We start from the raw sequence: 111785 nt of genomic DNA on the forward strand, positions 1-111785 counted from the left end.
GACCGCGCCGCCGCGCTTGCTCCATGGATCGAGCACTACAACACTTGCCGACGCCACAGCTCACTCGGAGGCAAAGCTCCAGTCAGCCGTCTGTGACCAACGTGGTGGCTGGGTACACCTAGGACCGCCCGAGCTTGCGGGCGAAGACCACGGTGCGCCGGGAGTAGTCGTCGGCCTTGCAGCCGACGAGCACGATCCGGGCGGGTCCGGCGACGGAGTAGAGCGACCCCATGCGCCGCGAGGCCGGCCAGTACTCCCGACGGGTGACCTCGAACCGGCAGCCCGCCACCTCGACGACGTCGCCGCGACGCAGCGACCCCCACCGGTCGGCCACGCCGTTGCCGGCGCGCCAGGCGTGACCGGCGTAGACGGTGCTGCCCGTGGGGTCGCACGGCGGGTCGCCCTTCGACCACGTGTAGACGGCGCCGCGGAGCCGGTTGCCCACGGCCAGCGTGTCGTTGCGGGCGGGCACCTCGATGATCGCCGCGTCGGTGCCCGTGCGGGCGATCGTGAGCCGGTCAGGGGCGGCGTGCGCCGCACCCTGACCGGCCACCACGGTCACGCCGAGCACCAGCGTGGCGACGATCCCGGCGGCCCGGGAGCGGCTCATCGCTGCCCGGTGCTGGGAGCGACCTCCGGAGCCTGGGCGCACGGGCGGGTGCGGAACGTCATCCGCCACTGCCGCTTGCCCTCGAGCCGGTAGGAGGCGTCCGTGGCATGGGCCCGCACGGTGATGCGCGCGGCGCCCGCCTTGAGCCACACCCCCTGGCGCAGGACCTTGCCCTTCGACGTGTAGACGACTCCCGAGCGCTTGACGACCTTGTAGACGTCGCCGCGGGTGCCGCACTTGTCGATCTTGCGGGCACGGGCCGACACCACGCGCGCCTCGGCGGGCAGCACCTCGGGCGGGGCGAGGACGGGCGGGGTGGCCACCGGCGGCTCGACCGGCGGGACCGGCGGGACCGGAGGCGCCGGCGGGACGACCGGCGGGGTCGGGCACGGCTCGTTGCTGTCGGTGGGCGCCGGGTAGGTCGTGCTCGTCGCGCCGTTCGGGAACTGGGTGCCCGACGTGGTCGTGACGGTGACGCTCCCGTCAGCGTTGGTGGTCGACGTCCAGGGGCCCGACGGGACCTGGCCGTAGTGGGCGTTGCCCGGACCGCAGTCGTCGACGACCGGGATCGTCGGCGGCTGCACGGTCTTCACGACGCAGTCGTCGGTGAACGACGCCTTCGCAATGGTGCCGTAGCTGGTGTTGGTGTTGCCGTTGTCCCACCTCGCGTCGAGCCTCAGGGTGACGTCCGCCGTCGGCTTGGTGGTGATCGTCTCCCCGAACGTCCGGACCTGTCGCGACGTGAGCCTGGAGCCCACGGGGACGGCGGCGCGGTTGGACGCCCTGATCGTCTCGGAAACGGTCTCGCTGTTCTCGACCCGCCAGGTGACCGACCAGCCCCCGCCCGTCTTGCAGACGACGCTGGCGTTGATCGTGTTGTGGTGGGCGCTGGCCGCCCCGGCGACGCCGACGACGGCGAAGCCCACGGCCAGCACGAGGGTGACGACCCTCGAGATCCCACGGTTGACCGGTAGGCGACGAACCCCCTGTCCGGCCGCTCCCCCAGCGGTCCGGTGCCGTCGCTCACGTGTTGAAGACATGCAGAACTACCCCCTGCTCCCGCGGGGGTGACCCGATGCCTCCCCCTGCGGAGCATTCAACGTGGGATCGCGTGCACGGACGCGGCACGTTGTCTCAAGATGGTCTCCAGACTTGTCGGATTCCCCTGACAAGACCTGAAGGATGCGCTACCGACCCAGGAGGGGATCGAGTGCTACCGCGACGAAGAGCAGCGAGAGGTAGAGGTTGGAGGCGTGGAAGAGCCGCATCGGGTTGATGTCGGACAGGGCCTCGGAGGCCTTGGCGCGCTGCCACATCCGGTGGGCCTCGACCAGGAAGACCGCGCCCAGGACCGCGGCCGCGACCGGGTAGACCAGGCTCGTCCGGGCGACCGGCCACAGCAGGAGCGAGGTCGCGACCATCACCCAGCTGTAGACGACGACCTGGCGTCCCACCTCACGGGCGGGCTTGACGACCGGCAGCATCGGCACGTCGACGTTCGCGTAGTCCTCGCGGTAGCGCAGCGCGAGCGCCCACGTGTGCGGGGGCGTCCAGAAGAAGACCACGAGGAAGAGCACCACCGGCGTCCAGGCCAGCGAGCCGGTCACGGCCGTCCAGCCGATCAGCGCCGGGAAGCAGCCCGCGATCCCGCCCCACACGATGTTCTGCGTGGTCCGACGTTTGAGCAGCATCGTGTAGACGAAGACGTAGAAGGCGATCGCGGTCACCGACAGGAGCGCGGACAGGGCGTTCACGCCGAGGTAGAGCACGACCGTCGACAAGATGCCGAGCACGAACCCGAAGACCAGCGCTGCGCGGGGCGACACGATGTGGCGCGGCAGCGCCCGCCGGCGGGTCCGTCGCATCTGCTCGTCGATGTCGCGGTCGTAGACGCAGTTGAAGACCGACGCCGAGCCGGCCGAGAACGTGCCGCCGAGGACGGTCCACACGACCAGGTCGAGGTCGGGCACGCCGCGGGCGGCGTAGAACATCACCGGGACGGTCGTCAGCAGGAGCAGCTCGATCACGCGCGGCTTGGTCAGCCCGACGTAGGCGGCGACCACGTCGCGCCACGTCTTCGCGGCCTCCGCCGCGGCACCCGGGTCACCGGTCGACGGCCGGGCGGACGCGGCAGCGTTCGGGCCGACGTGGGACACGGTGGAGAACCTCGGGAGGACGTGGGCGGATGGGACGCGGACAGCGGGGAACCGAAGGATGAACGGCCAGCTGTTCCGGCGTCCGGGACGACCCTCGGGCACGGTCGAGTCTACTCGGCCACGACGATAGGGTCGCAGTCGAGGCCACCCCTGCTGGGCTGTGATCCTGACTGCACCCGGTTGCACTCCACCGAGAGGAACTGCGTTGACCAAGAAGTCCGCCCTGCCCGCCACCCTCGAGTGGGACGACATCGACCGCCGGGCCGTCGACACCGCCCGGGTCCTGGCGATGGACGCGGTCCAGAAGGTCGGCAACGGCCACCCCGGCACGGCCATGAGCCTCGCGCCGGCGGCGTACCTGCTGTTCCAGAAGGTCATGCGGCACAACCCCGCCGACCCGCACTGGACCGGCCGCGACCGGTTCGTGCTGTCGTGCGGCCACAGCTCGATCACCCTCTACACCCAGCTGTTCCTCGGCGGGTGGGGCCTCGAGATCGAGGACCTGCGGTCCCTGCGCACCTGGGGCAGCAAGACGCCGGGCCACCCCGAGTACGGGCACACCGCGGGCGTCGAGACGACCACCGGCCCGCTCGGCCAGGGCGTCGCCAACGCCGTGGGCATGGCGATGGCGGCCCGCCGTGAGCGCGGGTTGCTCGACCCCGACACCGCCGAGGACGACTCGCCGTTCACCCACCACGTCTACGCGCTCTGCTCCGACGGCGACCTGCAGGAGGGCGTCAGCGCCGAGGCCTCGTCCATCGCGGGCACGCAGCAGCTCGGCAACCTCACCCTGATCTACGACGCCAACCAGATCTCGATCGAGGGCGACACCGACGTCGCGTTCACCGAGGACGTCGGCGCGCGCTACGAGGCCTACGGCTGGCACGTCCAGCACGTCGACTGGACCAACGACGGCACGGACTACGTCGAGGACGTGCCCGAGCTCTACGCCGCCGTCCGCGCCGCCGACGAGGTCAAGGACCGCCCCAGCCTCATCGTCCTGCACACGGTCATCGCCTGGCCGGCGCCCAACGCGCAGGGCACCGGCAAGTCGCACGGCTCGGCCCTCGGCGAGGAGGAGGTGGCCGCCACCAAGGAGGTCCTCGGCTTCGACCCCGAGCAGCACTTCGAGGTGCCGACCGACGTGATCGAGCGCACCCGCTCCCTCGTCGCCCGCGGCAAGGAGCAGCAGGCGGCGTGGCAGGAGCGCTTCGAGGCGTGGCGGAGCGCCGCGTCCGAGGCCACCGTCCAGACCTTCGAGCGCATGCAGACCCGCGCGCTCCCCGTCGGGCTCGCGGACGTGCTCCCGACCTTCGACGCCGACCCCAAGGGCGTCGCGACCCGCAAGGCGTCCGGCGCGGTGATCAACGCGGTGGCCGGCGTGATGCCCGAGCTGTGGGGCGGCTCGGCCGACCTCGCCGAGTCCAACAACACGACCATCGAGGACGCGTCGTCCTTCATCCCCGAGAGCCGCTCGACCGACCAGTGGACCGGTGACCCGCTCGCGGGTCGCGTGCTGCACTTCGGCATCCGCGAGCACGGCATGGGCGGCATCCTCAACGGCATCGCGCTCCACGGCGGCACGCGGGTCTTCGGCGGCACCTTCCTGACCTTCAGCGACTACATGCGCGGCTCGGTCCGGCTGGCGGCGCTGATGGGCCTGCCCGTCACCTACGTCTGGACCCACGACTCGATCGGCCTGGGCGAGGACGGCCCGACGCACCAGCCGATCGAGCACCTCGCCGCCCTGCGCGCCATCCCCGGCCTCGACGTCGTACGCCCCGCGGACGCCAACGAGACCGCTGCCGCGTGGCACGCCGTGCTCCAGCGCACCGACCACCCGGCAGGGATCGCGCTGACCCGCCAGAACGTCCCCGTCTTCCCCCGCGGCGTGGACGCCGAGACGGGTGAGCACTGGAGCGACACGTCCAACGTGCACCGCGGCGGCTACGTCCTCATCGACGCGCCGACGATCGACGACCGTGGCGGCGACCCCGACGTGATCCTCATGGGCACCGGCTCCGAGGTGCAGGTGGCGGTCGCCGCCCGTGAGCTCCTCGCCGCCGACGGTATCCGCGCCCGCGTGGTGTCGCTCCCCTGCCTCGAGTGGTTCGACGAGCAGGAGGAGGCCTACCGCGAGACCGTCCTGCCGCCCACCGTCAAGGCACGCGTCTCGGTCGAGGCCGGCGTGAAGCAGGGGTGGCGGGACTACGTCGGCGACCACGGCCGCATCGTCTCGATCGACCACTACGGCGCCTCGGCGGACTTCGCGCGCATCTACGAGGAGTTCGACATCACCGGCACCGCGGTGGCCAACGCCGCCCGCGACAGCCTGCGCACCCTCTCCGACTGACTTCCCACCGCACATCAGGAGGCACCACATGAACGACCGTCTCAAGGCCCTGGCCGACGCCGGGGTGTCCATCTGGCTCGACGACCTCTCCCGCGAGCGGCTGGAGACCGGCAACCTCGCCGACCTGGTCAAGAACAGCCACGTCGTGGGCGTCACGTCGAACCCCGCCATCTTCCAGACCGCCCTCGCCGACGGCGAGCGCTACGACCCGCAGGTGCGCGAGCTCGCGGCCGCGGGTGCCGACGTCGACAAGGCGACCCAGGTCATCACCACCGACGACGTCCGTGACGCGTGCGACGTGATGCGCCCGGCCTTCGACGCGACCGACGGGGTCGACGGCCGCGTGTCGATCGAGGTCTCCCCCGGCTTCGCCCACGACACCGAGCAGACGGTGGCGGAGGCCGCCGAGCTCTGGCGGATCGTCGACCGGCCGAACCTCCTCATCAAGATCCCCGGCACGGAGGAGGGCTGGCCGGCCATCACCGAGACGATCGCCGCGGGCATCTCCGTCAACGTGACGCTGATCTTCGGCCTCGAGCAGTACCGCAACGTCATGGAGGCCTACGTCTCCGGTCTCGAGCAGGCCGCCGGCAACGGCCACGACCTCGCCGACATCCACTCGGTGGCGTCCTTCTTCGTCTCGCGCGTCGACACCGAGATCGACAAGCGGCTGGAGGCCATGACCGACGGGCCCGGCACCGACCCCGGCCTGCGCGGCAAGGCCGGCGTCGCCAACGCACGGCTCGCCTTCCAGATGTACGAGGACTTCTTCAGCGGCGAGCGCTGGGCGGCGCTCGAGGCCAAGGGCGCGCGCAAGCAGCGCCCGCTGTGGGCCTCGACCGGCGTCAAGAACCCCGACTACGACGACACGATGTACGTCGTCGACCTCGTCGTGGAGGACACCGTCAACACGATGCCCGAGAAGACCCTCGAGGCCGTCGCCGACCACGGCGAGGTCCGCGGCGACCGCGTCCGTCCGTTCTACGACGACGCCGCCGCGCACATGAAGGCCCTCGCGGCCGCCGGCATCGACTACGACGACGTGATCGAGGTGCTCATCAAGGAGGGCGTCGACAAGTTCGTCGTCGCCTGGGACGAGCTGCAGGCGACGCTCGCCACGTCCCTCGAGGCCGCTCGCTGATGGGTGTCGACCCCACCACGACGAAGGCGTGGGCGCGGCTCACGGAGCTCGCGGCGTCGTACGAGCCCGACCTCCGCTCCGCGCTCACCCCCGAGTGGGTCGACCGCCAGACACTGGTCGCGGCCGACCTCCACGTCGACCTGTCGAAGAACCTCCTCGACGCCGACGTGGAGGCGGCGCTGCTCTCGCTCGCCGACGAGGTCGACGTGGCCGGGCGGCGCGACGCCATGCTGGCGGGCGAGCACATCAACGTCACCGAGGACCGCGCGGTGCTCCACACCGCGCTGCGGCTGCCGGCCGATGCGTCGCTGCGCGTCGACGGCCAGGACGTCGTGGCCGACGTGCACGAGGTCCTCGACCGGGTGTACGCCTTCGCGGAGCGCGTGCGGTCGGGCGAGTGGACCGGCGTCACGGGCAAGCGGATCGCGACGGTCGTCAACATCGGCATCGGCGGGTCCGACCTCGGTCCCGTGATGGCCTACGAGGCGCTCGAGCCCTACCGCCAGGACGGGCTGACCTGCCGGTTCATCAGCAACATCGACCCGACCGACGCCGGCCAGGCACTCTCGGACCTCGACCCGGAGACGACGCTGTTCATCGTCTCCAGCAAGACCTTCGGCACCCTCGAGACCCTCACCAACGCCCGCCTCTGCCGGGCCTGGCTCCTCGAGCGGCTGCCGGCGGGCACCGACGACGCCGGGGCGGTCGCCCGGCACTTCGTCGCGGTGTCCACGGCGCTCGGCAAGGTCGCCGACTTCGGGATCGACACCGACAACGCCTTCGGCTTCTGGGACTGGGTCGGAGGGCGCTACTCGATGGACTCCGCGATCGGGCTGTCGCTCGTCGTCGCCGTCGGCCCGGAGCGCTTCGCCGAGCTGCTCGCCGGCTTCCACGCGATGGACGAGCACTTCCGCACCGCGCCGCCGGACTCCAACGTCCCGCTGCGGATGGGGCTGCTCAACGTCTGGTACACCAACTTCCTCGGTGCCCACACCCACGCCGTGCTCCCGTACGCGCAGCTGCTCCACCGCTTCCCCGCCTACCTCCAGCAGCTGACGATGGAGTCCAACGGCAAGAGCGTGCGGTGGGACGGCACGGCCGTGGGCTACGACACCGGCGAGGTGTTCTGGGGGGAGCCCGGCACCAACGGCCAGCACGCCTTCTACCAGCTCATCCACCAGGGCACCCGGTTGGTGCCGGCGGACTTCATCGCCTTCGCGCGACCGGCGTACGACCTCGTCGACCGCACCGACGACGGCGAGACCGACGTCCACGAGCTGCTGCTCGCCAACTTCCTCGCCCAGACCAAGGCCCTCGCCCTCGGCAGGACCGCCGACGAAGTGCGCGAGGAGGGCGTCGCCGAGGAGCTGGTGCCGGCGCGGACCTTCCCGGGCAACCGGCCGACGACGTCGATCATGGCGCCGGCGCTCACGCCGTCGGTGCTCGGCCAGCTGGTCGCCCTCTACGAGCACATCACGTTCGTCCAGGGCGCCGTGTGGGGCATCGACAGCTTCGACCAGTGGGGCGTCGAGCTCGGCAAGCAGCTCGCGCAGGAGCTGCGACCGGCGATCTCGGGTGACGCGTCGGTGGCCGCCGAGCAGGACCCCTCCACGCAGTCGCTGATCCGCTACTACCAGGAGAATCGAGGCCGATGAGCACCCCACGACGTCCCTCTCCCCCGCGCTGCTCCTCCGAACGACGACTCGGGGACCCGGCATGACCCACGTCAACCCACTGCGCGACCCGCAGGACCGCCGGCTCCCCCGGATCGCCGGCCCGTGCGGCATGGTGCTCTTCGGCGTGACGGGCGACCTCTCGCGCAAGAAGATCATGCCCGCGATCTACGACCTCGCGAACCGCGGCCTGCTGCCGCCGGGCTTCAGCCTCGTCGGGTTCGCGCGGCGCGACTGGGCCGACCAGGACTTCGCGCAGATCGTCCACGACGCGGTCAAGGAGCACGCCCGCACGCCGTTCCGCGAGGAGGTGTGGAACCAGCTGTCCGAGGGCTTCCGCTTCGTCTCCGGCGACTTCGACGACGACGCGGCCTTCGACCACCTGCGCCGCACCGTCGAGGAGCTCGACGAGCTGCGCGGCACCGGCGGCAACATGGCGTTCTACCTCGCGATCCCGCCGGCGTTCTTCGGCACCGTCGTGGGCCAGCTCGAGGAGCACGGGCTCGCCCACCCCGGGCCCGACCAGTGGCGACGCGTGGTCGTGGAGAAGCCGTTCGGGCACGACCTTGAGTCGGCGCGCGAGCTCAACCGCATCCTCGACGGCGTCTTCCCGTCCGGGTCGGTCTTCCGGATCGACCACTACCTCGGCAAGGAGACGGTCCAGAACATCCTGGCGATGCGGTTCGCCAACAACATGTTCGAGCCGATCTGGAACGCCAACTACGTCGACCACGTGCAGATCACGATGGCCGAGGACATCGGCATCGGCGGCCGCGCCGGCTACTACGACGGCATCGGCGCCGCGCGCGACGTCATCCAGAACCACCTCCTCCAGCTGATGGCGCTCGTCGCGATGGAGGAGCCCATCGCCTTCGACGCCAGGAGCCTGCGCATCGAGAAGCAGAAGGTGCTCAAGTCGGCGACCCTCCCGGCACGCCTCGACCTCACCACGGCGCGCGGCCAGTACACCGCCGGGTGGGCCGGCGGTGAGAAGGTCCAGGGCTTCCTGGACGAGGAGGGCATCAAGAAGACCTCCACCACCGAGACCTTCGCGGCGATCACCGTCAACGTCGAGACCCGGCGCTGGGCCGGGGTGCCGTTCTACCTCCGCACGGGCAAGCGGCTCGGCCGGCGCGTCACCGAGGTCGCCATCGTCTTCAAGCGGGCACCGCACCTGCCGTTCGCCGAGACCGCGACGGAGGACCTGAACCAGAACGCGCTCGTCATCCGCGTGCAGCCCGACGAGGGCATGACGATGCGCTTCGGGGCCAAGGTGCCCGGCACCGCGATGGAGATCCGCGACGTCAACATGGACTTCGCCTACGGCGGTTCGTTCACCGAGGCCAGCGCCGAGGCGTACGAACGGCTCATCCTCGACGTCCTGCTCGGCGACCCGCCGCTGTTCCCGCGTCACGAGGAGGTCGAGCTCTCGTGGCAGATCCTGGACCCCGTGATCGAGTTCTGGGCGAAGAAGGGCAAGCCGGAGCCGTACGACTCGGGCACCTGGGGTCCGGAGTCCGCCGACAAGATGCTCGCGCGCGACGGGCGCACCTGGAGGAGGCCGTAGATGATCGAGCTCACCGACACCAACTCGTCCAAGATCGCCGCGGAGTTCATCCGATCCCGCACCCGGGCAGGAAGCCCCGCCATGGGCATGGTGATGACCCTGGTCATCGTCGCGCCCGAGGAGGACGCGCCCGAGGCGATGGCGGCCGCCAAGCGTGCCTCGCGCGAGCACCCCTCGCGGGTGCTGGGCGTGATCCTCGGTGACGCCCGCGGCGCCGCCCAGGTCCACGCCCAGGTCGGCAGCGGCGACGGCTGGGGCGGCGAGATCGCCGTGATCCGGCTCAAGGGCGAGGTGGTCAAGCACGCCGAGTCGGTCGTGCTGCCCCTCCTCCTGCCGGACTCCCCCGTCGCGATCTGGTGGCCGACGTCCGCGCCCGCCGACCCGGCGGCCGACCCGCTCGGAGCCCTGGCCCAGCGGCGCATCACCGACTCCGCGGCGGTCCCGCGCGGGAAGTCGACGGCGATGCTGAACCAGTGCCGCACGTACGCCCCCGGCAACACCGACCTGAGCTGGACGCGGCTGACGCCGTGGCGCGCGCTGCTCGCCGCCGCCCTCGACCAGCACCCGCTCAAGGTGACGCGGGCCAAGGTCACGGCCGAGCGGATCAGCCCCAGCGCCGACCTGCTGGTGGCCTGGCTCAGTGACCGCCTCAAGGTCGAGGTCGCCCGCGGCAACTCCGACGGACCCGGCATCACCGAGGTGAGCATGGAGACCAAGGAGGGGCCGATCCGCATCTCGCGCGCCGACGGCCGCCTGGCGACGTTCTCCTCCCCCCACCGGCCCGACCGGCCGGTCGCGCTGAAGCGCCGCGAGGTGCCCGCCCTGCTCGCGGAGGAGCTGCGCCGCCTCGACGAGGACGACGTCTACGCCGAGGTCGCCGCCCGCCTGGTCAAGCTGAGGAGCACGAAGTGAACGACCCCGAGGTCCGCCGCCACGACGACGCCGACGTCCTCGTCGGCGACGTCGCGTCCGCCCTGCTCGACCGGCTCGAGGCCGCGCAGGCGCGCGGCGAGGTCCCGCAGGTCGGGCTCACGGGCGGCACCATCGCCGAGGAGCTCCACCGCGAGCTCGCCCGCCGGGCCGTCGACTCCGCGGTCGACTGGTCCCGCGTCGTGTTCTGGTGGGGCGACGAGCGCTTCGTCCCCGCCGACTCCCCCGACCGCAACGCCCGGCAGGCCCGCGAGTCGTTCCTCGGCCACGTGCCCGTCGACCCCGCCAACGTCCACGAGGTGCCGGCCAGCGACCAGGTGGCGACCGCGGAGGACGCGGCCGCGGCGTACGGCGAGGCGATGCGCGAGCACGGCGCCGGGTTCTTCGAGGTGCTGATGCTCGGCATCGGGCCCGACGGCCACTGCGCGTCGCTCTTCCCCGGCCACGCGGCCCTGGAGGCCCGCGACGCGATCGCGGTCGCCGTGCACGACTCCCCCAAGCCGCCGCCCGACCGGGTCACGCTCACCTTCGAGGCGATGGAGCGCTGCCGCGCGGTGTGGTTCATCGCCAGCGGCGAGGGCAAGGCCGAGGCCGTCGCCCGCGCCCTGGCCGACGACGGCTCCGTCACCGAGACCCCCGCCCGCGGCGCCCGGGGCGAGGAGACCGTCTGGTGGCTCGACGAGGCCGCCGCCTCCGCCCTCTGACCGGGCACTTCCTCGCGCTGAAAGGCGCCGACCGGGCACTTCCTCGCGCTGGAACCCGCCGACCGGGCACTTCCTCGCGCTGGAACCCGCCGACCGGGCACTTCCTCGCGCTGAAAGGCGCCGACCGGGCACTTCCTCGCGCTACGGCCTGCCGAGGTCGACGTACGTCCGACCGCGTAGGCCCATGGTCGCCCGTGCCGTGAGGTAGCCCCGGCAGAGACGGTCGCCCGCCGCGAGGTCGGATCCATAGACGTCCGTCTTGGTGAACACCTCCATGGCCCACGCACGGCGGTCACGGAGCCACTGCAGACGGTCCTCGTCCGGCGCCTCGTCGTCCTCGCCGTGGAACTCCTCGCCGAAGTACTCGGCGCCGAACCGCACCTCCGGGTCGCCGACGTCGATCCGGAACCGCGGCGTGCCGTCATCCGCGTGCACCCAGATCTGGGTCATCGGACGCGCAGGGATGTCCGCCTCGTACCAGTGCAGCCGCAGCGCGCTCTCGGGCGGTGACTCCGCTCCGGGGTCCCCGAGCGCGGCCAGGCGGCGGAGCTGGACCACTCCGCGGTGGCCCCTGAACCTCTCGATCTCGTGGACGAGCTGGTCCTGGCTGACGCCGAGGCGGAGGAAGCCGTCGATGGCCGCGAGCGCGTCGTACCGCCAGAGCAGCCGGCCGAGGTCGCAGGCCGTGCGGAGCGCGGTCGTGACGGCGAGGCCGTCGATGTCCTCGACGTCCGTGGCGCTCAGGTGACGGATGCCGCTGCTCACGCCAGTGCGGCGCATCCTGCTGGCGCTGCTGCTGTAGAGGTCGAGCGCGGGCATCTCGTGGATGGCGCTGCGCGGGAGGGCATCGACCCCGCGGATCCACGCGGCGGTCCTGTCGACGACCACCACGTGCGGCGGCGCCACCAACGCGACCGCAGCGACGCGGAGGCGCAACGAGTCGGGCACCTGGGACGCCACGAAGACCCCGCGCACCACCGGCCTCAGCAGGCCGAGCGCGACCAGCTTGCGGCGCAGGCTCGCCGGCACGCCGGCCGCGTCGGCCTCCTGCGCGGTGAACGGTCGGTCCACGGGCAAGGGCGCGGACACGTCGAGCAGGATGGCGTCACGGCACCACGTCGGCAGTCGAGGCATGCTCGGACGATGCCCGAACAGCCCGCTTGCCGTCGTAGGTCATCCACAGGCAGACGGGCACAGCGCGAGGAAGTGCCCGGTCGGCCGCTTTCAGCGCGAGGAAGTGCCCGGTCGGCGGGTTTCAGCGCGAGGAAGTGCCCGGTCGGCCGCTTTCAGCGCGAGGAAGTGCCCGGTCGGCGGGTTTCAGCGCGAGGAAGTGCCCGGTCGGCGGGTTCCAGCGCGAGGAAGTGCCCGGTCAGAAGATGATCTCGCCGGCCTTGCGGCGGCTGCGGAGGAGCGCGACGGCCTCGTCGAGGATGTCGGCCGCCTCGGTCTCGCTGCGACGCTCCTTCACGTAGGCGAGGTGCGTCTTGTAGGGCTCGATCTTCGGCGCCGGGGGCGGGTTCTCGGAGTCGAGGCTGGCGGGCAGGCCGCACTTGGGGCAGTCCCACGACTCGGGGACCGCGGCCTCGATCGCGAAGGTCACCACGGACCGGTGGTCGTGGCTGCAGAAGTACGTGACCGCCTGCCGCGGCGCGGCCTCTCCTCGCTCGGCCTCGCCCATCGGGCCGGCCCCGACTCGACTACCGCGGATCGCGTTCCCAGCACCAGCCATGACGACTCCTTCTCAGCAAACGCTCGGGGGACTCAGCTGCCCTGGTAGGCCATCAGCAGGCCCAGGGCGATGACACACGCAAACCAGATGACGCCGACCCCGATCGTGAACCGGTCGAGGTTGCGCTCCGCCACCGACGATCCCCCCAGACTGCTGGTCACGCCACCGCCGAACATGTCGGAGAGGCCGCCCCCACGGCCCTTGTGGAGGAGCACCAGCAGGATCATGATCGCGCTCGTGAGGACGAGCAGGATGGTGAAAGCAAGAATCACGATCGGAAGCCTACGTCACGACCACGTCGAACCGGTGAGCGCCCTCACAGCACCGGCATGTCGTAGAAACGGCAGATGCCGCCGAACTCGTCGACCTGCAGGCTGGCACCCCCGACGAGGCACCCGTCGACGTCGGCCTTCTCCATGATCCCGCCCACGTTGGCGGCCTTGACCGACCCGCCGTAGAGGATCCGCAGCCCGTCGGCCGCGCCGTCGCCGTGCACCTCGCGGACGCGCGCGCGGATCGCCGCGCAGACCTCCTGCGCGTCGTCCGGGGTCGCCACCTCGCCCGTCCCGATGGCCCAGACCGGCTCGTAGGCGACCACGAGGCCGGCCAGCTGCTCGGCGGTGAACCCGTCGAGCGAGCCGTCGAGCTGGGTGAGCGTGAAGGGGACGTGCTCGCCCGCCTGGCGCACGTCGAGGCCCTCCCCGACGCACACGATCGGCGTCATGCCGGCGTGGAGCGCCTTGTGGGCCTTGGCGTTGACCAGCTCGTCGGACTCGTTGTGGTACATCCGACGCTCGCTGTGCCCGACCACGACGTAGGAGCAGCCCAGCTTCGACAGCATGGCCGCGGAGATCTCACCGGTGTAGGCGCCGTTGTCGTGGACGGAGACGTCCTGGGCGCCGTAGCGGATCGACAGGCGGTCGCCGTCGACGAGCGTCTGCACCGAGCGCAGGTCGGTGAACGGCGGCACCACGACCACCTCGACCTTGCCGAAGTCGTGGCGCTTGTCCGACAACGTCCAGGCGAGCTTCTGGACCAGCACCACCGCTTCCTGGTGGTTGAGGTTCATCTTCCAGTTGCCCGCCATCAGCGGCGTGCGGTCGGTCTTGGACGCGGCCACGGTCAGCCCCTCTCGAGTACGGCGATGCCCGGGAGCTCCTTGCCCTCCAGGAACTCCAGCGACGCGCCACCGCCGGTGGAGATGTGGCCGAACGCGGCCTCGTCGAAGCCGAGCTGGCGCACGGCCGCGGCGGAGTCGCCGCCGCCGACGACCGACAGGCCGCCCGACGTGGTGACCTCGGTGAGCGCCTGCGCGACGGCACGGGTGCCGCTGGCGAAGGCGTCGGTCTCGAACACGCCCATCGGGCCGTTCCAGAAGACGGTCCTCGCGTCCGCCAGCGCGGCCGCGAAGGCAGCGGCCGACTCGGGCCCGATGTCGAGGCCGAGGGCGTCCGCCGGGATCTCCGAGGCGGGTACGACGGTGGGCTGCGGCTCGCGGTCGCCCGACGGGAACGCCGTGTCGACCACGACGTCGGTCGGGAGCAGGATCTCGACGCCCCGGTCCGCCGCCTCCTCGAGGTAGCGGGTGCAGGTGTCGAGCTGGTCGGCCTCCAGGAGGCTCTTGCCGACCTCGTGGCCCTGGGCCTTGAGGAAGGTGAAGACCATGCCGCCGCCGATGAGCAGCTTGTCGGCCTTGTCGATGAGGTTGTCGATGACCCCGAGCTTGTCGGAGACCTTCGACCCGCCCAGGACGACCACGTAGGGCCGCTCGGGCTCCTCGGTGAGGCGCCGCAGCACGTCGACCTCGGCGGCGACCAGGCCGCCCATCGCGGACGGCAGCCGCAGCGCGACGTCGTACACGCTCGCCTGCTTGCGGTGGACGACGCCGAACCCGTCGGAGACGAAGGCGTCGGCCAGCTGCGCGAGCTGGTCGGCGAACGCGCCGCGCACGTCGTCGTCCTTGCTGGTCTCGCCGTCGTTGAAGCGGACGTTCTCCAGCAGGGCGACGTCGCCGTCCTCCAGGCCGGTGACGGTCTCCGACGCGCTCGCGCCGACGGTGTCGGTCGCGAACGCCACCGGGCGCCCGAGCAGCTCGGACAGGCGGCCGGCGACCGGCTCCAGCGAGTACGCCGGGTCCGGAGCGCCCTTGGGGCGGCCCAGGTGGGCGGTCACGACCACCCGGGCACCCGCGTCGGAGAGCTGCCTGATGGTCGGGACGCTCGCGCGGATCCGGCCGTCGTCGGTGATGGTGGTGCCGTCGAGGGGCACGTTGAGGTCCGAGCGGACCAGGACGCGCTTGCCTCTCAGGTCACCGAGGGAATCGATGCCAGCGGTGGACTCGGCCATCGAATCAGAGCGACGTGCCGACGTGGGTGATCAGGTCCGCGAGGCGGTTGGAGTAGCCCCACTCGTTGTCGTACCAGCCCAGCACCTTGACCTGGTTGCCGATCACCTTGGTGAGCGGCGCGTCGAAGATGCAGGACGCCGGGTCGGTGACGATGTCGGTGGAGACCAGCGGGTCGGTGGAGTACTTGAGGTAGCGACCGTCGGCGGCGGCCTTGACGATCTCGTTGACCTCGTCGACCGACGTCTCGCGGCTGGCCTCGAAGGTCAGGTCGGTGGCGGAGCCGGTCGGGACCGGGACGCGCATGGCGTAGCCGTCGAGCTTGCCCTTGAGCTCGGGCAGGACGAGGCCGATGGCCTTCGCCGCACCGGTCGAGGTGGGCACCATGTTGAGCGCGGCGGCGCGGGCGCGGCGCGGGTCCTTGTGGATGTTGTCCTGGAGGTTCTGGTCGGCGGTGTAGGCGTGGATGGTCGTCATCAGGCCCTTGGTGATGCCGAGGCCGTCGTGCAGCGCCTTGGCCATCGGCGCGAGGCAGTTGGTGGTGCACGACGCGTTGGAGATGACGGTGTGGGCCGAGGGGTCGTAGAGCTCGTGGTTGACGCCCATCACGATGGTGATGTCCTCGTTGGAGGCGGGCGCGGAGATGATGACCTTCTTGGCGCCGGCGTCGACGTGGGCCTTCGCCTTGGTCGCGTCGGTGAAGAAGCCGGTGGACTCGACGACGACGTCGGCACCGATGTCGCCCCACTTGAGGGCCGACGGGTCGCGCTCCGCGAACGCGGCGATGGTCTGGTCGCCGACCTTGATCGACGTGTCGTCGCTGGAGACGTCGGCGTCGAGCCGGCCCAGGATCGAGTCGAACTTCAGCAGGTTCGCCAGCGAGGCGTTGTCGGTCAGGTCGTTGACGCCGACGATCTCGATGTCGGCGCCGGAGGCCCGAACAGCGCGGAAGAAGTTGCGGCCGATGCGACCGAAGCCGTTGATACCTACGCGGACAGTCATGATCCATGCCTCCTTGGTGGGGCCTTCGGTGACCCCGTCGACAACTGCGGCCTTTGGTGACCACCTCCGACCCTAGCGGTCCCCCGGTCCGCTGCGACGTGCGGTCTCCCGCGGTACGGACCAGTAACTTTGGATCGATCAAACCGGGTCGTCGCCCCCTCGTCCGAGGATGCAGGTGCATGATGTCCCCGCACTCCGGGGAGGCCGGGTGACGAGAGGCGACACGGGTCCAGGAGGACGACAGGTGCAGGACGGGGGCGGCATCGGCGTCCGGTGCGCGGGCGTGGTGCACCTCTACCGCACCTTCGAGGGCCACGACGTGGTGGCGCTGCAGGGCGTCGACCTCGAGATCGCGCCGGGGGAACGGGTGGCCTTCCTGGGTCCGAGCGGGTCCGGCAAGTCCACCCTGCTCGCGCTGCTCGGCGGCATCCAGCGACCCAGCGCCGGGCGCATCCTGCTCGGCGACGACGACATCTCACGGATGAGCGAGCGGCACCTGTCCCGGCTGCGGGCCCGCCGCGTGGCGACCATGCTCCAGGGGTCGACCCGCAACCTCCTCCCCTACACGACGGCGCGACGCAACATCGAGTTCGCCCGCATCGGCATGACGGCCGAGGAGGCCGACCGGGCGCCGAGCGTGACCGACCTGCTCGACCGGGTGGGCCTGTCCGACCAGGCCGACCAGGTGGTCAGCACCATGTCGGGCGGCCAGCGCCAGCGCCTTGCCCTCGCGTGCGCCGTGTCCACGACGCCGGGCCTGCTCCTCGCCGACGAGCCGACCAGCCAGCTCTCCCACGTCGACCGCGACGCGGTGGTCGGGCTGCTCCACGACCTCAACCGCGACTTCGGCACCACCGTCGTGGTGGTCACGCACCAGCCGGAGGTCGCAGCGACGTTCCCGCGCACCGTGACGATGAAGGGCGGCCGGGTCGGGTCCGAGGGGCACCACGGCGCCGAGTACGCCGTGATCGGCAACGAGGGCGTCCTGCACCTGCCCACGCACCTGACCACGCAGTGGCCCGCCGGCACGCTCGTCCGCGTCGAGGCCGAGCCGCGCCGGATCGTCATCAGCCACCCGGCCGACGAGACCGGCATCCCGCGGGACGGTCTGCGATGAGCACCGTGACGGACGGCGCCGGCGACCTGGTCCTCGACCACGTCAGCTACCAGCCCGGGCCGCTGCTGCTCGACGACGTCTCCGTGACCTTCGAGGCCGGCCGGGTGACGGCGCTGTCCGGGCCGAGCGGGTCGGGCAAGACGACGCTGCTCTCGATCGCCGGTGGCCTCATCGCCCCCAGCACGGGCACGGCGACGTACGCCGGCAGCGCGACGTGGCAGGGCGACGGCGACCCGCCTCCCGAGATCGCCTTCGTGCTCCAGGTCTACGGCCTGGTCCCCATCCTGTCCGCGCGCGAGAACGTCGCCATCGCACTCCGCGCCCGCGGGATCCCCTGGACCGACGCCTCCGACCGTGCCGAGGCAGCGCTGGCCCGCTTCGACATCGCCGACCTCGGCGACCGGCAGGTCGAGGAGCTCTCGGGCGGGCAGCTGCAGCGCGTCGCGTGTGCCCGCGGCCTCGTCGTGGGCGCCCCGGTGCTGCTCGCCGACGAGCCGACCAGCGAGCTCGACCAGGGCAACGTCTCGGTCGTCCTGGACGCGCTGCGCGCCGAGGCCGAACGCGGATGCGTCGTCGTCATCGCCACGCACGACCCCGCCATCGTCGAGCTCGCCGACCACCACGTCGCGATCGACGAGGGCCGGATCGCATGACCCTGCGCCTGGTGGCCGGGTGGTGGGCCCGGCGCGGGACCCACCTGCCCGTCGCCGCGGCCATCGCCGTGGTCACCGCGGCGACCGTGCTCGCCGACGGGGGCGGGCGACCTGCCCTCCTCGTGCCGCTGGTGGTGCTGGCCGCCGGCGTCCTCCCCGGCGCGGGTCTCGCCCTCGGCAACGCGCGCCGACAGGAGGCAGCGCTGCTGCGGCTGCACGGGCGGCGGGGCGCGCGCTGGGTGTCCGCGCTCGTCGCCGAGCCGTTGCTGACCGCGGTCCTCGGCGGCGCGGTCGGCGTCGCGGTGCCGCTGGTCCTCGGCGCCGCTGCCGCCTCCACCGCGCTGGTCGCCGCGGTCTGGCTCGTCGCCACCACCGCCGTCGTCACCGCCATGGTGGTGGCGCTGCGCGGACCACTCACCGACCTGCTCCGCCCCGCGGGTGCCGAACGGGCGCGCCGGACGAGCGCCCTCGCCGCCCTCGTGCCCGTGGTCGTCGCGGTGGGTGCGGTCGTAGGGCTGCTCCGCCGCTCGTCGTCCGCGCCCGACGCGTGGGCCTTCACCGCCCCCGTGGTCGTCGGCCTCGCCGCCGGGCTGCTGGCCGCGGCCCTCGTACGGCTGGTCGCGGGCCGGCTCGCGCGGCGTCCCGACCTCGGGGCGTCGCTCGCCGGCCACCGGCTCGCCCTGCCGCGGGCCACCACCGGTCTTCCCGTGCTGGTGGGCTCGGCCGTCCTCCTCGGGTGCGCCGCGAACACGGCGATGGCCGTCCACGACTGGGCCCGCGACACCTCGCTCGTGACGTCCGCGACGCCCGTGGTGGTCCCCTACGACGGGCCCGCCGACCAGCTGCTCGACGCGACCCGCGAGGCCGACCCGGACGGGCGGTGGCTGATGGCCGCCATCCGGGTCCTCGAGGACGACCGACCGATCTCGCGCCGCGTCTACCTCGACACGAGCCGCTACGAGCGGGTCGTCGGCGACCGGCTTGACGGGACCGCCGCGTCCGACGGCTCCGCCAGGGTGGCCGACCTCGGCGACGCCGCTGCCGCCACGGACCCGGAGCCCGTCACGTCCGGACGCCGCCTGACCGCCCGCCTCGCCCTCGACGGTCCCCGGCCGCGCCCGCTCCGTCTCGACGTGCTCACCGTGAGCCCGTCCGGTGCGGGTCGCCAGACCGTCTTCGCCCGGCCGACGCCGGGGACGCCGACGGAGGTGTCGGTCGACCTGACGCGGTGCGAGACCGGCTGCCGGGTGACCGGCCTCGAGGTCGCGATCGGGGTCCCGTGCGGCGCCGACACGTGGGCGCAGCCGCGGTGCCAGCGTCCGACGCTCACGGTCACCGACCTCGACCTCGGCGGGCTGGACCTGCTCGCCCGCCCGTGGGTGCTGGACGAGCCGGACGACCGGCCCCCGGGCGAGGTCGTCGGAGCACCCGCACGCCTCCGGGTCCGGCCGAGCAGCGCCGGCACCAGCTACCTCACCACGGACAGGTCGCCGTGGGCCACGCCCGTCCTGGCCACCGAGAGCGTGGAGTGGCCCGACGCCCCGGAGGCCCCGACGACCGGCGGAATGGCACGGCCGGCCCGCGTCCTCGCGACCGCCGCCGCCCTCCCGGTCGTCGGCGCCGCCGGCACGGTGCTCGACCTGCCCACCTCCGTCGTCCCCGGCACCGGCGCCGTCGCGCGCGCCGAGCCGCTGGTCCTCGCCCGCGCCGACACCCCGGAGGACGTGCTGGCGCAGGTCGGCACGCCACGTCAGGGCTCGGAGCTCTCCCGCGCGGTCGTCGACGCCGCCGACGGCGGCGCGGCCGGCCGGTTCGCCCTGCTCGCGGCGGGCGGGGCGCTGCTCGGGCTGCTCGCCGTCGCCCTGCCGGCCGCGCGGTTGCGTCGCGAGCGCACCCACGAGCGTGCGGTGCTGCGCCTCGTCGGCGTACGCCGATCCGACCAGCACGCGGCCGGGCGCCTGCAGGTGCTCGTGATGGCTCTCGCCGCCGGCCTGGCGAGCGTCGGGGCGACCCTGCTCGTCGTGACGACGCTGTCCGACGCCCTGCCCGTGCTGGCCGCCGGCCCGGGACAGCTGCCCCTCGACACCGGTCCCCGCGTCCTCGCGCTGCTCCTCGCCGGCACGGTCGCGACCGCTCTCGCGGGACTCGCCACCTGGTGGACCGGCCACGTCCCCGACCGCTCGAGCCTCCCGGCCCGACTCCGAGAGGAGGTGACGCCGTGATCAGGGTGGCCCTCGACGGCCTGCGGTCGCGCTCGCTGCTCTCGCTCGGCACCTTGCTCCTCCTCGTGGTGGCGCTGGGCTCGGCCGTGCTCGGCCCGTCCTTCGCCGCCGCGGTCGGCAACGCGTACGCCGTCACCCGCCTCGAGGAGGAGCGCAACGTCCTCACCGGGCGGACGTGGGAGGTCCGCCCGAGCGGAGCCGTCGACGACCCGGGCGCCCTGCTCGACGACACGCTCGAGCAGCTGGTCCTGCCCGAGGACCAGCACGCGGCGTCGGCCCAGCTGGAGACCACCCGCGTGCTCGCCCCGGGCGCCCTCGGCGAGGTGATGCTGATGGCGAAGCCGGACGCCTGCGCCCACCTCGACCTCGAGGGCCGCTGCCCGGCGGCGCCCGGCGAGGTGGCCGTGCTGGCCGGGGACGCGGAGGAGGACGGCCACCGGCTCGGCGACCGGATCGACCTGGGCGAGCCGTTCGGCACGCTCACCCTGGTCGGCACCTATGCCTACCCGTCGGGTCCGACCGTCCCGGCCGGTCGCCGCGAGGCGCTCGAGGACTACTGGTTCGAGCCCGCCCGTCTCGCGTCCGTACCGGTCACCGTGGCCCAGGGAACGGAGATCCCCCGGCAGCCGGCGCCCTACCTCGTCGCGCCCGACCAGCTCGCCGGGCTCCCGCCGCGCCTGCTCCTCGTCCGCGTCGACAGCCGCATCGACGTGCCGAGCGACCTCGACGCCGCCGACCTCCCCGCGCTCGCCCGGCGGGCCGCCACCGACCCCGCACCGCAGCAGCTCGCGGTCGGCGCCGCAGCCGAGATCTCCAACAACGACCTCGACGGCATCGTCACCGACGTCGACCGGGAGCGGCGCTCGGCCCTGCTCGCCGTGACGCCGGCCGTGGTCTCGCTCGTCCTCGTCGCCCTCGCGCTGCTGAGCCGGCTGACCTCCGCCGCGGGCGACCTGAGGGTCCCCGACCTGGCCCTCGCCTCGCTCCGTGGCGCCGACCGCCGCCGCACCTGGGTGCTGGCGCTGAGCGAGCCGCTGCTCCTCGTCGCCCTGGCAGTGCCGGCCGGTGTCGCCGGCGGCGCGGCCCTCACGTGGGCCCTCGTGCGCGCCTGGCTTCCCCCCGGCATCCCGGTCCCGGTGCCGCCGTACGCCGTGCTCGCGTGCGTCGCCGTCGTCGCGTGCGCCGTCGCCGTCTGCGTCGTCTCGACCCGGGCCGTCCTCGCTCGCAGCCTCGCCGACCAGCTGAGCGGCCAGTCCCGGCCTCGCCCGGCGGGCCGGCTCGCGGTGCTGGGCGCCCTCGCGCTCGTGGCGCTCACCCTCGTCCTCGTGGTCGCCGCACTCACCCGGCCGGCCGGCGGCGCCACCGACGCGGCCGACCTCGTGCTGCCCCTGCTGATCGCCGCGGTGCTGGGCCTGGCCGCCGCCGGCGGCGCCCGCGCCACCGCCCGGGCGCTCGCCCGCCGACGTGCCCGGGGCGTCGCGGGCTTCCTCGCCGTCCGGGCCGTCGCACGACGCTCGGTCGGCACCCTCGTCGTGCTCCCGCTGACCATCGCGATCGCCGTCGTCACCTTCGGCGCCGGCACCTTCGACGCGGCCGGCGCCTGGCGGGCCAGCGTGGCCGCCACCCAGGCCCCGGGCAGCACGGTCTGGTCGAGCGAGCTGCCGATGGCCGAGGCCGTGGCGCTCACCCACCGTCTCGACCCCGACGGCCGGTGGCTCATGGCCACGGGCACCTGGAACGCCCAGGACGGCGTCTACGTCGTCGCCGACGTGCCGCGCATGCCCGCCGCGTCGTTGTGGGACCCCTCCTGGACTCCCGGGCACAGCGTCGAGGACGTGGCCGCCCTCATCACCCGGCCCCCCACGCCCCCGCTGACGGGCGCACGCCTCCGCCTGGGGCTGACCGTGCCCCGGGGCGCGGAGGAGGTCACCGTCGAGATGCGGCTCCGCACGGCGGGCGGCGACACCTTCAACGCCTACGTCGGCCCCTTCGCGCCGGGCACCTCGACCGCCGCGGAGCCCGTCCCGTGCGAGCGCGGCTGCACCGTCGAGGGCCTCGCGCTGGCGGGGCCGGCCGGACTCCCGACCGACCTCTCCGGCGAGTACGTCGTCGGGCCGCTCGAGGCCGACGGCTCCGACGCCTCCGACGTGCTCACCAACGGTGACTGGCAGCTCGTCGTCGAGGGCGTGACCCAGGCCGCGCAGGACGTGCGCGTGGACGGCAGCACCCTCGTCGTCGCGGCCGACGGCTCCGGCAAGGCCGCGCTGTCGTCCGGGGCCGGCGGCCTGCGTCCCGTCGTCGCCGGCCGGGAGGCGGTGGACCGCCTCGGCCGTGTCGCCGCGGGTGCCGCGACTTCCACCGTCGGAGGACCCCCGCCGTCCGAGGCCGTGCTGGTCGCGGAGAGCGTGCCGTTCCTCGGTCCCGAGGGCGTCCTGATCGACTACGCCGTCCTGACGACCAACCGCACGGTCTACGAGGAGGAGTTCGAGGTCCGGGTCCTCGCGGCAGCGGACACGCCGGAGCGCGTGTCGGCGGCGCTGGCGGGACAGGGGCTGGCGGTGGAGCGCCTCTTCACCCAGGAGCGCGAGCGCCTCGACGGGACGGCGTACGCCCTCGCCCTGCGGCTCTACCTCGTCGCATCGGTCCTCGTGCTGCTGATGGCGGTCGCGGGACTGGTCGTCACCACGGCGATCCAGCTGCCCGGACGCCGGATGGACGCCGCCGCGCTCAGCGTCGTCGGGGTCCGGCGCCGGTCGGTGCTGTCGTCGGTGGCCGTCGAGCAGGTGGTGGTGCTCGGCGCCGCGGGCGTCGCCGGCCTGCTCGCGGGTGCGGCCGCGCAGCTCGTCGTGCTGGGGCGCATCACCCTGGGCGAGGTCGAGGAGGCCTCGTGGCCCCGGGTGGTCGCGCGGATCGACCCGGCCCTGCTGAGCGGCACCGCGCTGGTCGTGGCCGTCCTGCTGGGCACCGTGGCGCTGCTGAGCGCCTGGGCGACCGTGCGCCGCGCCCGCGGCGCCTCGCTGCGGGAGAAGGCCCGGTAGGCCCAGGAGGGACCCCGGGTCTCAGCCCTCGTCGGCCAGCATCTCCGGCGTCAGCGACGACTCGGTGTCGGGGATGCCCAGCTCCTCGGCGCGCTTGTCGGCCATCGCCAGGAGACGCCGGATGCGGCCGGCGATCGCGTCCTTGGTGAGCACGGGCTCGTGCAGCTGGCCGAGCTCCTCGAGGGAGGCCTGCTTGTGCTCCAGGCGCAGGTGGCCGGCCTGGCGCAGGTGGTCGGGGATCTCCTCGCCGAGGATCTCCAGCGCCCGCTCCACGCGCGCGCCGGCGGCCACGGCGGCGCGGGCCGAGCGGCGCAGGTTGGCGTCGTCGAAGTTGGCGAGGCGGTTGGCGGTGGCCCGGACCTCGCGCCGCATCCGGCGCTCCTCCCAGGCCATGAGCGACTCGTGGGCGCCGAGCCGGGTGAGCAGGGCGCCGATCGCGTCACCGTCGCGGATCACGACGCGGTCCACGCCGCGCACCTCCCGCGCCTTGGCGGAGATGCCGAGGCGACGGGCGACACCGACGATCGCGAGGGCGGCCTCGGGGCCGGGGCAGGTGATCTCGAGGGAGGAGGACCGACCGGGCTCGGTGAGCGAGCCGTGGGCGAGGAAGGCTCCGCGCCAGGCGGCGACGGCGTCGCACCCGCCGCCACTGACCACCGCGGGCGGCAGGCCGCGCACGGGCCGGCCACGCTGGTCGAGGAGCCCGGTCTGGCGGGCGAGGGCCTCGCCGTCCTTGGTGACGCGCACGATGTAGCGGCTGCCCTTGCGGATGCCGTTGCCCTGGACCATCACCACGTCGGAGGGGTGGCCGTAGACCTCCGAGATGTCCGTGCGGAGGCGGCGGGCCGCGGCGCCGGTGTCGAGCTCTGCCTCGACGACGATGCGGCCGCTCACGATGTGCAGGCCACCGGCGAAGCGGAGCATCGAGGCGACCTCGGCCTTGCGGCAGCAGGTCTTGGTGATCTGGGTGGAGGCGAGCTCTGCCTTCACCTGTGCCGTCATAGCCATGGGGCGCATCCTGCCACGTGGGTCAACGACCCTCGGCGGGAACGGTCGAGCCCCCGACGGAGGAGTGACTCAGGCCTCGTCCACGACCCGGCGGAAGGCCTCGGCGAGCCGGTCGGGGTCGTGGCGGGGCTCCCCCGGGACGGCGATGTCGGCGACCACCAGCCGGGCTCCGCGCTCGGCGACGTCCTTCTCCAGCCGGGCGTGGTCGTCGGCCAGCGCGGACGAGTCGACGAGCACCGCGTGGACGGTGAGGTCGGGCGCGTGCTCGAAGAGGGCGGCCAGGTGGTCGGCGGGGCCGAAGCCGGTCGTCTCCCCCGGCTGGGCCTCGAGGTTGAGCACCACGACGAGCCGGCCGGCGGTCTCGGCGAGGGCGCGGCGCAGCCCGGGCACCATGAGGTGCGGGATCACCGAGCTGAACCACGAGCCGGGGCCGAGCACGACCCACTCGGCCGCCATGATCGCGTCGACCGCCTCCGCGCAGGCCTGCGGGTCCTCCGGGACGAGGGCGACGGACTCGATGCGACCCTCGGTGGTGGCCACCTCGACCTGGCCGCGCACGACGGTGACGGCCTCGGGGTCGGCCTCCTCGGCGCCCCGCACCCGCGCGGTGATGTCCATCGGCGTGGTCGCCATCGGCAGCACGCGACCGTGGGCGCCGAGGAGGCGCCCGACCCAGTCGAGCGCCCGGACCGGCTCGCCCATGAGCTCCCACAGCCCGACGATCAGCAGGTTGCCGACGACGTGGCCGTTCATCTCGCCCTGGCCGGCGAACCGGTGCTGCAGGACGTCGGCCCACGTGCGGCCCCACTCGTCGTCGCCGCAGAGGGCGGCGAGCGCCATGCGCAGGTCGCCCGGGGGGAGCACGCCGAACTCGCCGCGCAGCCGGCCGGACGAGCCGCCGTTGTCGGCGACGGTCACGACCGCCGTCAGGTCGTCGATGGTCAGGTCGTCGTGGAGACGGCGCAGGGCCGACAGGGTGGCGAACAGCCCGTGCCCGCCGCCCAGGGCCACCGCGGCCTGTGCGATGTCGCGGGCCACGTCACTCCCTGCCGAGGTCGCGATGGGCGGTGCTGACGTCGTAGCCGGACTCGCGGAGGAGCCCGGCGATCGCCTCGGTCATCGCGACGCTGCGGTGCTTGCCGCCCGTGCAGCCGACGGCGACCTGCATGAACCGCTTGCCCTCCCCGAGGTAGCCCTCCGCCACCGTCTTGAGGACGGGGAGGTACTGCTCGAGGAACCGCCCGGCACCCGGCTGGGAGAGCACGTAGTCCGCGACGCCGGGGTCGCGACCGTTCTGCGGGCGCAGCTCGGGCACCCAGTGCGGGTTGGGCAGGAAGCGCATGTCGGCCACCCAGTCGGCGTCGACGGGGATGCCGTACTTGAAGCCGAAGCTGATGACCGTCACCTTGAGGCGCGTCGAGGCGGCCGTGCCGAACAGCTCGGCGATCCGGTCCTGGAGCTGGTGGACGTTGAAGTTGGACGTGTCGAGCAGCACATCGGCGTCGCCGCGGATGTCGGCCATGACGGCGCGCTCGCGCTGCAGGCCGTGCAGGAGCCGTCCGCCACCCTGGAGCGGGTGCGGCCGGCGGGCGGCCTCCTGGCGTCGCACCAGCACGTCGTCGGTGGCCTCGAGGAAGAGCAGGGTGGTGGGGCGGCCGGTCACCTGCTGGTGGCGGTTGGCCTGGAGCGAGTCGAAGAACGACCCGGAGCGGACGTCGACCACCACGGCGATCGGCTCGTGGATCCCGCGGCTGTCGTCGACGAGCCGCACGACGTCGCGCACGAGCGTGGGCGGGAGGTTGTCGACGACGAAGTAGCCGAGGTCCTCGAGCTCCTTGGCTGCCGTGCTGCGACCGGCACCGGTCATGCCGGTGACGATCACGAGCTCGCCGGGCGTGGGGTCCACTCGTCAGTCCTCCAGGATCTCGCCGGTGGCGGTGTTGATCGTCGGCTCCTTGGGAGCAGTCTTGCGGGTCGCGTCGGCGTTGGCGACGGCGTCCTTGATGGCCGCGGCCGTGCGGGGCCCGATGCCGGGGACGAGCGCGATCTGGTCGACGTCGGCCTCGCGCAGCTTCTTCAGCGACCCGAAGTGCTTGAGCAGGGTCTTGCGCCGCACCTCGCCCAGTCCGGGGACGTCGTCGAGCGTGCTCTCGACCATCGACTTGGACCGGCGGCTGCGGTGGTGGGTGATGGCGAAGCGGTGGGCCTCGTCGCGGATCCGCTGGAGCAGGTAGAGGCCCTCGCTGGTGCGGGCCATGATCACCGGGTCCTCCTCGCCGGGCAGCCACACCTCCTCCAGCCGCTTGGCGAGCCCGCAGACCGGGATGTCGTTGACGCCGAGGTCGGCCAGCGCCTGCTCCGCCGCGGCCACCTGGGGCGGTCCGCCGTCGACCACGACCAGCGACGGCGCGTAGGCGAACTTGCGGGGCCGGCCGGTCTCGGGATCGACGAGCATCGGGCCGGAGTCGGTCGCCACGGTCTCGCTGCGGGCCTGCTCGTCGAGCAGCCGCTTGAAGCGCCGGGTGATCACCTCGCGCATCGAGGCGACGTCGTTCTGGCCGTCGACGCCACGGATCACGAAGCGGCGGTACTCCGACTTGCGGGCCAGTCCGTCCTCGAAGACGACCATCGAGGCGACGACCTCGGTGCCCTGGAGGTTGGACACGTCGTAGCACTCGATCCGCAGCGGCACCTCGTCGAGGCCCAGCGACTGCTGGATCTCCTCGAGCGCGCGGTTGCGGGTGGTGAGGTCGCTGGCCCGCTTGGTCTTGTGGAGGGCGAGGGCCTGGGCGGCGTTGTTGGCGACCGTCTGCTGCAGGTCGCGCTTGTCGCCGCGCTGGGGGACGCGGATCGCGACCCTGCTCCCCCGCCGCTCGCTCAGCAGCTGCTCCAGCACGTCGGCGTCGGGCGGCAGCGCCGGCACCAGCACCTCGCGCGGGATGGAGTCGTCCTCACCGCCGTAGAGCTGGAGGAGGAAGTCCTGCACCAGCTCGGGCGTGCCGCCCTCGTCGGTCCGGTCGGCGACCCAGCCGCGCTGGCCGCGGATGCGACCGCCGCGGACGTAGAAGATCTGCACGGCGACCTCGAGCGGGTCCTCGGCGAGCGCGATGACGTCGGCGTCGGTGCCGTCGCGCAGCACGACCGCCTGCTTCTCGAGCGCCTTGGTCAGCGCGCCGAGGTCGTCACGCAGCCGGGCGGCCTTCTCGAAGTCGAGCGCCTCCGAAGCGGCGTACATCTCCCGCTCGATGCGCTTGGTGAAGGCGCTGGTGTTGCCCGCCATGAAGTCGCAGAAGTCGTCGACGATCTCGCGGTGCTGCTCGGGCGTCACGTTGCCGACGCAGGGGGCCGCGCACTTGTCGATGTAGCCCAGCAGGCAGGGCCGCCCGATCTGGGAGGAGCGCTTGAACACGCCGTTGCTGCACGAGCGCATGGGGAAGACGCGCAGCAGCAGGTCGACGGTCTCGCGGATCGCCCAGGCGTGGCTGTAAGGGCCGAAGTAGCGGGTGCCCTTGCGCTTGGCGCCGCGCCCCACCATCACCCGCGGGAACTCCTCGCCGACGGTGACCGCCAGCCACGGGTAGGACTTGTCGTCGCGGTACTTCACGTTGAACCGCGGGTCGAACTCCTTGATCCAGCTGTACTCCAGCTGGAGCGCCTCGACCTCGGTGTCGACGACCGTCCACTCCACGCTGGCACCGGTGGTGACCATCGTGGCCGTGCGCGGGTGGAGGTTGCCGATGTCCTGGAAGTAGGACGACAGGCGGGGGCGCAGGCTCTTGGCCTTGCCGACGTAGATCACGCGGCCCTTGGCGTCGCGGAAGCGGTAGACCCCCGGCTTGGTGGGGATCGACCCGGGCGCGGGTCGATAGGAGCTCGGCGTGGCCACCCGGCAACCCTACGGGCGGCCGCCGACAACCTCAGGCCTGGGTGATCTCGTCACCGTCGACCGTGATCTGCACCGCCGCGAGCGGGGCGGACGCCGGGCCCGACACCGGCGAGCCGTCCTCGAGGGAGAAGCGGCTCAGGTGGCAGGGGCACGGGATCTCGCCCTCGGTGCTCGACTCCACGAGGCAGCCCTGGTGGGTGCACACGGCCGAGAACGCCTTGAAGTCGCCCTCGGTCGGCTGGGTGACCACGACCTTGGCGGACGCCACGACGAAGCACCCCCCGACGGGTACGTCGGCGACGCTGGCGAGGGCCGAGCCGCCGGCGCTCGGGGTCTCGGTCCCGTCGGCGCTCGGCGAGGAGGGCGACTCGTCGCTCGGCGACGGGGAGGTCGACGAGGAGGCGTCCGTCGACGGCTCGTCGCCGGAGCTGCAGGCGGCAAGCACGGGGACACCGACGGCGATCGCCGCCGATCCGGTGAGGGCGCGACGTCTGTTGATGGCGGTCATGCGGTGACCCTAGCCAGCGCACCGTGAGGACGGTGACGGCCGCTCACGAGGACTTCTTCGTCGCAGCCTTCCTGGCGGGAGCCTTCGTGGCGGGGGCCTTCTTCGCCGTGGCCTTCTTCGCCGCCGTCTTCGTCGCCGCCGTCTTCCGGGTCGCGGTCTTCTTCGCAGGGGCCGACTTCGCGGCCACCACCTTCTGGCGGCGCGGCGCACCCGGCTGCTGGGCACCCCGACCTTCCAGGATCGGGGCGAGGAACGAGCCGGTGTGGCTCTCCGGGACCGCCGCGACCTCCTCGGGCGTGCCCTCGGCGACGACGGTGCCGCCGCGCGACCCGCCCTCGGGGCCCATGTCGATGATCCAGTCGGCCGTCTTGATGACGTCGAGGTTGTGCTCGATCACCAGGACGGAGTTGCCCTTGTCGACCAGGCTCGACAGCACGCCCAGCAGCTTGCGGATGTCCTCGAAGTGGAGACCGGTCGTCGGCTCGTCGAGGACGTAGACCGTGCGGCCGGTGGAGCGCTTCTGCAGCTCGCTGGCGAGCTTGACGCGCTGGGCCTCGCCGCCGGAGAGCGTCGTCGCCGGCTGACCGAGGCGGACGTAGCCGAGGCCGACCTCCTCCAGCGTCCGCATGTGGCGCGCGATGGCGGGCACGGCGGCGAAGAACTCGGCGGCCTCCTCGATCGGCATGTCGAGGACCTCGGCGATGGTCTTGCCCTTGTAGTGGACCTCGAGCGTCTCGCGGTTGTAGCGGGCGCCGTGGCACACCTCGCACGGGACGTAGACGTCCGGGAGGAAGTTCATCTCGATCTTGATCGTGCCGTCGCCGGAGCACGCCTCACAGCGTCCGCCCTTGACGTTGAACGAGAAGCGGCCCTGCAGGTAACCGCGCATCTTGGCCTCCGGGGTGGAGGCGAAGAGCCGGCGGACGTGGTCGAAGACGCCGGTGTAGGTCGCCGGGTTGGACCGCGGGGTGCGGCCGATGGGCGACTGGTCGACGTGGATCACCTTGTCGACGTGCTCGAGCCCGGTGATCCTGGTGTGGCGCCCCGGCACCGTGCGGGCGTTGTAGATCTGCTTGGCCAGCGAGGTGTAGAGGATGTCGTTGACCAGCGTCGACTTGCCGGACCCGGAGACGCCGGTGACGGCCGTGAAGACGCCGAGGGGGAAGCTGACGTCGACGTCCTGCAGGTTGTGCTCGCGGGCGCCGTGGACCGTCAGCTCGCGACCCTTGGTGCGCGGGCGACGCACCGCGGGGACCGGGATCTCGCGGCGGCCGCTGAGGTACTGGCCCGTCATGGAGTCGGGGTGGGTGAGGAGGTCCTCGACCGTGCCGGAGTGGACGACCTGGCCGCCGTGCTCGCCGGCACCCGGGCCGATGTCGACGACCCAGTCGGCCACACGGACGGTCTCCTCGTCGTGCTCCACCACGATCAGGGTGTTGCCGAGGTCCTTGAGCCGCACCAGCGTCTCGATCAGGCGCTGGTTGTCGCGCTGGTGGAGGCCGATCGACGGCTCGTCGAGGACGTAGAGGACGCCGACGAGGCCGGCGCCGATCTGGGTGGCGAGCCGGATGCGCTGCGCCTCACCGCCGGAGAGCGAGCCGCTCGGCCGGTCGAGGGAGAGGTAGTCGAGACCGACGTCGAGCAGGAACTGCAGCCGCTCCTGGATCTCCTTGAGCACCCGCTCGCCGATCTGGCGCTCGCGCACCGAGAGGTCGACGGTGCGGAGGTAGTGGGCCGCCTCGTTGATCGGCAGCGCGCAGACCTCGGCGATGTTCTTGCCGCCCTGGTCGCGGGCGCCGAGGGTGACGGACACCGAGACCGGCTTGAGGCGCGTGCCGCGGCAGGCCGGGCACGGCACCTCGCGCATGAAGCCCTCGAACCGCTCGCGGCTCGTGTCGGACTCGGCCTCGCGGTGCCGGCGCTCGACGTAGGGGCGGACGCCCTCGAACGCGGCGTAGTAGGCGCGCTGACGGCCGTAGCGGTTCTTGGTGACGACGTGGACCTTGGTCCTGTGTCCCTCGAGCAGGGAGGTGCGCGCCTTGGCCGGCAGCTGCTCCCACGGCGTGTTGAGGTCGAAGCCGAGCTCCTCGCCCAGCGCGTTGACGAGCCGGAGGAAGTAGTCGGCGACGTGGGCGCCGCTCCACGGGGCGATCGCCCCCTCGCCGAGGGTGGCCCCCGGGTCCGGGACGACCAGCTCGGGGTCGACCTCCATCCGGGTGCCGAGGCCGGAGCACACCGTGCACGCGCCGAAGGGCGAGTTGAAGGAGAACGAGCGGGGCTCGAGGTCGTCGGTGTCGATGGTGTGGTCGTTGGGGCACGCCATCTTCTCCGAGAACTTCATCTCGCGCCCGGGGTCCTTGGCGTCGAGGTCGACGAAGTCGAAGACGACCAGGCCGCCCGCGAGGCCCAGCGCGGTCTCGACCGAGTCGGTGAGGCGACGCTTCGACGACTCCTTGACCGCGAGGCGGTCGACCACGACCTCGATCGTGTGCTTGAGCTTCTTGTCGAGCGTCGGCGGGTCGTCGAGCGTGTGGGTCTGGCCGTCGACGCGCGCGCGGCTGAAGCCCTGCTGCTGCAGCTGGCGGAAGAGCTCGACGTACTCGCCCTTGCGGCCCCGGATCACCGGCGCCAGCACCTGGAAGCGGCGGCCCTCCTCGAGCGCGAGGATGCGGTCGACGATCTGCTGCGGGGTCTGGCGCTCGATCGGCGCTCCGCAGGTCGGGCAGTGGGCGCGGCCCGCGCGCGCGTAGAGGAGGCGGAGGTAGTCGTAGACCTCGGTGATCGTGCCGACGGTCGAGCGCGGGTTCTTCGAGGTCGACTTCTGGTCGATGCTGACCGCCGGGCTCAGGCCCTCGATGAAGTCGACGTCGGGCTTGTCCATCTGGCCGAGGAACTGGCGGGCGTAGGCCGAGAGGGACTCGACGTAGCGGCGCTGGCCCTCGGCGAAGATCGTGTCGAAGGCCAGGCTCGACTTGCCCGACCCGGACAGTCCGGTGAAGACGATGAGCGAGTCACGCGGGAGGTCGAGGGAGACGTCCTTGAGGTTGTGCTCCCGGGCGCCCCGGATGATGAGCTGGTCGGCCACAGTGGTCCTCGTTCTGGCATTGACGGAGTCGAACACATGTTCGTCCCGGAGCGGCGTCGCCCGCAAGTCGACGCACCGATCAACCCTCTCACGAGCCACCGACAGCGGGCCCATCGTCCACCCGGCAGGGTGGACCGTCAGGCGTCCGTCGAGGTGGCACCATGGGCGGGTGATCGACGTCCCGAGACCCGGCCCGGACACCATCGCCCGAGCCGATCGAGCGCTCGTCCGCACGGTCGACGCGCTCCCCGACCCCCAGTATGCCGAGCCGTCCCAACTCCCCGGCTGGACGCGTGCCCACGTCGTGGCCCACCTCGCCCTCAACGGCGAGGGCCTGGCGGGCGTCCTCCACGGGGCGCACCTCGGCCGGCCGCAGCCGATGTACGCCTCGCCCGAGGCACGCGACGCCGACATCGAGGCTCTCGCCGCGGCCGCGCCCGGTGAGCTGCGCGAGCGGTTCCTCGCCGCCACCAGCCGCTTCGGCGAGGCGCTCGAGGCGATGCACGAGCCCGACTGGGAGGGCCGGTTCGAGCGCACGCCCGGCGGACCCGACTTCGCACTGCGCAACGTCGTCCTGATGCGGCTGCGCGAGGTGGAGATCCACCACGCCGACCTCGGCACCGGCTACACCGCCGACGACTGGCCGGCCGACTTCCGGGCGATCCTGCTGGAGTCGATGACCAAGCGCCCCTACCCCGCGCCCTTCGACGTACGCCCCACCGACCTCGACCACACCTGGCACTACGGCGACGGACCGGGTGGTCCCGTCGTCACCGGTACGTCGGCCGCGCTCGGGTGGTGGCTGACCGGCCGGGGCTCCGGCGAGGGGCTCACGTCCGACTCGAACGACCTCCCGGAGGTGGAGACATGGTGAACGACGACTACACCGGCGAGGTGGCGCCCGGCGGTGCCCCCGCCGTCCGCGAGCTCGGCTGCCTCACGCTGACCAAGGTCGCCGTCGACCCGGAGATGTCCAACAACTGCTACCTGCTGCACTGCGGCGAGACCGACGAGGTCGTGCTCGTCGACGCGGCGGCCGAGCCGGAGCGGCTCCTCGAGCTCATCGGCGACCGGTCGCTCACCTCGATCGTCACCACCCACCAGCACTGGGACCACCACCGCGGCCTCGCTGCGGTGAAGGCCGCACACCCCGACGCCACGGTCGTGGCCGGCGCGCCCGACGCCGACGCCATCGAGGAGCAGACCGGCGTGACCGTCGAGCGCCGGGTCGGCGACGGCGACAAGGTGGCCGTCGGCACCTGCGACCTCGCCGTCATCCCCGTCGCCGGGCACACGCCGGGGTCCATCTGCCTGGTGATCGACGACCCGGCCGTCTCCCCCAGCCCGCACCTGTTCACCGGCGACTCGCTCTTCCCGGGCGGGGTGGGCGCGACCTTCGGCGACGCCGACGCATTCGTGCAGCTCGTCGGCGAGGTCGAGACGAAGCTCTTCGGCCGGCTCCCGGACGAGACGTGGTTCTACCCCGGGCACGGCAACGACGGGCGGCTGGGCGACGAGCGGCCCCACCTCGCGGAGTGGCGCGAGCGCGGCTGGTGACGCAGCGCTGACCGCGACGCCAGACTGACCCCCATGACGCGGTCGTGGTGGGGCTGGGGCGAGGTCGGGCAGGCGGTCACGGGCGAGGAGGCCGCGTCCCTGGTGGCCCGCGCCGCGGCCCTGCTCCCCGACCACGACTTCACCCCGCACGACCCGCCGGACCCGGCCTCGCTCGACCTGCCCGCGCCCCGCGTCGCCGTCCCGCCGCGGCTGCGGGCGGTCGCGTCCACCGAGGCGACCGACCGGCTCGCCCACGCCCGGGGCAAGGCGTTCCGCGACGTGGTGCGCAACCTCGAGGGCGTGGTGGGGCCGCTCCCCGACGTCGTCCTCCGCCCGCGCGACGACGACGAGGTCGCGGCGGTCCTCGAGTGGTGCAGCGGCGAGGACGTCGCCGTCGTGCCGTACGGCGGCGGCAGCTCGGTCGTCGGCGGCGTGGAGCCGCGCGTCGACGGCCCCGCGGTCACCCTGGACCTCGGGCGCCTCGACCGGGTCCTCGAGGTCGACGCGACCAGCCGCGCCGCCCGCGTGCAGGGCGGCGTCCTCGGCCCGCACCTCGAGGACCAGCTCCGCCCCCACGGGCTGACCCTGCGGCACTTCCCGCAGTCGTTCGAGTTCTCGACGCTCGGCGGCTGGCTGGCGACCCGGGCGGGCGGGCACTTCGCCACCCTCCACACGCACATCGACGACCTGACGGAGTCCGTGCGCGTCGTCACCCCGGCCGGCGTGGCCGAGTCACGCCGGCTGCCCGGCTCGGGCGCGGGCCCCTCGCCCGACCGACTCTTCCTCGGCTCGGAGGGGACGCTCGGCGTGATCACCGAGGCGTGGGTCCGGCTCCAGGAGCGGCCCCGGTGGCGTCGTACGGCCTCGGTGGCGTTCGCGTCCTACGAGCAGGCGGTCGACGCCACCCGGGCGATCGCGCAGTCCGGCCTCCACCCCAGCAACTGCCGGCTGCTCGACCCGGCGGAGGCCTTCCTCAACGCGGGCTCGTCGAGCGGCGCGGTGCTCGTCCTGGGCTTCGAGTCGGCCGACCACCCCGTCGACGACGCCCTCGCCCGCGCCCTCGTGATCGCCGCCGAGCACGGCGGCGAGGCGTCGACCCAGGAGCCGGGCGACGCCTCCGGCGCGGCCGCGAGCTGGCGGTCGTCGTTCATCCGGATGCCCTACCAGCGCGACGCGATGGCCCGGCGCTCGATGGTCGTCGAGACCTTCGAGACCGCGTGCACCTGGGACCGGTTCCCCGCGCTGCACGCCGCGGTCACCGCCGCCGCCCAGGAGGCGGCTGGGCGGGTCTGTGGCGCGGCCGTGGTCACCTGCCGCTTCACGCACGTCTACCCCGACGGCCCGGCGCCCTACTACGGCGTCTACGCCCCCGGGCGCTGGGGAGCGCTGGTCGAGCAGTGGGACGAGGTCAAGGCGAGCGTCTCACGGGCCATCGTCGACAACGGCGGCACGATCACCCACCACCACGCGGTGGGGCGCGACCATCGCCCCTGGTACGACGAGCAGCGCCCCGACGCCTTCGCCGCCGCCCTCTCCGCGGCGAAGTCCGTCCTCGACCCCGCCGGGATCCTCAACCCGGGGGTCCTGCTCGACGCGGGCCGCCGTGGCAGGCTGGACCCATGAGCACGCGTGAGCTGACCCTGGCCGACTTCGAGCAGACCGTGAGCGGTGAGGGCATCGTCCTCGTCGACTTCTGGGCTGCGTGGTGCGGACCCTGCCGTCAGTTCGCCCCGGTCTACGAGAAGGCGTCGGAGGACAACCCCGACATCGTCTTCGGCAAGGTCGACACCGAGGCCGAGCAGCAGCTGGCGCAGATGGCGGCGATCACCTCGATCCCGACCCTCATGCTGTTCCGTGACGGCATCCTCCTCTTCAACCAGGCCGGCGCGCTGCCGCCGCAGGCCCTCGCCGGCGTGATCGAGCAGGCCCGCGACCTCGACATGGACGCCGTGCGCCAGGAGGTGGCCGCCGCGCAGGAGGCCGCCGCCAACGCCCCGCAGGACGAGGTCGGCCTCGACGAGTTCGCCGCCGCCCACAGCCAGGGCGCCTACGTCGTCGACGTCCGCGAGGACGCCGAGGTGGCCGGCGGCCGCGTCCCGGGCGCCGTGCACATCCCGATGAACGACGTCCCCGCGCGGGTCGAGGAGCTGCCGACGGGCGTCCCGGTCTTCGTCATCTGCCAGTCCGGCAACCGCAGCCGCGCCGTCGTCGACCACCTGCGCGCGAAGGGCATCACGGCGATCAACGTCGCCGGCGGCACCGGCGGCTGGGCGAAGCGGGGCTGGCCGCTCGAGGCCTGACCCAGGTGGACGCCGCGGCCGGCGTCAGAGCATCCGGCGCAGGATGGCCGGCCGCAGGTTGGTCGACAGGTGTGCCGCGAGCGCCACGAAGAACGCCACGTGGGCACCGACGTGGAGCGGCAGCCAGGCGTCGTCGCCCGTGGCGACGAGCAGGATGCCGCTGAGCGGCACGACGACGAGCAGCGCGAGCAGGGCACGCTCGGTCCGGCCGACCAGGCGTCGCTGGCCGTCGGACAGGTGCTCGGACCACGGCGGCAGCCCGGCGACCCTCCGCCACAGCGGGCGCACGACGCCCAGCGCCAGCACGGTGACGCCGAGGAGGAGGTGCACCTCGGCCAGGTCGAAGCCGCCACCGAGCAGGTCGTAGTCGTCGGCGTGGGCCTCGCACTGCTCCTCGAGCCGGTCGAGCCGCTCCTCCTCGACGTCGCTCGTGTCACCGCCGCTGCGGTCCTCCCCGGGTGGGTCGCAGTCCCCGTCGAGGTCGAGGAGGTAGCCGACCGTGAGCTGGGCGGCGACGGCGAGCACGGTCACCCAGTGCAGGACCTTCTGCGACGTCCGGTAGCCCCGGACCCCGGCCTCGGGGCCGGCGGCGGTCGGGGCGGACATGGCGCGATCGTGCCAGAGGTGCCTGTCGGTAAGGACCGCCCGTGCGGCTGGGATAACCTCGCCGCGTGCTGATCAGCGACTCCCGCAAGGTGCTCTTCGTCCACGTCCCCAAGACCGGTGGCGTGTCGGTCGAGGAGACGGTCAAGGAGGCCTGCCCCGACGCCCGCAAGGCGCGCGTCCCGATCGGCCGCCACGCCACCCTGGGCAAGATCATCAAGCACGAGCCGCAGGTGATCGACTACTGGACGTTCGGCTTCGTCCGCAACCCGTGGGCCCGGATGGTGTCGTGGTACTCGATGATCTCGGCCTGGGACCGGCGGCACGGGCCGAGGAGCGGCAAGCCGCAGGACGTCAAGCACGGGTCGATGCGCGACGGCAACGCCATGTGGCGGGCCGCCGCGGCGTACTCCGGCTTCGACGAGTTCGTGATGCGCGGCACCGAGGAGCTGCCCCGCGTCGGGACGCCGCAGATCACCTACCTCCGCGCGCCCAGGCACGGCCGCGAGGTCGACTTCATCGGCCGGACCGAGAACTTCGTCGCGGACCTCCAGCGGGTGCAGGTGCAGCTCGGGCTCGAGCCGTCGACGCCCGTGCACAAGAACAAGTCCAAGCACGGCACCTACCACGACTACTACACCGACGAGACCCGCCAGCGGGTCGCCGAGGTCTACGCCGAGGACATCGAGCTCTTCGGCTACACCTACGACTGACCGCTACGACGCGGGCGGGACGTCGAGGGCGGGCAGGCGGGTGCCGCGCGCGCCCGACCACTCGCCCGTGGCCTCGAGCCGGCGCCACACGTCGTACTCCGGCGCGAAGTGGGCCGCCAGCGCCTCCCGCGTGGCGAAGCCGAGCTCGCCGTGCTCGGCGGTGGACGCGTTGCGTCGCTCGAAGTCCAGCGGGCGCCCGATCCGCTCGGCGAACCACGCCGACCAGACCTCGGGCCGCTCGACCGCGAACACCCGGTCGACCGCGACGGCGCCCTGCGCGTGGATGAACCGCGCGGGGCGCCCCTTGGGGACCGGGGCGTCGTCGTGGCCGGCGAGGTAGTGCAGCGCGAACTCCTCGAACGTCATGTCCGCAGTCGACTGCCGGCTGTCCTCGCGGGCCCGGTAGCGCCACCACGACTCGAGCCACGCGATCGGCTCCCGGAACATCGTGACGAGCTCGTAGGACTCGCGCGGGTGCCCCTGCGCGGCGAGCTCGTGGGCCTTGGTGTGGACGAACCCGCGGGCCGGGAGGTGCTTGCGGCCGGGGGGCGCGCTGACCGCCTCGGTGGCGTACGGCGACAGCGTCCGCTCGAGGGCCGTGCTCGCCGTCTTCGGCAGCGCGAGGAGCACGAAGTCCCGACCGGGCCCGAGCTCGAGGAACGTCATCACGGGCCGATCATCCCCCACCCGCCCTCCGGGTCGGCGGTGGGGCGAGACGCAGGCAGCGCCTGTCACGGGTGCGTGGGCTAGCCTCGCGCCCGTGCTGATCTCCGACGCCAAGCGCGCGCTGTTCGTGCACGTGCCCAAGACCGGCGGCGTCTCGGTCGGGGTGGCCTTCGAGCGCTGCTGCCCCGACGCGCGGAGCAAGACCCCGGGGGTCAGGCCGCCGCTCGGACGGCACGCGCCGTACGACCGGATCCTCCGCGCGGAGCCGCAGACGGCCGGCTACTGGTCGTTCGCGTTCGTCCGCAACCCCTGGGCGCGGATGGTCTCGTGGTGGTCGATGATCCAGGACTGGGACCGCGCGTGGGGACCGTCGAGCGGCCGTCCGCAGGGCGCGGAGGCCACGCGGATGCGCGGCAACGACATGTGGCGCGCGGCGGCGGCGTACTCCGGGTTCGACGAGTTCGTCCTGCGCGGCACCGAGGAGCTGCCCCGGGTCGGCCGGCCGCAGGTGGACTACCTCCGCGCGCCCGACCGTGAGGTCGACTTCGTGGGACGCACCGAGACCTTCGCCGAGGACCTCGCCGAGGTCGAGCGGCGGCTCGGCGGCGAGCCGGTGCACGTGCCGCACCGCAACAAGTCGCCGCACGGCAGCTACCGCGACTACTACACCGACGCGACCCGGACGAAGGTCGCCGAGGTCTACGCCCGCGACGTCGAGGCCTTCGGCTACACCTTCTGAGCCGCCCGCCCCCCTTCCGCTCGCGCCTGCGGGCTGCGACATTCCTCCCGTGGACGCACTCGACGGCTGGACGCGCAGCGAGCACACGGACGACGTCGCGGGCGTCCCGACCACCCATCCCGTGTGGCGCCGGGGATCGGGTCCCGGGGTGGTCGTCGTCCACGAGCTGCCCGGGCTGACGGCCGGGGTGATCCGGTTCGGCGAGGAGCTCGTCGCCGCGGGCTACACCGTGGTGCTGCCGCACCTCTTCGGGCCGGTCGGCCGCGAGTTCGGGGCCGTCGACGTGGCGAGGGTCTTCCCCCGGGTCTGCGTGAGCCGCGAGTTCACCAAGATCGCCCGCGGGGAGACGACCCCCGTCGCCGGGTGGCTGCGCTCCCTGGCCCGTGAGCTCCACGCCGAGCTCGGCGGCCCCGGTGTCGGGGCGCTGGGCATGTGCTTCACCGGCGGCTTCGCGCTCGCGATGATGGTCGACGACAGCACCGTCGCGCCGGTGCTCTGCCAGCCCGCCGTGCCGTTCATCGGCCTCCCCGGCCGTGCCGCCGACCTCAATCTCTCCCCCGCCGACGCCGACGCCGTACGCCGCCGCGCGGCCGACGGCTGCTCGGTGCTCGGCATCCGCTACGCCTCCGACCCCTCGATCGGCACGCGCTTCGACACCCTCACCTCGCTCATCGGCGACGCCTTCATCCGCGTCGAGCTCGAGGGCTCCGGCCACTCCACCGTCACCGAGCACCGGTCCCAGGTGGCCGTCGACGCGGTGCTCGCCTTCTTCGCCGAGCGGCTGCAGCACGCGCCCTGAGCCGACCGACTCACTCCCCGTCGTCGGTCGAGAGCGCGTGGAAGGTGTCGAGGACGACTGACGCGGCGCCCTCGGCATCCCCCTCGCCGCACAGCCGCACCAGGTCGTGGTGCCGGGCGACCGACTCGCGAGCGCCGGCCGACGCGAAGCGGAGCCGCTCCGCGCGTCGCAGGACCGGGACGAACTGGTCGAGCACCGTCGCGAGGGCGCGGTTGCCGCAGACCCGGACCGGCACGCCGTGGAGCTCGTCGTCGGCACGCAGCGCGGCCTCGACGTCACCCGCGGCCACGGCCTCCTCGAAGCGGGCCTCGGCCGCGCGCATCTCGTCGAGGTCGTCGGGCGTGAGCCGTGGCACCGCCTCGCGGACCGCCAGCTCGTGCATCGCGGCGACCACGTCGCGGGCCTCGCGAACCGCTGTCGCGCTGATGGTGCTCACGGTCGTCGAACGTCCCGGGCGGGCGACCACGAGCCCCGTCTGCGCGAGCCGCAGCAGCGCCTCGCGGACGGGCGTGCGGCTGACGCCGAGCCAGGCGGCCAGCTCGGCGTCGCGCAGCTGCTCGCCGGGCTCGAAGGTCCCGTCGATGATCGCGTCCCGCAGCCGGCCGTGCACGTCGTCGCGCAGCAGCTGGCGCCCGACGGGGGCGGACCGGGGTATCGGCATGCAACGTATTGCACATTGCCGGCACGCCACCGTCAACGCGGCCCCCGCACGACGGTCGTGCGAGCCGCGCACGGGCGTACGGTGGCAGGCATGAGCGACGACGACATCCTTGGCCGGGTGCGTTCCCTCGTCGAGCGGGAGCACGAGCTCCGCACCCTGCGCGAGAGCGGCGACCTGAGCAGTGCCGACGAGCGGGACGAGATGCAGCGCGTCGAGGAGGCCCTCGACCAGTGCTGGGACCTCCTCCGGCAGCGGCGCGCCAGGTCCGAGTTCGGAGGGGACCCCGACGACGCCGACGCCCGCCCCACCAGCGTGGTGGAGAACTACCTGCAGTAGCCGGCGCCGGCCGCGAGCCGGTCTGGACCCTCCCCCCGGGAGAGGGTGCAGACTGCCCGGGTGTCGACCCGCCTCAGCATCGGTGAGTTCTCCCGCCTGACCCACCTGAGCGTGCGCAGCCTGCGGCGCCACCACGAGGCCGGGTTGCTGGTCCCCGCCACCGTGGACCCGGCCACGGGCTACCGCTACTACACGGGCGAGCAGATCCCCACGGCCCAGGTCATCCACCGTCTCCGCGAGCTCGACGTGCCGCTCGCGGCGGTCCAGCGCATCCTGGACGCGGCCGACCCGGGCGCCCGCGCGGACCTGGTGGCCGAGCACCTGCACCGCCTCGAGGCCGAGCTCGACCGCACGCGGGCGGCCGTCCGCTCGCTGCGCCGACTCCTCGCACCCGAGCCCGCACCGGTACGGGTCGAGGTGCGCGCGGTGGCCGCGACGTCGGTGGCCGCCATCGAGGCCGACGTCGCGCTGGACGACGTGCTGAGCTGGTACGCCGGCGCGATGGCCGAGCTCGACGCCGCCCTGCCCGTGCTGGTCGGGCCTCCCGGAGGGGTGTACGACAACGCCCTCTTCGAGGTCGGCCGGGGTCACGTGCTGGTGCACCGCCCCGTCGACGACCCGCCGCGGACCGGCCGGGTGCACCCGGTCGAGCTGCCGGCGGTCGAGCTCGCCGTGGCGACCCACGTGGGCGACCACGACGACATCGAGGTGACCTACGGCGAGGTGGGCTCGTGGGTCGTGGCCAACGCCCTCCAGGTGGCCGGACCGGTGCGCGAGACGTACCTCGTCGGTCCGCGCGACACCGACGACGCCTCCGCGTGGCGCACCGAGATCGGGTGGCCCGTCTTCTCGGTGGCCACGGGCCCCGGTCAGTCCGCGTCCGGCAGCGCGCCCTGAGCGTCGACCCACCCGTCGGACCGCGTCCCGGAGCGGGCGAGATGGACCTGCAGCGCCAGCTGCAGCGGGAACCACGCATCGGGAGCACTGACGTCGAAGCCGCTCAGCTGTGACGCGCGGGTCAGGCGCTGGGCGAGCGTGTTGCGGTGGATCACCAGCTCCCGAGCGACGGCGCTCCGGCTCCGGAGGTGCAGGAAGGTCGCGACCGTGCCCAGGAGCTCCGTGCCCTTGACGCGGTCGTACTCGGCGATGCTCTCGACCGCCACGGCGTACCGGTCCCGGACGCCGGTCACGCTCGCCACGCGGCTCAGCAACAGGTGGTGCCCGACGTCGTCGAGCGTGAACACGCCGGCCGGCTGCGGCAGCGAGCTGGCGACGCTCATCGCCTCGCGAGCCTCGGCGAGCGCGTCGGCGAAGCCGTCCACCGACGTCGCCGGTCGCGAGACGCCCACGGTCAGCGCGGCGCCGGCGGCCCGGACGTGGGCGCAGGCACGGAGCAGCGGCCGGCGGAGCGCGTCCACCGACCCGCTCGCAGACGGCCACGGCACGACGGCGACGGCCTGGTGGGGCGTCGACCCCGTCAGCGTCCCGGCCGGCAGCGCCGCGACCCGCTCGAGGACGGTGCCGAGCTCGGCTCCCGCCGCGGTCGGGTCCGACGTGCACGCCACCACGAAGACGTGGGCGGGCGCGCGGTCCAGGCCGAGCGCCTCGGCCCGTCGACGCAGGTCGTCCCCGGCCAGTCGTCCGGAGGTGACGGCCCGGAGGAACCAGGTCAGGCCGTTGCGGTCGTCGAGCTCCTCCAGCGCGATCGCGAGCCGCGTCGCCACCGCCACGTGCCCCGCGATGGCAGGGAGCAGCCCCGTGGGGATCTGAGGGCGGCTGCCCGGCCCGAGGACGTGTGCCTCGATCCTGCCGAGCTCGTCGGGCCCGCACCGCACGGTGATCGTCGCGAGCGGCTGGGACTGGCCCTCGATGGCTCGAGCCACGCGCTCGGCGGCGACCTGCCACGTGATGCGCCCCCGGCGCAGGTCGCCGTCGATCTCGAGCAGCGAGCGGCGCAGGCCCGCGGCCGGCGCGCGGCGGTCCGGGTCGGTGCCGGAGGCCAGGGCGACCACCATGCGGTCGCCGCCCGACGGGTCGGCGACGACCGCCACCACCAGGTCCGCCGCGAGGCCGGTGAGCGCGAGCTGCGCGGCGCTGTCCACGACCCGGCCGGCGGACGCCCGCGTGGCGACCAGGTCGCCGAGCTCGCGCAGACCCTCCTCGATGCGGGTCAGTGTGCCGACCCGCTCGCGCAGGCGCTCCCTCTCCAGCGACGGCGCGAGCAACGACGCCACGTGCTCGACCAGCGCGACCTCATACGCCGCGAACTCGTCGTCCGACGTCGCCCACACCGTGATGCACCCGACCAGCTCGTCAGCCGACGACACCACCGGCACGGAGAAGATCGCGCCGTACCGCTCCTCGCCGATCCCGGGGTAGGGCAGGAAGTGCGGGTCGCTCTCCGGCTCGCGGGGCACCACGTAGCTCTCCCGCGAGACCGCCGCCCACCCGGTCACGCCGCCGCCGTACGGCACCCGCAGGGTCCCGACCTCACGCGCGGCGGGGCTCTCGGTCGCGCCGACCAGGAGCAGGTCGTCGGCACCCGAGTCGTAGAGGTAGACGTAGACGTCCCGGGTCGCTCGCCCGCACCGCACGGCCTCGGCGACCCGCGAGCAGACGACCCGCAGGTCCGGGTCGGACCCCACCGCGTCGGCGACGCCGCGCAGCACCTCGAGCTCGAGGGCGGCGGAGGTCCAGGTCACCGGACCACCTTCCCGCGACATCGGGTGCCGCGTCCACGCTCGGCCGGACCCTCTCCCGGCGGGAGACATCCGTCCTTGACCCTCCGTCCGCGGGCGGCCGCAGGCTCGTGGCATGACCACACACACGAACGACATCGACTCCGCCCAGCTCCCCGCCACGATCCGCGCCTTCCTGGCCGCGCACGCCGCCCGCGAGGTGGACGCCGCCATGCGAGCGTTCGCCGCCGACCCTCTGGTCGTCGACCAGGACGAGACGTTCGAGGGGACCGAGCAGGTGCGGCACTTCCTCACCGACGCCGGCACCGAGTTCACCTACACCTCCGAGCTCGTCGGGGCGCGACGCACCGACGACACGCAGCGGGTGGCCCTCATCCACCTCGAGGGCGACTTCCCCGGCGGCGTCGCGGACCTGGAGTACGCCTTCGTGCTCGACGGCGACCTGGTCTCCGAGCTGAGGATCCGGTGACCACGCGGACCCGATCCGTCACCCACGCCGCGGCCTCGCGCCGCGGCCTTCCGCTCCGGGGCGCCTGCGAAGTGTGTGCAGGTTGCCCATCGTCCCAGTCCGCTGACGGCGTTCCAATATATCGTATACCGCATCCAGCGAAGGAGAGATCATGAACAGCAACAGCCCCATCACGAACATCGTCCTGGTCCACGGTGCCTTCGCCGACGGCTCCGGTTGGCGGAGGGTCCACGACCTCCTGACCGACCGCGGCTACCGGGTCACCGTGGTGCAGAACCCCCTGACGTCCTTCGACGACGACGTCGCCGCCACCCGCCGCGTCCTCGCCCAGCAGAACGGCCCCACGATCCTCGTCGGGCACTCCTGGGGTGGCACCGTCATCACCGAGGCCGGCACCCACGAGCACGTCGCCGGGCTGGTCTACGTCGCCGCCCTGATCCCGGACAGCGGCCAGACCTCGGGCCAGCAGTACGAGGGCTTCGCAGCCACCCCCGACTTCGTCATCGACGTGGGCGACGACGGCTTCGGCTTCCTCCGCCCCGACGCGTTCCAGAAGGGCTTCGCCGCCGATGCCGACGACGCCGAGGCCGCCTTCATGCGCGACACCCAGGTCCCGGTCAACATGGCCGTCTTCGCCGAGCCCGTCTCCGAGGCGGCATGGCACACGCGACCCAGCTGGGCGGTGTGGGGCACCGAGGACAAGGCGTTCGACCAGGCGATGCTGCGCCACATGGCCGAGCGTGCCGGCGCCACGATCACCACCGTCGAGGGCAGCCACGCCGTGTACCTCACCCAGGCCGAGACCGTCGCCGACGTCATCATGACTGCCGCCGAGAAGGCCTCCGCCTGACGCCGCGGTCGTGTGCACCCCGGACCACCGGACGTCATGCGAACCCGCACCCATGGGTGCGGGTTCGCATGACGCAGCACCCCCGGACCCCGTCGGCGGGCAGGCCGGTCACCCGGCTCGCCGGAACAGCTCGACCAGCAGGTTCGCGTAGCCGACGGTGTCGTCGATGGCCCGGTGGGTGTGCTCCACCTCCCCGAACCACGCGCTCGGGAGGGTGTCGACGTCGACCAGCCCGACCGGCTCCCCCGTCACCGCAGCCGCGTAGCTCCGCAGGCAGAGGCCGGGCCCGATGAAGAGCCGGTCGGTCTCGTGGTGGCCCTGCCGGATCCCGTAGGGCGTGAAGCGGCGCAGGTAGTGGTCGATCCAGATCCCGTCCAGCGCCAGCGGGAACGCCGCGAACATCCGCGGCCAGGGCAGGCCCTGGAGCCACGAGACGTACCGCCCCATCACGTCCTCGACGGGCTCGGCCCCGGTGGTCGCCGCCTCCCATGCTCCGGGCTGGGTGGCGAACCAGTCCATCGTGGCGGGGTCGGGCGACGTCCCGGGCAGCGGCTCCAGGACCGCCTCGAACCGCCCGTGCTCGACACCGTCCGCCGTGACCGCGACCGACGCCAACGAGCGCATCGAGTGGGTGCCCGGCCACGGGCCGTCGAGCTCGACGTCGGTCACGACGTAGGTCCAGGGGTCCGCGCCAGAGGTGTCCACGCCGCGATCATGCCGTGGCCTGCCGTACCGATGAGTAACATGACGTCGTGAGCTTCCTGTCGCGCCAGTCGGTGATCGCCGCCCTCACCGCCAACGCCCTGCGGCCGCCACGAGGGCAGAGGACCGGCGTGCCGGCATTCGCCGCCGGATGGCTGTTCGGCGAGACAGCTCCCCAGGTGCTGGCGCTGACCGTGCTCGACGCGGCGGCCCACCTGACGAAGGGCCGTCGTGCCGGCGTGCGCGCCAAGACAGGTCTCGCCCTCGCCGGTGCCAGCGCGCTCGGCCTGGCCCACATGGTGCGCCAGAGCCGCCGCGCCGCCGACGTCCTCGACGACGCCCTCGTCGACGGCCTGGGCGTCGACTACGTCGAGCAGCTGGACGCCGTCCCCGACCCGGCCGACCTGGCGACGCCCTGGCGACGCCTCGCGCGGCCGTTCGACTTCCGCGACGAGGCGGTCAGGGTCGTCCGCAACCTGCCCTACACCGAGGCCGGACGCCGCGGTCACCTCGACATCTACCTGCCGGCCGGCGGCGACGCGATCAAGGACGCACCCGTCCTGCTGCAGGTCCACGGGGGCGCCTGGACCGTGGGGGCGAAGGAGCACCAGGGCCGGCCGCTGATGAACCGCATGGCGGCCAAGGGGTGGGTCTGCGTGGCGATCAACTACCGCCTCGCCCCGCGCGACCCGTGGCCCGCCCACATCGTCGACGTCAAGCGCGCCATCGCCTGGGTGCGGGACCACATCGCCGAGCACGGCGGTGACCCCGACTACCTCGTCATCACCGGCGGGTCCGCCGGGGGCCACCTCGCCGCGCTGGCGGCACTGACCCCCGGCGACCCGCAGTTCCAGCCGGGCTTCGAGGACGCCGACACTTCCGTGCGGGCGGCGGTGCCGTTCTACGGCGTCTACGACTTCGCCGGGTCGACCGGGCTCGCCAACGCCATCGGGATGCGCGACGCCTTCCTCGGCCCCCGGGTCATGCAGACGACCTGGCAGGACGCCCCTGACGTCTACGAGGCCGCCTCCCCCATCCTGCGCATCACCTCCGACGCACCCGACTTCTTCGTCCTGCACGGCGAGCTCGACAGCCTCGTGGCCGTCGACCAGGCGCGGCTCTTCGTCGCCGAGCTGCGGCGCATCTCCCGGAGGTCGGTCGTCTACGCCGAGCTGCCGGGCGCCCAGCACGCCTTCGACGTCTTCCACTCCATCCGCAGCTCGCACGCGGTGCGCGCCGTCGACCGCTACCTCACGTGGCACTGGAACACGTGGCGCCACGGCCTCGAGGCCGACAGCGGAGTCGACCCCGACGAGCTCGACGGCGCCGCCGGCTGACCCGTCGGCTGACCTGTCGGCTACGCCTGGGTGATGAAGCCGACCTGGTTGCCGGCCGGGTCGGTCAGCAGCGCGAGGGACGTCCCGCCGCCGACCTCCGTGACGGGGCGTACGACGGTGCCGCCCGCTGCCTCGACCTCGGCCACCTTGGCGGCGAGGTCCTCGGTCTGCCAGTAGACGACCGGACCGGTCATCCGGTCGCGCTCGCCGTTGGGGTTGAGGCCGATCTCCTGCCCGTCGAGGTTGAACCCGACGTAGTACGGCGTCTCGGTGTGCGGCTCGGCGCCCCACGCCGTGCGGTAGAACGCCGTCGCGGTCTCAAGGTCGGCGGCGGGGATGACGATCGTGTGGTTGCTCATGTCTGCTCCTCGGTGGGTGTGTCGTGCCTTCACCCACCTGACGCCTGGGAGGTCGTAGGTGTGACCGCACTAGGGTCGTCTCCCGTGATGCCCGCCGACCTGCTCGCCCACGCCCGCGCCGCGAAGGGCTTCATGCCCGAGGACGAGGGTGCGCTGCTGCACCGCTGGGCCCGCGAGCGGCTGCCCCACGGGCCGGCCCTGGAGGTGGGCACCTACTGCGGCAAGTCGGCCGTCTGGCTGGGCGCGGCCGCCCGCGAGGTGGGCGGCACCGTCGTCACCGTCGACCACCACCGCGGCTCGGAGGAGAACCAGGCCGGCTGGGAGCACCACGACGACACCCTCGTGGACCACGACCTGGGCCTCATGGACACGCTGCCGACCTTCCGACGCACCATCGCGGCCGCGGGCCTCGAGGAGCAGGTCGTGGCGGTCGTCGGCCGCTCCGAGACGGTCGGCGCCTGGTGGCGCACCCCGCTCTCGCTGCTGTTCATCGACGGCGGCCACGGGGTCGAGCCGGCCCGCACGGACTTCCGGACCTGGCCGCGCTGGGTGATGGCGGGCGGGGTGCTCGCCGTCCACGACGTCTTCCCCGACCCGGCCGACGGCGGCCGGCCGCCGTACGAGGACATCTACCTCCCCGCCCTGGCGAGCGGCGCCTTCACCGAGGTCGAGGCGGTGGGGTCGATGCGGGTGCTACGCCGTACGGCCGGCGACGCCGGCGACCCGCTCGACTGACGGGCAGCCGCACTCGAGGCCGATCTCGGCGAAGTCCGGCGCGAGCGTCGTGCCGCGCATGATGTCGGCGCCGGGCGTGCCGTCGCTGAGCGCGTCGACGGCCAGGATCACCGCGGCAGCCGTGTAGGTCGTCTGCTCGACGGGCCAGTTGACGCCCGCCTCGTCGACGTCCGTGGGGAAGACGTAGCCGGTCCAGTAGGACCCCTCGGCCGTGCGCAGGTGCTGCATGTCGGCGAGCAGCTGCAGCGCGCGGGCGCGGTCGCCGATGGCGTCGAGGGCCAGCACGAGCTCGCAGGTCTCCGCGCCCGTCACCCACGGGTTCTCCGAGACGCACCGGATGCCGAGGCCGGGCTCGACGAACGTGTCCCAGCGCTCCGCGACCAGTGCGTGCGCCTCCGGCCCGCGCACGGCGCCGCCCAGCACCGGGTAGTACCAGTCCATGGAGAACGTCGACTTGTCCAGGAACAGGTCCCGGTGCTCGCGCAGCGCGTGTCCGAGGCGCCCACCGGCGAGCTCCCACTCGACCTGCGGCTCCCCCACCAGCTCCGCGAGCGCCACCCCCGCACGCAGCGAGTGGTGGATGCTCGACGACCCCGCCAGCAGCGCGTCCTCGTTGACCCGGCCGGGCGCGCCGTCGTGCCACTCCTGCGACCAGGCGATGCCCCCGAACGGCAGCTGCATCGAGACGACGAAGTCGAGCGCGCGGCGCACCGTCGGCCACATCAGCCGGACGAACGCCTCGTCGCGCTCCACCAGCCAGTGGTGCCACGTGGCGACGGCGACGTAGGCCGACATGTTGGTCTCGCCGGAGTGGTCCTCGACCTCACCGGCCACGATCTTCATCGGCCACGAGCCGTCGGCCCGCTGCGTCGCGCGCACCCACGCGAAGGCCCGCTCGGCCGCGTCGCGCTGGTCGCCGACGACGAGCGCCATCGCGGCTTCGAGGTGGTTCCACACGTCGGTGTGCTCGCCGGACGTCCACGGGATCGCACCGGACGGCTCCTGCGTCGCCGCGATGGTCGCGGCGGTCTGCTCGAGCTGGGCGCGGGTGACGATCTCGTCGACGGCAGCGGCTCCGCTCATTCCGGCTTCCGGAAGTAGAGGACCATGCTCTTGCCGATGAGCGGGTCGAGCACCTTGCCGGCGTACTGCAGCGCCTTGGGGTTCTTCACGATCTCCCACACGAGCAGCCGGTGGTAGGCCTTGGCGAGCGGGTGGTCGTCGTTGGTGACGCCGACGGCGCACTTGATCCACCAGTAGGGCGTGTGCAGGCCGTGGGCGTGGCCGCGGCCGGTGAAGACCATCGCGTCACCGGGGGTGCCGTCGTTGGGTCGACCGGCCTTGGTGACCTTGTCCACGAGCTCCTGGGCCGTGTAGATGCGGATGTGGCCGCCCTCGGCGTTGTGGTAGTCGTCGGACAGCTTCCAGTTGACGACCTCGGGCAGCCAGCGCGGCACGGAGACGGCCAGCGTGCCGCCCGGGCGCAGCACCCGCACGAGCTCCTTGATCGCGTCGACGTCGGCGTGGATGTGCTCCAGCACCTCGGCGGCCACGACCCGGTCGAACTCGCCGTCAGCGAAGGGAAGGGCGAGGGCGTCACCTTCCTTGACGTCGGCCTCGGCGCCCGCCGGCACCTCGCCGGCCTCGCGCATCGCGCTGAACCACTCGCGCACGGTCGCGAGCTCGTCGGCGTCCTGGTCGAAGGCGATGACGTCGGCGCCGCGCCTGTACATCTCGAAGGCGTGGCGGCCCGCGCCGCAGCCCATGTCGAGCACGCGGTCGCCCGGGCGCAGCCCGAGCCGGTCGAAGTCAACGGTCAGCACGGCGGCTCTCCTCCTGCTCGCGACGGAAGTCGGCGATGGTCTCCTCGTAGGCGGCGGCGGTGGCCTCGGCCACGGCGCGCCAGCTGAACAGCTCCTCCACGCGTGCCCGGCCGGCCGCGCCCATGGCCGTACGACGCTCCGGGTCGTCGAGCAGCGCCGCGACGGCCTGCTCGAGCTCACCCACGTCGCCGGGGGTGACCAGGTCGGCGCAGACGCCGTCCGGGCCGACGACCTCGGGGATCGCGCCGGCGCGGGACACCACGAGCGGGGTCGCGCAGGCCATCAGCTCGGCGGTCGGGAGCGAGAAGCCCTCGTAGAGCGACGGCACGCAGGCCACCTCCGCGGAGCCCATCACCTCGACGAGCTCGGCGTCGCTGACGCCGTTGACGAAGGTCACCCTGTCGGCGATGCCGAGCTGGTCGATCAGCTGCTCGGTGCGCCCGCCGGGCTCCGGACGGGTCACCAGCACGAGCGACACGTCGCGCTCGACGGCGAGCTTGGCGAAGGCCTCGAGCAGGGTGGCGATGCCCTTCATCGGCGCGTCGGCGCTGGCCATGGCCAGGATCCGCCCGGGCACGCGGGGGCTGGTCGGCGGCACGAAGACGTCGTCGACACCGAGCAGGATGGTCTGCATCCGGGCCGGGTCGACGCCGAAGTCGCGCGCCACGTCGCGGCGCGAGGACTCCGAGGGCACGAGCACCTTGCGGTAGCGCTTGGCGACCTTCGTCTGCATGCGCAGGAAGCCGTACCAGCGGCGCAGCGTCAGCCGCTTGCGCCGCGTCGGCGCGGTCTGGAGGTCGATGCGGCGGTCCATCGTGATGGGGTGGTGGATCGTCGCGACCACCGGGAGGCCGTAGGACTCCAGCGCCATGATCCCGGTGCCGAGCACCTGGTTGTCGTGGGCGATGTCGAAGTCGCCGGCCCGCTCCTGCATCAGCCGGGCGATGCGCGAGCTGAAGGTCTTCGGCTCGGGGAACCCGGCCGTGCACATCGTGAGGAACTCCTCGACGTCGATCCGGTCGCGGAACTCGCGCAGCCGGGGCACCCGGAACGGGTCGGGCTCGCGGTAGAGGTCGAGGCTCGGCACCTTGGTGAGCACGACGCCCTCGTCGAGGTCGGGGTAGGGCTGCCCGGAGAACACCTCCACCTCGTGGCCGAGGCGGACCAGCTCGCGGGTCAGGTGGCGGACGTAGACGCCCTGTCCTCCACAGTGGGGCTTGCTCCGGTAGGACAGCATGGCGATGCGCACCGGGCCATTATGCCTACTCGCGGGTAGCCCGTCCCCCGTCGGACAGGCGGATCACCCCTCGCTGGAGTGGCCGGGGAAGACGTGGGCCGAGGGGTCGAGCACGACGGCGGCGTTGTTGACCGCGGTGGCCGCCTCCCCGAAGCCGACGGCGATGAGCCGGACCTTGCCGGGGTAGTCGGTGATGTCGCCGGCCGCGAAGACCCGCTCGAGGTTGGTGCGCATCGAGGAGTTCACGACGACGTGGCGCTTCTGCGTCTCGAGGCCCCACTGCTGGATCGCGCCGAGGTCGGCGATGAAGCCGAGCGCGGCGACGAGCGCCTGCGCCTTCAGGGTCTGCGGCTCCTCACCGTCGACGCTGACCACCACCTCCTCGAGGTGGCCGTCCCCGCGCAGCTCGGTCACCTGGGCGTTGGTGATGATCCGGACGGTCGAGTCCCTGACCGCTGCCACCGTGCGCTCGTGGGCGCGGAAGGCGTCGCGGCGGTGGACGAGCGTGACCGACGCCGCGATCGGCTCGAGGTGCTGGGCCCAGTCGAACGCGCTGTCGCCTCCCCCGACGACGACCACGTCCTTGCCGGCGTACGGCGCGAAGCTGGGCACGAAGAACTCCATGCCCCGCCCGACCCAGCCCTCGCCGGCCGGCAGCGGCCTCGGGCTGAACTTGCCGATCCCGGACGTGATGAGGACGGCGCCGGCCGTGATGCGCGTGCCGTCGTCGAGCGTGACGACGACCCGGTCGTCGCCGTGGTCGAGGGTGGTGGCCGTCCGGTCCAGCAGGTACGTCGGGTCGGCGGTGGCCGCCTGCGCCACGAGCCCCTCGACGAGGTCACGGCCCTTCACGCTCGGGAAGCCGGCCACGTCGAGGATCGCCTTCTCGGGGTACATCGCGGTGATCTGGCCGCCGAGCTCGGGCAGCGAGTCGACCACGGCGACGCTCATGCCGCGGAAGCCGGCGTAGTAGGCGGAGAACAACCCCGTCGGGCCAGCGCCGATGATCAGCAGGTCGGTCGTCACGTCGTCCACGTCGCGGATCCTTCCGTCGGTGCGTCCCGGCCACAAGGGCTGGTCCGCGGCTGTCCCTGCCTGCCTACAGCGAGTCGAGCTCGCTGACCCTCCAGTCGCCGTCCACCCGCTCCAGCGTCACCAGCACCCGGTCCAGGTCGATCGACGGGCGCTGCCGGTCGTCCCCCGAGGTGCGCTGGTTGACGAACACCAGCACCCGGGCGTACGTCGATGACGCGGTGACGAGCGCGGTGTCGACGACCTCGGCCTCGACGACCCTGCGGTCGCGGCGGCTCGAGGTGGTGACGCCCGCCATCGTGCGGTCGTAGCGGTCGCGCATCGTCGGGGTCATCAGCTCGCGGGCAGCGGCCTTGTCGTCGGCAAGCGTCCTCCAGGAGTAGCTGTAGGCAGCGGCCGCGCCGGCGCCCGCGCGCTCCCGCACGGCTTCCTTGACCTCGGCCGACGCCACGGCGGCGTCGGCGGCGTCGGCGCTGCTGACGTCGGCCCCGGTATCGGCCCCGGCGTCGCGGAGCACCCACACGAGGCCCGCGGCCGCCACCACCACCAGTGCCGCGAGCACCAGCAGCCACCGGTTCCCCGTCGTCCCGCCCGTCATGGTCGTCACCTCACGAACTGCAAGTCGCTCGTGAGCCAGCGGTCGTCCTCGCGGACGAGCCGCAGGCGCAGCCGGTAGTAGCGGACCTGGCCCTCGGCGCCGGTCCCCTCGTTGGTCACGGTGCTGTTGGCCGCGACCAGGACCGTCGCGGAGTCGTCGTCCTGGTCGCCGACCCCGAGGGCGACGACCTCCGGCGTCGAGGTCGCCCTGGTGCGGACCGCCTCGCTGGTCAGCGTCCTCCGCTGGGAGGCGTACTGCTCCGCGAAGTCGCCCGTCGCGCCGTCGAGGACCGCGTCGACCAGCGGGTCCATGTCGCGGTGGTCCACGGTGAGGAAGGCCAGGGCCTCCGCGCGAGCGGCTCCGGCGACGTCCTGCTGGGCGGTGGTCAGGGCCGCGTCGACGTCGTCCTCGCCGGTGACGGCGAGCCCGATCGCGACGAGCAGCGCGACGAGCACGACAGCGAGGCCACCGGTCACCCATCGCCGCGCTCGCTCACCCACGGGGCGAACCTAGCCCAGCGGAGCGTCGCCGCGCGGGCGATCCGGGCGTCCCTAGACTGCGTCGTCGTGGGCAGACGACTCGACCAGGTGACCGCGCACCCGTCCGCGATGCTGCTCGGCGCCCAGCTGCTGCAGGTCCTGGCCTGGCCGTTCCTGGGCGGGTCGAAGGTCGGCGGCGCGTTCCTCGGTGTCATCGGCATGCTCGCCGTCGGCTCGGCCGTGCTCGCGGTCCGGCGTACGCCCCACGTGAGCCGCGTCGTGTTCTTCCTCGGCGCCCCGACGATCGTCTTCACGCTGCTCGAGGCGGTCTTCAAGGACACCGACGCGATCGTGCTGGTGTCCGGCCTGCTGCACGCGCCGTTCTACTTCTACGTCTCCTACGCGATGCTGCGCTACCTGCTGCACGACGACGTCGTCACCACCGACGAGTACTTCGCGACCGGCGCCGCGTTCACCGTGGTGGCGTGGGGCTTCGCCTACGTGTTCACGGTCGTGCAGATCGTGTGGCCGGACTCGTTCATCAACGCCGAGGGCTACGGCCGCGAGTGGTTCGAGCTGCTCTACCTGTCGTTCTCGACGCTCACCAGCGTCGGGCTGTCCGACATCGTCGCCGTCGGCCCGCAGGCACGCTCGGTCGTCATGGTCGAGATGATGGTCGGGGTGTTCTACATCGCGATGGTCGTGGCGCGCATGGTCGGCCTCACGATGATGCGGCACCGCCGCTGACGGCCTCCCAGCCGTCCGGTCGGTCGCGCTTCGGCAGCCGGGAGACCACGAGCCGGTACGACTCCTCGACCGCCTCGAGGAGCTCCTCGTCCGGGATCGAGCCCGCCAACGCGAGGTCGTTCCAGCCGGAGCGGCCGATGTACGCCATCACGCTCGCGTCGTCGGGGTAGCGGTCGAGCCACTCGTCCGCCACCTCGCGCGTCGCACCGGCCTTGACCCCCACGGTCGTCGCGCCGAGGAACGCGAAGATCTTGCCGCGCTCCCCCGGCCCGACCTTGTAGACGGGGTGCTCGTGGCCCCAGGGGTTGTCCGGCCAGGCGCCGGGGAGACCGGCGCACACGGCCTCGGCCTGCGTAACGTCCATGCGGTCACCCCCGGCCGTCGGGCTCGGTCAGTCGTCGTCCTCGTCCTCGTCGTCGTCCAGGAGGCCTTCCTTCTCCGCCTCCTGCACGATGCGCCGGACGTTGTCGATCCGGCCGCAGTCGGCGTCGAGCTGCGCGTTGCGCTCGGTCGCGAAGGCCACCCCCAGGTCGGCGCGGACCTGCTCGCCGACCTCCTCGCGCGCCGGGTTGAGGATGGTCAGCTCCTCCTCGGTGAGGTGGTGGTTGAGCGCGGTGGCGAGCTCCTCGACGGCGTCGTCGAAGGCCTGCGTGTCCGTGCCCTTGAGCTCGAGCACCTTCAGCACCGCCTCGTGGCCCTCGGCGTGCTCCTCCTCGCCGTGCTCGGCCTCGTGCTCGGTGATCGCGTCCTTGTTCCGCAGCTTCGGGTAGACGTGCTTCTCCTCCGCCTCGGCGTGCGCGACGTGCAGGGCGGCGAGCGCCTTGCGCACGGCGTCGCGGTCCGACGAGCTGTCGCGGAGCTGTCGCATGAGGGCCTCGAAGCGGCGGTGGTCCTCGAGGATCAGGTCGATGACGTCACCGGAGACGGGGCGGCCGAGGTCGATGGGAGTGCTCATGCCGCGAACCTAGCGAGCGGCGCCCCGACCCGGCCAGCACCCACCTCCGGACGGGTGGGGCCCACCTATGCTGGCGCCATGTCCGCCGGCACCTGGGAGCGCTTCGAGCACGACCCGCGATCCCCGCAGGCAGCGCGCCTCCGCGCGTCCGACCGGGACCGTGAGCTGGCGCTCGAGGTGCTGGGACAGGCGTACGCCGACGGTCGGCTCGACCACGACGAGTACGACGCCCGCTCCACCGCGGCCACCACTGCCAAGGTGCTCGCCGACCTCGTCCCGCAGCTCGAGGACCTGGTCCCGGACGCGAGCGACGCCGCCCTCCAGCGCCGCGGCGCCGGCATCGTGGCCCGGCCGGACCTCCACGAGCAGGCGGTGCGCCTGTGGGCCAAGGACCGCCGCGAGGCCCTGACCGGGCTGGTCGGGATCTCGGTCATCACGTGCACCATCTGGGCCGTGACGATGTGGGGCGGGTTCCCCTGGCCGCTGTTCCCCATCCTCGCGGCCGCCGTCAACCTGCTGCGCATCCAGATGCAGGAGCAGGACATCGTCGAGGGCCACGAGCGGCACCTGCTCAAGCGGGAGCGGAAGGAGATCGAGAGGCGTCGCAAGGACGCCGGCGACTAGGTCAGGCCGCCTACTTCGTCGCCGGCGCGCTCGCTTCGCTCGCTCGCAGCTCCTCGCTCCTCGGGTGCGCCACGAACCTCGTTCCTCGGCTCGCGCGCACCTCTCCTCACTTCGTCGCCTCCATCATCTGGCGCAGCTCCTTCTTGAGCTCGTTCACCTCGTCGCGGAGGCGGGCAGCGACCTCGAACTGCAGCTCGGCGGCGGCGTTCTTCATCTGGTCGGTGAGCTCCTGGATGAGCTCGGCGAGGTCGCTGCTCGGGATGCCGGCGGTGTCGGGCGCCTCCTGGTGCAGCTTGGACAGGGCCGGGGTCGGGGACTTGCCGGCCTTCACGCCACCGGCTCGACCCTTCTGCCCGACGTCGGCCCAGGTCTTCAACAGCTCCTGGGTGGTCTCGTCCTCGCGGGCCAGCATCTCGGTGATGTCGGCGATCTTCTTGCGCAGCGGCTGCGGGTCGATGCCCCTCTCGGTGTTGTAGGCGACCTGGATGGCGCGACGACGGTTGGTCTCGTCGATCGCGGCCTCCATCGACGGCGTGATCTTGTCGGCGTACATGTGGACCTGGCCGGACACGTTGCGGGCCGCGCGACCGATGGTCTGGATGAGCGACTTGTCGGAGCGCAGGAAGCCCTCCTTGTCGGCGTCGAGGATCGCCACCAGCGACACCTCGGGCAGGTCGAGTCCCTCCCGCAGCAGGTTGATGCCGACGAGGACGTCGTACTCGCCCAGCCGCAGGTCGCGCAGCAGCTCGATGCGCTTGAGCGTGTCGACCTCGGAGTGGAGGTAGCGGGTGCGGATGCCGGCGTCGAGGAGGTAGTCGGTGAGGTCCTCGGACATCTTCTTGGTGAGCGTGGTGACCAGGACCCGCTCTCCCTTGTCGGAGCGCTCCCGGATCTCGTGGATCAGGTCGTCGATCTGGCCCTTGGTCGGCTTGACCACGACCTCGGGGTCGACGAGGCCGGTGGGGCGGATGATCTGCTGGACCGTGTTGTCCACGCCGCCGACCCGGTCGAGCTCGTAGTTGCCCGGCGTGGCCGACAGGTAGACCGTCTGGCCGATCCGGTCGACGAACTCCTCCCAGCGCAGCGGGCGGTTGTCCATCGCGCTCGGCAGCCGGAAGCCGTGGTCGACGAGGTTGCGCTTGCGGGACATGTCGCCCTCGTACATGCCGCCGATCTGCGGCACGGCGACGTGGGACTCGTCGATGACGAGGACGAAGTCCTCCGGGAAGTAGTCGAGGAGGGTGTTGGGGGCACTGCCGCGGGTGCGGCCGTCCATGTGCATCGAGTAGTTCTCGATGCCGGAGCACGAGCCGACCTGGCGCATCATCTCGACGTCGTAGGTGGTGCGCATCCGCAGCCGCTGCGCCTCGAGCAGCTTGCCCTGCTTCTCGAACGCCGCGAGCTGGTCGTCGAGCTCGAGCTCGATGCCCTTGATCGCCCGCTCCATCCGCTCGGGTCCGGCGACGTAGTGGGTGGCGGGGAAGACGTGGAGCTCGGTGTCGTCGGAGACGACCTCACCGGTGATCGGGTGGAGCGTCATCAGCCGCTCGACCTCGTCGCCGAAGAACTCGACGCGGATCGCGAGCTCCTCGTAGACCGGGAAGATCTCGAGGGTGTCGCCGCGCACCCGGAACGTGCCGCGGGTGAACGACATGTCGTTGCGGGTGTACTGGATCTCCACGAGGCGGCGGAGCACCGAGTCGCGGTCGTGCTCCTCGCCGACCTTGAGCCGCAGCATCCGGTCGACGTACTCCTGGGGGGTGCCGAGGCCGTAGATGCACGAGACGGTCGAGACCACGATCGTGTCGCGGCGCGTGAGCAGGCTGTTGGTCGCGCTGTGGCGCAGCCGCTCGACCTCCTCGTTGATCGAGGAGTCCTTCTCGATGTAGGTGTCGGTCTGCGGGACGTAGGCCTCGGGCTGGTAGTAGTCGTAGTAGGAGACGAAGTACTCGACGGCGTTGTCGGGGAAGAGCTGGCGCAGCTCGTTGGCGAACTGCGCGGCGAGGGTCTTGTTGGGCTGGAGCACCAGGACGGGACGCTGCAGCTGTTCGGCCACCCACGCCACCGTGGCGGTCTTGCCGGTGCCGGTCGCGCCGAGCAGCACGACGTCCTTCTCGCCGCCCTGGATCCGGCCGACGATCTCCTTGATCGCCGCCGGCTGGTCACCTGAGGGCTCGTAGTCGGACACCACCTTGAAGGGGGCGACCCGGCGCTGGAGATCGGTCACTGGACGCATGCGTCGAGCGTACGCGGGACCACCGACAACGCGTCGTGCGCGGTTCGTGGCCCGGGCCCGCGCCGACGCTGTTGAATGACGCCGTGGACGACACGTTGACCTACCGGTGGGTCGCCGGCCCGGACTCGGCGCGCGCCGCTGCCCGCAGCTTCTCCCGGGGCACCCTGCGCCGGCGTCGCCCGCGCGCGGTGCTCGTCGGGCTCTGGCTCCTCACCGGGCTCTTCATGTGGACGTCGCTCGACGCCGACCTCGGGCCCGTCGCGAGGATCCTGTGGGCCCTCGCCTACGCAGCGGCGCTCGACGCGTGCGCCTTCGGGATCGGCACCCTCCTCGGCCGCCACCTCACGCGCCGCCGGCTCGCCACCCGCCTGGGCCCGGGCACCGAGCTGACCTCGCGGTTCGGACCGGGCACCGTCGAGCTCGCCGGCCCCCTCTCGCGCCACGAGCTGTCGTACGACGGGCTCACGCACGTCGACCGGGTCGACGGGTGGGTCCACCTCCACCAGCTCGGGTCGCCCGTCGCCCTCGTCTGGCCAGGCGAGCTGTTCCCGGACGAGGAGCTCGACCGGATGCGCCGGCGGATCGCCGAACGGCGCACCTGACCTCACCACGACCCGTCGTCCTACGCTCGCCCCGTGCCGCACCCCTCCCAGCCGCCGGACCGCGTGCTCGACCTGTTCGTGGCCGAGGGCGTCCTCGAGCCGCTCCCGGGCGGTCGGGGCACGACGTGGCGGGCGGGCGACTTGGCGCTGTCGCCGGGCCACGACGCCTCGGAGGCCTGGCTCGCGCCGATCCAGGCGCGCCTCGCAGTACGCCTCGACGAGCAGTCGCCCCGCTCGATCCGGCTGGCGCTGCCGGTGCCGGCACGCGACGGCTCCCTCGTCGTCGACGGGTGGTCGGCCACCCGCTACGAGCCGGGCGCGACACCGTGCCGGGACCTCGCGACCCTGCGGGGGACCGCCCACCTCCTCCATGCCCATCTCGCCGGGGCCGTGCCCGAGCGGCCCGCCGGGCTGGAGGCGCGCACCGACCGCTGGGCGGTGGCCGAGCGCCGGGCGTACGACGCCGCGGCGGCTGTCGCTGCGGCCGCGGGCCGTCCCGAGCCGGGCCTGGCCGGGCTCGTGGAGGGGCTGGCGGCAGGGCTGGACGACACCGACCTGGGCCGCGAGCACCTGGTCCACGCCGACCTGGCCGGCAACGTCCTCCTGGACGCCGCCGGCGTCCCGTTCGTCATCGACGTCTCCCCCGCGTGGCGCTCGCCGTTGTGGGCCGAGGCGGTCTGCGTGCTCGACGCGGTGCTGTGGCTCGGAGCGCCGCCGGTGGCGCTCGACGACTGGCGGTCCGGTGCGGCGCGCCAGGCGATGCTCCGCGCCGCGGTGTTCCGGGTGCTGTCCGACGAGCCGTGCGACGTCGCGCGCTACGCCGCGCTCGACCTCGCCTGAGACTCAGCGCACCCGGTCGAGCGTGACGACCCGGACGCCGCCCGGCAGCTCCACCTCGTCGACGGGCTCGAAGCGCACGGGGGCGAAGGGCCCCGCGAGGAGCCGGCGACCATCGCCGATGACCGAGGGGTTGACCTTGAGGACGAGCCGGTCGATCTCGGGGAGCAGGGCGTGGGCGAGGGTGCCGCCACCGACGAGCCAGATGTCCAGGCCGTCCTCGGCCTTCAGCTCTCGGATCCGCTGCACGGGGTCGTCCGCGACGACCTCGACCGGCAGGTCCTTGCGCCCGGCGAGGGAGCGGGAGACGACGAGGTGCCGCAGGTGCGGGTAGGCATCGGTGAGCCCGGCCGCCAGCCCGATGTCGTACGACGCCCTCCCCTCCACCACGGTGTCGAAGTGGGTGCCCGGACCGGTGATGCCCATCGCGTCGCGGGCGGGTCCGGGCAGCGTCTCCGGCCAGGTGGCGACGAGGTGCTCGACGAGGTCCGGCGTGACGGGCATGAAGTCCGAGCCGCTCGGGTCACCGCCGTCCGGGCCGGCGATGAACCCGTCGAGGGTGACGGCGACGAGGTAGACGAGGCGACGCATCCCCGCATGCTGCCAGCCGCGCCGCGGCCGGGCCGACTGGGGTCCATCGCTAGATTGACCCCGTGACCGTCGCCCGCACGCTGACCGCCGTCCGGCGCACCCTGATGGCACTCGTCGGCCTGCAGCTCACCGTCGCCGTGGCCCTCTCCCTCGTCGACTCCTACCGCCGGCGCGGCAAGCGGCCCAAGCCGTTCCCGGTCACCGGGCCCGGCACGGTGCCCGTCGGCGACGGCGAGATCACCACGTACACCTTCGGTCGCGACCTCTACGACGACATGCTCGCCGCCATCGACGGCGCCAAGAAGCAGATCCTCTTCGAGACCTACATCTGGAAGGGCGACGAGATCGGGTGGAAGTTCAAGACCGCCCTCGCGGCCGCCGCCGACCGCGGGGTCGACGTGCACTGCATCTACGACGGCTTCGCCAACATGGTCGTCTCGCCGGCGTTCAAGCGGTTCCCGCCGTCGCTCAAGGTGCTGCGCTACCCCGTCTGGACGGCCGGACTCCGCGTCTGGGACCTGCGCCGCTACGGGCGCAACCACCGCAAGATGCTCGTCGTGGACGAGGAGGTGGCGTTCCTCGGCGGCTACAACATCGGCTCGGCCTACGCGACCGAGTGGCGCGACACCCACGTCCGCATCACCGGGCCCGGCGTGTGGGACATGAAGCGCGCCTTCGCCGACTTCTGGAACCTCAACCGCCACCACCGGCTGCGACGCAACGACCGGCCACTGCTGATCGAGACGGCGTCCGACTGGGACCCCCACATCCGGGTCCACAAGAACATCCCGCGGCAGTGGAACTTCCCCATCCGCAGCATGTACCTCGAGGCGATCAACCGCGCCACGCGCAACATCTGGCTCACCACCGCCTACTTCCTGCCCGACCAGGACTTCGTCGACGCGCTCGCCGAGGCCGCGCGCCGCGGTGTCGACGTACGCGTGCTGCTGCCGCTGAAGTCCAACCACATCGTGGCCGACTGGATCTCGCGCGGCTACTACGGCCAGCTGCTCACCTCCGGCGCGCGGATCCTGCGCTTCAAGGACGCGATGGTGCACGCCAAGACCGCCACCATCGACGGCAGCTGGTCGACCGTCGGCACCGCCAACATCGACCGCCTCAGCCTGCAGGGCAACTACGAGATCAACCTCGAGGTCATCGACCCGGCCTTCGCGGCGGTGATGGAGGAGGTCTTCGCCAACGACGAGTCGAACTGCCTCGAGCTCACGCTGTCGGAGTGGGAGGCGCGCGACCTCAACCGGAAGTTCACCGAGAGCTTCCTCGCTCCCCTGCGCCCCCTGCTCTGAGCCCATGCTGATCGGGGACCCGGCGCCGCGGGAGCGGGCCCAGGACTTCTGCGGCCGCTGGCCGGACCTGCTCCGCGCTCGCCTCTCGTGGTTCGCGGCGGAGGTCGGCGCCGGGGAGCCGGACCCCGCGGCGCTCGACGGCCTCGTCGTCTCGGTCGTCGACCGCATCGGCGAGGAGCGGTCGGTCGAGCCCGTCCCCGAGTGGTACGACGCGACGCTGGCGTCGGCGGGGTGGTCGGCCTACGGCGCCGCCCTCGCCGAGGGCCTCACGGCGTTCGTCGCCGAGGTCTACGCCACGCGCCTCGGCCGACCGCTCCCCTGGGTCCTGGACGACGACCCGAAGAGTGCGTACCACCTCAAGCCGGTGGTGGACGTCCACGGGATCGCTCCCCCGTGGCGCCAGGTGATCGGCGCGCTGCGCCAGGTGCAGTCGGGCAAGGACCCGGGCCGGTTGCGCAGCGTCGTGGAGCACAGCCTGGCCCAGCTGCCGCCCAGGGAGCAGCCACGTCCGGAGCAGGCGGCGGAGGTCGTCGAGGTCACGGCGGTCGACCGGGGGCGGTGGCAGGTGTCCTTTCCCGAGGACATCGACACCCTGCTCGGCTCCGCTGCCTACGCCGACCTCGAGGATGCCCTCGCCGGCGTCGAGGGCGTGACCGCTGCCGTCATGGAGGACCGCGACCGCGCCCTCCTCAGCACCGGTGAGGGCGTCGACCGGGCCGACCTCGAGCAGCGGCTGGGGCGGGCGGTCGACGCGCTACGCGACCGGTGACCGCGGGGTCCTGAGCGCGAGGATCCAGCCGGACACGACGGCGATCCACGCCAGCCCGGCGACGTACGCCGCCGCCTGCCAGCCCGACCAGTCGAGCGCGTCGCCGTGCCGGAGCAGGGCCAGCGACTCGAGCACGACGAAGGCGACCCCGGTGAGCCCGACGGGTCGCACCGACTCCCGGTCGTCGACGAGGCGCGCGTGCGCTGCGGCCCAGCCGAGCCCGACCAGCCACGCGCCGATCGCGCGCGCCGTGAGCGGCGTCAGCGGCCACGCCCAGGCGTCGGCGGCCCGCTCCGGGGCCAGCAGCAGCGCGGCGCCCGCGGACAGCAGCAGGACGGCGAGGCCGACGAGCAACCACCGCAGACCCGCCGGGAGCCGTACGACCTCCGCGTCCCCGGTGCCGCCGGCGCGCGCCTGCAGGACCAGGCCGACGACCATCGCGACCGGCACCCCGGCATAGATGGCCAGCCAGCCCCACGTGATCGCGCGGGCGCTCGCCGGGTGCTCGGCGCCGAGGTGGAACTTGTCGAGGTGGACGAGCGTGACGACCAGGGTGAGGACGGTGAAGACCAGCACGGTCCACACCGTCAGGCGGGCGCGTCCCCAGGTGCGGGACCGCGCGCCCGCGACCTCCAGGACGGCGCTCGACCAGTACGCCGCGCCGAGGAAGACCGCCGTCATCGGCACGTCGATGGTCCACGAGAACCACTCCGCCGTCCGGGTCGGGAACACCGTCAGCTGGAACCCGGCCAGGAAGACGAGCACCGCGGCGACGACGAGCAGCACCCGCATCCCCCGCGTCACCGGCGCGCCGGTCCCGGCGCGGTGCCCGCTCATGCGGTCGAGGCCGCCAGCGGGTGCGCGGCGAGGTAGCCGTGCAGCGTGGCGATGACCGTCGCACCGTCGCCGACGGCCGTCGCCACCCGCTTGATCGACCCGGCACGCACGTCGCCGACCGCGAAGACCCCAGCCAGGCTCGTCTCGAGGGGCAGGCGCCCCTCCCCTCCCGTGACGACGAACCCGGCGGCGTCGCGCTCGATCTCGGCGGGCAGCCACTGCGTGCGGGGCACCGACCCGATCAGCACGAAGAGGCCGCCGGCCGGGACCTCCTCGCCGCCACCCGGACCGCTGTGCTGCTCGCCCAGCGTGAGGGCGGCCAGGCACCCGTCCTCCTCCCGCCCGTCGAGCACCGCCGTGCCGTAGCGGATGCCGACGTTGCGCGTGGCGTCGAGCTGGGCGATGAGGTACTCCGACATGCTCGCCGCCAGTGACTCCCCGCGCACGAGCAGGGTCACGTGGCGGGCGTAGCGGGCGAGGTGCAGGGCGGCCTGCCCGGCCGAGTTGCCGCCCCCGACCACGTAGACCTCCATCCCGGCCATCGACGGCGCCTCGGCGACGGCCGCGCCGTAGAACACCCCTCGTCCGACGAGGCTCTCGAGCGCGGGCACCTCGAGGCGGCGGTAGTCGACGCCGGTGGCGATGACGACGCTGCGGCTGCGGATCACGCTGCCGTCCGACATCGAGACCGTGCGGAGGTCGCCGTCCGTGCCGAGCGCCTGGACCTCGCGCAGGAAGGAGTACTCCGTGCCGAAGGACCAAGCCTGCTGGAACGACCGGTAGGCCAGGTGGGCGCCGCTGACGCCGCGGGAGAAACCCGGGTAGTTGCGGATGAGCGAGGACGTGCCGGCCTGGCCACCGACAGCGGACTGCTCGACCACCATGGTCGACAGCCCCTCGGAGGAGGCGTACACCGCGGCGGCGAGCCCGCTGGGGCCGGCGCCGACCACCACCACGTCGTACACGTGGTCGGACGCCAGCGGTGCCATCAGTCCGAAGGCGTCGGCGATCTCGAGGTCGGTGGGCGCGACGAGCGTCGTCGGCGGGTTGGTGAACGCGAGCTGGAGGACCGGGAGCTCGGGGTCGGTGAGGCCCAGCCCCGCCAGCAGGCGGTTCGCGGACTCGGTGCCGACCTGGTGGAAGCCGACGGGGATGTGGTTGCGGCCGAACTGGTCGCGCAGCGCGTGGGTGCGCTCGTCGCGCTGCTCACCGATCATCCGCACGGCCTCGAAGCCGATGCCCTGCGCGAGGTGCCAGTCGTCCAGGGCGTCGGTGATCGCGCCGTGGAACTCCTCGTCGCGCGGGCGCTCGGGCCGCAGCAGCACGAGCTCGGCGTGCCCGTGGCTGATGGCGGAGAAGACGTCGCGCGTGCTGGCGAAGTCGCCCCAGATGGCAGCGACCGCCCGCTTGGCCGACGGGTGCATCCCGTAGGCGCGGCGCAGGAAGTCGAGGCCGCCGCGGTCGTCGGGGCCGTAGCCGGCGATCACCAGCGCGACCTGCCGTCCCCACCGGCGCAACCCCTCCAGCACCGCGCGCGCATGGTCGTAGTCCGCGCAGACGACCACCTCGTAGTCGCCTCCGTACCGGCGCCGCAGCTCCGACCCCAGCACGTCCCTCGACGCCTCGTCGGTCGTGGCCAGCAGCAGGACAGGATCGCCCATGACGGCCTCCCTCGAGCCTCCAGATCGCCACCGACGCTACTCCGGCGCCGCGGCGGGCGGCGACACCATTTCTGGGGGTCTGGACCGCCGCCGCGGCGGGTCCGTCAGCGGGTCCGTCAGCGGGTCCGTCAGCGGGTCGGCAGGTGCGTGGGGACGCTCATCCGCGGGCCCCGCCGCGGCCGGGACCGGCCGCCGGCCATCGCCATGGCGGCAGCCCGCCCACGCTGGGGGCGGTAGGGCTCGAGCAGCTCCCCCATCTCCTCGTCGGTGATGTCGTGGCCCACGAGCGCCCAGCCGACCCAGTTGGCGAGGTGGTAGTCACCGAAGCTGACCGCGTCGGGGTCCCCGAGCGCGCGCTGGCGCACCTCGGCACTGGTCCACACACCGACCCCGCGCACCGAGCGGAGCCGGCGGTCGGCCTCCTCGACGGGCACCTCGGTCACCCGCTCGAGCGAGGCCGCCAGCCGGCAGGCGGTGACCACCGTGCGGGACTGGGCCGGCTGGACGCCGAGCCGCAGCCACTCCCACGACGGGATCGCGGCGATCGTGTCGGGCGTCGGCTGCAGCATCAGCCGCAGCGGCGCGACGGGCCCGGGCGCGGGCTCGCCGTGGCGTCGTACGAGCTCGCGGAACGAGCCGAAGGCCTGCTTGCCGGTGACCTTCTGCTCGAGGATCGAGGGCACCAGCGACTCCATCACGAGCCCGGTGCGGCCGATCCGCCAGTGCCGGTGCGTGCGCCAGCCGGCCGCGACCTCGGGGTGGTGGTGCGGCTCGAAGGCCGAGGGGTCGTCGTCGGCGCCCAGCAGCGCGGGCATCCGGTCGAGCGCCCACTCCGCTCCCGGTCCCCAGGCCCGGCCGAGGACCTCCCCCGCCGACGGCCGCGGCTGCACGCACAGCGAGGCCGGCCCCTCCGGCGTGCGCATGGCGCGCCAGATCCGGCCGGACTCCTCGTGGCGCTGCGTCGGGTCACCCGCCCCACGGCGCTGCGGGCGCAGCACCTGCGCCGGCGCGCAGGGCCAGTCGGGCACCCAGGTGCGGGTCCGCTCGCCCGCATCAGGACCGGTCGTGGGGGCCATGGGTGCGACGGTAGACGAGAGCACCGACTACCTTGCAGTCCATGGCACAGGCACCGGGTGGCACACCGAACCAGCGCGACCTCGAGGAGGGCATCCAGCGCGACTTCTCACGGTCGATGTCCTACGGCGACTACCTGCGCCTCGACGTGCTGCTGTCGGCCCAGCAGCCGTTGTCCGACCCGCAGCAGCACGACGAGCTGCTCTTCATCATCCAGCACCAGACGAGCGAGCTGTGGCTCAAGCTGATGGTCCACGAGCTGCGCTCGGCCCGCGCGCTGCTGCGCAGCGACGACCTCTCCCCCGCCCTCAAGCGGCTGGCACGGGTCAAGCACATCCAGCACACGCTCACCGACCAGTGGTCCGTGCTGGCGACGCTGACGCCGTCGGAGTACGCCGAGATCCGGCCGTTCCTCGCCACCAGCTCGGGATTCCAGTCGGCGCAGTACCGCGAGGTGGAGTTCCTGCTCGGCAACAAGAACGCCGACATGGTGAAGGTCTTCTCCCACGACGAGTCGGCGCGCGTCGCGCTCGAGCAGCTGCTCCACGAGCCGTCGCTCTACGACGAGTTCCTGGCCTACCTCGCGCGCCAGGGGTACGCCGTCCCGCAGCGGCTGCTCGACCGGGACCCGACGCTGCCGCACACCACCGACGCCGGCCTCGTCGACCTCTTCGCGTCCGTCTACGCCGCCCCTGCCGAGCACTGGGGCGTCTACGAGACCTGCGAGGAGCTCGTCGACGTCGAGGACGCCTTCCAGCAGTGGCGCTTCCGCCACCTCCAGGTCGTGCAGCGCACGATCGGCCACAAGGTCGGCACCGGCGGGTCGTCGGGCGTCGACTTCCTGCGCCGGGCCCTCGACCTGACGTTCTTCCCCGAGCTCTACGAGGTGCGGACGCGCATCGGGCAGTAGGTTCCGGTCACCCGCTCGCTCCGTCGACGGAGGCGTCCTAGGCTGCGAGCGGCGCTCGATCGGGGCGTCGTCCGCCGACAGTGAGGACCACGCCCGTGCCCGTCCGCAGCCTGCGACAGGAGGAGGCGATCGAGCGCGCGGCGCTGCTGTCGGTCACCTCCTACGACATCGCCATCGACCTCACCGACCTGCCCGGGGGTCCCGCGTTCCGGGCCGTCAGCACGGTGCGGTTCACGGCCACCGACGGCGCGTCGACGTTCGTCGACTGCTGCGCCGAGGTGGAGTCGGCGACCCTCAACGGCGCGCCGCTGCCGGCGGCCGCGGAAGGGCGCATCGCCCTCGCCGGCCTCCGGCAGGACAACGAGCTGGTGGTGGCCACGGTGCAGAGGGACACCAAGGACGGTCGCGGCGTGCACCGGGCGGTGGACCCCGCCGACGACAACGTCTACCTCTGGACCACCTTCGAGCCCGACGAGGCGCGCTACGCGTGGGCCTGCTTCGACCAGCCCGACCTCAAGGCCCCGCACGCGTTCACCGTCACCGCGCCGGAGTCGTGGACCGTGGTCAGCAACTCGGGCGACCCGGTGGTCGAGGACGTCGGTGGCGCCCGCCGCTGGACCTTCGAGCCCACGCCGCCGCTGTCGACGTACAACCCGGTCGTCGTGGCCGGACCTTTCGTCGAGCTGCGGAAGGAGGCCGGCGGCCACGACCTGGGGCTCTACGCCCGCCAGACCCTCGCGTCCGTGCTCGAGCGCGACGCCGAGCAGCTGTTCACCCTCACAGCACAGGGACTCGCGTTCTTCGGCGACCGCTTCGGCATGCCGTTCCCGCAGCGCAGCTACGACCAGGTCTTCCTGCCCGAGTTCGGAGGGGCGATGGAGAACTACGGCTGCGTCACGTGGACCGACGACATCCTCCGCCGCCACGAGCCGACCACCGGCGAGTGGCAGTGGTTCGCCAACGTGCTGCTGCACGAGATGGCCCACATGTGGTTCGGCAACATCGTCACGATGCGCTGGTGGGACGACCTCTGGCTGAACGAGGCCTTCGCCGAGTTCGCCTGCATGTGGGCGGCCGAGCGCGCGACGGCCTACGGCGACACCGCGGCGAACAACCTCGTGCACGAGAAGCTGTCCGCCTACCTCGCCGACCAGGGCCCCAGCTCGCACCCCATCCGCCAGCCCGTGGCGTCGGTCGCCGACGCCGAGTCGATCTTCGACTCGATCACCTATCCCAAGGGCGCCGCGGTGCTCAAGCAGCTCATGCACTACGTGGGCGAGGAGACGTTCGGCAGGGGCATGAGCGACTACTTCGCCGAGCACGCCTGGGGCAACACCACCCTCGACGACCTCATCGCCTCGCTGGAGCGGGCGAGCGGGCGCGACCTGCAGCCCTGGCGCACGGCGTGGCTCGAGACCGCGGGCGTCGACCGGCTCGGGATCGAGCAGACGGCCGACGGCCTGGTGCTGACCGCGGTCGGCGCGCACGGCGCCCCGCACCCGCAGGTGGTGGGCGTGGGTGCCTACCGCCGCACGGGCGACGCACTCGAGGAGGTGGGGTCCGTCATCGTCGAGGTCGACTCCGAGCGCACGCCGGTCGAGGGCCTGCCGGAGGCCGACCTGTACCTCGTGAACCACGACGACACGACCTTCGCCACGACGCGCCCCGACGCCGCCGGTCGCGAGGTGCTGGTGGGACGTCCGTCCGGACTGCCCACGACGCTCGCGCGCGCGGTGGCGATCGCGACGGTGTGGGACATGCTCTCCAGCGGCGAGGCGACCGCCGGCGAGGCCGTGGGCGCGATCACCGACGTGCTCTCGGTCGAGACGGTCGAGACCGTCGTCGACCCGTGCATGGACCTCGCCCTCAGCGCCGCCCAGCAGTGGGCGCCCGAGTCCGAGCGGGCCGGCCTCGAGGCCCGGGTCGCCGGCGCGGCGCGCCACCTGCTCGGTGCCGGGGTGTCGCGCCAGACGGCGCTGCGCGCGCTGGTACGCACGGCGGCGAGCGTGGACGACCTCGACGCGCTGCGCGATGAGGTCGGGGACGACGTCGACCTCCAGTGGTACGTCCTCGAGCGTCGCGCCCAGCTCGGCACCGTGGACGCCGACGCCGTGCGGGCGCTGGAGGACCGCGACCCCGACCCCGACGCGTGGGTGCGGGCGCTGACCGTCCGGGCGAGCTCACCCTTCCCGGAGGCCAAGGAGGAGGCGTGGACCAAGGTGGTCGACCGCACGGTGCCGGTGCAGTCCGCGCGCGTCGTCGCCGCCGCGTTCTGGCGACCGGGCCAGGAGCAGGTGCTCGCGCCCTACCTCGACCGCTACCTCGAGGCGCTCCCGACGCTGCACGAGGGCGGGATGATCCCCGGCCTCGCACTGACCGCGACGCTCTTCCCGGTGTACGCCGTCGACGAGGCCTGGGTGGCGCGCGCCCGCGAGGTCGCGGCCGCCCAGGCTGCCCCGGTCGTGGTCAGCGCGCTCACCGAGCGCTCCGAGGAGGTGCTGCGGATGGTGCGCACCCGCGGCCTGTGAGGGCGTGCCCTCCCCGGTGAGGGGGTCAGCTCGTCAGAGCAGGCGCCCGCAGTTGGGCCACGGCGAGCGGCCGCGCTGCTGGTAGAGCAGCTTGGCGCGGTAGGTCTGCTCAGCGGCCGAGGCGGCGGTGGGGACGCCCGAGCCGCCGACGCTGCGCCAGGTGCCGATGTCGAACTGGTAGAGCCCGTAGTAGCCGGCCGGGTTGACCGCACGCGGGTTGCCGCCGGACTCGCAGTTGGCGAGCGCGGCCCAGTTGAGGCCGTCGGCGCCGGTCACGGCGTTCGCCTTGCGACCCACGAGCACGCGACGCGGGCGGGGGTCCTTGACGAGCTTGCGCTTGACCACGCGGTACTTCACGGGCTCGCCGTTGTGCAGGGTCTTCACAGCGACGACCTCGCGGACGCCGGGGCGGCCCTCGCGCACGACCTTGCGGCGGCCGGGCTTCAGCTTGGTCGTCGCGACCTCGACGGTGCGGGGCCGCACGCGCTCACGCTTGGTCTTGCGCTCCTTGACGACGTCGGTCAGGCGGACGACGTCGCCCTGGCGCAGGCGCTTGCGGGGACCGTCGACCTCACGGCCGTCACGGACGACGTCGACGAGGTCGTTGCCGTCGACGGGCACGCCCTGGGCCTCGAGGAGCTCTCCGGGCCACGCGCGCGGCACGGTCGCGACCTCGACACGCGGCTGGTCGGCCACCTTGAGGCTGACGGCCACGGCGTCGCGGCTCGTCTCCTGGGCGGCGGCGGAGCTGCCGGGCACCAGGGTCAGGGCGAGGGTGGCTGCGGCAGCGCCGGCGGCGGCGCCTCGCAGACGGGTGGACATTGCGGGGGTGGTGGCAGGTGTGGTGGTGGCACGCACGTGCTTGGACCTCACGGGGGTTGTGCGCCTCCTGGGGCGCTCGGACGCGACACCGTCGAGTCGGGCGTCGAGGCCGCGGCGGGCGTCACCTCGCGATGGGAGGCGGCCCCGTCCACGACGGGGACCACTGCCTGCGGCTCTTCCACCAGAACACGATCGGGCGGGCATGTCGAATCCGCGGCGGGTGCGTGCCCGCCTCCCACCGGGTCCGCGTGAGGCAACTCACGGACCCGGTGAATACGGTTGCCCCGTGGATCTCCAACGACTGGTCGTCACGGCCGAGCGCGCGTGGGACGGTGCCCGGCTGCGGCGCAGGCGGTCCCGCACGCCGGAGCACTTCAGGATCGAGCCCTACATCGGCCACGGCGGACAGAAGGGCGTCGTCGTCCGCGGACGGGTCCTGGACAACCCGATGGAGGCCGAGACCGTCGAGGGCGAGGGCGTGGGTGCCGCGGTCCGTCGTACGCTCCGCAACTTCCTCACCGACGAGCTGCCCGGCGTCCCCCTCGAGGTCACCGTGGGCGGGGCCACCGTGCAGACCGCCTCCGACCCGGAGGGCTACTTCCTCGTGCGCGTCCCCGCCCCGCCGGAGACGCTCGAGAGCCCGTGGACCCGAGGGAGGGTCGCGCTCCGCGGCAGCTACCGCGGCACCACGGGGCACTCGGCAGCCGTCGACGTGCGCGTCCCCTCCGGCGACGCCCGGTTCGGCATCGTGTCCGACGTCGACGACACGATCCTGCAGACCGGCGTCCAGCGAGCCGGGCGGATGGTCCTGCAGACGCTCACCGGGTCCTCGCTGACCCGTACGCCGTTCCCCGGTGCGGCCGAGCTCTACCGCGACCTCGCCGCCGACCAGAACCCCGTCTTCTACGTCTCGTCGAGCCCGTGGAACCTGCACTCGTTCCTGGTCGGCTTCCTGCGCCACCGCGGCTTCCCGCTCGGCCCCGTCCTGCTGCGCGACCTGCTCGGCACGTGGCGGGGACGCGAGCAGAAGCACGACCGCATCCGGGAGGTGCTCGACCTCCACCCGGACCTGCCGTTCGTCCTCATCGGCGACTCCGGCGAGCACGACCCCGAGATCTACGCCGACATCGTGCGCGAGCACCCCGGACGGATCCTGGCGGTCTACATCCGTGAGGTGCGGCTCGACCCGGGCGACGGGCGGGTGGAGAAGGTCGCCGACGCCTGGGGCCCGGACGTGCCGTTCGTGCTGGCAGCGGACACCGAGGCCGTGCGCCGACACGCGCACGGCCTCGGGTTGCTCTGACCGCCCCCGGCGCTACGCGCCCGGGCGATCGATCGTCGTCACGACGCTGGTCACCGACGGGCGCGCCGGCGTGCTGGAGAAGCCGAACCGGCACGGCGGGTCGACCGGCGCGAGCGCACCGAGGGCGTCGTCACGCCAGCGGCCCGACATCGCGGTGACCGCGACCACCGACGTGGCGCCGTACCACTCGCGCCGGTCGTTGCCCGCCGTCCCGCGGGTCCGCACGCCGCGCAGCACGACACGGGCGACGGGGTCGACGACCGAGCACCACGCGGGTGCCGTCGCGAGGCGGCTCGGAAGGGCGGCGAGGAGCGCTCCCAGCGGCGTACGACCCCCGATGACCAGCCGCAGCGCGAGCGACGATGCCGACACCTCCCACCCGTCGACGGTGTCCTCCACCGTGACCGGTCCGATGACGTGCTCGTCGAACGAGTAGGTGGCCGCCACGAAGTCGCGCACCCGCTCCGAGGGCGCCAGGAGCACGCGGTGGCCGTCCGCGTCCTCGACCATCACGTCGGAGAACGCACCCCAGGGCGAGCCGTCCCAGCGGCCGACGACGAGGCGTACGCCGCTGGTGCTGCCGACGCCGGCGATGCGACCGGTGAACCGCTCACGCACGCGCGTCACGGGGCGACGAGCCCCTCCGGCGCGCGTCCGTCGGCGACCAGGCCGGTGGCCACGCCCGCGCGGTCCTCGTCGGAGCGGTTCTGGCTCAGCTTGGCCTTGGCCTCCACCGACGCCACGACGAGCTCGACGCCGACGATGGGGCGCAGGTTCTTGTCCACGTAGTCGGCGGGGGCGTCGGTGAGCGCCCACGGCTCCGGGCGCGGCTGCTCGTGGCGGTCGGTCAGGGCGGTGACGAGGCCGCGCACCCACGCGGCGTCGTCGTGCACCACGACGCGGCCGCGGAGGTGGACGACCGAGTAGTTCCACGTCGGGACGACCTTGCCGTGCTCGGCCTTCGAGGCGTACCAGGACGGCGAGACGTAGGCGTCCGGGCCGGTGACGACGGCCAGCGCCGCGGAGCCGTCGACGATCCGGCGCCAGTGCCCGTTCGCGCGGGCGAGGTGGCCCAGGAGCCGGTCGCCCTGCCACAGGACCGGGAGGAACGTCGCGTCGGGCACGCCGTCCTCGCCCACGGTGACGAGCTGCGCCGTGGCGACGGCGTCGACGAACGGACGCACGTCGTCGGGGTCCATCAGGTTGGACCGCGGCACGTAGAGCGAGGCGGGCCGCGCCGGAGGGGTCGTGCTCATGGCCACCATCCTGCCCGTTCGGGTGGCACCGCTGTCGGTGGCGGGCGGCAGGATGGATCCATGCTGCTCGCCGAGCTGGTCGCCACCTCCGCCACCGTGGCCGCCACGCGCTCCCGCAAGGCCAAGGTCACGGCGCTCGCGGAGCTGCTCGGTCGCGTCGAACCCGCAGAGCTCGAGGTGGTCGTCTCCTACCTCGGCGGGGCGCTGCGCCAGCGGCGCACGGGCCTGGGCTGGCGTGGGGTCAGCGACCTCCCCGCGCCCGCCGACACGCCCTCGTTGACGGTGCTGGAGGTCGACGCGGCCTTCGAGGCGATGTCGCGCCTCGCCGGGCCCGGGTCGCAGCTCGCGCGGAAGGAGGCGGCGGGCGACCTCTTCTCGCGCGCGACCGCCGAGGAGCAGAGGTGGCTGCGCGCGATCATCACGGGCAACGTCCGCCAGGGTGCGCTCGACGCGGTGACGCAGGAGGCGGTGGCCCGGGTCGCCGACGTGCCTCTCCCCGCGGTCCGCCGCGCCGCGATGCTGGCCGGCTCGACGGTCGCGGCCGCCGGTGCCGCGTTCGAGGGTGAGGAGGCGCTCGCCGCCATCGGGCTGGAGGTCGGCCGGCCGGTGATGCCGATGCTCGCCTCGAGCGCTCCCGACGTCGCCACCGCGATGGCGGGCCTCTCCCCCGACGGCGCGACCGAGGTCGCCATCGACGCCAAGCTCGACGGCATCCGCATCCAGGTCCACCGCGACGGCGACGAGGTGCTGGTGGTGACCCGCAGCCTCGACGACATCACCGGGCGGCTGCCCGAGGTGGTCGAGGTCGCGCGCTCGCTGCCGGCCGGGCGCTTCGTGCTCGACGGCGAGGCGCTCGCCCTGTCCGACGACGGGCGCCCGATGGCCTTCCAGGACACCGCCAGCCGCACCGCCCAGGAGTCCGGCGTCGCGGTCACGCCCCACTTCTTCGACCTGCTGCACGTCGACGGCCGCGACCTGCTCGACGCCCCCGGCCGCGACCGCCTCGCCGCCCTCGACGAGCTCGTCCCGGAGCAGCACCGCGTGCGCCGCCTGGTGACCGCGGACCCCGCGGCCGCCGACGCGTTCGCCGCCGAGACCGTCGCCGCCGGCCACGAGGGCGTCGTGCTCAAGGACCTCTCGGCCCCCTACGCCGCGGGCCGGCGCGGCTCCGCCTGGGTCAAGGTCAAGCCGCGGCACACGCTCGACCTGGTCGTCCTCGCCGTGGAGTGGGGGTCGGGGCGTCGTGAGGGGTGGCTCTCCAACATCCACCTCGGCGCGCGCGACGAGACGTCCGAGACCGGCTTCGTGATGCTCGGCAAGACCTTCAAGGGAATGACCGACGAGATGCTCGCCTGGCAGACCGAGCGGTTCACCGAGCTCGCCGTCTCCCCCGAGACCCTCCGCGACGACTACGTCGTGGAGCTGCGGCCGCTCCAGGTCGTGGAGATCGCCTTCGACGGCCTCCAGCGCTCGACCCGCTACCCCGGCGGGGTCGCGCTGCGCTTCGCGCGGGTGCTGCGCTACCGCGACGACAAGGGCCCCCACGAGGCCGACACGATCGAGACGGTCCGCTCCCACGTCACCGCCTGACCGTCCCTGCGGTCCTCCGTCAGCCGCGCGGCTTCGCCAGGCGGCACCCGTCCACGTCGAGGTCGAACGTCCGGCCCGCGTCCAGGCAGCCGAGGAGCCACGACGTCTGCTGGCCGTAGTTCATGTCCTTGCGCATGACGATCCGGCCGCGGCGGTCCTCCTCGCAGGCGGAGTCGATGCAGCGGCGACCGCCCACGTAGCCGGTGTTGGCGACCCCGACCACCAGGCCGGTCTCGCGCGACACGATCGGCGAGCCCGAGTAGCCACCGCGGATCGCGCAGCCGTCGCGGGCCGGCAGCCGGATCGACCTCCACCAGTCCCACGAGCGCTCGTGCAGGCGGTACGCCGTCCCCGTGGTCGTGCACGCGCGCTGCTCGGTCCAGTAGCCCGACGGGATGCGGATCCGGTCGCCGCGCGAGGGCCCGGCGTCGGCCAGGGCCAGCGGGGTGACCCCGGCGCCGGCCAGGTCGGCGTACGTCTCGCGGAGGGTCAGCAGGGCGACGTCGGTGCGGTACATCGAGGCGTACTGCAGGCGCACGGCGCGCGCCGGCAGCGCGACCCGGCCGCGGCCGTCGAGGAGCTCGACCTTGGTGAAGCGCTTCTCGTCCACCAGCACCTCGCGGGCGCCGAGGAACGGCCGCCGCACGCAGTGGCCGTTGGTGAGGACGACGGCACGATCGGTGTCGAGCGCGGCCGGCCAGCGCACGACCGCCCCGGAGCACCCGGGCAGCCGGACCGTGCCGGCGAAGCGTCCCTCGGCGGCGAGCGGCGAGGCACCCGCGGGAGCGAGGAGGGCGCCGAGCAGCGCCACGACGAGCACCGCGCACGAGGCGACGGCGGCACGACGGGCGGTGGCGACCAACACCCCGGCATCGAACCACAACCGGCGGCGGGCGACGACCTACCTAGACTGACGGCCATGAGCACCGAGCCGATGCCCGCCACCGCGCCCGTACGGGGTGGCACCGCGGCGTCCCGGCGCCGACAGCGCGAGGCCGAGATCATCTCGGCCACGCGCCGGCTCTTCGACGAGCGGGGCGTCCGCGACGCCCAGATCGAGGACATCGCCCGGGCGGTCGGCATCAACCGCGCGATCATCTACCGCCACTTCACCGGCAAGGAGGAGCTCTTCAGCCTCACGCTGGTGCAGTACCTCGACGAGCTGCGGGTGGCGCTCGAGCAGGCGGCCGCCACGACCGACGAGCCGCGCCAGCAGCTCGTACTCCTGGTGGAGGCGTTCGTCGACTACGGCCTGGCCCACCCGGCGTTCGTCGACTGCGCGCAGGCCATCATGCGGCGCCCGGGCGGCGACCTGCTGGAGGAGGTCAGCGAAGGAGCGATGTACCGCCTCGGGCAGGCCATCGGCGGCTGCCTGTCGGTGCTGACCCACACCATCACCGCCGGCGTGGACAGCGGTGACTTCCACGTCGACGACCCCGGACTGCTGGCGAACATGCTCTACGCCAGCGGGCTCGGCACCCTCCAGCTGGGACGCGTCGCGATGCTCGTGTCCGAGGAGGAGCCGGGTGTGCCGCGGATCAGCCGCGTCACCGTGGAGCAGGTGCGCGACCACATGGTCGCCTCGGCGCTCGCGGTGGCCGCCGGGTCACCCACCAGCGCGGGCAGCCCGCCCTCCGGTCGCTAGCGCGAGAGGTGCCGGGCCCGCGCGAAGCAGAACACGCCGTAGGCGGCGATGCCGAGCGCGATGGCCGTCAGCAGGACCTGACCGAACGGCTGCTCGAGCACCGTCTGGAGCGCCTGGTCGAGCCCGCCCGACTTCTTCGGGTCGTGCGTGATCGCGGCGTAGCAGAACAGCCCGCCGACGATGGCGATGGCGACGCCCTTGGCGATGTAGCCGATCTTGCCCATCAGGACGTAGACCGAACCGTCCTGGCCCGACTGGCCCTGGGCGTCGAGGTGCTCGCGGAACTTCTCGGTCCAGCCGCGGTAGACCAGCGAGCCGCCGTAGCCGATGATCGCCAGTCCCACGAGACCCACGATGAGCTGGCCGCCGGGGAGGTCCATGAGCTTGGCGGTCGTGGAGTCGGTGCCGCCACCACCGCCGCCGGAGTGCGTGGCGACCTGCACCGCGCTCCACCCGATGGCGCCGTAGATGACCGCCTTGAACAGCGACGTCGCGCGCTTGCGCCACCGCTTGGCGTCGTCGGACTCGTCGCGGAAGCCGAAGGCGAACTCGAGGAGCCGCCACAGGACGAGGAGGAACATGCCGACGGCGATGAGCCACACCAGCACGCCGCCCATGGGCTGCTGCGCGAGGTAGTGCAGCGCGCCGGAGTTGGAGGCGCTGTCCTCCTTCTCCCCGAAGGCGAGCTGCAGCGCCAGCCACCCGACGAGCAGGTGGACGACGCCGTAGGCGACGAGACCGGCACGGATCGCGTGGTCCATCCAGTCGCTGTTGTGGGCCTGCTCAGCGGTGCGGGTGGACGTGTTCATGGGCTCAACCTAGGACCTCGCGACCCCGGCCGCGACTCCGCTGACCCCTGTGGGTGAGGCGTCGCTCCACCCCCCGGCGCACCGAGCGCCGGTGGACCTCAGACCAGGGTGGCGCGGTCGCGCTGGACCGACCCGAGGAGCCCGTTGACGAAGGCCGGCGAGTCGTCGGTGGACAGGTCCTGCACGAGGTGCAGCGCCTCGCTGACGGCCACTGTGTCGGGGACGTCGTCGTCGCCCCACAGCAGCTCGAAGACGCCGATGCGGAGCACGTTGCGGTCGACCGCCGGCATCCGGCTGAGCGTCCAGCCCTTGCTGTAGGTCGTCAGCACCTCGTCGATGCGCTCACGGTGCTCGACCACGCCCCGCACCAGCGTCGTGGTGTAGTCGTTGGTCGGGCCCTCGCCGGCCTCGATGGCACGCTCGAGCGCGACCACGGGATCCTCGGAGCGGAGCTCGGAGGCGAACAGGATGTCCAGCGCGCGCTTGCGCGCCTTCGAACGGGCAGCCACGTGGCGTCAGGCCTTGACGCGGCCGAGGTAGGACGAGTCGCGGGTGTCGACCTTGACCTTCTCGCCGGTCGTGATGAAGAGGGGCACCGCGATGGTGTGGCCGGTCTCCAGCGTGGCGGGCTTCGTGCCACCGGTCGAGCGGTCGCCCTGCAGGCCCGGCTCGGTCTCGGCGATCAGCAGCTCGACCGAGGCCGGCAGCTCGATGAAGAGCACGCGGCCCTCGTTGGTGGCCACGATGGCCTCCTGGTTCTCGAGCATGAAGTTCTTCGCGTCGCCCACGACCTCCGGGGTGACCTCGAGCTGCTCGTAGGTGCTGGTGTCCATGAAGACGTAGGACGAGCCGTCGTTGTAGAGGTACTGCATGGTGCGCTTGTCGACGTTGGCCGTCTCGACCTTGGTGCCGGCGTTGAAGGTCTTGTCGACGTTCTTGCCCGACTCGACGTTGCGGAGCTTGGTGCGCACGAAGGCCGGACCCTTGCCGGGCTTCACGTGCTGGAACTCGACGACGGACCAGAGCTGACCCTCGATCTTGAGGACCATGCCGTTCTTGAGGTCGTTGGTGGTTGCCATGTCTGTGTTGTCCGCCTTCGTCGAGTTGTCAAGGAGTCCGTGGGCGGGCCACGGGCCCTGCGCCGACCGACAAGTCTAGTGGTGGCCCGCGAGAGCCATGAAATGCGCGGCCTGCGCCTCCGTCGTGCCGGGCGGGTTGCGTCGCCAGCCGCCGTTGCCCGGCAGGAGCATCGCCAGCCAGAACGCGGCGTACAGCGGCCGGTAGGCCGCCATCCGCTCCCGCCCCTCGGCGTCCAGCCCGACGGCACGCGCGAGGGCGTCGGCGTCGTACACCCCCGGGAGGCGGCTGCCGAGGTGCTCGACGTGGTCCGCCAGCTCGTACGCCGGCTCGCTGAGGCCGCCGTCCTCGAAGTCGACGAGCCGCACTGCCCGCCCGTCCCACATCACGTTCGCCGGGTTGAGGTCGGCGATGCCGAGCGCCGTCTCCCGTGGCTCGGGCAGCCGCGGGTCCGCGACGTAGGCCCGGGCCACGTCCAGCGCCTCCCCCACCAGTCCCGGGTCGCGGCACTCCCCCAGGTCGACGTCGTCGCCGAGCCACTCCACCAGCACGCCCGGCAGCGCGCACGCGCCGTACCTCCGCGACCCGATCCCGGCAGCCGTCACCGCCTCGACCGGTACGTCGTACAGCCGGCGCAGTGCCGCGCCGAGCGCACCGACCTCCGGGGTCGTCAGCGGTCGCGCGGGCAGCACCTCCCCCGCGATCCGGGACATCACGATCACCGGCCGGTCGCCGTCCTCGCGCCTCAGAGGCCGCGGAGCGAGACCCGGCGCGTGCTCGGCGAGGAGGGTCAGGCACGCCCACTCGCGCTCGGCCTGCGCCTCGTGGTCGGCGACGAACTCCTTGTGGACCTCCCGGTCGCCGATCGTCAGGTGGTGGGTGGAGGTCTGCACCCGCGCCAACCTAGCCGTGTGTAGCGTCGACACCATGCGAGTCACCATCATCGGCGGACACGGCAAGATCGCGCTCCTCCTCGCACCGTTGCTCGTGGAGGCGGGGCACGAGGTCACCTCGGTGATCCGCAACCCCGACCACGTCGCAGACGTCGAGGCGACCGGCGCCACCCCACTCGTCTCCTCGGTCGAGGACGCCGACACCCACGCCATGGCCGACCTGCTCTCCGGGCAGGACGCGGTGGTCTGGTCGGCGGGCGCCGGTGGCGGCGAACCCGAGCGCACCTACGCAGTCGACCGTGACGCGGCCATCCGGTCCATGGACGCGGCGCAGACGGCCGGCGTCGGCCGCTACGTGATGGTGTCCTTCTCCGGGGCGAACCACGACTCGCTGGTCCCCGAGGACAACCCGTTCCGGCACTACCAGGACGCGAAGATCGCCGCGGACGAGCACCTGCGGGCGTCCGGGCTCGACTGGACGGTCCTCGGGCCGGGCAGCCTGACCCTGGAGCCCGGCCGCGGGGCGGTCAACCCGCACGCTCGCTCCGGCGAGGGCGACACGACCTCGCGCGAGCTCGTCGCCCAGGTCGTGGTCGCCGTGCTGGACGACCCTCGTGCGCACCGCAAGACCCTCGTCTTCGGCGACGGCGACGTGCCCATCGAGGACTGGCTCGCCTCGCTCTGAAAGACCTCGCCGCCGCAGGCTCCTGGTCGTGTGAACGAGTCGACCCCTCACCCGTCGGGGAAGACGCGGTCCCAGTCGTTCGCGATGCTGGCGACCGTCCATCCCAGCCGGCGCGCCGTGTCGAGGACCGGCTCGGTCCCGGACAGCGAGACGCTCTGGCCGGAGTACGCGAACTCCCGCTCCGCGTCGTCGTGGTCGACGAGGAGGGAGAGGGTGGGCCCGTCCCCGCTGCCCACCCACGCGAGCATCTCCGTGTCGCCGTCGGTGTTCCCCGCGGCCATGACCGGGCGGCGGCCGAGCTGGGTCTGGATGTTGACGACCTTCGTGGCGCCCTCGTTGGCCCCACCCACCACGCGCGTGGTGCGTCGCAGCGCGGGCCGGTCGCCGCCCGCGTAGTCGTACTCGATGAGGGTGCCGACGACGGCCTCGGGCGGCACGCCGTAGAGCTGCTCGCTGACCGCGCGGACGAACTCCGTGCCGCCGCCGGTCACGATCGCGACGCTGAACGACCGCCTGCGCAGCTCGTCGACGAGCTCGAGCATCGGCTGGTAGACCAGCGTCCGGAGGGGGCGGTCGAGCGCAGGGTGGCGGGCACGGGCCATGAACTCGCGGACCCGCTCGGTGAAGACCTCCGGCGACACGCCCTCGAACAGCTCCGTGAGCGCCACGGCGATGCGCGGGAGCCCGAGGTCGCCCATGGCGGCGGCGTCGCGGTCGAGCAGTGCCGCGTACTCCGGGCGGTTCCGCAGGTCGGGGTCCCGGGCGACCGCGCGGCCGAGCGCGTCGACGAAGAAGACGAGCTGCACGTAGTCGGGTCGCTCGACCCACAGGGTGCCGTCGTTGTCGAAGCAGGCGAGCCGCTCGTGCTCCGGGACCTCGGTCGAGGCCTCGAGGAACGTGAGGAGGGCGTCGCGGGCGGCGCCGTCACGCCAGGACGGCAGGACGTCGTGGAGCTGCGCGGTCATGGTGTCCCCTCCACGGTCGCGGGGCGCCGCACGCAGCGGAACCCGACGTGGCTCATGCCGGTGTCGACCGGCTGCGGCCTCCGGGCCGCCGGCCGGTAGCGCAGGCAGTAGCTGTCGGCGCACAGGTGCGACCCGCCCTTGATCACCTTCCGGCCTACCCGGAACTGCGGCTGGGCGGGGTCGTAGCTGGCCTCGAGGTCACCGCCGCGCGGGTCGTCCGGCGCGCAGCAGGCCGACGTCGCGTCGTCCGGGTGCCGGCTGGTCCACCAGTCGTCGGTCCACTCCCAGACGTTGCCGGCCATGTCGTGGAGCCCGTAGCCGTTGGGCGGGAAGCTGCCCACGGGGGCGGTGCGCAGGAAGCCGCTCTCGCCCGTGCTGCGCCACGGGAAGTCCGGGCCGTCCCAAGTGTTCGCCATGATCCTCCCGCCCGGCCGTGGCTCGTCGCCCCACGTGTACGTCGCCCCGTCGAGCCCGCCGCGGGAGGCGTACTCCCACTCGGCCTCGGTGGGCAGGGCCGCACCCGCCCACGCGGCGTACGCCAGCGCGTCGGCGTGGGCGACGTGCACCACCGGGTGGTCCTCGAGTCCCTCGATCGAGCTCCTCGGGCCGCGCGGGTGGCGCCAGCAGGCGCCCGGCTTCCACCGCCACCACTGGCTGAGGTGCCGCAGGTCGACCGGCCCCCGGGTGGGCGTGAAGACCATCGACCCGGGGACGAGGTTCTCGGGGGGCGCGTCCGGGAACTGGGCCGGGTCGAGAGGCTGCTCGGCCACCGTGACGTGGCCGGTGTCCGCCACGAACGCCGCGAAGTCCGTGTTCGTGACGGCGGTCTCGTCGATGGAGAAGGCGCCGACGCGCACGCGATGGCTCGGACGCTCCTCCGGGTAGTGGGTGTCCGAGCCCATCCTGAAGACCCCTCCGGGGAGGTCGACGGCCATCTCAGCTGCTGCCCATGCCGGCTTCGAGCTTCGCCAGCACCTTGTCGACGCTGAAGCTGGGCGGCTCCTGGCGGGCCGGGAACTCGGCCAGCACGCTGACCATGCGTGCGACGTACATCTGCGCGGGGACGACCAGCCAGGCGTGGTCGAGGATCCAGTCGTAGTAGGTGTTGGAGGTGATGTCCGCGCGCTCGTAGGGGTCGGTGCGCAGGTTGAAGATCTTCGGCACCCGCAGCTGGGTGTAGGGCTCGGCCCACACCTGCAGCGTGCCGGTGGCACGTTGCTCGAGGAAGACGAGCTTCCAGTTGTCGAAGCGCAACGCGGTCAGGTCGCCGTCGTCCGAGACGTAGAAGAAGTGCCGGCGCGGGCTCTCACCGGTCTCACCGGTGAGGTAGTCCAGCTGGTTGTGCCCGTCGAGGTGCACCTTGTAGGTCCTGCCGTGGAGCTCGGTCCCGGCCTTGAGCCGCTCCGCCACGCCGGTGTCGCCGGCGGCGGCGAGGAGGGTGACGAACCAGTCGTTGTGGCTGACCATCCCGTTCAGCACGGTGCCCGCGGGGATGCGCCCGGGCCAGCGCACCACCGCCGGGACCCGGTAGGCCCCCTCCCAGCACGAGTTCTTCTCGTTGCGGAACGGCGTCATCCCGGCGTCCGGCCACGAGTTCATGTGCGGCCCGTTGTCCGTGGAGTACATGACGATCGTGTCCTCGGCCAGCCCGTTGTCGTCGAGGAAGGCGAGCACGTCGCCGACGAGGTCGTCGTGGTCGCACATCACGTCGTGGTACTCCGACTGCCACCGGCCGGCTCGTCCCCGGCTCCCGTCCTTGATGTGCGTGCGGAAGTGCATGTGGGTGGTGTTCAGCCACACGAAGAACGGGGTGTCGGCGTCCTTGGCGTCGGCCATGAAGCGCAGCGCCTCGGGCACGACCTCGTCGTCGATCGTCTTCATCCGCTCTCGGGTCAGCGGACCCGTGTCCTCGATCCGCTGGCCGCCCTCGCCGTCGGCCCAGCAGTGGACGACGCCGCGCGGTCCGAACCGCTTCCGGAACCCCGGGAACTCCTCCTCGGTCGGGTAGTCGGGGAGCTCCGGCTCCTCCTCGGCGTTGAGGTGGTAGAGGTTGCCGAAGAACTCGTCGAAGCCGTGCATCGTCGGCAGGAACTCGTCGCGGTCGCCGAAGTGGTTCTTGCCGAACTGGCCGGTCGCGTAGCCGAGGTCCTTCAGTGCCGTCGCGATCGTCGGGTCCTCCGCCCGGAGGCCGCTGTCCATCCCGGGGAAGCCGACCTTGGTCAGGCCGGTCCGGTAGGGGTTCTGGCCGGTGATGAACGCCGCCCGACCGGCGGTGCAGCTCTGCTCGCCGTAGTAGTCGGTGAAGCGCACGCCCTCGTCCGCGATCCGATCGATGTTGGGCGTCCGGTAGCCCATCAAGCCGTCGCTGTAGCAGCTCAGGTTGCTGATGCCGATGTCGTCGCCCCAGATGATGAGGATGTTCGGCTTGTCCGTCATGTGCGCCTCCGCTGGTGACCGTGCCTGTGCTCCACGCTCACCACGCACGACACGGATGGCCTCACCTGCTCCGGGTGACGTTCGCCCCTCCGGGGGTGCGGCAGGGTGGCCCGGAGGGACGCCCACGCCGGGTGCCCGGCAGGAGGAATGCCATGAACAAGGCGCTGCTCGGCTCGATGACGGCCGCGGAGCAGAAGCTGGTCGCCGAGACCTCGCGCTCGGCGCTGGCCGAGCTCGACGAGGAGGAGCTCCTCGCGCTCCACACCCGGGTGCGCCGTGCCCGCACGAAGTACGTGACGGTGTACCGCCGCAGCGCCAGGGGCGCCGTCGTCAAGCGCGGCGGCCGCGGGTTCAGCTATCCCAAGAACCAGCGCGACCGCGACAAGGCCGAGGTGTTCGAGACGGCGCTGGCCGCCGTCAGCCGGCAGGTCGCCGTCCAGGCCGGTCGGTCCGCGGCCGAGCTCAAGGCGTCCCGGCTCGAGGCCGCCCGGCAGGGCGGGAGCGGCCCGCGCCAGCAGTCTTCGGACGTGCGCTCCGAGGTGCCCGAGCAGTCGAGGACCCCAGGGGCCAGGAAGACGACGGGCGGGGTGAAGCGCGACGCGTCGAGCCGTGCGGCGGGCGCCCGTCGGCAGGTCCAGCGCGACGCCCGCGGCTCGCGGTAGGGATCGACGCAGCGCTGGACGTCGACCCCGACGTCACACGCTCCGGGTGATGCCCCGGCAGCACGGGACGCGGACAGTGTCCGATGGGGCGGTGTCGGGCGAAGCGCCCTCCCACCAGCGAAGGAGCGAAGGATGTCCGTGACGTCCGAGGAGACACCGACCCGACTCACCGATGCCCAGGTCGGCGAGATGCTGGCGCTGGCGAGGGACGCCGACAGCGTCGAGCTCAAGCTGACGGTTCCGGACTCCCACCGGCGGCAGACGGCAGTGGCCCTGGGGGTCGACCCGCTCGACGCGCAGATCCGGCAGGTGTACTTCTTCGACACCCCGGACCTCGCCCTCAACGCCGTGGGTGTGGTCGTCCGGGCGCGCCGGGTCCAGGGACGCGGGGACGACTCCGTCGTCAAGCTGAGACCCGTCGTGCCCGCGGACGTCCAAGCGGAGCGGACCTCGGACAACCTGGTCGTCGAGGTCGACGCCATGCCGGGCGGCTTCGTGTGCTCGGCGTCCATGAAGGGCGCGCTCGGCCCGAAGGCCGTGAAGCAGGTCGCGGCCGGCAGCAAGCGGATCCGCTCGCTCTTCTCCAAGGAGCAGCGGCAGTTCTACGCGGCTCACGCACCTGACGGCGTGGCACTCGACGACCTGTCCACCCTGGGTCCGATCACCGTCTTCAAGCTCAAGCTCCGCCCGCTGGAGCTCAGCACGCGCCTCGTCGCGGAGGTCTGGTTCTACCCGGACGGGTCGCGGATCGTCGAGCTGTCGGCCAAGGCAGTGCCGTCGGAGGCCTTCCAGGCCGCGGCGGAGCTGAGGGCCTTCCTCGCCGCGAAGGGCCTCGACGTGTCGGGCGAGCAGCAGACGAAGACGAAGACGGCACTCGAGTTCTTCGCTGCCGAGTTGACGGCCGCGCAGCCGGCGGCCGGGCCGGGCTGACCGGGCAGGCCGACCGTCCATGACCGACCCCACGCCCCACCCGTCCGCGCCGGTCGTCGTACCGAGGTGGGAGTGGCGCACCTTCGGCGACGACCTCGACGACGTCGACGCGCTGGGGCCGTTGCGCACCGCGGCGCCCGTGGACAGCGACGAGACCTACGTGCTGTCGATGTACGGCGACGCGTCGGTGAAGGTGCGCGACGGTGTCCTGGACGTCAAGGTCCTCCAGCGGATGAGCGGGTCCGGGCTGCAGCTGTGGGTGCCGACCATGAAGGCCCCGTTCCCCCTCGACGCCGCAGCGGTCGCGGGCGCCTTCACGGCCCTCGGAGCACCCCCGCCGGACACCCGGCTCTCCGAGGTCACCCGGGAGCAGCTGCTCCGGGACCTGGTCGCTCCCCGCGACGACCTGCTCGTGGTGGACACCGGCAAGCGCCGTCGCCGGTCGGTCCTCGACGACTGCATGGTCGAGCTCACCGAGATGAGCGCAGCAGGGAGGACCGTCCTGACCGTCGCCGTGGAGTCCCCGGACGCCGGGCTGGTGGTCCGGACGATCGGTCGCCTCGGTCTGGAGGGCCGGCCCAACACCTGCGTGGCCCGAGGACTGAAGTCGCTGCTCGACTGGGGACCGAGGCGGTTCGCCGTCATCGACGTCGGCACCAACTCGGTCAAGATCGCGCTCGGCCACCGCGACGACGGCGGCACCCCGCGGGTCGAGGCGGAGAGCTCCGTGGTCACCAGGCTCGGCGAGGGCCTGGCGGCGGCCGGGGCGCTGACCCCGGCCTCGATGGGCCGCACGGTCGACGCCATCGAGGACCTGGTCCGCGAGGCGCGGCGTGTCGGTCCGGTCGACATCGTCGCCGTGGGGACCGCGGGCCTGCGGCAGGCGTCGAACCGGGACGAGCTGCTGGCGGCCGTCCACAGCCGGTGCGGGGTCACGGTCGAGGTCATCTCGGGGCGGGAGGAGGCCCGGCTGGCCTACTCGGCCGCCGTGTCGGCGCTGCCGGTGTCCGGCGACCGGCTGCTCGTGTTCGACTCGGGCGGCGGCAGCAGCCAGTTCACCTTCGGGAGCGTGGACCGGATCGACGAGCAGTTCAGCGTCGACGTGGGAGCGGTGCGGTTCGCCGAGCGGTTCGGGCTCGCCGACGCCGTGCCACGCGCCACCGTCGACGCGGCCCTCCGGGCGATCGCGACCGAGCTCGAGGAGCTGTCGGGCCGACCACGCCCCGACATGGTGATCGCGATGGGCGGCACCTCCACCAACCTGGCGGCCGTCAAGCACGGCCTCGACCACTACGACCCGGACGTCGTGCACGGGACGGTCTTGGACGTGCCCGAGGTGGAGCGACAGATCGAGCTGTTCCGGACGCGCTCCACCGAGGAGCGGCGTGGGATCCCCGGGCTCCAGCCGGCCCGGGCCGAGGTGATCCTCGCCGGGGCGTGCGTCGTGCGCACGATCCTCGCGCTCACGGACCAGGACGTCCTGACCGTCAGCGACCGGGCGCTGCGGCACGGCGTCGTGGCCGAGCGGTTCGGCGCACCACGACGCGGCAGGCCCTGACCCAGCGGCTCAGCCGCGGGCCCGCACCTCGTCGGCAGCCAGGCGCAGGTCGCGCCGGTCGGCGACGGCGAGGCGCGACGCCGAGGCCAGGTGCGCGAGGTCGCCCGCGGCGACCACCCAGACGTCGTCGACGACGTCTGTCGGCGGCGTCACGTCGCCATGGCTGTCGTGCCAGGCGAGCTCGAGCAGCTCGAGGACGTCGAGAGCAGCGTCGGCCCGGTCGCCGTACTCCAGCACCGCACGGTCGCGTGCGTCCTCACGCCGCTCGTCCCGGCTGCGGGCCACCACCGAGTGCGGGAGGCGTCCGGCGCTGCCGGCACCGGCAGCGCCGTCCCGGACCATCACCAGACGGGCCGTCGCGGTCGGACCGTGCTCATCGAGTGCAGCAGTGCGTCGCGGCGCGCCGCCCGCACCTCCCCCAGCTTCACCTGACACTCCCAGCAACGGTCGGTCGGGACGCAGCACATCGCGTCGCGGACCTCCGCTTCCAGCTGGTCTGCGTGGGCGCTCCTGCTCAGGACGCTTCCCATGGTCTTCCTCCCCTGTCGTTGCCCGACGAGTGTGACTGGGGCAGCGACGCGGCCGCATCAGCATTACTACGCATGTCTGGACCGGTCAGCCGCCGCCGAGCTCGGCGAGCAGCCCCGGGAGCTCACCGGGCAGCTCGCGCGCCAGGTAGCCGACCGGGCCCACCCGCTGGGCGAGGCGGTCGCCCGCCGTGGCGTGCAGCCAGGCGCCCCACACGGCCGCCTGGGCGGGCTCGGCGCCGCGGGCGAGCAGGCCGGCGACGATGCCCGCCTGCACGTCGCCCGAACCGGCCGTCCCGAGCCCGGGGTTGCCGGCCTCGACGCACCACACCTCGTCGCGGTGCGCCACGACCTTGACCGGTCCCCCGCACACGACGACCGCGCGCGTCCGCGCGGCGAGCCGGGACGTGTGGGCCGCCAGGTCGTCCTGGACCTCGTCGCCGGGCACGCCGAGGCAGTGCGCCAGCTCGTCCGGGTTCACCGTCAGCACGACGGTCGCGTCCAGCGAGGCGACCTCCTCGTGGTTGTCGGTGACATACGCCGTCGCGAGCGCGTCGAGCACGACGGTGCCCGCAAGCCGCGGCAGCACCCGGCGCACGAGGGCGTCGGAGGCGTCGGGGTCGGTGAAGCCGGGGCCGAGCAGCACGGTGCTGCCGCCGGCGCAGTCGACCAGCCCGTCCGCCTCGTCGGGGTGCAGCGAACCTCCGTCGTCCTCGGCCAGCCCGGTGACCATCAGCTCGGGGGCCGTGACGGCGAGGGCAGGTGCGCCGGACCGCGCGGTCGCGAGCTGGATCTTTCCGGCGCCGACCCGGAAGGCCCCCTCGGCGGACAGCAGCCCGGCGCCCGGGGTCTCCCGACTCCCGGCCACCACCACCAGGCGGCCGCGTTCCTCCTTGTCCGACCCGAGCTCCGGCAGGGGCCAGTCGCGCAGCAGTGCTGCGTCGACGGCCGTGGGGTCAGGCATCGGGCGCCTCCCCTGCCCGGTCGTCCTCGTCGGTCCTCTCGGCCGGGCCGGGATCGAGGTGCTCGTCGCTGGCGAACGTCTCCAGCACGAGACCGTCGGAGCGCCGGCAGTAGCGGGTGACGGACGCGTTCGGGATCGGCGTGCTGCGGTCGATCTCCAGGAGCTCGGCCTCGTCGAGGCCCTCCAGGGCGTAGCGGAACGACATGATGACCGCCTGGTGCGTGAACAGCCACACGCGCTTGCCGTCGTACCCCTCGCGCAGGTCGGCCAGCAGGCTCCGCGCGCGCAGCACCACGTCGGCCCAGCTCTCACCGGACGGCGGCTGGTAGTAGAACTTGCCGACGTGGGACCGGCGCTCGGCCTCCTCCGGGTAGCGCGCCCGGATGCCCTTGCCGGTCAGGCCGTCGAGCAGCCCGAGGTCGCGCTCGCGCAGCCGCTCGTCCATGACCAGCTCGACGTCGAGACCCGCCAGGGCTGCGCGTGCGGTGTCGGCCGCGCGCCGGTAGGGCGAGCTGACCACGAGGTCCGGGAGCTCCTCCTTCGCAAGGCCCGCGGCCCACCGACCGAGGGTGCGCGCCTGCTCCTCGCCGTTGCCGGAGAGCTCGACGTCCGCATCCCGCGCCGAGAGCTCGAGCCGCTCGGCGTCGGAGTCGCGGGCCTCGCTGTCGGCGATGTTGCCGGCACTCTCACCGTGGCGCACCAGCACCAGCTCGTCGGGTCCACGCCTTGCGTGCAGCGCGCTCATCAGGCCCACCGCGCCTCCTCGTCGTACGTCGTCGGTCGGGTTCGTCCCTCGCCGACCCCGTTACCCCGACACGACGCACTGGATGCGTTCGTGGCACGCCCGCCCGGCGGTAGCCTGCCGGCGTGCCCGTGACCGTACGCCGCGCGAGCGCACCCGACGCCGAGGGCCTCTCCCGGCTGGCAGCGCTCACCTTCCCCCTCGCCTGCACGCCACGGACGCCTGCCGACTTCCTCGCCACCTACGTCGCCACCGGGCTCGACCCGGCCAGCTTCCGGAGCCACCTCGCCGACCCGGCCTGCACGGTGCTCCTCGCCGAGGACGAGGCGGGACCGGACCCGGTCGGCTACACGATGCTGCTCGTCGGCGAGCCGGTCGACCCGGACGTCGCGGCGGCGATCCACCACCGACCGCCCGTCGAGCTGGTGCGCTTCTACGTCCACCCGGACCACCACGGCACGGGGACGGCCGGACTCCTCATGGAGCAGACGCTCGCGGCGGCGGCCTCCACCGGGGCGCGCGGGGCGTGGCTCGGGGTCAGCGAGGAGAACGCCCGCGCCAACGCCTTCTACGCCCGCCACGGCTTCGCGCCGGTCGGCCGCAAGAGGTTCCACATCGGGGAGACCTGGGAGGACGACGTGGTGCGCGAGCGGGAGCTGCGGCTATAGGTCGACCTCGCCGACGATCCGGGTGACCGCGTCGCCCGAGACCCAGACCTGGTCGTCGACGGCCTCGAGCCGGACGCGTCCCTCCCGGCCGATGACGCTGCCCTGGCGCGAGGTGTACGACGACGGCAGCGCGCCGGTGCCGACGAGCCACTGGGCGAGCCCGGCGTTGGCGCTCCCCGTGACCGGGTCCTCCCCGAACTCCCGGCCGTCGGCGTAGAACGCGCGCACCTCGACGTCGGCACCGAGCTCGGCGGTCGTGGCCGTCCCCCAGCGACCGAGGACCGTCACCTTGAGGTCGGTGAAGGCGGCGACGTCAGGCACGACGGCGACCACGGACTCGGCCGCCCCGAGGTCGACGCCGACCCAGCCGGGGCCGTTGTCGATCCAGGCCATGTCCTGCACCGCGTCGTCGGTGACGCCGAGCGCGCGGACGATGCGTGCCCGCAGGTCGCCGTCGACGGGGCCCGAGCGGCGCAGGGGCGGCGCGCTGAAGCCCAGCCGCGGCGAGCGGCGTACGTCGACGAGCCCGGCGCCGCACTCCTGCACGAGGACGTCGCCGCGGGGCACGCCCCCGGCCTCCAGCCACGCGTGGGCGCTGCCGATGGTGGGGTGCCCTGCGAAGGGCAGCTCGCCCGTCGTGGTCCAGATCCGCACCCGGTAGTCGGCGGCCGGGTCGGTCGGCGCGCACAGGAACGTCGTCTCGGACAGGTTGGTCCACCGTGCGAAGCGTGCCATCTGCTCGTCGGTGAGCCGGTCGGCGTCGTGCACGACCGCGAGCGGGTTGCCGAGCCACGGCTCGGCGCTGAACACATCGACCTGGCGGAAGGGCAGCACCCCGCGATCCAAGCACAGGGCCTGCGGTGGGCGATCAGGCGTGGGCGGCCCACCTGCGGGCTGCCTCGTCCGCTGCTGCCGAGACGAGGGCGGTCAGCTCGGGCCGGTCCGGCACGGGGAACGAGACGTACGCACCCCGTCCCCCGGCGACCGGTCGCCCGTAGGCCTTCGCGGCGAGCGTGCGGTCGGGCAGCATCCTGATCGTCAGCGACTGGAGCTCGAACTCCTCGTCGCGGCGCGTGTCGCGCCAGCGCAGCTCCTCGGGGATCACGACGTTGATGGCGAGCGCACTGAGGTCGACCGGGGCGTCCATGACGCGATCGTGCCACCCGCGGCGCCGTCATGACCTGCGACGTCATGGCCCCGCGGCCCGGTCGCGACGAGCCTGAGGTCATGACCACCACACAGCAGACCAGCACCGCGACCACCACGACACGCGCCGCACGCGGGATCACGATCCCCGTCGCCGGCCCCTTCCTGCTCGTCGACGCCGTCACGACCGGTGTCAACGGCCTCGCGTACGTCCTCGCCGGCGGCTGGCTCGCCGGATGGTTCGGCGCGCCGGAGGCACTCGTCCGCTCACTCGGCGGGTTCCTCGTCCTCGTCGCCGCGGGCGTGGCCGTCCTGGCCACGCGGCGCCCCGTTCCCCGACGCGGGGTGGCTGTCCTGGTGGAGCTGAACGTCGCCTGGGTCGTCGCCAGCCTCGCGTATGCGCTGCTGGGCGGCCTCACGACGCTCGGTGTCGCCTGGACGGTGCTGCAGGCCGTCGTCGTGGGCGTCTTCGCCGCGGGACAGGTGTGGCTGGTGCGGAAGGGCTGACACAGTGACCACCATGACCCTCGACGTCCCCCTCGACGCGTCCGCGCCGACCGACGTGGGCTCCCTGGTGCGGCAGTGGCGACAGCGCCGACGCCTGTCGCAGCAGGCGCTCTCCGACCAGTGCGGGGTGTCCACCCGCCACCTGTCGTACATCGAGACCGGCAAGGCGCGCCCGAGCCCCACGATGGTCGGCCAGCTCAGCGAGGCGCTCGCCGTCCCGCTGCGCGAGCGTCGCCGCCTGTTCACCGCGGCGGGGTTCGTGCCCGACACCTCCGAGCTGCCGCTCGGCGCACCCGCCCTGGCGGAGGTCAACGAGGCCCTGGAGCAGATCCTCACCGGGCACGAGCCGTACCCGGCCCTCGTCATCGACGGCGGCTGGGACCTCGTCACCGCCAACGAGGCCGCGTACCGCCTCCTCGCGGACGTGCCGGCCGAGCTGCTCGAGCCGCCGGTCAACGTCGTCCGGCTGAGCCTGGACCCGCGCGGCCTCGCACCGCGCATCGCGAACCTCGACGAGTGGCGGGCCGCGATCATGTCGCGGATCCGGCACGAGCACGACACCACCGGTGACCCGCGGCTCGCAGCGCTGCTCGCCGACTTCCCGGTCCGCGGTCCGCACCCGGCGCCCGGGATCGTGCTCACGCTGCGGCTGCGTGCCGGCGACCACGTGCTGTCGTTCCTCACGACCACCACCGTCTTCGGAACGCCCGGCGACGTCACGGTGGCCGAGCTGGCGATCGAGGCGCTCTACCCCGCGGACGCGGCCACCCGCGCCCTGCTGGCGCGCGACTGAGCCAGCCCGACGGCGAGGGCGAGCCCCCAGGCCAGGAACAGCGGATCCCAGAGGAACGCGTGGCCGACCATGCCGGGACGGTCGTAACCGCCGTCCGGGACGATCACGCCGGCCAGCACCAGGTTGCCCACGACCGTGTTGAGCCCACCCCACAGCAGCAGGACCGCCGCGCCGAGCCAGCACACGCCCCGGGACAGGGGACGCAGGGGCCAGCCAGCGCGTGCGGCGCCCAGTGGCAACCACGCGGCGACGAGCTTCACCAGACCGATGGGGACGAGCAGCCACTCCCACCCGGCGAACGCCTCCACCAGCCGGCGCCCGAGCGTCTCGACCAGCCACTCGCCGCCCACGCCCCAGTAGAGGCTGAAGGCGGCGTGCACGCTGCCGAGCACACCCGCGAGCAGGAGTGCGGTGCGACCCCGACCGGCGTACGACGTCACGAGGCGGTGTCGGCCAGCACCTCGAGGGCCTGCCGGTAGCCGTCGATCCCCTGCCCGGCGATCGTCGCCGCCGCGTGCGGCTCCACGACGGAGGTGTGGCGGAACTCCTCGGCACGCTGCCTGGGGTCGGAGATGTGCACCTCGACCAGGGGCGCGGTGAGCTGGGCGCAGGCGTCCCACAGCGCCAGGGAGTAGTGCGTCCACGCGCCCGCGTTGAGCACCACGCGCACGCCGTCGTCGGCGGCGGTGTTGAGCCAGTCGAGCAGCTCGCCCTCGTGGTTGGTCTGGCGGACCTCGACCTCGAGGCCGAGGTCGCGCCCCCACCCGACGCACTGGTGGGCCAGCTCGGCGTGGGTCGTCGTGCCGTAGATCTCCGGCTGCCGCCGGCCGAGCCGGCCCAGGTTGGGGCCGTTGAGGACGAGCACCTTCGTCATGACGGCAGCGTAGTGGCGCGGGCCCGTCGGACCTCGGCGGTGTCGGGGAGTGACGGGACGGTCCAGTCGGTGGGCGGCTGCCACGAGGTCCAATCCTCGTCGAGCGGCCAGTCGCGCCCCTCGACGAGCTCCTCGCGAGCCCACTCCGCGGCCGCGCGCACCTCGTCGGCGAGCTCGCGCGTGTAGCGTCCGCACACCACGGCGGCCTCGAGCTCGTCGGCGTCCTTGAGCCACAGCGTGCCGTCCGGGTCGAGCCACAGGTCGAGCACGAGGTCCCGGGTCGCGGTCTCGCCGCCGCACCGCCGGTGGGGCAGCTCCAGGTTGACGTAGTGCCCGGCGAAGGTGCCGTCGTCCTCCCAGAACAACCACACCGACCACGGGCGCCCCGTCGGGGCGATCCGCAGGATCCCGCCGCCCTGCCAACGGCTGACGGCCGTCGTGGCCGCCACGACGAACCGCTCGGCCAGCGGGATCTCACGCAGCAGGCGCCCGTCCGACGGGAGCCACGTGACGACCTCCGTGTGCTCGGCGAGCCAGACCACCAGTCCGCGCTCGTCGTCGCGGACGACCCGCACCGGCTCGATCCGCGGCCCGTAGCGCCACAGCAGCTCCTCGCCGTGGGCGAGGAAGGGTCGCGTGCCGTCCGGGCGCCAGCCGTCGCCGACACCGACGAGCCGCTGCGTCTCGAGCAGCGCGAGGTCCACGGGGCGGGGCGACGCGTCACCGACCAGTCGGGTCATCGTGCCGCCCGAGTCGCTGATGGTCGTGTCGTCGTCCCCCGAGGTGTCCGTCACCCGGCGGAGGCTATCGCGGCGTAGGCCGCCCGCAGGTCGTCCTCGCCGGGCCCGGCGAGGATCCGCGGCGTGGCGAGGTCGTCGAGCACGACGAAGCGCAGCTGCGAGCCGCGCGCCTTCTTGTCGATCCTCATCGCGGCGTGGAGGTCGTCGAAGGACGCGGCGTCGTACGTCGTCGGCAGGCCGACGCGGGACAGCGTCGCGCGGTGGCGCTCGACGAGGGCCGGGTCGAGGCTGCCGGCACGCGCCGCGAGCTCGGCGACGTAGACGCACCCGATGGCGACGGCCTCGCCGTGGCGCACGGCGTAGTCGCTGGTGCGCTCGATGGCGTGGGCGAGGGTGTGGCCGTAGTTGAGCACCTCGCGACCGGGGTGGCCGCCGGCGCCGCCGGTCTCCCTGAGGTCGTCGACGACGACGTCGACCTTGACCCTGATGGCCCGCTCGACCAGCTCGCGCAGCTCGTCGGAGTCCCAGGTCAGGTCGGCCGGATCGGTGCGCTCCACCACGTCGAGGATGGCGGGGTCGGCGATGAAGCCGCACTTGACGACCTCACCCAGGCCGGCGACGAGCTCCGCACGCGGCAACGACTCGAGCAGCGCGAGGTCGCACAGCACGCCGGCGGGCTCGTGGAAGGACCCGACGAGGTTCTTCCCGGAGCCGGTGTTGATGCCGGTCTTGCCGCCGACCGCGGCGTCGACCATCGCCAGCAGGGTCGTGGGCACGTGGACCACGCGCACGCCGCGCAACCACGTGGCGGCGACGAACCCCCCGAGGTCGGTGGTCGCTCCCCCGCCGATGGTCACCACCGCGTCGGACCGGGTGAAGCCGGCCTCGCCGAGCGCCTCCCAGCAGTCGGAGGCGACCGGCGCGGTCTTGGCGCGCTCGCCGTCGGGGAGGCCGAGCGCGAGGACGTCGTAGTGCTCCACCAGCGCGTCGACCACCGGGTCGGCCAGCTCGCCGAGGGTGCCGGCGTAGAGAACCGCGACGCGCTCGACCGACTCGCCCAGGACCGCCGGCAGCCGCTCGGACAGCCCGTGGCCGACCACGACGTCGTACGGCGACGCGCCAGCGACGTGCAGCACGGTGTCGCCGGACTCCTGCGGAGCCGGCAGGTCGGTGTGCTGATCGTGGCCCTGCCGCTCGGCCTGTCGCTGGGTGCGTTGCTGGTGGCGCTGCTGCTGCTTCCTGGTCTGGCGCTTCGTCATGCGAGCAGCCTCCGGACCTCCGCCGCCACCTCGTCGGCGGTGCGGCCGTCGGTGTCGACGGTGTGGGCGGCGACGGACTCGTAGACGGGGGTGCGCTCGTCGAGCAGCACCTTGATGCGCGCGCGCACGTTGCCGAGCAGCAGCGGGCGTCCGACCCCGAGGCCGACCCGCTTCACCGCGTCGGACAGGCCGACCCGGAGGAACACGACCGGCAGGCCGGCCAGCAGGTCGCGCGTCTCGGGTCGCAGGACGGCACCGCCGCCAAGCGCCAGGACGCCGTCGTGCTCCGCGAGCGCGGCGGCGACCGCGGCGGCCTCGAGGTCGCGGAAGTGGTCCTCACCCGACTCCACGAAGATGTCGGAGATCTCACGCCCGGTGCCGGCCTCGATGTCGGCGTCGGTGTCGCGGACGGGCAGGTCCCAGGCGTCACCGAGCAGGCCGGCGACCGTCGTCTTGCCCGCCCCCATGGGACCGACGAGGACGACGCGAGGGGCCATCAGCGGAACCTCAGGGTGTCGAGGTAGGACTCGGCGTTGCGCCGGGTCTCCCGCACCGAGTCGCCGCCGAACTTCTCCACCACGGCGTCGGCCAGCACGAGCGCCACCATCGCCTCCGCGACGATGCCCGCGGCCGGCACGGCGCAGACGTCGGAGCGCTGGTGGTGCGCGACGGCCGCCTCGCCGGTGGCCACGTCGACGGTCCGCAGCGCCTTGGGCACCGTGGCGATGGGCTTCATCGCCGCGCGCACCCGCAGCACCTCGCCGGTGGACATGCCGCCCTCGGTGCCGCCCGAGCGCCCGGAGGTGCGTCGCAGGCCCTCGTCGGTCGTGACGATCTCGTCGTGCGCCTGCGAGCCGGGGGTGTCGGCCAGGTCGAAGCCGTCGCCGACCTCGACCCCCTTGATGGCCTGGATGCCCATCAGCGCACCGGCGAGACGGCTGTCGAGGCGGCGGTCCCAGTGCACGTGCGAGCCGAGGCCCGGCGGGAGGCCGTGGACGACCACCTCGACGACGCCGCCGAGGGTGTCGCCGTCCTTGTGGGCCTCGTCGATCCGGGCGACCATCGCGGCACTGGCCTCGGGGTCGAGGCAGCGCACCTCGTCGGCGTCGAGCCGGTCGACGTCGTCGGGGGCGGGTACGACGCCCGCGGGCGCCTTGACGCCACCGAGCGCGACGACGTGGGACACGACCCGCGCCCCGACGGCCTGCTCGAGGAAGTTGGAGGCCACCCGGCCGAGCGCGACGCGGGCTGCGGTCTCGCGGGCGGAGGCGCGCTCCAGGATCGGGCGTGCCTCGTCGAAGTCGTACTTCTGCATGCCGACCAGGTCGGCGTGGCCGGGCCGCGGGCGGGTCAGCTTGGCGTTGCGGGCGAGCGCCTCGAGCTCGACGGGGTCGACCGGGTCGGCCGACATGACCTTCTCCCACTTCGGCCACTCGGTGTTGCCGACCTCGATGGCGACCGGACCGCCCTGCGTCTCACCGTGGCGCACGCCGCCGAGCACGCGGACCCGGTCCTGCTCGAACTTCATCCGCGCGCCGCGGCCGTAGCCCAGACGGCGCCGGGCCAGCGCGTCGGCGAGGTCGTCGGAGGTGACGCGGACGTGGGCGGGCAGCCCCTCGAGGATCGCCACCAGCGAGGGACCGTGGGATTCGCCTGCTGTGAGCCATCGGAGCATGGGTGAAGTGTCTCAGCCCCACATGCGCCCAGCGAGCGCAGTCCCCCAGACGAGACCCACCAACGCCCCGCCGACCATGAACGGACCGAAGGGGAACGACTTCTTGAGCAGGCTGCGATCGCGCCGCGCCAGCAGCACGACGAGCGCCGGGACCACGAAGAGCACGAAGCTCGACCACAGGCCGATCACCAGCGCCCCCCAGCCGGCCCAGCCCAGCACCAGCCCGACGGGTGCCGCCAGCCGGACGTCGCCGAAGCCCATCCCCGCCGACCGCACGAACCACAGCACCCAGAAGAACGACCGGGCGAGCACCATCGCGGCGAGGGCGCGGACGAGCGCCTCGCGCTCGCCCGTCGCGAGGCCCACCACGGTCACCACGACGACGGCGGCGAGGGTGACGGGCACGACGACCACGCGGGGCAGCAGCCGGGTGTGCCAGTCGATCGTCGACAGGGCGACCGCGACCGGGGTCAGCGGCACGAGCCACAGCAGCGGCCAGTCCGGGCCGGTGGCAGCGCCCAGGAGGGCCGCGGCGAGCGCCGAGACCGCCGCGCTCCGCCAGGCCAGCCCCGGACGCGAGGCGATGTCGGCGTAGAGCATCTTCGGCGGCTCGTCGGACGGGGTGTCCGCCTCCCCCGCCTGCTTCGGCGCGGGCTCGGGCACGCGGGCGATCAGCCGCGGGACCAGCAGGCCGCCCGCACCGGCGACCAGGGCAGCGACGAGCGCGGCGAGAACGGTGTCGGTCACGGGGTCATTCAACCGGCAGTGCGCGCCGCGAGGGCGCGTTCGCCTGCTTCTCGCAGGACGTCCACCGCGACCTTGCGGCCGGTGAACAGCTCGACCTGCAGGACGGCCTGGTGCACGAGGAGGTCCAGGCCGCCGACGACGGTCCGTCCGGCCGCCGAGGTGACGAGCGGCGTGGGCCACGGGTCGTAGAGGACCTCGAAGACGACCGGCGCGCCCGCGCACCGCGCGACCAGCTCCGGGCTCTGCGCCGACGCGGGGATGGTCGACACCACGACGTCGGCAGCGAAGCCGGCGGGTTCCCCGCCCACGGAGGCCAGCGACGTCACGACGACGTCGGGAGCGGCCGGGTGCGCCCGGAGGGCGGCGAGCGTGTCGGCCGCCCGGGACTCCTCCCGGACCGCCAGCGCGATGTCGCGCACGCCGAGGTCGGCCAGCGCGAGGCCGACCGAGGTGGCCGTGGCCCCTCCCCCGAGGATCGTCGCCGTCGCGAGCGGCGACGACGTGCGCTCACGGATCGCCGCGACGGCCCCGGGCAGGTCGGTGTTGTCGCCGACCCGGGTGCCGTCGTCCTCGAGCACGAGCGTGTTGACCGCACCCGCCAGGCCCGCCCGGTCCGTGAGCCGGTCGACCAGCGCGAGGGCCTCCCGCTTGAGGGGCATGGTCAGCGACAGCCCGCGCCACTCGGCGCCGAGGCCCGCCAGGAAGTCCGCGAGCCCACCGGAGGCGACCCGGTGGGCGTCGTAGGTCCAGTCCAGCCCCAGCTCGCCGTAGGCCGCCCGGTGCAGCACCGGCGACAGCGAGTGGGCGACCGGGTCGCCCAGCACGCCGCAGCGCCGGGTCAGCACCGGTCGGAGGTCTCGCAGTAGGCCTTGTACTCGTCGCGGCCCTCGAGGAAGCCGTCGTAGTCCTCGTAGAACTTCGTCTCGCCCGTGGCGAGGTCGACCGTGACGTAGTAGTACCAGTCGCCGTCGGCCGGGTTGGCCGCGGCGGCGATCGCCTCGTCGCCGGGGGCCTCGATCGGGGTCGGCGGGAGGCCGGCGTTGATGCGCGTGTTGTAGGGCGTGTCCTCGGCCAGCTGCTCGGGCGTCAGCTCGGTCGAACCGGGCGAGAGCCCGAGGCCGTAGGCGATGGAGGCGTCGATGCCGAGCGTGCCGTTGGTGCCGCCCTTGTCGCCGGGACCGTCGAGGCGGTTGTAGATCACCCGGGAGATCTTCGGCATGTCCTCGCCGCGGCCCTCGGCCTCGATGAGGGAGGCGATGATCATCAGCTCGCCGGGCGTCTTGCCGAGCTCGGCCGCCTTGGCCTCGAGGTCGGCCTCCTCGGCCGCCTGCCGCCACCGGTCGACCATCATCTTGAGGACCCGCACCGGCTTCATGCCCGGCTTGATCTCGTAGGTGGCCGGGAACAGGTAGCCCTCGGCGTTGCCCTCGGCGTAGTCGGGCAGGCCGATCTTGTCGGGCTGCTGGAGCGCGCGGTTCCACGCCTGCTCGGGGAAGTCGGTGTTCTGCGCGAGCGTCGAGACGATCTCGGTGAGCCGGAGGCCCTCGGGGATCGTGACGGTCGGGAAGCCGATGAGATTGGCGGGGTCGACGAGGACCTCGAGGGCGTCGGCGGCCTTCATCTCCTTCTGGAGCTCGTAGGCGCCGACCTGGATGCCCGCGGCGTCGGGCTCGTTGGCGGCCGCGTCGATGAACGCCTGGACCGACTTGGTGACGCCCTCGGCCTTGAGGTTGCGACCGATCTGGGCGGTCGTGTCGCCCTCGTTGACGGTGAACTCGACCGAGCCCTTCCCCGGGCCCGGGTAGTCGTCGGGACCCTGGAACTGGTCGGCGACCCACGAGACGCCCTGCGTCAGCGCGACGTAGAACCCGCCGAGGAGCACCACGAGCGCGACCAGCACCGCGAGGCAGCCCTTGAGGCCACGTCCCTTGCGGCGCTTGCCGCCCGGGACGTACTCGTAGTCCTCGAGCTCCTCGCGCTCGTCCGCACGCACGGCGTCGTCCGGACGGGTCTCGTGCTCACTCATCTGTCTGCGTCACCTCGACGATCTCTCCCGGTGCGTGTCCGCTCGACCGCTCCGTGTCCAGTGCAGTCTGCAGGATCAGCACGGCCGCTGCCTGATCGACCACGGCGCGTCGCTTGGCCCCCCGGCGGCCCTGCTCGCGCAGGATCGACTCGGCCGACACCGTGGTCAGTCGTTCATCACACAGCCTGACAGGCACAGGAGCAACTCGGCGAGCCAGCCGGCCGGCGAGCGCGCGGGCCTTCTCGGCCGCCGGTCCCTCCGACCCGTTGAGCGAGCGCGGCAGCCCGACCACGACCTCGACCGCCTCGAGCTCGGCGACCAGCTGCGCGAGACGACGTACGTCGCCCTTGCCGCTGCGCACCGTCTCCACGGGGGTGGCGAGGAAGCCGGAGGGGTCGCTGCTCGCGACGCCGATCCGGGCATCGCCCGGGTCGACGCCGAGCCGCACCCCGGTCCGCATCCTCAGCCCTGCACCTTCGCCGCGACCTCCTGGGCCACGAGTGTGAGGGCCTCGTCGATGCGGGAGGCGTCGGTGCCGCCGCCCTGGGCGACGTCGTCCTTGCCGCCGCCCTTGCCGCCGAGGAGGGGTCCGACGGCGCGGACCAGCTCGCCGGCGGACAGCCCGCGGCTGCGCGCCTCGTCGTTGGTGGCGGCCACCACGGACACCTTGCCGTCGGCCTGGCCGATGATCACCACGACGCCGGGCTCGCCCTGCGGGAGACGTCCCCGGACGTCCATCGCCAGGTTGCGTACGTCGCCTCCACCGGCGCCGTCGGCACGGTGGGCCACGACCTTGACCGCGCCGACCTGCGTCGCACCGGCCGCCAGGTCGGCGCTGGCGCCCAGGAGCTGGGCAAGACGGGCCTTCTCGAGCTCCTTCTCGGCGGCCTTGAGCCGCTCGGTGAGCCCCTGCACGCGCCCGACGAGGTCGTCGGGCTGGGTCTTGAGCAGGCCGGTGAGCTGGGCGACCACGTCGCGCTCGCGGGCGAGGTAGCCGAAGCCCTCGACGCCGGTGAGCGCCTCGACGCGACGGTTGCCGGAGCCGACGCTCGTCTCGCCGGTCACCACGACGGTGCCGATCTGCGACGAGTGGTCGACGTGCGTGCCACCGCACAGCTCACGCGACCAGGGCCCGCCGATCTCCACGACCCTGACCTTGGTGTTGTCGTAGGTCTCGCCGAAGAGCGCGATCGCGCCCCACTCCTTGGCCTGCTCGAGGGTCATGTAGTCCCACGACACGGGCAGGTCGGCGCGCAGCGCCTGCTGCGAGACGAGCTCGATGTCGCGCACCTGCTCGGGGCTCAGCGCCTGCGTCCAGCCGAAGTCGAGGCGGAGGTAGCCCGGCCGGTTGTAGGAGCCGGACTGGAGGGCGGTGGGACCGAGCACCTCGCGCAGCGCGGCGTGCACGACGTGGGTGCCGGAGTGCGCCTGGCGGGCGCCGGTGCGCCACTCGGGGTCCACCCGGGCGTGCACGAGCCGCGACGCGTCGAGCTCGCCGTCGAGGACGCGCACCTGGTGCACGACCAGGCCCTTGATCGGGCGCTGGACGTCGATGACCTCGAGCTGCCCGCCGTCGAAGACGATCGTGCCCGCGTCGGCCACCTGGCCGCCGGACTCGGCGTAGAACGGCGTGCGGTCGAGCACGAGCTCGCCGATCTCGCCCTGCGTCAGACGCTGGGCGGGGGCCCCGCCGCTGAGCAGCGCCAGCGGCTTCGACTCGGTCTCGAGCGTCTCGTAGGCCAGCCACTCGGTCGGGCCGAACTCGTCGAGGATCCCGCGGTAGGCCGCGGTGTCGCCGTGCGCGCCCTTCTTGGCGCGCGCGTCGGCCTTGGCGCGCTCACGCTGCTCGGCCATGAGGCCACGGAAGCCCTGCTCGTCGACCTGGAGGCCCTGCTCGGCCGCCATCTCCAGGGTCAGGTCGATCGGGAAGCCGTAGGTGTCGTGCAGGGCGAAGGCGCGCTCGCCGGACAGCACCGAGCCGCCCGACCGCTTCACCTCGCTCGCGGCGGTGTCGAAGATCTGCGTGCCGGCCTGGAGCGTCTTGCGGAACGCGTCCTCCTCGGCGTAGGCCACCTGCGAGATGCGCGGCCAGTCGGTGAGCAGGTTGTCGTACGTCTCCCCCATCTTGTCGCGGGAGACCGGCATCAGCTCGGGCAGCACGCGGTCCTCGCAGCCGAGGAGGCGCATCGAGCGGACCGCGCGGCGCAGGAGCCGGCGCAGGACGTAGCCTCGGCCGTCGTTGCCGGGCGCCACGCCGTCGCCGATGAGCATCATCGAGGAACGCACGTGGTCGGCGATGACCCGGAACCGCACGTCGTCCTCGTGGTCGGCGCCGTACGTCCTGCCGGTGAGCTGCTCGGCCCTGGCGATCACGGGGTAGACCACGTCGATCTCGTACATGTTCTGCTTGCCCTGCAGCAGCAGCGCGACACGGTCGAGGCCCATGCCGGTGTCGATGTTCTTCTTCGGCAGCGACCCGGCGATGTCGAAGTCGGACTTGGAGCGGACGGCGCTCAGGTCGTCCTGCATGAAGACGAGGTTCCAGATCTCCAGCAGCCGGTCCTCGAGCTCGACCGGCATGTCGGGTCCGAGCGTGGTCGGGTCGAAGTCGGGACCGAAGTCCGGGCCGCGGTCGTAGAGGATCTCCGAGCACGGGCCGCCCGGCCCGGGCACGCCCATCGACCAGTAGTTCTCCTTGTTGCCCAGCTCGACGATGCGCTCGCGCGGCAGGCCCGTCACCTTCATCCAGTAGCCGATGGCCTCCTCGTCACCGACGAGGACCGACGGGTAGAGACGGTCCTCCTCGAGCCCGAAGCCGCCCTCCTCCACCGGCTTGGTGATCAGGGTCCACGCCAGCTCGATGGCGCGCTCCTTGAAGTAGTCGCCGAAGGAGAAGTTGCCGCACATCTCGAAGAACGTGCCGTGCCGGGTGGTCTTGCCGACGTCCTCGATGTCGGGGGTCCGGATGCACTTCTGGACGCTCGTGGCGCGGTCGAAGGGCGGGGTCTCCTGGCCGAGGAAGTAGGGCTTGAAGGGCACCATGCCCGCGTTGACGAACAGCAGGTTGGGGTCGTCGGCGAGCAGCGAGGCGGAGGGCACCACGGCGTGTCCGGCGGCCTCGAAGTGCGCGAGGAAGCGGCGGCGGATCTCGGCGGTGTCCATCAGTTCTCGTTCTCCATCTCGTGGTGCCTGGTCGTCAGCTGCGGTGTCCCGGTCTCGGTCCCGGTCTCGAGCGAAGTGGGCCGCAGGCCGAGCTGCTCGCGCAACTCGGTTTCTCGCTCGGCACGGCCCTGCTGGACCTCGTCGGCGAAGAGCCGGGCGCCGACCTGCCACCCGCGCACCCGGTCGCGCAGGCCGTCGGCGGTGAGGGACTCGGCGACGCGGCGGGCGCGGGCAGCGGCGTACACCCCGACCCCCGCCCCGGCGACGAACCAGAGAGGGCGACCCATCAGGCGACGTCCTCCCCGAGCGGTCCCGGGCCGCCGCCACGCGTGGCCGCCCGCTCGCGGGCACGGAACTCCCGCAACGCCTGCTTGACCTCGGCGCGACGCTCACGACCCGCACGGCGGGTCTCCTGCCGGACCTCGAAGCGGATGCGGTTGCGGGACTCGGGCGACAGTGCGCGGCGCAGGCCGTAGGTCCAGCCGGCCGCCTTCACCACGGTCTCGCGGGCGACGATGTCGGCGAAGAGGCGACCGTCGATGGGGCGCGCCACCGGCACCGCCCCGACCGTGGGCGCGTCGTCCTCGCGCGGACCGCCCACCTGGGTGATCACGAAGGCGGTCGTGTCCGCGTCGGCGACGGGTGGCGCCTGCGCCGCCGGGCTCGCGGGCACGGCGACGCGCTCGGCGAGCGAGGCCGCGAGGGCCTCCGCCCGGCGGGCCCGGCGGAGCGCGAGCAGCGCGACGACGAGCGCGACGAGCGCCACTGCGCCCGCGGCACCCGGTCCCACCTGCTCCATCGTCACGGCGCCGAGCCTACAAGCCTCGCAGGGGCTCAGGGGATGGCGAGGTCCCCCGACGGGCGCACGCGCGCCGCACCAGCACCTGGGCGGCCGGTTGCTCCACTACGCGAGGTCATCCACCCCGGACGATGCGTCGTACGCGCTCCCAGCGTTCCTTGACGCCGGCCTCGGCGCCGAGCGACGTCGGCTTGTAGTAGGCCGCGTCACTGAGCACGTCGGGGAGGTACTGCTGCTCGGCCACGCCGAAGGGCTCGTCGTGCGGGTAGGCGTAGCCCTTGCCGTGGCCGAGGTCCTTCGCGCCGCCGTAGTGGGCGTCACGCAGGTGGGCGGGCACCTGGCCGATCCTGCCGGCCTTCACGTCGGCGATCGCCGCGTCGATCGCGGTGATCACGGCGTTGGACTTGGGCGCGACGGCGAGGTGGATGGTGGCCTGCGCGAGGTTGATGCGGGCCTCCGGCATGCCGATCAGCTGCACGGCCTGGGCCGCCGCGACCGCGGCCTGCAGCGCCGTCGGGTCCGCGAGGCCGACGTCCTCGCTGGCGTGCACCACGAGCCGGCGGGCGATGAAGCGGGGATCCTCCCCCGCCTCGATCATCCGCGCGAGGTAGTGCAGCGCTGCGTCGGGGTCGGAGCCGCGGATGGACTTGATGAAGGCCGAGATGACGTCGTAGTGCTGGTCGCCCTGGCGGTCGTAGCGCACCGCCGCCTGGTCGACGGCCGTCTCGGCGGTGGCGAGGTCGATCGCCTCGAGGCCGTTGCTCGCCGCGGCACCCGCGGCGGCCTCCAGGTAGGTGAGGGCGCGCCGCGCGTCGCCACCCGCCAGTCGTACGAGGTGCGCCCGGGCGTCGTCGTCGAGCGCGGTGCTGCCGGCCATCCCACGCTCGTCCGCCAGGGCCTGGTCGATCACCTCGGCGACGTCGTCGTCGGTCAGCGACTGCAGGCGCAGCAGCAGGCTGCGGGACAGCAGCGGGCTGATGACGGAGAAGAACGGGTTCTCCGTGGTCGCCGCGATCAGCGTGACCCAGCGGTTCTCCACGCCGGGCAGCAGCGCGTCCTGCTGGGCCTTGGTGAAGCGGTGCACCTCGTCGACGAACAGCACCGTCTCCTGCCCGCCCCGCGCGAGCTCGGCCCGGGCACCGTCGATGGCGGCCCGGACCTCCTTGACGCCCGCCGCGACCGCCGACACCTCGACGAACCGGCGCCGGGTCTGCTGGCTGACGATCGCGGCGATGGTCGTCTTGCCGGTGCCCGGCGGACCCCAGAGGAGCAACGACATCGACTGGTCGCCCTCGATCAGCCGGCGCAGGGGCGACCCGGCGGCCCGCAGCTGCTGCTGCCCGACGAGCTCGTCGATCGTGCGCGGTCGCATCCGCACCGCCAGGGGCGCCGAGGCGTGGGTGTTGGCGCCGAGCGACCCGGCGCTCGGCACCTGCCCGGACGCGGATCCGGGCGCGGGTTGCCCCGCGCCCGGTATCTCGAACAAGCCGTCCACGCCGGTGAGTATCCCCCGACGCCGTCGGGGTGCTCCTCAGACCCCCGTCGTGTGCTTCGACTTGAGGTCGTACCAGGTGTCCTCGTAGCCCGGGATGGTGAGCTGCTTGTTGGTGGGCGTGGCCCCGGGCACCGGGGTGCCCTGGTCGTCCACACCGAGCAGGTCGGTGGTCACGGGCGTGGCGGGGTGGGCACCCAGCTCGCCGGCGAAGTGGCAGGCCACCTTGTGGCGCTGGCCGATCTGGAGCAGCGGCGGCTCGACCTTCGCGCAGATCTCCTGGGCGAACTGGCAGCGGGTGCGGAACCGGCAGCCCGAGGGCGGGTTGATCGGGCTCGGCACGTCGCCCTCGAGACGGATGCGCTCGCGGCGCCCGCCGATGGCGGCCTGCTTCACGTCGGGCACCGCCGAGAGCAGCGCCTGCGTGTAGGGGTGGTGCGCGTGGCCGTAGATCGTGTCGCGGTCGCCGATCTCCACGATCTTGCCGAGGTACATCACCGCCACCTCGGGGCAGAAGTGCCGCACCACCGCGAGGTCGTGGGCGATGAAGAGGAAGGCGATGTCGAACTCGCGCTGCAGGTCCTGGAGCAGGTTGACCACCTGCGCCTGGATCGACACGTCGAGCGCGGAGACCGGCTCGTCGGCGACCAGGAGCTTGGGGTTGAGCGTGAGGGCCCGGGCGATGCCGATGCGCTGGCGCTGGCCACCGGAGAACTCGTTCGGATAGCGGTTGTAGTGCTCCGGGTTGAGCCCCACCACCTCGAGCAGCTCCTGGACCCGCGGCAGGATCTTGTCCTTCGGCACGATCTTGTGGACCGCGAGGGGCGAACCCACGATCGTGCCGACGGTGTGACGCGGGTTCAGCGAGGTGTAGGGGTCCTGGAAGATCATCTGGACGTCGCGACGCAGCGGCCTCATCTCCGAGTTGGAGAGCTTGGCCAGGTCCTTGCCCTCGAACATCATCGACCCGCCGGTCGGCTTGTAGAGGCGGGTGATGAGCCGGCCGGTCGTGGACTTGCCGCAGCCGGACTCGCCGACCAGGCCGAGCGACCCTCCGCGCGGGACCTCGAACGACACGCCGTCGACGGCCTGGACGTGTCCGACGGTCCTCCGGATGAGTCCCGAGGACTTCACGGGGAAGTACATCTTCAGGTTGTCGACCGAGATGATCGGCTCAGCGAGGGGGTTGAGCGCGGTGGCGGCGTGCCCCAGCTCGGCCAGCTCGTGGAAGTCCAGCGGCGCCTTCACCACCTCGTGGTCGTCCACCACGTCGGGTGCGTGGTGGGACAGGTCCCGCTCCCCCGTCTCTGCCGCGTTGGCGCCGATCTCGCTGGCGTCGATCCCCACCTTGGCGTTGGGGTCCTGGCTCATCGGGTCTCCTCAGCGAGGTCGGGGGCGATCTCCGGAAGCACTTCCGTCAGGTAGATCTCCTCGGGATTGGGCAGGTGGCACCGCTTGAGGTGGCCGGCACGGTTGCTGGCCGGCGTCAGCTCGGGCAGCTCCGTGAAGCAGAGGTCGCCCGGCACCTTGTCCCGGTGCGAGCAGCGGGGATGGAACGAGCAGCCCGACGGGGGGCGCAGCAGGCTGGGCGGGTTGCCCGGGATCGGGATGAGGCGCGCGTCCGTGGAGGCACCCACCTCGGGGATGCTGGAGAGCAGACCCCACGAGTAGGGCATCTCGGGACGGGTGAGGATCTCCTTCGTCGTCCCGAACTCCACGCAGCGCCCGGCGTACATCACGAGCACGTCGTCGGCCATCTCGGCGATGACCCCGAGGTCGTGGGTGATGATGATGACGGCGGAGTTGAACTCGCGCTGCAGGTCCTGGAGCAGGTCGAGGATCTGCGCCTGCACCGTCACGTCGAGTGCCGTCGTGGGCTCGTCGGCGATCAGCAGCGACGGGTCGTTGATCAGGCCCATCGCGATCATGACGCGCTGCCGCATGCCGCCGGAGAACTGGTGGGCGAAGTCGTCCACGCGGCGGTCGGGCTGCGGGATGCCGACCCGGTCGAGCATCTCGATCGCCTTGCGACGGCCGTCTCGCTTGGATGCCTTCGGGTGGTGCATGGCGTACGCCTCGGCGAGCTGGTCGCCGACGCGGTAGAACGGGTGCAGGGCCGCCAGGGCGTCCTGGAAGATCATCGCCATCGCGTTGCCGCGGAGCTTGCGCATGCGGCTCTCGGACAGCCCGACGATCTCGGTGCCGCCCAGGCGGATGGAGCCGGAGATCTCGCTCGACTTGGCGTCGTGCAGGCCCATCACCGCCATGCTGGAGACCGACTTCCCGGAGCCGGACTCACCGACGATGCCGAGTGTCTTGCCCAGCTCGACCGAGTAGCTCAGCCCCTTCACGGCCTGCACCGGCCCGTCCTGGGTCGGGAACGTCACCGTGAGGTCCTCCACCTGGAGGTACGGCCCGTCGACGTCGGTGGGTGACGACGCGGAGGAGGGGGACGTGATGGTCAAGAGAGCCTCACTCGGGGGTCCAGAACGCTGTAGATGACGTCGACGACGATGTTGGAGATGATCAGGACGGCGGCGCCGAACAGGGCGGTGGCGGCGACCACGGGCAGGTCACGCTGGTTGACCGCCTGCAGGGCCCACAACCCGATGCCGTCGATGTTGAAGATTCGCTCGGTGAAGATCGTACCTGCGAGCAGGGTGCCGAACTCGATGCCGAAGATCGTGATGACGGGCACCAGCGCGGAGCGCAGGGCGTGCTTGTAGACGACGGTGTTGTCCCTCAGGCCCTTGGCCTTGGCGGTGCGGATGTAGTCCTCGTTGAGCACCTCGACCATCGACCCACGCGAGTAGCGGGTGTAGGTGGTGCATCCGAACGCTCCCAGCGCGAACCAGGCGAGGGCCATCCCGGAGAACCACTTGGCTGGGTTCTCGGTGATCGGGAAGTAGCCGGTCTCCGAGAAGAGCGGTATCTCCCAGCTGATGGTCAGGAACAACCACGTCAGGAGGGCGAAGAGGTAGTAGGGGATGGACGAGATGACCAGGAAGCTCGAGACGAGCGCCTTGTCCGTCACTGTCCCCCGTCTTCGGGCCGCGGCCACACCGATGGGGATGCCGAGGGTCAGGTAGAGGAACGCGCCGCCGATGGCCACCGAGAACGTGGCCGGCATGCGGTCCTTCATCTCCTCGAACACCGGGGCCTTGGTCCGGTAGGAGTACCCCAGGCACGGGGCCGGGCACTCGAAGACCTTGGTGCTGCCGAACTGGATCTCGCGCCCGGCCACGACACCCTTCATGAACGTGCCGTACTCCTCGTACCACGGGTTGTTGAAGCCGAGGTTCTCGCGGAACACCTCGAGGCGCGCGGGGGTGCAGCGGTTGCTGGTGTCCCGGTCGCAGATCGTCTGGGCGGGCTCCGAGGGTCCGTACCAGAAGAGCAGGAACACGCTCATCGAGATGAGGAACAGGACCACCACGCCCGAGAGCAGGCGCTTGACGACATAGGCGAACACGAGGATTTCCCTCCGGGGGTTGTGAGCAGCTGTCGGCACGGCCGACACACGGTGGTGTGGGGGCCCCGGTCGACGGGGCCCCCACACCGAGGTGGAGCAGGATCGGCTCAGTCAGCCGATCCCAGGATCACTGAGCGACGTAGAGATCCTTGTAGTTGGGAGCGCCGAGGGCACCGTCACCGGTCGGGTTCCCGATCTTCTCGCCGAAGGCGAACAGGTCGTTGCGGAACGCGGTCGGGATGATCGGGTAGTACTCGGTCTCGATCTCCTCGTCGAGGGCACCCCAGGCGTCGGGCTGGTCCTCGAGCGGCATGGTGCCGATCTCGTCCATCTTGGCGTCAGCCGACTCCTCCGAGAAGAACGCCGTGTTGTAGGTGGCGCCCGTGCGGAGCAGGGCCGGGATCATCGTGGAGCCGGACGGCCAGTCCGAGCACCAGTTGACACCGCGGAGGTTGAGCTTCTTGTTGATCTTGTTGTCCGGGTCGGTCCAGATCGTGTAGAGCGAGGTCTCGATCGGCACGGGGTAGGACGTGACCTTGAAGCCGGAGTCGGTGAGACCCTTCTCGATCTGCTTCTGAGCAGCCTCGGTGGTCGGCGAGCCGGTGTTGTAGGCCATGTGGATCTCATAGCCCTCCTCGCCGGCCTCGGCCAGGATCTCCTTCGCCTTCTCGGGCTGGTAGGTGATCTGCTCACCGTCGACCTGGTAGTCGGACTTGCCCGCCATGCCGGGAGGCATGATCGAGTTCGCCGGGACGCGGGTCACGCCGGGAACCTCACCGGAGGCCTGCCACACGCTCTCGTACGGGTAGGCGTACGCCAGGGCCTTGCGGATCTCCGGCGTGGTCTTCTCGTAGTCGGGCGCCCAGAAGCTGGTGCACTGAGCGGACTGCTGCACGAGGCGGTCGCCGAGGTCCTGGTTGAACTTGGCGTAGTTCTCGGCCGTGATCTGGGTCGCGAGGGACGTCTGCGACTCGGTGTTGCCGCTGAGCATCAGCTCGTCGGTCTGGGTCGGGTCAGCAGCGAACTTGAAGACCCACTTGTCGGCGTACTGGTGACGGGCCGGGTCGGAGTCGGCCACCCAGGCGTCGTTCTTGACGAGCACGAGCTCCTCGCTCGGGCGGAACGACTCGACCTTGTAGGGGCCGGTCGACAGCGGGCTGCGGCCGTACTCCGGCGGGTCAGAGACCTTGCCGAGCGGGGACGGGCCCATCGCCATGAAGGCGCCCCAGTAGTCCATGTCCGGGAACGGCATGGACATCTTGATGGTCACCGTGCGGGCGTCCTCGTCGAACGTGATGCCCTTGTAGTCCTTGCCCTTGTCGGTGTAAGGACCCTTGTACTTGTCGGCGTCGAGGAAGTAGTGCGTGGAGTACTCGGTGCCGGGGCCCGACGGGAAGGCGGTGGAGTCGAGCGAGCGCTCGATGCCCCAGGCGACCTCCTCAGCGGTGATCGGCTTGCCGTCCTCCCAAGTGGCGTCGTCACGGATCGTGAACGTCCACTCGGTGAAGTCGTCGTTGGGCTGGCCCAGGTCGGTCGCGAGGTCCGGGACGAGGACCATCTCGCCGGTCTCGTTGTCGCGGGCGTACTGGGTCAGCGACCGGTGCGTGAGCGCCTGCTGGATCGAGTTGCCCGTCACCGACCAGCCGTTGGTCGGGTCGAGGTCCTCCGGGCCCGGGTCGTCCGGCAGGTACACCGTGATGGTGCCACCGGCCGAAGCACCCTCGACCTCGGGCGCGGGGCCCTGGCGCTCCGCGTCCTTGGCAATGGTCTCCGAAGCATCCTTGAAGCCCTGGTCGCCACTGGCGCCGCCGGTCTCGTCGTCGTTCCCGCCGCCGCCGCCACAGGCAGCGAGGGTGACGAGCGCGGCACTGGTGGCGAGTGCTGCCGCCGCCTTGGTCCGTCTCATTGTCCAGCCTTTCGTTGTTGTTCGCACACCGGAGCGCCCGGGGTGACGTGTGTGGGTTCCGCCTCAGCGGCGGGTCTTGGGGTCGAACGCGTCACGAACCGCGTCGCCCAGGAGGTTGAGCGAGAGCACCAGGGCCACCACGCCGATCAGCGGCTGCCAGAGGAACGCGGCGTAGTTGCTCCAATAGGGCACCGCGTTGGCGATCGTCTGCCCCCACGAGGCGCTGCCCGTGACGCCGATGCCGAGGAACGCGAGGCCGGCCTCCGCCGCCACGAACGCGGGCAGCATCAGCGAGATGCTGATGACGATCGGTGCCGTCAGGTTGGGCAGGAGCTCCTTGAACAGGATGCGCCAGGTGGGCATGCCCAGCACCCGGGCCGCGTGGATGAACTCACGCTCGCGCAGGGAGAGCACCTCGCCGCGGATCAGGCGGGCGACCGTCATCCAGCCGAACATCGACAGGATGAGGATCAGCGAGCCGATCTGGATGGTCTCGTAGCTGTCGCTGGTGCCGAAGCGGTCGATGATGATCGGGGCGATCGTCAGCGCGGCGAGCAGGAACGGGATGGTGAGGAAGAAGTCGGTGATGAACGACAGGATCTTGTCGACCACACCACCGGCGAACCCGGAGACCAGGCCGACCACGATGCCGACCACGGACGAGAAGAGCGTCGCCGCGCCGGCGATCAGCAAGGACGTGCGGCACCCGTAGACCCAGTGGGCCAGGTTGTCCGCGCCGGTGCGCGGCGCGAGGCCGAACGGGTGCTCGGGGTCGAACGAGTGGAACGGCGGGCCGGTCTTCGGGTAGCCGACGCCCGGCTCGGCGAAGTTGCACTCCAGGACGTCGCACGCGGTGACCGTGTCGAGGCTGACGCCGAACGCCTTGGCGATCAGGTCGGCGAAGATCGCCACCAGGATGAAGAAGAGCACGACCGCCGCGCAGACCAGGGCGATCTTGTCGCGGCGCAGCCGCGCCATGGCGATCTGGAACGGCGACTTGCCGGAGATCTCCTTGGCCTGCGCGCTGTTGGGATCGGTGATCTCCGGTTCGTCGCTGAGCGAGCCCAGGGTCTCAGGCCCCGTCGCTTGTGCCGACATTCTCTCCCCATCAGGTTCGGGTCCGGTGCTGTCCGGCGGGCCCTCCGGGGACCGCGCCGAACGGGACTCTATGTGACCCACGACGCGTGGACGATCACTGACGGGTAACGATCCCGTTACGACGCGTTGTCCCGGACGTCACCGTGACGCCCGGGCAAACGTGCGGAGGATCACTCCCCCGGCGGGACGTCCTTCACCGGTGAGGCGTCGACACCGGCTTCCTTGCGCTGCTCCGGGGTGATGGGGGCAGGCGCCGCCGTGAGCGGGTCGTAGCCGCCCCCGGACTTCGGGAAGGCGATGACGTCGCGGATCGAGTCCGTGCCCGCGAGGAGGGCCACGATGCGGTCCATGCCGACGGCGATGCCGCCGTGCGGGGGCGCCCCGAACTTGAAGGCGTCGAGCAGGAAGCCGAACTTCTCCTGCGCCTCGTCCTCCGACAGGCCCATCACCGCGAACACGCGCTTCTGGATGTCGCCGCGGTGGATACGGATGGACCCGCCGCCGAGCTCGTTGCCGTTGCAGACGATGTCGTAGGCGTAGGCCAGGGCGCTGCCGGGGTCGGTGTCGAAGGTGTCGAGGTACTCGGGCTTCGGGCTGGTGAAGGCGTGGTGCACCGCCGTCCACGCACCCGCGCCGACGGCGACGTCGCCGCTGGCGACCGCGTCGGAGCTCGGCTCGAAGAGCGGCGCGTCGACGACCCACGTGAAGGCGAACGTCGAGTCGTCGAGCATCCCGCCGCGGCGGCCGATCTCGAGGCGGGCGGCGCCGAGCAGCGCACGGCTGCTCTTGGCCGGTCCAGCGGCGAAGAAGATGCAGTCGCCCGGCTCGGCGCCCACGTGGGCGGCGAGGCCGTCGCGCTCGGCGTCGGTGAGGTTCTTCGCGACCGGGCCGCCGAGCTCGCCGTCCTCGGCGATCGTGACGTAGGCCAGGCCCTTGGCGCCGCGCTGCTTGGCCCAGTCCTGCCAGGCGTCGAACTGGCGACGCGGCTGGCTGCCGCCGCCCGGCATCACGACGGCGCCGACGTAGTCGGCCTGGAACACCCGGAACGTGGTGTCCTTGAAGTAGTCGGTGCACTCGACGAGCTCGAGGCCCATCCGGAGGTCGGGCTTGTCGGACCCGTACTTCGCCATCGCCTCGGCGTACGTCATCCGCGGCAGCGGCCGCTGGATGGTGTGGCCGGCCTGGGCCCACATGGCCTCCAGGACGTCCTCCATCAGCTCGATGACGTCCTCCTGGTCCACGAAGCTCATCTCGATGTCGAGCTGGGTGAACTCCGGCTGCCGGTCGGCGCGGAAGTCCTCGTCGCGGTAGCAGCGCGCGATCTGGTAGTAGCGCTCCATGCCGCCGACCATGAGCAGCTGCTTGAAGAGCTGGGGGCTCTGCGGCAGGGCGTACCAGCTGCCGGGCGCGAGGCGCGCGGGCACGAGGAAGTCGCGGGCGCCCTCGGGCGTGGACCGCGTCAGCGTGGGGGTCTCGACCTCGACGAAGTCGCGCGCGTCGAGCACGTCGCGGGCGGCCTTGTTGATCTTGCTGCGCAGGCGCAGGGCGGCGTTGGGACCGGAGCGGCGCAGGTCGAGGTAGCGGTGCTTGAGGCGGGCCTCCTCGCCGACCTCGCCGCCCTTGTGGCCGGACGCGTCGTCGATGGGGAACGGCAGCGGGTCGGACGCCGAGAGCACCTCGACCTCGGTCGCGACCACCTCGATCTCGCCGGTGGCCAGGTTGGGGTTCTCGTTGCCGGCCTTGCGGGCCACGACCTCGCCGGTGACCTTCAGGCAGAACTCGCTGCGGAGGCTGTGCGCGACCGCCTCGTCACGTACGACGACCTGCACCACGCCGCTGGCCTCGCGCAGGTCCAGGAACGCGACCCCGCCGTGGTCGCGTCGCCGCGCCACCCACCCGGCGAGCGTGACGGTCTGGCCGACGTCCGTGGCGCGCAGGGCGCCGGCGTCATGGGTGCGGATCACTTGTCTGTCTCCTCGTTGCTGGTGGTGCTGGTGGCGGTGCTGATGATGGTGGGTCGGTGGTCGGCCGCGGGCGGGGACCAGGTGGCCGGATCGGCCTCGACCTGGTCCCCCGAGCGGATGTCCTTGACCTGGCTGGTGCCGTCGGCCTGGACGAACCACACGTAGGGGATGCCGCGCCGCTCGGCGAAGCGGATCTGCTTGCCGAACTTCGCCGGTGACGGGGCCACCTCGCACGCGATGTCCCGCGAGCGCAGCGCGGCGGCGACGCGGGTGCTGGCGGCACGGTCGTCCTCGTTGTTGAGGGCGACGAGGACCACGCTCGGCACCGGGCGGCTGCCGGACAGGACGCCGTCGGAGATGAGCGGGACGAGGGTGCGGGAGACGCCGAAGGACACGCCGACCCCGGGATAGGTCGTCCGCCCGTCGCTGGCGAGCGCGTCGTAGCGCCCTCCCCCGCCGACGGACTTCAGGCGCTCGTAGCCCTCCATGAAGATC

Annotated in this window: 113 protein-coding genes (1 of these 113 running past the window's edge); 42 read left to right on the top strand and 71 right to left on the bottom strand. The window is 72.6% G+C overall.

What is annotated here, in order from left to right; genetic code table 11:
* On the top strand, positions 1-96 hold a 96-nt coding region (locus NYO98_RS13305), incomplete at its 5' end, for an integrase core domain-containing protein (protein WP_268112884.1).
* A gap of 22 nt (positions 97-118) precedes the next feature.
* Here the strand turns inward: NYO98_RS13305 and NYO98_RS13310 are convergent.
* The 3 genes from NYO98_RS13310 to NYO98_RS13320 all read right to left on the bottom strand — a co-directional run bounded on the left by NYO98_RS13310 (position 119) and on the right by NYO98_RS13320 (position 2766).
* A complete protein-coding gene (locus NYO98_RS13310; RefSeq protein ID WP_268112226.1) occupies positions 119-610 on the bottom strand; it encodes a class F sortase in 492 nt (163 codons plus the stop codon).
* Positions 607-1545 carry a hypothetical protein gene (locus tag NYO98_RS13315; RefSeq protein WP_268112227.1) on the bottom strand — a complete coding sequence of 313 codons (939 nt, stop codon included), beginning with the start codon at positions 1543-1545 and terminating at the stop codon, positions 607-609. The genes NYO98_RS13310 and NYO98_RS13315 overlap by 4 nt, the downstream gene beginning before the upstream one ends.
* 252 nt (positions 1546-1797) lie before the next feature.
* The gene (locus tag NYO98_RS13320; protein ID WP_268112228.1) at positions 1798-2766 is read right to left on the bottom strand and encodes a heme o synthase; all 969 of its coding nucleotides are present in this window, start codon (positions 2764-2766) and stop codon (positions 1798-1800) included.
* A gap of 223 nt (positions 2767-2989) precedes the next feature.
* Between NYO98_RS13320 and tkt the strand changes: the two genes are divergently transcribed.
* The 6 genes from tkt (at position 2990) to pgl (ending at position 11134) form a co-directional block, all read left to right on the top strand.
* Positions 2990-5119 carry a transketolase gene (gene tkt / locus NYO98_RS13325; protein ID WP_268112885.1) on the top strand — a complete coding sequence of 710 codons (2130 nt, stop codon included), beginning with the start codon at positions 2990-2992 and terminating at the stop codon, positions 5117-5119.
* Positions 5120-5147: 28 nt separating this feature from the next.
* A complete protein-coding gene (tal, locus tag NYO98_RS13330; protein WP_268112229.1) occupies positions 5148-6260 on the top strand; it encodes a transaldolase in 1113 nt (370 codons plus the stop codon).
* On the top strand, positions 6260-7915 hold the full coding sequence (gene pgi / locus NYO98_RS13335) for a glucose-6-phosphate isomerase (protein ID WP_268112230.1): 1656 nt from the start codon (positions 6260-6262) through the stop codon (positions 7913-7915). The genes tal and pgi overlap by 1 nt, the downstream gene beginning before the upstream one ends.
* 61 nt (positions 7916-7976) lie before the next feature.
* The gene (zwf, locus tag NYO98_RS13340) at positions 7977-9500 is read left to right on the top strand and encodes a glucose-6-phosphate dehydrogenase (protein WP_268112231.1); all 1524 of its coding nucleotides are present in this window, start codon (positions 7977-7979) and stop codon (positions 9498-9500) included.
* Positions 9501-10412 (top strand): glucose-6-phosphate dehydrogenase assembly protein OpcA, encoded by a 912-nt coding sequence (locus tag NYO98_RS13345; protein WP_268112232.1) that lies wholly within the window; start codon positions 9501-9503, stop codon positions 10410-10412.
* Positions 10409-11134, top strand: coding sequence for a 6-phosphogluconolactonase (pgl, locus tag NYO98_RS13350; RefSeq protein WP_268112233.1), 726 nt, complete (start codon positions 10409-10411; stop codon positions 11132-11134). The genes NYO98_RS13345 and pgl overlap by 4 nt, the downstream gene beginning before the upstream one ends.
* Positions 11135-11275: 141 nt before the next feature.
* Here the strand turns inward: pgl and NYO98_RS13355 are convergent, their stop codons facing one another.
* From NYO98_RS13355 to gap, 6 genes are all read right to left on the bottom strand, one after another.
* Positions 11276-12268, bottom strand: a complete 993-nt coding sequence (locus NYO98_RS13355) for a hypothetical protein (protein WP_268112234.1) — start codon at positions 12266-12268, stop codon at positions 11276-11278.
* A 235-nt stretch (positions 12269-12503) separates the two neighbouring features.
* The gene (locus tag NYO98_RS13360) at positions 12504-12863 is read right to left on the bottom strand and encodes an RNA polymerase-binding protein RbpA (RefSeq protein ID WP_172259783.1); all 360 of its coding nucleotides are present in this window, start codon (positions 12861-12863) and stop codon (positions 12504-12506) included.
* Positions 12864-12895: 32 nt separating this feature from the next.
* Positions 12896-13135, bottom strand: coding sequence for a preprotein translocase subunit SecG (gene secG, locus NYO98_RS13365; protein ID WP_268112235.1), 240 nt, complete (start codon positions 13133-13135; stop codon positions 12896-12898).
* A 44-nt stretch (positions 13136-13179) separates the two neighbouring features.
* Positions 13180-13950 (bottom strand): triose-phosphate isomerase, encoded by a 771-nt coding sequence (gene tpiA / locus NYO98_RS13370; protein WP_268112886.1) that lies wholly within the window; start codon positions 13948-13950, stop codon positions 13180-13182.
* Between the two features lie 35 nt (positions 13951-13985).
* Positions 13986-15209, bottom strand: coding sequence for a phosphoglycerate kinase (locus tag NYO98_RS13375; RefSeq protein WP_268112236.1), 1224 nt, complete (start codon positions 15207-15209; stop codon positions 13986-13988).
* A gap of 4 nt (positions 15210-15213) precedes the next feature.
* The gene (gene gap, locus NYO98_RS13380) at positions 15214-16209 is read right to left on the bottom strand and encodes a type I glyceraldehyde-3-phosphate dehydrogenase (RefSeq protein ID WP_268112237.1); all 996 of its coding nucleotides are present in this window, start codon (positions 16207-16209) and stop codon (positions 15214-15216) included.
* Positions 16210-16453: 244 nt separating this feature from the next.
* Here gap and NYO98_RS13385 point away from each other — a divergent pair, with 244 nt between their 5' ends.
* From NYO98_RS13385 to NYO98_RS13400, 4 genes are read left to right on the top strand one after another with little or no spacing between them, the layout of a single operon-like run.
* Positions 16454-17326, top strand: a complete 873-nt coding sequence (locus NYO98_RS13385; RefSeq protein WP_268112238.1) for an ABC transporter ATP-binding protein — start codon at positions 16454-16456, stop codon at positions 17324-17326.
* On the top strand, positions 17323-17979 hold the full coding sequence (locus tag NYO98_RS13390; protein ID WP_268112239.1) for an ABC transporter ATP-binding protein: 657 nt from the start codon (positions 17323-17325) through the stop codon (positions 17977-17979). Before NYO98_RS13385 ends, NYO98_RS13390 begins: the two co-directional genes overlap by 4 nt.
* Entirely contained in the window at positions 17976-20201 is a 2226-nt protein-coding gene (locus NYO98_RS13395) for a hypothetical protein (protein ID WP_268112240.1), read from the top strand. The genes NYO98_RS13390 and NYO98_RS13395 overlap by 4 nt, the downstream gene beginning before the upstream one ends.
* A complete protein-coding gene (locus tag NYO98_RS13400; RefSeq protein ID WP_268112241.1) occupies positions 20198-23239 on the top strand; it encodes an FtsX-like permease family protein in 3042 nt (1013 codons plus the stop codon). The genes NYO98_RS13395 and NYO98_RS13400 overlap by 4 nt, the downstream gene beginning before the upstream one ends.
* A gap of 21 nt (positions 23240-23260) precedes the next feature.
* Here the strand turns inward: NYO98_RS13400 and whiA are convergent, their stop codons facing one another.
* From whiA to uvrA, 6 genes are all read right to left on the bottom strand, one after another.
* Entirely contained in the window at positions 23261-24247 is a 987-nt protein-coding gene (whiA, locus tag NYO98_RS13405) for a DNA-binding protein WhiA (RefSeq protein ID WP_268112242.1), read from the bottom strand.
* 69 nt (positions 24248-24316) lie between these two features.
* Positions 24317-25285 (bottom strand): gluconeogenesis factor YvcK family protein, encoded by a 969-nt coding sequence (locus NYO98_RS13410; RefSeq protein WP_268112243.1) that lies wholly within the window; start codon positions 25283-25285, stop codon positions 24317-24319.
* Between the two features lies 1 nt (position 25286).
* Entirely contained in the window at positions 25287-26153 is an 867-nt protein-coding gene (gene rapZ / locus NYO98_RS13415; protein ID WP_268112244.1) for an RNase adapter RapZ, read from the bottom strand.
* 3 nt (positions 26154-26156) lie between these two features.
* The gene (uvrC, locus tag NYO98_RS13420; RefSeq protein ID WP_268112245.1) at positions 26157-28133 is read right to left on the bottom strand and encodes an excinuclease ABC subunit UvrC; all 1977 of its coding nucleotides are present in this window, start codon (positions 28131-28133) and stop codon (positions 26157-26159) included.
* 31 nt (positions 28134-28164) lie between these two features.
* Complete coding sequence (locus NYO98_RS13425; RefSeq protein WP_268112246.1) at positions 28165-28641, bottom strand: Rieske (2Fe-2S) protein; 477 nt, start codon at positions 28639-28641, stop codon at positions 28165-28167.
* A gap of 43 nt (positions 28642-28684) precedes the next feature.
* Positions 28685-31726, bottom strand: coding sequence for an excinuclease ABC subunit UvrA (gene uvrA, locus NYO98_RS13430; RefSeq protein WP_268112247.1), 3042 nt, complete (start codon positions 31724-31726; stop codon positions 28685-28687).
* 169 nt (positions 31727-31895) lie between these two features.
* On the opposite strand from uvrA, the gene NYO98_RS13435 reads away from it, so the two are divergent.
* Genes NYO98_RS13435 through NYO98_RS21865 form a run of 4 tightly spaced genes read left to right on the top strand, consistent with a single transcriptional unit; the run spans position 31896 to position 35583 of the window.
* The gene (locus NYO98_RS13435; RefSeq protein ID WP_268112248.1) at positions 31896-32600 is read left to right on the top strand and encodes a maleylpyruvate isomerase family mycothiol-dependent enzyme; all 705 of its coding nucleotides are present in this window, start codon (positions 31896-31898) and stop codon (positions 32598-32600) included.
* On the top strand, positions 32594-33283 hold the full coding sequence (locus NYO98_RS13440; protein WP_268112249.1) for an MBL fold metallo-hydrolase: 690 nt from the start codon (positions 32594-32596) through the stop codon (positions 33281-33283). Before NYO98_RS13435 ends, NYO98_RS13440 begins: the two co-directional genes overlap by 7 nt.
* Positions 33284-33316: 33 nt before the next feature.
* Positions 33317-34906 carry an FAD-binding oxidoreductase gene (locus tag NYO98_RS13445; protein ID WP_268112250.1) on the top strand — a complete coding sequence of 530 codons (1590 nt, stop codon included), beginning with the start codon at positions 33317-33319 and terminating at the stop codon, positions 34904-34906.
* On the top strand, positions 34903-35583 hold the full coding sequence (locus tag NYO98_RS21865; protein WP_326494439.1) for a thioredoxin domain-containing protein: 681 nt from the start codon (positions 34903-34905) through the stop codon (positions 35581-35583). The genes NYO98_RS13445 and NYO98_RS21865 overlap by 4 nt, the downstream gene beginning before the upstream one ends.
* A 24-nt stretch (positions 35584-35607) precedes the next feature.
* Here the strand turns inward: NYO98_RS21865 and NYO98_RS13460 are convergent, their stop codons facing one another.
* Positions 35608-36189 carry a cytochrome b/b6 domain-containing protein gene (locus NYO98_RS13460; protein WP_268112251.1) on the bottom strand — a complete coding sequence of 194 codons (582 nt, stop codon included), beginning with the start codon at positions 36187-36189 and terminating at the stop codon, positions 35608-35610.
* A gap of 65 nt (positions 36190-36254) precedes the next feature.
* On the opposite strand from NYO98_RS13460, the gene NYO98_RS13465 reads away from it, so the two are divergent.
* Complete coding sequence (locus NYO98_RS13465) at positions 36255-36899, top strand: sulfotransferase family 2 domain-containing protein (RefSeq protein WP_268112252.1); 645 nt, start codon at positions 36255-36257, stop codon at positions 36897-36899.
* 3 nt (positions 36900-36902) lie between these two features.
* Here the strand turns inward: NYO98_RS13465 and NYO98_RS13470 are convergent, their stop codons facing one another.
* Complete coding sequence (locus NYO98_RS13470; protein WP_268112253.1) at positions 36903-37568, bottom strand: hypothetical protein; 666 nt, start codon at positions 37566-37568, stop codon at positions 36903-36905.
* A 91-nt stretch (positions 37569-37659) separates the two neighbouring features.
* Between NYO98_RS13470 and NYO98_RS13475 the strand changes: the two genes are divergently transcribed.
* On the top strand, positions 37660-38304 hold the full coding sequence (locus NYO98_RS13475; protein WP_268112254.1) for a sulfotransferase family 2 domain-containing protein: 645 nt from the start codon (positions 37660-37662) through the stop codon (positions 38302-38304).
* Between the two features lie 49 nt (positions 38305-38353).
* Positions 38354-39103: a dienelactone hydrolase family protein gene (locus NYO98_RS13480; RefSeq protein ID WP_268112255.1), complete on the top strand. Its 750-nt coding sequence runs from the start codon at positions 38354-38356 to the stop codon at positions 39101-39103.
* A 10-nt stretch (positions 39104-39113) separates the two neighbouring features.
* Here NYO98_RS13480 and NYO98_RS13485 read toward each other — a convergent pair whose 3' ends face one another.
* Complete coding sequence (locus NYO98_RS13485; RefSeq protein ID WP_268112256.1) at positions 39114-39764, bottom strand: GntR family transcriptional regulator; 651 nt, start codon at positions 39762-39764, stop codon at positions 39114-39116.
* A gap of 90 nt (positions 39765-39854) precedes the next feature.
* On the opposite strand from NYO98_RS13485, the gene NYO98_RS13490 reads away from it, so the two are divergent.
* Together NYO98_RS13490 and NYO98_RS13495 are read left to right on the top strand one after the other, a co-directional pair.
* Positions 39855-40100 (top strand): DUF2630 family protein, encoded by a 246-nt coding sequence (locus NYO98_RS13490; protein WP_268112257.1) that lies wholly within the window; start codon positions 39855-39857, stop codon positions 40098-40100.
* Between the two features lie 60 nt (positions 40101-40160).
* Entirely contained in the window at positions 40161-40997 is an 837-nt protein-coding gene (locus NYO98_RS13495; protein WP_268112258.1) for a MerR family transcriptional regulator, read from the top strand.
* On the opposite strand, the gene NYO98_RS13500 is transcribed toward NYO98_RS13495, so the two are convergent.
* Positions 40970-42802 carry a helix-turn-helix domain-containing protein gene (locus NYO98_RS13500; RefSeq protein WP_268112259.1) on the bottom strand — a complete coding sequence of 611 codons (1833 nt, stop codon included), beginning with the start codon at positions 42800-42802 and terminating at the stop codon, positions 40970-40972. The genes NYO98_RS13495 and NYO98_RS13500 overlap by 28 nt on opposite strands.
* A gap of 112 nt (positions 42803-42914) precedes the next feature.
* Between NYO98_RS13500 and NYO98_RS13505 the strand changes: the two genes are divergently transcribed.
* Both NYO98_RS13505 and NYO98_RS13510 read left to right on the top strand, forming a co-directional pair.
* Positions 42915-43268, top strand: coding sequence for a nuclear transport factor 2 family protein (locus NYO98_RS13505; RefSeq protein ID WP_268112260.1), 354 nt, complete (start codon positions 42915-42917; stop codon positions 43266-43268).
* Positions 43269-43419: 151 nt separating this feature from the next.
* Positions 43420-44118, top strand: coding sequence for an alpha/beta fold hydrolase (locus tag NYO98_RS13510; protein ID WP_268112261.1), 699 nt, complete (start codon positions 43420-43422; stop codon positions 44116-44118).
* A gap of 108 nt (positions 44119-44226) precedes the next feature.
* Here the strand turns inward: NYO98_RS13510 and NYO98_RS13515 are convergent, their stop codons facing one another.
* On the bottom strand, positions 44227-44823 hold the full coding sequence (locus NYO98_RS13515; RefSeq protein ID WP_268112262.1) for a hypothetical protein: 597 nt from the start codon (positions 44821-44823) through the stop codon (positions 44227-44229).
* Positions 44824-44870: 47 nt separating this feature from the next.
* On the opposite strand from NYO98_RS13515, the gene NYO98_RS13520 reads away from it, so the two are divergent.
* Positions 44871-46157 carry an alpha/beta hydrolase gene (locus NYO98_RS13520; RefSeq protein ID WP_268112263.1) on the top strand — a complete coding sequence of 429 codons (1287 nt, stop codon included), beginning with the start codon at positions 44871-44873 and terminating at the stop codon, positions 46155-46157.
* A gap of 20 nt (positions 46158-46177) precedes the next feature.
* Here the strand turns inward: NYO98_RS13520 and NYO98_RS13525 are convergent, their stop codons facing one another.
* Positions 46178-46516, bottom strand: coding sequence for a VOC family protein (locus NYO98_RS13525; RefSeq protein WP_268112264.1), 339 nt, complete (start codon positions 46514-46516; stop codon positions 46178-46180).
* An 87-nt stretch (positions 46517-46603) separates the two neighbouring features.
* On the opposite strand from NYO98_RS13525, the gene NYO98_RS13530 reads away from it, so the two are divergent.
* Positions 46604-47251: a class I SAM-dependent methyltransferase gene (locus NYO98_RS13530; RefSeq protein ID WP_268112265.1), complete on the top strand. Its 648-nt coding sequence runs from the start codon at positions 46604-46606 to the stop codon at positions 47249-47251.
* Here NYO98_RS13530 and NYO98_RS13535 read toward each other — a convergent pair.
* The 6 genes from NYO98_RS13535 to NYO98_RS13560 form a co-directional block, all read right to left on the bottom strand.
* A complete protein-coding gene (locus NYO98_RS13535) occupies positions 47210-48334 on the bottom strand; it encodes a prenyltransferase/squalene oxidase repeat-containing protein (RefSeq protein WP_268112266.1) in 1125 nt (374 codons plus the stop codon). The two genes, NYO98_RS13530 and NYO98_RS13535, sit on opposite strands and share 42 nt — an antisense overlap.
* A complete protein-coding gene (locus NYO98_RS13540; RefSeq protein WP_268112267.1) occupies positions 48331-49074 on the bottom strand; it encodes a class I SAM-dependent methyltransferase in 744 nt (247 codons plus the stop codon). The genes NYO98_RS13535 and NYO98_RS13540 overlap by 4 nt, the downstream gene beginning before the upstream one ends.
* Positions 49061-50323: a glycosyltransferase family 4 protein gene (locus tag NYO98_RS13545; protein WP_268112268.1), complete on the bottom strand. Its 1263-nt coding sequence runs from the start codon at positions 50321-50323 to the stop codon at positions 49061-49063. Before NYO98_RS13545 ends, NYO98_RS13540 begins: the two co-directional genes overlap by 14 nt.
* 51 nt (positions 50324-50374) lie before the next feature.
* Positions 50375-51346, bottom strand: coding sequence for an NAD(P)/FAD-dependent oxidoreductase (locus NYO98_RS13550; RefSeq protein ID WP_268112269.1), 972 nt, complete (start codon positions 51344-51346; stop codon positions 50375-50377).
* Between the two features lie 64 nt (positions 51347-51410).
* Positions 51411-51950, bottom strand: coding sequence for a hypothetical protein (locus NYO98_RS13555; RefSeq protein ID WP_268112270.1), 540 nt, complete (start codon positions 51948-51950; stop codon positions 51411-51413).
* Positions 51947-52441, bottom strand: coding sequence for a hypothetical protein (locus NYO98_RS13560; RefSeq protein WP_268112271.1), 495 nt, complete (start codon positions 52439-52441; stop codon positions 51947-51949). The genes NYO98_RS13555 and NYO98_RS13560 overlap by 4 nt, the downstream gene beginning before the upstream one ends.
* Before the next feature lie 66 nt (positions 52442-52507).
* On the opposite strand from NYO98_RS13560, the gene NYO98_RS13565 reads away from it, so the two are divergent.
* A complete protein-coding gene (locus NYO98_RS13565) occupies positions 52508-53167 on the top strand; it encodes an ion channel (protein WP_268112272.1) in 660 nt (219 codons plus the stop codon).
* Here NYO98_RS13565 and NYO98_RS13570 read toward each other — a convergent pair.
* Both NYO98_RS13570 and NYO98_RS13575 read right to left on the bottom strand, forming a co-directional pair.
* The gene (locus NYO98_RS13570; protein ID WP_268112273.1) at positions 53142-53531 is read right to left on the bottom strand and encodes an MmcQ/YjbR family DNA-binding protein; all 390 of its coding nucleotides are present in this window, start codon (positions 53529-53531) and stop codon (positions 53142-53144) included. The genes NYO98_RS13565 and NYO98_RS13570 overlap by 26 nt on opposite strands.
* Positions 53532-53558: 27 nt before the next feature.
* On the bottom strand, positions 53559-54122 hold the full coding sequence (locus tag NYO98_RS13575; protein WP_268112274.1) for a hemerythrin domain-containing protein: 564 nt from the start codon (positions 54120-54122) through the stop codon (positions 53559-53561).
* 78 nt (positions 54123-54200) lie between these two features.
* Here NYO98_RS13575 and NYO98_RS13580 point away from each other — a divergent pair, with 78 nt between their 5' ends.
* Complete coding sequence (locus NYO98_RS13580) at positions 54201-54746, top strand: DUF1707 SHOCT-like domain-containing protein (protein ID WP_268112275.1); 546 nt, start codon at positions 54201-54203, stop codon at positions 54744-54746.
* Positions 54747-54852: 106 nt separating this feature from the next.
* Here the strand turns inward: NYO98_RS13580 and uvrB are convergent, their stop codons facing one another.
* Positions 54853-56982: an excinuclease ABC subunit UvrB gene (gene uvrB, locus NYO98_RS13585; protein WP_268112276.1), complete on the bottom strand. Its 2130-nt coding sequence runs from the start codon at positions 56980-56982 to the stop codon at positions 54853-54855.
* A gap of 83 nt (positions 56983-57065) precedes the next feature.
* Between uvrB and NYO98_RS13590 the strand changes: the two genes are divergently transcribed.
* A complete protein-coding gene (locus NYO98_RS13590; RefSeq protein WP_268112277.1) occupies positions 57066-57584 on the top strand; it encodes a hypothetical protein in 519 nt (172 codons plus the stop codon).
* 33 nt (positions 57585-57617) lie between these two features.
* On the top strand, positions 57618-58424 hold the full coding sequence (locus NYO98_RS13595; RefSeq protein ID WP_268112278.1) for an aminoglycoside phosphotransferase/kinase family protein: 807 nt from the start codon (positions 57618-57620) through the stop codon (positions 58422-58424).
* A gap of 3 nt (positions 58425-58427) precedes the next feature.
* On the opposite strand, the gene NYO98_RS13600 is transcribed toward NYO98_RS13595, so the two are convergent.
* Complete coding sequence (locus tag NYO98_RS13600; RefSeq protein WP_268112279.1) at positions 58428-59012, bottom strand: dihydrofolate reductase family protein; 585 nt, start codon at positions 59010-59012, stop codon at positions 58428-58430.
* 62 nt (positions 59013-59074) lie between these two features.
* Here NYO98_RS13600 and NYO98_RS13605 point away from each other — a divergent pair, with 62 nt between their 5' ends.
* Both NYO98_RS13605 and NYO98_RS13610 read left to right on the top strand, forming a co-directional pair.
* Entirely contained in the window at positions 59075-60319 is a 1245-nt protein-coding gene (locus NYO98_RS13605; protein ID WP_268112280.1) for a phospholipase D-like domain-containing protein, read from the top strand.
* Positions 60320-60323: 4 nt separating this feature from the next.
* Positions 60324-61088, top strand: a complete 765-nt coding sequence (locus tag NYO98_RS13610) for a hypothetical protein (protein WP_268112281.1) — start codon at positions 60324-60326, stop codon at positions 61086-61088.
* Here NYO98_RS13610 and NYO98_RS13615 read toward each other — a convergent pair.
* From NYO98_RS13615 to NYO98_RS13625, 3 genes are all read right to left on the bottom strand, one after another.
* The gene (locus NYO98_RS13615; RefSeq protein WP_268112282.1) at positions 61074-61925 is read right to left on the bottom strand and encodes a hypothetical protein; all 852 of its coding nucleotides are present in this window, start codon (positions 61923-61925) and stop codon (positions 61074-61076) included. The genes NYO98_RS13610 and NYO98_RS13615 overlap by 15 nt on opposite strands.
* Positions 61922-63586 (bottom strand): FAD-dependent oxidoreductase, encoded by a 1665-nt coding sequence (locus tag NYO98_RS13620; protein WP_268112283.1) that lies wholly within the window; start codon positions 63584-63586, stop codon positions 61922-61924. Before NYO98_RS13620 ends, NYO98_RS13615 begins: the two co-directional genes overlap by 4 nt.
* A gap of 128 nt (positions 63587-63714) precedes the next feature.
* A complete protein-coding gene (locus tag NYO98_RS13625) occupies positions 63715-64662 on the bottom strand; it encodes a DNA-3-methyladenine glycosylase family protein (RefSeq protein ID WP_268112284.1) in 948 nt (315 codons plus the stop codon).
* 41 nt (positions 64663-64703) lie between these two features.
* Between NYO98_RS13625 and NYO98_RS13630 the strand changes: the two genes are divergently transcribed.
* Together NYO98_RS13630 and pepN are read left to right on the top strand one after the other, a co-directional pair.
* Complete coding sequence (locus tag NYO98_RS13630) at positions 64704-65570, top strand: tryptophan 2,3-dioxygenase (protein ID WP_268112285.1); 867 nt, start codon at positions 64704-64706, stop codon at positions 65568-65570.
* Between the two features lie 95 nt (positions 65571-65665).
* On the top strand, positions 65666-68098 hold the full coding sequence (gene pepN / locus NYO98_RS13635; protein ID WP_268112286.1) for an aminopeptidase N: 2433 nt from the start codon (positions 65666-65668) through the stop codon (positions 68096-68098).
* Between the two features lie 33 nt (positions 68099-68131).
* Here the strand turns inward: pepN and NYO98_RS13640 are convergent, their stop codons facing one another.
* Positions 68132-68920 (bottom strand): resuscitation-promoting factor, encoded by a 789-nt coding sequence (locus NYO98_RS13640; protein ID WP_268112287.1) that lies wholly within the window; start codon positions 68918-68920, stop codon positions 68132-68134.
* Positions 68921-69206: 286 nt separating this feature from the next.
* Between NYO98_RS13640 and NYO98_RS13645 the strand changes: the two genes are divergently transcribed.
* Positions 69207-70223, top strand: coding sequence for an App1 family protein (locus NYO98_RS13645; RefSeq protein ID WP_268112288.1), 1017 nt, complete (start codon positions 69207-69209; stop codon positions 70221-70223).
* A gap of 12 nt (positions 70224-70235) precedes the next feature.
* On the opposite strand, the gene NYO98_RS13650 is transcribed toward NYO98_RS13645, so the two are convergent.
* Positions 70236-70850 (bottom strand): hypothetical protein, encoded by a 615-nt coding sequence (locus NYO98_RS13650; protein ID WP_268112289.1) that lies wholly within the window; start codon positions 70848-70850, stop codon positions 70236-70238.
* A complete protein-coding gene (locus NYO98_RS13655) occupies positions 70847-71479 on the bottom strand; it encodes an FMN-binding negative transcriptional regulator (protein ID WP_268112290.1) in 633 nt (210 codons plus the stop codon). Before NYO98_RS13655 ends, NYO98_RS13650 begins: the two co-directional genes overlap by 4 nt.
* Positions 71480-71539: 60 nt before the next feature.
* Between NYO98_RS13655 and NYO98_RS13660 the strand changes: the two genes are divergently transcribed.
* Positions 71540-73069: an ATP-dependent DNA ligase gene (locus NYO98_RS13660; protein ID WP_268112291.1), complete on the top strand. Its 1530-nt coding sequence runs from the start codon at positions 71540-71542 to the stop codon at positions 73067-73069.
* Positions 73070-73088: 19 nt separating this feature from the next.
* Here NYO98_RS13660 and NYO98_RS13665 read toward each other — a convergent pair whose 3' ends face one another.
* Positions 73089-73934: a S1 family peptidase gene (locus tag NYO98_RS13665; protein ID WP_268112292.1), complete on the bottom strand. Its 846-nt coding sequence runs from the start codon at positions 73932-73934 to the stop codon at positions 73089-73091.
* A 54-nt stretch (positions 73935-73988) separates the two neighbouring features.
* On the opposite strand from NYO98_RS13665, the gene NYO98_RS13670 reads away from it, so the two are divergent.
* Positions 73989-74714 carry a TetR/AcrR family transcriptional regulator gene (locus NYO98_RS13670; protein ID WP_268112293.1) on the top strand — a complete coding sequence of 242 codons (726 nt, stop codon included), beginning with the start codon at positions 73989-73991 and terminating at the stop codon, positions 74712-74714.
* Here NYO98_RS13670 and NYO98_RS13675 read toward each other — a convergent pair.
* The 4 genes from NYO98_RS13675 to NYO98_RS13690 all read right to left on the bottom strand — a co-directional run bounded on the left by NYO98_RS13675 (position 74711) and on the right by NYO98_RS13690 (position 77493).
* Entirely contained in the window at positions 74711-75523 is an 813-nt protein-coding gene (locus tag NYO98_RS13675; protein ID WP_268112294.1) for a DUF1206 domain-containing protein, read from the bottom strand. The genes NYO98_RS13670 and NYO98_RS13675 overlap by 4 nt on opposite strands.
* 98 nt (positions 75524-75621) lie before the next feature.
* Positions 75622-76032 (bottom strand): transcription antitermination factor NusB, encoded by a 411-nt coding sequence (nusB, locus tag NYO98_RS13680; protein ID WP_268112295.1) that lies wholly within the window; start codon positions 76030-76032, stop codon positions 75622-75624.
* A gap of 6 nt (positions 76033-76038) precedes the next feature.
* Positions 76039-76602 (bottom strand): elongation factor P, encoded by a 564-nt coding sequence (gene efp, locus NYO98_RS13685; RefSeq protein WP_172259690.1) that lies wholly within the window; start codon positions 76600-76602, stop codon positions 76039-76041.
* Between the two features lie 75 nt (positions 76603-76677).
* On the bottom strand, positions 76678-77493 hold the full coding sequence (locus NYO98_RS13690) for an aminoglycoside phosphotransferase family protein (RefSeq protein WP_268112296.1): 816 nt from the start codon (positions 77491-77493) through the stop codon (positions 76678-76680).
* Between the two features lie 34 nt (positions 77494-77527).
* Between NYO98_RS13690 and NYO98_RS13695 the strand changes: the two genes are divergently transcribed.
* A complete protein-coding gene (locus NYO98_RS13695) occupies positions 77528-78178 on the top strand; it encodes an SDR family oxidoreductase (RefSeq protein ID WP_268112297.1) in 651 nt (216 codons plus the stop codon).
* Positions 78179-78225: 47 nt separating this feature from the next.
* Here NYO98_RS13695 and NYO98_RS13700 read toward each other — a convergent pair whose 3' ends face one another.
* From NYO98_RS13700 to NYO98_RS13710, 3 genes are read right to left on the bottom strand one after another with little or no spacing between them, the layout of a single operon-like run.
* Positions 78226-79143 carry an HAD family hydrolase gene (locus NYO98_RS13700; protein WP_268112298.1) on the bottom strand — a complete coding sequence of 306 codons (918 nt, stop codon included), beginning with the start codon at positions 79141-79143 and terminating at the stop codon, positions 78226-78228.
* On the bottom strand, positions 79140-80078 hold the full coding sequence (locus tag NYO98_RS13705; protein ID WP_268112299.1) for a formylglycine-generating enzyme family protein: 939 nt from the start codon (positions 80076-80078) through the stop codon (positions 79140-79142). The genes NYO98_RS13700 and NYO98_RS13705 overlap by 4 nt, the downstream gene beginning before the upstream one ends.
* A gap of 1 nt (position 80079) precedes the next feature.
* Positions 80080-81579 (bottom strand): arylsulfatase, encoded by a 1500-nt coding sequence (locus NYO98_RS13710; protein ID WP_268112300.1) that lies wholly within the window; start codon positions 81577-81579, stop codon positions 80080-80082.
* 152 nt (positions 81580-81731) lie between these two features.
* Between NYO98_RS13710 and NYO98_RS13715 the strand changes: the two genes are divergently transcribed.
* The 3 genes from NYO98_RS13715 (at position 81732) to NYO98_RS13725 (ending at position 84729) form a co-directional block, all read left to right on the top strand.
* Positions 81732-82241: a hypothetical protein gene (locus NYO98_RS13715; RefSeq protein WP_268112301.1), complete on the top strand. Its 510-nt coding sequence runs from the start codon at positions 81732-81734 to the stop codon at positions 82239-82241.
* 132 nt (positions 82242-82373) lie between these two features.
* Complete coding sequence (locus NYO98_RS13720; RefSeq protein WP_268112302.1) at positions 82374-83171, top strand: hypothetical protein; 798 nt, start codon at positions 82374-82376, stop codon at positions 83169-83171.
* 19 nt (positions 83172-83190) lie between these two features.
* Positions 83191-84729 (top strand): Ppx/GppA phosphatase family protein, encoded by a 1539-nt coding sequence (locus NYO98_RS13725; RefSeq protein WP_268112303.1) that lies wholly within the window; start codon positions 83191-83193, stop codon positions 84727-84729.
* Positions 84730-84738: 9 nt separating this feature from the next.
* Here the strand turns inward: NYO98_RS13725 and NYO98_RS13730 are convergent, their stop codons facing one another.
* From NYO98_RS13730 to NYO98_RS13740, 3 genes are all read right to left on the bottom strand, one after another.
* Positions 84739-85074 (bottom strand): hypothetical protein, encoded by a 336-nt coding sequence (locus tag NYO98_RS13730; RefSeq protein ID WP_268112304.1) that lies wholly within the window; start codon positions 85072-85074, stop codon positions 84739-84741.
* A gap of 270 nt (positions 85075-85344) precedes the next feature.
* On the bottom strand, positions 85345-86220 hold the full coding sequence (locus NYO98_RS13735; protein ID WP_268112305.1) for an NAD(P)H-hydrate dehydratase: 876 nt from the start codon (positions 86218-86220) through the stop codon (positions 85345-85347).
* Positions 86213-86965, bottom strand: a complete 753-nt coding sequence (locus NYO98_RS13740; RefSeq protein WP_268112306.1) for a histidine phosphatase family protein — start codon at positions 86963-86965, stop codon at positions 86213-86215. The genes NYO98_RS13735 and NYO98_RS13740 overlap by 8 nt, the downstream gene beginning before the upstream one ends.
* Before the next feature lie 122 nt (positions 86966-87087).
* Here NYO98_RS13740 and NYO98_RS13745 point away from each other — a divergent pair, with 122 nt between their 5' ends.
* A complete protein-coding gene (locus NYO98_RS13745; protein WP_268112307.1) occupies positions 87088-87630 on the top strand; it encodes a GNAT family N-acetyltransferase in 543 nt (180 codons plus the stop codon).
* Here NYO98_RS13745 and NYO98_RS13750 read toward each other — a convergent pair.
* Positions 87625-88464 carry a PhzF family phenazine biosynthesis protein gene (locus NYO98_RS13750; protein ID WP_268112308.1) on the bottom strand — a complete coding sequence of 280 codons (840 nt, stop codon included), beginning with the start codon at positions 88462-88464 and terminating at the stop codon, positions 87625-87627. The two genes, NYO98_RS13745 and NYO98_RS13750, sit on opposite strands and share 6 nt — an antisense overlap.
* 34 nt (positions 88465-88498) lie before the next feature.
* Complete coding sequence (locus NYO98_RS13755; RefSeq protein WP_268112309.1) at positions 88499-88777, bottom strand: hypothetical protein; 279 nt, start codon at positions 88775-88777, stop codon at positions 88499-88501.
* A gap of 80 nt (positions 88778-88857) precedes the next feature.
* Between NYO98_RS13755 and NYO98_RS13760 the strand changes: the two genes are divergently transcribed.
* Both NYO98_RS13760 and NYO98_RS13765 read left to right on the top strand, forming a co-directional pair.
* The gene (locus NYO98_RS13760) at positions 88858-89283 is read left to right on the top strand and encodes a hypothetical protein (RefSeq protein ID WP_268112310.1); all 426 of its coding nucleotides are present in this window, start codon (positions 88858-88860) and stop codon (positions 89281-89283) included.
* 13 nt (positions 89284-89296) lie between these two features.
* A complete protein-coding gene (locus NYO98_RS13765) occupies positions 89297-90076 on the top strand; it encodes a helix-turn-helix domain-containing protein (protein ID WP_268112311.1) in 780 nt (259 codons plus the stop codon).
* Here the strand turns inward: NYO98_RS13765 and NYO98_RS13770 are convergent.
* From NYO98_RS13770 to hisS, 21 genes are all read right to left on the bottom strand, one after another.
* The gene (locus tag NYO98_RS13770; RefSeq protein ID WP_268112312.1) at positions 90031-90516 is read right to left on the bottom strand and encodes a DUF3995 domain-containing protein; all 486 of its coding nucleotides are present in this window, start codon (positions 90514-90516) and stop codon (positions 90031-90033) included. The two genes, NYO98_RS13765 and NYO98_RS13770, sit on opposite strands and share 46 nt — an antisense overlap.
* Complete coding sequence (locus tag NYO98_RS13775; protein WP_268112313.1) at positions 90513-90950, bottom strand: type II 3-dehydroquinate dehydratase; 438 nt, start codon at positions 90948-90950, stop codon at positions 90513-90515. Before NYO98_RS13775 ends, NYO98_RS13770 begins: the two co-directional genes overlap by 4 nt.
* Positions 90947-91744, bottom strand: a complete 798-nt coding sequence (locus tag NYO98_RS13780) for a DUF402 domain-containing protein (protein WP_268112314.1) — start codon at positions 91742-91744, stop codon at positions 90947-90949. The genes NYO98_RS13775 and NYO98_RS13780 overlap by 4 nt, the downstream gene beginning before the upstream one ends.
* Complete coding sequence (gene aroB / locus NYO98_RS13785; RefSeq protein ID WP_268112315.1) at positions 91741-92949, bottom strand: 3-dehydroquinate synthase; 1209 nt, start codon at positions 92947-92949, stop codon at positions 91741-91743. Before aroB ends, NYO98_RS13780 begins: the two co-directional genes overlap by 4 nt.
* Positions 92946-93446 carry a shikimate kinase gene (locus tag NYO98_RS13790; protein ID WP_268112316.1) on the bottom strand — a complete coding sequence of 167 codons (501 nt, stop codon included), beginning with the start codon at positions 93444-93446 and terminating at the stop codon, positions 92946-92948. Before NYO98_RS13790 ends, aroB begins: the two co-directional genes overlap by 4 nt.
* Positions 93446-94624 (bottom strand): chorismate synthase, encoded by a 1179-nt coding sequence (aroC, locus tag NYO98_RS13795; protein ID WP_268112317.1) that lies wholly within the window; start codon positions 94622-94624, stop codon positions 93446-93448. The genes NYO98_RS13790 and aroC overlap by 1 nt, the downstream gene beginning before the upstream one ends.
* A gap of 12 nt (positions 94625-94636) precedes the next feature.
* Positions 94637-95371, bottom strand: a complete 735-nt coding sequence (locus NYO98_RS13800; protein WP_268112318.1) for a prepilin peptidase — start codon at positions 95369-95371, stop codon at positions 94637-94639.
* Positions 95372-95379: 8 nt separating this feature from the next.
* Entirely contained in the window at positions 95380-96216 is an 837-nt protein-coding gene (locus tag NYO98_RS13805) for a shikimate dehydrogenase (RefSeq protein WP_268112319.1), read from the bottom strand.
* Positions 96210-97397, bottom strand: coding sequence for an endolytic transglycosylase MltG (gene mltG / locus NYO98_RS13810; protein ID WP_268112320.1), 1188 nt, complete (start codon positions 97395-97397; stop codon positions 96210-96212). The genes NYO98_RS13805 and mltG overlap by 7 nt, the downstream gene beginning before the upstream one ends.
* A complete protein-coding gene (gene ruvX, locus NYO98_RS13815; RefSeq protein ID WP_268112321.1) occupies positions 97390-97857 on the bottom strand; it encodes a Holliday junction resolvase RuvX in 468 nt (155 codons plus the stop codon). The genes mltG and ruvX overlap by 8 nt, the downstream gene beginning before the upstream one ends.
* 2 nt (positions 97858-97859) lie before the next feature.
* On the bottom strand, positions 97860-100559 hold the full coding sequence (alaS, locus tag NYO98_RS13820) for an alanine--tRNA ligase (protein WP_268112322.1): 2700 nt from the start codon (positions 100557-100559) through the stop codon (positions 97860-97862).
* Entirely contained in the window at positions 100559-100846 is a 288-nt protein-coding gene (locus NYO98_RS13825) for a DUF6167 family protein (RefSeq protein ID WP_268112323.1), read from the bottom strand. Before NYO98_RS13825 ends, alaS begins: the two co-directional genes overlap by 1 nt.
* A complete protein-coding gene (locus tag NYO98_RS13830; RefSeq protein WP_268112324.1) occupies positions 100846-101364 on the bottom strand; it encodes a hypothetical protein in 519 nt (172 codons plus the stop codon). The genes NYO98_RS13825 and NYO98_RS13830 overlap by 1 nt, the downstream gene beginning before the upstream one ends.
* 109 nt (positions 101365-101473) lie before the next feature.
* Positions 101474-102853 (bottom strand): replication-associated recombination protein A, encoded by a 1380-nt coding sequence (locus tag NYO98_RS13835; protein WP_407673917.1) that lies wholly within the window; start codon positions 102851-102853, stop codon positions 101474-101476.
* A gap of 36 nt (positions 102854-102889) precedes the next feature.
* Complete coding sequence (locus tag NYO98_RS13840; RefSeq protein WP_268112325.1) at positions 102890-104221, bottom strand: ABC transporter ATP-binding protein; 1332 nt, start codon at positions 104219-104221, stop codon at positions 102890-102892.
* A complete protein-coding gene (locus NYO98_RS13845; RefSeq protein ID WP_268112326.1) occupies positions 104218-105315 on the bottom strand; it encodes an ABC transporter ATP-binding protein in 1098 nt (365 codons plus the stop codon). The genes NYO98_RS13840 and NYO98_RS13845 overlap by 4 nt, the downstream gene beginning before the upstream one ends.
* Positions 105312-106322 (bottom strand): ABC transporter permease, encoded by a 1011-nt coding sequence (locus NYO98_RS13850; RefSeq protein ID WP_268112327.1) that lies wholly within the window; start codon positions 106320-106322, stop codon positions 105312-105314. Before NYO98_RS13850 ends, NYO98_RS13845 begins: the two co-directional genes overlap by 4 nt.
* Before the next feature lie 127 nt (positions 106323-106449).
* A complete protein-coding gene (locus NYO98_RS13855; protein ID WP_268112328.1) occupies positions 106450-108228 on the bottom strand; it encodes an ABC transporter substrate-binding protein in 1779 nt (592 codons plus the stop codon).
* Between the two features lie 63 nt (positions 108229-108291).
* On the bottom strand, positions 108292-109326 hold the full coding sequence (locus tag NYO98_RS13860) for an ABC transporter permease (protein ID WP_268112329.1): 1035 nt from the start codon (positions 109324-109326) through the stop codon (positions 108292-108294).
* Positions 109327-109496: 170 nt separating this feature from the next.
* Complete coding sequence (aspS, locus tag NYO98_RS13865) at positions 109497-111290, bottom strand: aspartate--tRNA ligase (protein WP_268112330.1); 1794 nt, start codon at positions 111288-111290, stop codon at positions 109497-109499.
* On the bottom strand, positions 111287-111785 hold the 3' portion of the coding sequence (gene hisS, locus NYO98_RS13870; protein WP_268112331.1) for a histidine--tRNA ligase. The gene runs 866 nt beyond the window's last position; 499 of the gene's 1365 nt are visible here — the last part of the coding sequence; its start codon lies beyond the right edge, outside the window; it ends in the stop codon at positions 111287-111289. Before hisS ends, aspS begins: the two co-directional genes overlap by 4 nt.

This window comes from Nocardioides pini, assembly GCF_026712185.1.
Lineage (GTDB): Bacteria > Actinomycetota > Actinomycetes > Propionibacteriales > Nocardioidaceae > Nocardioides > Nocardioides pini.

Coding starts and splice junctions, on each gene's coding strand:
- NYO98_RS13695 (WP_268112297.1), top strand. CDS start 77,528: ATGCGAGTCACCATCATCGGCGGACACGGCAAGATCGCGCTCCTCCTC.
- NYO98_RS13640 (WP_268112287.1), bottom strand. CDS start 68,920: ATGTCCACCCGTCTGCGAGGCGCCGCCGCCGGCGCTGCCGCAGCCACC.
- NYO98_RS13510 (WP_268112261.1), top strand. CDS start 43,420: ATGAACAGCAACAGCCCCATCACGAACATCGTCCTGGTCCACGGTGCC.
- NYO98_RS13740 (WP_268112306.1), bottom strand. CDS start 86,965: ATGAGCGCGCTGCACGCAAGGCGTGGACCCGACGAGCTGGTGCTGGTG.
- whiA (WP_268112242.1), bottom strand. CDS start 24,247: ATGGCTATGACGGCACAGGTGAAGGCAGAGCTCGCCTCCACCCAGATC.
- aroC (WP_268112317.1), bottom strand. CDS start 94,624: ATGCTCCGATGGCTCACAGCAGGCGAATCCCACGGTCCCTCGCTGGTG.
- NYO98_RS13610 (WP_268112281.1), top strand. CDS start 60,324: ATGCTGATCGGGGACCCGGCGCCGCGGGAGCGGGCCCAGGACTTCTGC.
- NYO98_RS13505 (WP_268112260.1), top strand. CDS start 42,915: ATGACCACACACACGAACGACATCGACTCCGCCCAGCTCCCCGCCACG.
- NYO98_RS13395 (WP_268112240.1), top strand. CDS start 17,976: ATGACCCTGCGCCTGGTGGCCGGGTGGTGGGCCCGGCGCGGGACCCAC.
- zwf (WP_268112231.1), top strand. CDS start 7,977: ATGACCCACGTCAACCCACTGCGCGACCCGCAGGACCGCCGGCTCCCC.
- NYO98_RS13630 (WP_268112285.1), top strand. CDS start 64,704: ATGGCACAGGCACCGGGTGGCACACCGAACCAGCGCGACCTCGAGGAG.
- NYO98_RS13485 (WP_268112256.1), bottom strand. CDS start 39,764: ATGCCGATACCCCGGTCCGCCCCCGTCGGGCGCCAGCTGCTGCGCGAC.
- NYO98_RS13765 (WP_268112311.1), top strand. CDS start 89,297: ATGACCCTCGACGTCCCCCTCGACGCGTCCGCGCCGACCGACGTGGGC.
- NYO98_RS13575 (WP_268112274.1), bottom strand. CDS start 54,122: ATGAGCACTCCCATCGACCTCGGCCGCCCCGTCTCCGGTGACGTCATC.
- NYO98_RS21865 (WP_326494439.1), top strand. CDS start 34,903: ATGAGCACGCGTGAGCTGACCCTGGCCGACTTCGAGCAGACCGTGAGC.
- NYO98_RS13855 (WP_268112328.1), bottom strand. CDS start 108,228: ATGAGACGGACCAAGGCGGCGGCAGCACTCGCCACCAGTGCCGCGCTC.
- NYO98_RS13530 (WP_268112265.1), top strand. CDS start 46,604: ATGCCCGCCGACCTGCTCGCCCACGCCCGCGCCGCGAAGGGCTTCATG.
- NYO98_RS13710 (WP_268112300.1), bottom strand. CDS start 81,579: ATGACGGACAAGCCGAACATCCTCATCATCTGGGGCGACGACATCGGC.
- NYO98_RS13860 (WP_268112329.1), bottom strand. CDS start 109,326: ATGTCGGCACAAGCGACGGGGCCTGAGACCCTGGGCTCGCTCAGCGAC.
- NYO98_RS13625 (WP_268112284.1), bottom strand. CDS start 64,662: ATGGCCCCCACGACCGGTCCTGATGCGGGCGAGCGGACCCGCACCTGG.
- NYO98_RS13440 (WP_268112249.1), top strand. CDS start 32,594: ATGGTGAACGACGACTACACCGGCGAGGTGGCGCCCGGCGGTGCCCCC.
- NYO98_RS13615 (WP_268112282.1), bottom strand. CDS start 61,925: ATGAGCGGGCACCGCGCCGGGACCGGCGCGCCGGTGACGCGGGGGATG.
- NYO98_RS13715 (WP_268112301.1), top strand. CDS start 81,732: ATGAACAAGGCGCTGCTCGGCTCGATGACGGCCGCGGAGCAGAAGCTG.
- NYO98_RS13525 (WP_268112264.1), bottom strand. CDS start 46,516: ATGAGCAACCACACGATCGTCATCCCCGCCGCCGACCTTGAGACCGCG.
- NYO98_RS13345 (WP_268112232.1), top strand. CDS start 9,501: ATGATCGAGCTCACCGACACCAACTCGTCCAAGATCGCCGCGGAGTTC.
- gap (WP_268112237.1), bottom strand. CDS start 16,209: ATGACTGTCCGCGTAGGTATCAACGGCTTCGGTCGCATCGGCCGCAAC.
- NYO98_RS13655 (WP_268112290.1), bottom strand. CDS start 71,479: ATGAGCACGACCCCTCCGGCGCGGCCCGCCTCGCTCTACGTGCCGCGG.
- NYO98_RS13670 (WP_268112293.1), top strand. CDS start 73,989: ATGAGCACCGAGCCGATGCCCGCCACCGCGCCCGTACGGGGTGGCACC.
- NYO98_RS13570 (WP_268112273.1), bottom strand. CDS start 53,531: ATGGACGTTACGCAGGCCGAGGCCGTGTGCGCCGGTCTCCCCGGCGCC.
- alaS (WP_268112322.1), bottom strand. CDS start 100,559: ATGGACACCGCCGAGATCCGCCGCCGCTTCCTCGCGCACTTCGAGGCC.
- NYO98_RS13735 (WP_268112305.1), bottom strand. CDS start 86,220: ATGCCTGACCCCACGGCCGTCGACGCAGCACTGCTGCGCGACTGGCCC.
- mltG (WP_268112320.1), bottom strand. CDS start 97,397: ATGAGTGAGCACGAGACCCGTCCGGACGACGCCGTGCGTGCGGACGAG.
- NYO98_RS13445 (WP_268112250.1), top strand. CDS start 33,317: ATGACGCGGTCGTGGTGGGGCTGGGGCGAGGTCGGGCAGGCGGTCACG.
- aroB (WP_268112315.1), bottom strand. CDS start 92,949: ATGACGAAGCGCCAGACCAGGAAGCAGCAGCAGCGCCACCAGCAACGC.
- NYO98_RS13840 (WP_268112325.1), bottom strand. CDS start 104,221: ATGAGCCAGGACCCCAACGCCAAGGTGGGGATCGACGCCAGCGAGATC.
- NYO98_RS13490 (WP_268112257.1), top strand. CDS start 39,855: ATGAGCGACGACGACATCCTTGGCCGGGTGCGTTCCCTCGTCGAGCGG.
- NYO98_RS13535 (WP_268112266.1), bottom strand. CDS start 48,334: ATGAGCGGAGCCGCTGCCGTCGACGAGATCGTCACCCGCGCCCAGCTC.
- NYO98_RS13390 (WP_268112239.1), top strand. CDS start 17,323: ATGAGCACCGTGACGGACGGCGCCGGCGACCTGGTCCTCGACCACGTC.
- NYO98_RS13425 (WP_268112246.1), bottom strand. CDS start 28,641: ATGACCGCCATCAACAGACGTCGCGCCCTCACCGGATCGGCGGCGATC.
- pgi (WP_268112230.1), top strand. CDS start 6,260: ATGGGTGTCGACCCCACCACGACGAAGGCGTGGGCGCGGCTCACGGAG.
- NYO98_RS13755 (WP_268112309.1), bottom strand. CDS start 88,777: ATGGACGCCCCGGTCGACCTCAGTGCGCTCGCCATCAACGTCGTGATC.
- NYO98_RS13790 (WP_268112316.1), bottom strand. CDS start 93,446: ATGGCCCCTCGCGTCGTCCTCGTCGGTCCCATGGGGGCGGGCAAGACG.
- efp (WP_172259690.1), bottom strand. CDS start 76,602: ATGGCAACCACCAACGACCTCAAGAACGGCATGGTCCTCAAGATCGAG.
- uvrB (WP_268112276.1), bottom strand. CDS start 56,982: ATGCGTCCAGTGACCGATCTCCAGCGCCGGGTCGCCCCCTTCAAGGTG.
- NYO98_RS13310 (WP_268112226.1), bottom strand. CDS start 610: ATGAGCCGCTCCCGGGCCGCCGGGATCGTCGCCACGCTGGTGCTCGGC.
- NYO98_RS13760 (WP_268112310.1), top strand. CDS start 88,858: ATGACCACCACACAGCAGACCAGCACCGCGACCACCACGACACGCGCC.
- NYO98_RS13825 (WP_268112323.1), bottom strand. CDS start 100,846: ATGGGTCGCCCTCTCTGGTTCGTCGCCGGGGCGGGGGTCGGGGTGTAC.
- NYO98_RS13360 (WP_172259783.1), bottom strand. CDS start 12,863: ATGGCTGGTGCTGGGAACGCGATCCGCGGTAGTCGAGTCGGGGCCGGC.
- NYO98_RS13660 (WP_268112291.1), top strand. CDS start 71,540: ATGCTGCTCGCCGAGCTGGTCGCCACCTCCGCCACCGTGGCCGCCACG.
- NYO98_RS13460 (WP_268112251.1), bottom strand. CDS start 36,189: ATGTCCGCCCCGACCGCCGCCGGCCCCGAGGCCGGGGTCCGGGGCTAC.
- NYO98_RS13720 (WP_268112302.1), top strand. CDS start 82,374: ATGTCCGTGACGTCCGAGGAGACACCGACCCGACTCACCGATGCCCAG.
- ruvX (WP_268112321.1), bottom strand. CDS start 97,857: ATGCGGACCGGGGTGCGGCTCGGCGTCGACCCGGGCGATGCCCGGATC.
- NYO98_RS13775 (WP_268112313.1), bottom strand. CDS start 90,950: ATGACGAAGGTGCTCGTCCTCAACGGCCCCAACCTGGGCCGGCTCGGC.
- NYO98_RS13675 (WP_268112294.1), bottom strand. CDS start 75,523: ATGAACACGTCCACCCGCACCGCTGAGCAGGCCCACAACAGCGACTGG.
- tal (WP_268112229.1), top strand. CDS start 5,148: ATGAACGACCGTCTCAAGGCCCTGGCCGACGCCGGGGTGTCCATCTGG.
- NYO98_RS13620 (WP_268112283.1), bottom strand. CDS start 63,586: ATGGGCGATCCTGTCCTGCTGCTGGCCACGACCGACGAGGCGTCGAGG.
- NYO98_RS13600 (WP_268112279.1), bottom strand. CDS start 59,012: ATGCGTCGCCTCGTCTACCTCGTCGCCGTCACCCTCGACGGGTTCATC.
- NYO98_RS13355 (WP_268112234.1), bottom strand. CDS start 12,268: ATGCCTCGACTGCCGACGTGGTGCCGTGACGCCATCCTGCTCGACGTG.
- tpiA (WP_268112886.1), bottom strand. CDS start 13,950: ATGGCGGGCAACTGGAAGATGAACCTCAACCACCAGGAAGCGGTGGTG.
- NYO98_RS13580 (WP_268112275.1), top strand. CDS start 54,201: ATGTCCGCCGGCACCTGGGAGCGCTTCGAGCACGACCCGCGATCCCCG.
- NYO98_RS13705 (WP_268112299.1), bottom strand. CDS start 80,078: ATGGCCGTCGACCTCCCCGGAGGGGTCTTCAGGATGGGCTCGGACACC.
- NYO98_RS13375 (WP_268112236.1), bottom strand. CDS start 15,209: ATGGCCGAGTCCACCGCTGGCATCGATTCCCTCGGTGACCTGAGAGGC.
- NYO98_RS13700 (WP_268112298.1), bottom strand. CDS start 79,143: ATGACCGCGCAGCTCCACGACGTCCTGCCGTCCTGGCGTGACGGCGCC.
- NYO98_RS13725 (WP_268112303.1), top strand. CDS start 83,191: ATGACCGACCCCACGCCCCACCCGTCCGCGCCGGTCGTCGTACCGAGG.